This is a genomic window from Parabacteroides sp. CH2-D42-20 (genome assembly GCF_003670185.1).
In the GTDB taxonomy this organism is placed as follows: Bacteria; Bacteroidota; Bacteroidia; order Bacteroidales; family Tannerellaceae; genus Parabacteroides; species Parabacteroides distasonis.
Map to the genome: position 1 here is coordinate 1 of NZ_RAYG01000028.1, position 91,945 is coordinate 91,945.

The 91,945-nt window shown below is 44.1% G+C and carries 68 protein-coding genes, 2 tRNA genes and 2 pseudogenes; 22 read left to right on the forward strand and 50 right to left on the reverse strand.

Translation table 11 applies throughout. The features are described from left to right. The 9 genes from D7V92_RS16170 to D7V92_RS16210 form a co-directional block, all read right to left on the reverse strand. A partial coding sequence (locus D7V92_RS16170) for a hypothetical protein (protein WP_147441528.1) occupies positions 1-491 on the reverse strand: 491 nt, incomplete at its 3' end. A 77-nt stretch (positions 492-568) separates the two neighbouring features. Continuing rightward, complete coding sequence (locus D7V92_RS16175) at positions 569-1,768, reverse strand: site-specific integrase (protein WP_121773310.1); 1,200 nt, start codon at positions 1,766-1,768, stop codon at positions 569-571. Positions 1,769-1,871: 103 nt separating this feature from the next. Continuing rightward, a tRNA-Thr gene (locus tag D7V92_RS16180) sits at positions 1,872-1,944 on the reverse strand. Between the two features lie 39 nt (positions 1,945-1,983). Further along, positions 1,984-2,445, reverse strand: a complete 462-nt coding sequence (locus D7V92_RS16185) for a hypothetical protein (RefSeq protein ID WP_008772585.1) — start codon at positions 2,443-2,445, stop codon at positions 1,984-1,986. Positions 2,446-2,507: 62 nt separating this feature from the next. Next, on the reverse strand, positions 2,508-3,542 hold the full coding sequence (locus D7V92_RS16190; RefSeq protein WP_008772586.1) for a DUF6340 family protein: 1,035 nt from the start codon (positions 3,540-3,542) through the stop codon (positions 2,508-2,510). A 38-nt stretch (positions 3,543-3,580) separates the two neighbouring features. Further along, on the reverse strand, positions 3,581-4,432 hold the full coding sequence (locus D7V92_RS16195) for a sugar phosphate isomerase/epimerase (protein WP_008772587.1): 852 nt from the start codon (positions 4,430-4,432) through the stop codon (positions 3,581-3,583). A gap of 73 nt (positions 4,433-4,505) precedes the next feature. Further along, positions 4,506-6,362 carry a sensor histidine kinase KdpD gene (locus D7V92_RS16200; RefSeq protein ID WP_232428638.1) on the reverse strand — a complete coding sequence of 619 codons (1,857 nt, stop codon included), beginning with the start codon at positions 6,360-6,362 and terminating at the stop codon, positions 4,506-4,508. A 24-nt stretch (positions 6,363-6,386) separates the two neighbouring features. Further along, complete coding sequence (locus D7V92_RS16205) at positions 6,387-8,378, reverse strand: sensor histidine kinase KdpD (protein ID WP_121773311.1); 1,992 nt, start codon at positions 8,376-8,378, stop codon at positions 6,387-6,389. Between the two features lie 180 nt (positions 8,379-8,558). Next, on the reverse strand, positions 8,559-11,180 hold the full coding sequence (locus D7V92_RS16210) for a valine--tRNA ligase (protein WP_121773312.1): 2,622 nt from the start codon (positions 11,178-11,180) through the stop codon (positions 8,559-8,561). A 367-nt stretch (positions 11,181-11,547) separates the two neighbouring features. Between D7V92_RS16210 and D7V92_RS16215 the strand changes: the two genes are divergently transcribed. From D7V92_RS16215 to mazG, 3 genes are all read left to right on the forward strand, one after another. Next, positions 11,548-12,462, forward strand: coding sequence for an RluA family pseudouridine synthase (locus tag D7V92_RS16215; protein WP_121773313.1), 915 nt, complete (start codon positions 11,548-11,550; stop codon positions 12,460-12,462). A 21-nt stretch (positions 12,463-12,483) separates the two neighbouring features. Further along, positions 12,484-14,571, forward strand: a complete 2,088-nt coding sequence (locus D7V92_RS16220; RefSeq protein WP_121773314.1) for a cytochrome c biogenesis protein CcdA — start codon at positions 12,484-12,486, stop codon at positions 14,569-14,571. Between the two features lie 70 nt (positions 14,572-14,641). Further along, positions 14,642-15,427, forward strand: coding sequence for a nucleoside triphosphate pyrophosphohydrolase (gene mazG, locus D7V92_RS16225; RefSeq protein WP_005858781.1), 786 nt, complete (start codon positions 14,642-14,644; stop codon positions 15,425-15,427). A 110-nt stretch (positions 15,428-15,537) separates the two neighbouring features. On the opposite strand, the gene D7V92_RS16230 is transcribed toward mazG, so the two are convergent. From D7V92_RS16230 to D7V92_RS16290, 13 genes are all read right to left on the reverse strand, one after another. Beyond that, positions 15,538-16,011 (reverse strand): hypothetical protein, encoded by a 474-nt coding sequence (locus D7V92_RS16230; protein WP_005858783.1) that lies wholly within the window; start codon positions 16,009-16,011, stop codon positions 15,538-15,540. Between the two features lie 46 nt (positions 16,012-16,057). After that, positions 16,058-16,450 carry a hypothetical protein gene (locus tag D7V92_RS16235; protein WP_121773315.1) on the reverse strand — a complete coding sequence of 131 codons (393 nt, stop codon included), beginning with the start codon at positions 16,448-16,450 and terminating at the stop codon, positions 16,058-16,060. 47 nt (positions 16,451-16,497) lie between these two features. Continuing rightward, on the reverse strand, positions 16,498-17,049 hold the full coding sequence (locus D7V92_RS16240; RefSeq protein WP_121773316.1) for an RNA polymerase sigma factor: 552 nt from the start codon (positions 17,047-17,049) through the stop codon (positions 16,498-16,500). 18 nt (positions 17,050-17,067) lie between these two features. Further along, positions 17,068-17,151 (reverse strand) — tRNA-Leu (locus tag D7V92_RS16245). A 143-nt stretch (positions 17,152-17,294) separates the two neighbouring features. Next, a complete protein-coding gene (gene groL / locus D7V92_RS16250) occupies positions 17,295-18,935 on the reverse strand; it encodes a chaperonin GroEL (protein ID WP_005858786.1) in 1,641 nt (546 codons plus the stop codon). A gap of 41 nt (positions 18,936-18,976) precedes the next feature. Beyond that, a complete protein-coding gene (locus D7V92_RS16255) occupies positions 18,977-19,246 on the reverse strand; it encodes a co-chaperone GroES (RefSeq protein WP_005858788.1) in 270 nt (89 codons plus the stop codon). A 188-nt stretch (positions 19,247-19,434) separates the two neighbouring features. Further along, positions 19,435-20,865, reverse strand: a complete 1,431-nt coding sequence (locus tag D7V92_RS16260) for a glycoside hydrolase family 30 beta sandwich domain-containing protein (RefSeq protein ID WP_121773317.1) — start codon at positions 20,863-20,865, stop codon at positions 19,435-19,437. A gap of 134 nt (positions 20,866-20,999) precedes the next feature. Beyond that, a complete protein-coding gene (gene hisS, locus D7V92_RS16265; RefSeq protein WP_022193202.1) occupies positions 21,000-22,355 on the reverse strand; it encodes a histidine--tRNA ligase in 1,356 nt (451 codons plus the stop codon). A gap of 176 nt (positions 22,356-22,531) precedes the next feature. Then, the gene (locus D7V92_RS16270; RefSeq protein WP_005868492.1) at positions 22,532-23,218 is read right to left on the reverse strand and encodes a zinc metallopeptidase; all 687 of its coding nucleotides are present in this window, start codon (positions 23,216-23,218) and stop codon (positions 22,532-22,534) included. A 120-nt stretch (positions 23,219-23,338) separates the two neighbouring features. Next, positions 23,339-24,610: an adenylosuccinate synthase gene (locus D7V92_RS16275; RefSeq protein WP_057327924.1), complete on the reverse strand. Its 1,272-nt coding sequence runs from the start codon at positions 24,608-24,610 to the stop codon at positions 23,339-23,341. 33 nt (positions 24,611-24,643) lie between these two features. Then, a complete protein-coding gene (locus D7V92_RS16280) occupies positions 24,644-25,105 on the reverse strand; it encodes a Fur family transcriptional regulator (RefSeq protein ID WP_121773318.1) in 462 nt (153 codons plus the stop codon). Between the two features lie 55 nt (positions 25,106-25,160). Next, a complete protein-coding gene (locus D7V92_RS16285; RefSeq protein ID WP_121773319.1) occupies positions 25,161-25,856 on the reverse strand; it encodes a DNA alkylation repair protein in 696 nt (231 codons plus the stop codon). Positions 25,857-25,859: 3 nt separating this feature from the next. Then, the gene (locus D7V92_RS16290) at positions 25,860-27,920 is read right to left on the reverse strand and encodes a dihydrofolate reductase (protein WP_172884435.1); all 2,061 of its coding nucleotides are present in this window, start codon (positions 27,918-27,920) and stop codon (positions 25,860-25,862) included. Between the two features lie 170 nt (positions 27,921-28,090). Between D7V92_RS16290 and mnmA the strand changes: the two genes are divergently transcribed. Beyond that, positions 28,091-29,167 (forward strand): tRNA 2-thiouridine(34) synthase MnmA, encoded by a 1,077-nt coding sequence (gene mnmA / locus D7V92_RS16295; protein ID WP_121773321.1) that lies wholly within the window; start codon positions 28,091-28,093, stop codon positions 29,165-29,167. A gap of 80 nt (positions 29,168-29,247) precedes the next feature. Here the strand turns inward: mnmA and D7V92_RS16300 are convergent, their stop codons facing one another. Further along, positions 29,248-30,189 carry a ribose-phosphate pyrophosphokinase gene (locus tag D7V92_RS16300; RefSeq protein ID WP_008772599.1) on the reverse strand — a complete coding sequence of 314 codons (942 nt, stop codon included), beginning with the start codon at positions 30,187-30,189 and terminating at the stop codon, positions 29,248-29,250. A 698-nt stretch (positions 30,190-30,887) separates the two neighbouring features. Here D7V92_RS16300 and D7V92_RS16310 point away from each other — a divergent pair. Genes D7V92_RS16310 through D7V92_RS16320 form a run of 3 tightly spaced genes read left to right on the forward strand, consistent with a single transcriptional unit; the run spans position 30,888 to position 33,269 of the window. Beyond that, a complete protein-coding gene (locus D7V92_RS16310; RefSeq protein WP_008772600.1) occupies positions 30,888-31,535 on the forward strand; it encodes a DedA family protein in 648 nt (215 codons plus the stop codon). A gap of 52 nt (positions 31,536-31,587) precedes the next feature. Then, a complete protein-coding gene (locus D7V92_RS16315; RefSeq protein ID WP_008772601.1) occupies positions 31,588-32,235 on the forward strand; it encodes a DUF47 domain-containing protein in 648 nt (215 codons plus the stop codon). Positions 32,236-32,249: 14 nt separating this feature from the next. After that, the gene (locus D7V92_RS16320) at positions 32,250-33,269 is read left to right on the forward strand and encodes an inorganic phosphate transporter (protein ID WP_005868484.1); all 1,020 of its coding nucleotides are present in this window, start codon (positions 32,250-32,252) and stop codon (positions 33,267-33,269) included. A gap of 161 nt (positions 33,270-33,430) precedes the next feature. Here the strand turns inward: D7V92_RS16320 and D7V92_RS16325 are convergent, their stop codons facing one another. Both D7V92_RS16325 and D7V92_RS16330 read right to left on the reverse strand, forming a co-directional pair. Continuing rightward, complete coding sequence (locus D7V92_RS16325) at positions 33,431-35,134, reverse strand: alpha-amylase family glycosyl hydrolase (RefSeq protein ID WP_008777935.1); 1,704 nt, start codon at positions 35,132-35,134, stop codon at positions 33,431-33,433. A gap of 59 nt (positions 35,135-35,193) precedes the next feature. Then, entirely contained in the window at positions 35,194-36,030 is an 837-nt protein-coding gene (locus tag D7V92_RS16330; protein ID WP_005868483.1) for a patatin-like phospholipase family protein, read from the reverse strand. A 166-nt stretch (positions 36,031-36,196) separates the two neighbouring features. Between D7V92_RS16330 and D7V92_RS16335 the strand changes: the two genes are divergently transcribed. Together D7V92_RS16335 and D7V92_RS16340 are read left to right on the forward strand one after the other, a co-directional pair. Then, a complete protein-coding gene (locus D7V92_RS16335) occupies positions 36,197-38,401 on the forward strand; it encodes a sodium-translocating pyrophosphatase (RefSeq protein WP_121773322.1) in 2,205 nt (734 codons plus the stop codon). Between the two features lie 145 nt (positions 38,402-38,546). Next, a complete protein-coding gene (locus D7V92_RS16340; RefSeq protein ID WP_005858821.1) occupies positions 38,547-40,739 on the forward strand; it encodes a glutamine synthetase III in 2,193 nt (730 codons plus the stop codon). A 107-nt stretch (positions 40,740-40,846) separates the two neighbouring features. Here D7V92_RS16340 and D7V92_RS16345 read toward each other — a convergent pair whose 3' ends face one another. Next, a complete protein-coding gene (locus D7V92_RS16345; protein WP_233572867.1) occupies positions 40,847-41,734 on the reverse strand; it encodes a TIM barrel protein in 888 nt (295 codons plus the stop codon). Between the two features lie 74 nt (positions 41,735-41,808). Here D7V92_RS16345 and D7V92_RS16350 point away from each other — a divergent pair, with 74 nt between their 5' ends. Both D7V92_RS16350 and D7V92_RS16355 read left to right on the forward strand, forming a co-directional pair. Further along, positions 41,809-43,137: an MATE family efflux transporter gene (locus D7V92_RS16350; RefSeq protein WP_005868477.1), complete on the forward strand. Its 1,329-nt coding sequence runs from the start codon at positions 41,809-41,811 to the stop codon at positions 43,135-43,137. A 69-nt stretch (positions 43,138-43,206) separates the two neighbouring features. Then, the gene (locus tag D7V92_RS16355) at positions 43,207-44,487 is read left to right on the forward strand and encodes an O-acetylhomoserine aminocarboxypropyltransferase/cysteine synthase family protein (RefSeq protein ID WP_036618257.1); all 1,281 of its coding nucleotides are present in this window, start codon (positions 43,207-43,209) and stop codon (positions 44,485-44,487) included. Between the two features lie 81 nt (positions 44,488-44,568). Here the strand turns inward: D7V92_RS16355 and D7V92_RS16360 are convergent, their stop codons facing one another. The 15 genes and pseudogenes from D7V92_RS16360 to D7V92_RS16430 form a co-directional block, all read right to left on the reverse strand. Further along, positions 44,569-45,723: a glycosyltransferase family protein gene (locus tag D7V92_RS16360; protein ID WP_121773324.1), complete on the reverse strand. Its 1,155-nt coding sequence runs from the start codon at positions 45,721-45,723 to the stop codon at positions 44,569-44,571. Next, positions 45,720-46,490, reverse strand: coding sequence for a UDP-2,3-diacylglucosamine diphosphatase (locus D7V92_RS16365; RefSeq protein WP_121773325.1), 771 nt, complete (start codon positions 46,488-46,490; stop codon positions 45,720-45,722). Before D7V92_RS16365 ends, D7V92_RS16360 begins: the two co-directional genes overlap by 4 nt. A 159-nt stretch (positions 46,491-46,649) precedes the next feature. Further along, positions 46,650-48,806, reverse strand: coding sequence for a translation factor GTPase family protein (locus D7V92_RS16370; RefSeq protein ID WP_005858833.1), 2,157 nt, complete (start codon positions 48,804-48,806; stop codon positions 46,650-46,652). A 143-nt stretch (positions 48,807-48,949) separates the two neighbouring features. Further along, the gene (locus D7V92_RS16375) at positions 48,950-51,319 is read right to left on the reverse strand and encodes a GH92 family glycosyl hydrolase (protein ID WP_233572868.1); all 2,370 of its coding nucleotides are present in this window, start codon (positions 51,317-51,319) and stop codon (positions 48,950-48,952) included. 5 nt (positions 51,320-51,324) lie between these two features. Continuing rightward, entirely contained in the window at positions 51,325-54,045 is a 2,721-nt protein-coding gene (locus tag D7V92_RS16380) for a glycosyl hydrolase-related protein (RefSeq protein WP_121773326.1), read from the reverse strand. Positions 54,046-54,081: 36 nt separating this feature from the next. Continuing rightward, positions 54,082-55,644, reverse strand: a complete 1,563-nt coding sequence (locus tag D7V92_RS16385) for a RagB/SusD family nutrient uptake outer membrane protein (RefSeq protein WP_121773327.1) — start codon at positions 55,642-55,644, stop codon at positions 54,082-54,084. Positions 55,645-55,671: 27 nt separating this feature from the next. Beyond that, complete coding sequence (locus D7V92_RS16390) at positions 55,672-58,782, reverse strand: TonB-dependent receptor (protein WP_121773328.1); 3,111 nt, start codon at positions 58,780-58,782, stop codon at positions 55,672-55,674. A gap of 68 nt (positions 58,783-58,850) precedes the next feature. After that, the gene (locus tag D7V92_RS16395) at positions 58,851-60,440 is read right to left on the reverse strand and encodes a GTP-binding protein (RefSeq protein WP_008772614.1); all 1,590 of its coding nucleotides are present in this window, start codon (positions 60,438-60,440) and stop codon (positions 58,851-58,853) included. A 15-nt stretch (positions 60,441-60,455) separates the two neighbouring features. Then, positions 60,456-60,863 (reverse strand): hypothetical protein, encoded by a 408-nt coding sequence (locus D7V92_RS16400; RefSeq protein WP_005858846.1) that lies wholly within the window; start codon positions 60,861-60,863, stop codon positions 60,456-60,458. Beyond that, entirely contained in the window at positions 60,856-61,869 is a 1,014-nt protein-coding gene (locus tag D7V92_RS16405) for a methylcobamide--CoM methyltransferase (protein WP_008772615.1), read from the reverse strand. Before D7V92_RS16405 ends, D7V92_RS16400 begins: the two co-directional genes overlap by 8 nt. A gap of 12 nt (positions 61,870-61,881) precedes the next feature. Next, positions 61,882-62,511: pseudogene (locus D7V92_RS16410) on the reverse strand (corrinoid protein); the annotation flags it as partial. 16 nt (positions 62,512-62,527) lie between these two features. Beyond that, a complete protein-coding gene (locus tag D7V92_RS16415) occupies positions 62,528-63,595 on the reverse strand; it encodes a uroporphyrinogen decarboxylase family protein (RefSeq protein WP_005858852.1) in 1,068 nt (355 codons plus the stop codon). Between the two features lie 26 nt (positions 63,596-63,621). After that, a complete protein-coding gene (locus tag D7V92_RS16420) occupies positions 63,622-64,773 on the reverse strand; it encodes a sugar MFS transporter (RefSeq protein ID WP_005858854.1) in 1,152 nt (383 codons plus the stop codon). Between the two features lie 13 nt (positions 64,774-64,786). Beyond that, positions 64,787-67,648, reverse strand: a complete 2,862-nt coding sequence (locus tag D7V92_RS16425) for a glycosyl hydrolase-related protein (RefSeq protein WP_008772618.1) — start codon at positions 67,646-67,648, stop codon at positions 64,787-64,789. 205 nt (positions 67,649-67,853) lie between these two features. After that, entirely contained in the window at positions 67,854-68,849 is a 996-nt protein-coding gene (locus D7V92_RS16430) for a LacI family DNA-binding transcriptional regulator (RefSeq protein WP_034531543.1), read from the reverse strand. A gap of 149 nt (positions 68,850-68,998) precedes the next feature. Here D7V92_RS16430 and hemW point away from each other — a divergent pair, with 149 nt between their 5' ends. From hemW to D7V92_RS22280, 3 genes are all read left to right on the forward strand, one after another. Then, complete coding sequence (hemW, locus tag D7V92_RS16435; protein ID WP_121773329.1) at positions 68,999-70,126, forward strand: radical SAM family heme chaperone HemW; 1,128 nt, start codon at positions 68,999-69,001, stop codon at positions 70,124-70,126. A 117-nt stretch (positions 70,127-70,243) separates the two neighbouring features. Further along, complete coding sequence (locus D7V92_RS16440) at positions 70,244-70,843, forward strand: zeta toxin family protein (RefSeq protein WP_005858862.1); 600 nt, start codon at positions 70,244-70,246, stop codon at positions 70,841-70,843. Beyond that, positions 70,836-71,003 carry a hypothetical protein gene (locus D7V92_RS22280; RefSeq protein WP_005858864.1) on the forward strand — a complete coding sequence of 56 codons (168 nt, stop codon included), beginning with the start codon at positions 70,836-70,838 and terminating at the stop codon, positions 71,001-71,003. The genes D7V92_RS16440 and D7V92_RS22280 overlap by 8 nt, the downstream gene beginning before the upstream one ends. A 161-nt stretch (positions 71,004-71,164) precedes the next feature. Here D7V92_RS22280 and D7V92_RS16445 read toward each other — a convergent pair whose 3' ends face one another. From D7V92_RS16445 to D7V92_RS16455, 3 genes are read right to left on the reverse strand one after another with little or no spacing between them, the layout of a single operon-like run. Then, a complete protein-coding gene (locus tag D7V92_RS16445) occupies positions 71,165-73,324 on the reverse strand; it encodes a S46 family peptidase (protein ID WP_121773330.1) in 2,160 nt (719 codons plus the stop codon). Next, positions 73,321-73,794 carry a CYTH domain-containing protein gene (locus D7V92_RS16450; protein ID WP_005858868.1) on the reverse strand — a complete coding sequence of 158 codons (474 nt, stop codon included), beginning with the start codon at positions 73,792-73,794 and terminating at the stop codon, positions 73,321-73,323. Before D7V92_RS16450 ends, D7V92_RS16445 begins: the two co-directional genes overlap by 4 nt. Further along, a complete protein-coding gene (locus D7V92_RS16455; protein WP_121773331.1) occupies positions 73,784-74,866 on the reverse strand; it encodes a DUF2027 domain-containing protein in 1,083 nt (360 codons plus the stop codon). The genes D7V92_RS16450 and D7V92_RS16455 overlap by 11 nt, the downstream gene beginning before the upstream one ends. 124 nt (positions 74,867-74,990) lie before the next feature. On the opposite strand from D7V92_RS16455, the gene D7V92_RS16460 reads away from it, so the two are divergent. Next, positions 74,991-76,205, forward strand: a complete 1,215-nt coding sequence (locus tag D7V92_RS16460) for an S-adenosylmethionine:tRNA ribosyltransferase-isomerase (protein WP_036618246.1) — start codon at positions 74,991-74,993, stop codon at positions 76,203-76,205. Here D7V92_RS16460 and D7V92_RS16465 read toward each other — a convergent pair. Together D7V92_RS16465 and D7V92_RS16470 are read right to left on the reverse strand one after the other, a co-directional pair. Beyond that, complete coding sequence (locus D7V92_RS16465) at positions 76,165-76,497, reverse strand: type II toxin-antitoxin system RelE/ParE family toxin (RefSeq protein ID WP_036618244.1); 333 nt, start codon at positions 76,495-76,497, stop codon at positions 76,165-76,167. The genes D7V92_RS16460 and D7V92_RS16465 overlap by 41 nt on opposite strands. Continuing rightward, positions 76,485-76,673: a hypothetical protein gene (locus D7V92_RS16470; RefSeq protein ID WP_005858876.1), complete on the reverse strand. Its 189-nt coding sequence runs from the start codon at positions 76,671-76,673 to the stop codon at positions 76,485-76,487. Before D7V92_RS16470 ends, D7V92_RS16465 begins: the two co-directional genes overlap by 13 nt. A 100-nt stretch (positions 76,674-76,773) precedes the next feature. On the opposite strand from D7V92_RS16470, the gene D7V92_RS16475 reads away from it, so the two are divergent. Beyond that, positions 76,774-78,750, forward strand: coding sequence for an OmpA family protein (locus tag D7V92_RS16475; protein ID WP_005858878.1), 1,977 nt, complete (start codon positions 76,774-76,776; stop codon positions 78,748-78,750). On the opposite strand, the gene D7V92_RS16480 is transcribed toward D7V92_RS16475, so the two are convergent. The 3 genes from D7V92_RS16480 to D7V92_RS22285 all read right to left on the reverse strand — a co-directional run bounded on the left by D7V92_RS16480 (position 78,742) and on the right by D7V92_RS22285 (position 81,097). Beyond that, a complete protein-coding gene (locus D7V92_RS16480; RefSeq protein WP_005858880.1) occupies positions 78,742-79,110 on the reverse strand; it encodes a hypothetical protein in 369 nt (122 codons plus the stop codon). The genes D7V92_RS16475 and D7V92_RS16480 overlap by 9 nt on opposite strands. A 538-nt stretch (positions 79,111-79,648) precedes the next feature. Then, positions 79,649-80,797, reverse strand: coding sequence for an aldose epimerase family protein (locus tag D7V92_RS16485; RefSeq protein ID WP_121773332.1), 1,149 nt, complete (start codon positions 80,795-80,797; stop codon positions 79,649-79,651). Positions 80,798-80,938: 141 nt separating this feature from the next. Next, positions 80,939-81,097, reverse strand: coding sequence for a hypothetical protein (locus D7V92_RS22285; RefSeq protein WP_199718915.1), 159 nt, complete (start codon positions 81,095-81,097; stop codon positions 80,939-80,941). 71 nt (positions 81,098-81,168) lie between these two features. On the opposite strand from D7V92_RS22285, the gene D7V92_RS16490 reads away from it, so the two are divergent. From D7V92_RS16490 to meaB, 6 genes are all read left to right on the forward strand, one after another. Next, entirely contained in the window at positions 81,169-81,963 is a 795-nt protein-coding gene (locus D7V92_RS16490) for a thymidylate synthase (RefSeq protein WP_005858887.1), read from the forward strand. Positions 81,964-82,038: 75 nt separating this feature from the next. Next, positions 82,039-82,536 (forward strand): dihydrofolate reductase, encoded by a 498-nt coding sequence (locus tag D7V92_RS16495; protein ID WP_005858889.1) that lies wholly within the window; start codon positions 82,039-82,041, stop codon positions 82,534-82,536. 87 nt (positions 82,537-82,623) lie between these two features. After that, positions 82,624-88,305 (forward strand): alpha-2-macroglobulin, encoded by a 5,682-nt coding sequence (locus D7V92_RS16500; protein WP_121773333.1) that lies wholly within the window; start codon positions 82,624-82,626, stop codon positions 88,303-88,305. A gap of 192 nt (positions 88,306-88,497) precedes the next feature. After that, positions 88,498-88,875, forward strand: a complete 378-nt coding sequence (locus D7V92_RS16505; protein WP_005858893.1) for a DUF1573 domain-containing protein — start codon at positions 88,498-88,500, stop codon at positions 88,873-88,875. Positions 88,876-88,902: 27 nt separating this feature from the next. Further along, the gene (locus tag D7V92_RS16510; RefSeq protein WP_008772628.1) at positions 88,903-90,012 is read left to right on the forward strand and encodes a DUF1573 domain-containing protein; all 1,110 of its coding nucleotides are present in this window, start codon (positions 88,903-88,905) and stop codon (positions 90,010-90,012) included. A gap of 12 nt (positions 90,013-90,024) precedes the next feature. After that, the gene (meaB, locus tag D7V92_RS16515; protein ID WP_005867941.1) at positions 90,025-91,122 is read left to right on the forward strand and encodes a methylmalonyl Co-A mutase-associated GTPase MeaB; all 1,098 of its coding nucleotides are present in this window, start codon (positions 90,025-90,027) and stop codon (positions 91,120-91,122) included. 43 nt (positions 91,123-91,165) lie between these two features. On the opposite strand, the pseudogene D7V92_RS16520 reads toward meaB, so the two are convergent. After that, positions 91,166-91,876, reverse strand: a pseudogene (locus D7V92_RS16520) (TolB family protein); the annotation flags it as partial. Positions 91,877-91,945: the final 69 nt, after the last annotated feature.

Sequence of the window (91,945 nt, forward strand, 5' to 3'; positions counted from 1 at the left end):
AACCGTTGCTTTTGGCGGTTACTCATCTTCTCTTCTTGTAAACGGATAGCCAAAAAGTCAAGGATCAGTTTATCAGACAAGGCATAGGACTTTTTATTAGAGGATTTGAATGTCAGTGATTCAATACGGGGATTCTGCTCTAAGAAAGCACAAAATTCATTGTAGGTCTCTTGGTGTGTCTTTTTTGGTACAAGTAGATTCTTGCAAGCGTCAGTAGTATAGTCATACAGATACAGGATCAGTCCCCAGAATGATTCTTTATCCAGATTCAATTCTGTTAGAAGTTCCTGTAAACGCTCGTGCTTATCATGGCCTGATCTATTGAAAGGGATTGATTTTAAAATATCCTCATACCAGTGGGCAAATCCAACGGGATACCAAGTATTCATTAAATACGTCTTGCCATCTTCATCTGTTTCTAAGATAGCTTGGTAAGAGCCGAAGTATTTCAGCACATACGTTAATAGCGGGTTGTCTATATCCAGTATCATTTCCTTTTATTTGTTTGATGTGGCAAAATTAAGATAAAAGAATCCTGTCCCCATTTCTGGAAACAGGATTCTTTGGTTTAGAGTAGGTTTTTCATTGCGTCTTCCATCTGGTCATTACCGAAGCTGTCCAAATAGATTTGTGTTACTCTCTCTGAACTGTGTCCTAAAGCCTCACAGATTAAAGAGGTATTCACGCCTGATCTCTTTAAGACTGTGGCGAAACTATGTCTTGCAACATATGTTGTCAAGTCAATAGGAATATTCAACCTTTCTCCTATTTCTTTCAAAGACTTATTCACTTTCGCTATAATCTTATGAATCCTATTTACTTTCTGCTGTTCTGTCTTATGAAAATTGGATAGAATAGGAAATAAATAGGGATTATCAGGCATTGAGTATTTCTGAATCAATTTAATAGCCTGTTCCTGCAATGAAACCTTTATCTGCTTTTGAGTTTTCTTTCTGATATAGATTAATCTATTTTCCAAGATATTATCTTTTGTCAGACGAGCAATGTCTCCAAAGTTAATACCTGCTGCCAGATATGAAAAAGTAAACAAGTCTATAGCTAAACATTCCAAAGGTGTTTGCCCTTGATAGTTTAGTACAGATAAGATCTCATCCTTCTGTATTGAACGTTTGGCTGTAGTTTGGCTTAATTTAGAGACTTTAAACGAATTAAAAGGATAATATTCTGATTTAACGATCTTCTCCTCTATCGCAAAATTATAAATCACCCGTAAATGCCTAAAGCGTGTTCCCAATGTGTTTATAGCCAATCCTTGACTTTGCAACCACACCTCATAACGCTTTAACCAAATTGTATCCATATCAGAAAAAGGAATATCCAAATGCTTGTTGAATTTTATAAGAGAATGCATAGTACATTTATACATATCCGCATAACGTAAACGATTTGCTGATTCAAGTTCTTGAATATACTGGTTAAAGACCTCTTGCACAGTTTTACGCTTTACTGATTTGTTCACCTTCTCCATTAAAGACGTTGCTGTAAATTCTTTTTCCTGTGATTTAAACTCTATAACCTTATCTGTATAGACTTTTACTTTCTCCGCTATTAACCTTTCTATGTACTCCTTATTTGGACATTTAGAAGTTGGTTTGTTGGCTTTAAAGTCCCAATATTTAGGCAATATGGAAATACCAAGACTTTGATATTTCATTTTTCGATCCTTACAAACACGAATCATCAAAGGTGATTCATTGTTTTTCAACACTTTAGATTTGTAACATACGACATTGACTGTTGTACTCATGGTTTAAACGCTGGTTTAAACATCGGTTTAAACAAACCACGAAAACCACAGAAAACACCATAAAAAAAGCAGTTACCTAAAAAGATAACTGCCTAATTTTGTGAGCCGAAAGCCGGACTTGAACCGGCGACCTACGCATTACGAATGCGTTGCTCTACCAGCTGAGCTATTTCGGCAACATTTGTTTCTTTATTTCGGGCGCAAAGATACAGGGTTTATTTGACATCTGCAAGAAGATTCGCTAAAAAATCATCTAAATCCGCATCTAAATCTTTTAATAGAGGATCGTCCAGACGAAGCACATCATCGTCTATGAAGAGAAGTTCCTCTATCACAACAAAATCTTCATCAGTCAAGCTAACAGAAAGAGGTTTCATGAACCGGGGAGCGTCAAAAATATTCTTGGTGGATAAGATCGTAAGGACCGCCTTCACCGAAGCGGCAACCCGCTTATTGAATGCGTTCTCCTCCTCGTTCGAGTTCACCCAATCGAAGATAACGATCTTTTCGATCAAATGCTCCTCATCATCATAAATTTGCAGTTCCCCGCTTTCCGCATCGGCCTGCACATATAAGTCGCTTATAAAATTACCGGACTCATCCTTGGCCAGCTTTTCAATAGCCGACGTAAAAGCATTCTCGATGAGGGATTGAACCTTTGCTATATTTGCGTTCATATATTAATTCTCCTTTATTCGAATATGCGTCAAAAGTAATAATAATTCACCGAATAACGCCGTTAATCCTCACCAAATTGCACATTTAGTTTCTTATCGGAACGAATTCGTTCGGCCAACGCCTGCACATAGAGTTCCAATAATTTGGTACTCTTATCATTATCACCACTATTACGCTTGAATAAATCGTATGATTTATGAGCCCACTCATAGGCTTCTTTTAAATCTCCTCTCATCTCATAGCATAGGGCCAGATTAGAGGCCGCCTTCGCCCGGCTTTTCCAGTTTTCCGTACCCCGGTAAAGCCCGGACCAACGATCTTCCGCCATATCCCATTTCTCATTAGCCGCATAAGCGGAAGCCTCTTTCCAACGTGAACCCATTCCGGTAAAGTACCAACGAGTCTCCTTCTCCCAATGAGGAACAAAATTAGCGTAGACCTTCGCCCCGAAATATTTACCGGCCCCACGCAAAGCATTCTCCGGAGAGGGCAATACCTTATCCAAGATCGGCATATAATCCGCACTTTCCGCCCAATAAATACTATCTTTCATATGTACCGTCGCCAGTGGAGCCTCACGATCGGGAACGTAACTGCGTATCACGCCAGCCATCTGCACGTCGATCATTCCCATTACATACCCTTCGCCCAAGGTACCTACGCTTTTCTTCATATCGAACAGCAAGCGGTCGATGGAGATAACCGCATCGGCACCGGTCTCATCGCATAGCGACGCTACTTGCCCTTGGGTAAGTTTCGTATCCAGAAACGCCTGATTATCTTTTCGAACCGCATCATGGTAAAGCAATACGTCGTTAAAATAAGAAGCCTCCACGATAGCCTCCCCTAAAGTACGGCAAGCGTCAAACAGCGCACTATCCGCTTTCGCTTTGCAAGTATCCTGCTTTTCTCCCTGCAAGGTGTATTCGTAACCCGCATCCTCCGGTTGGGGAACGGCATTGTTTACGATAAGTACCTTGGCGACATTCTCAGGAAACGTCACCTCCGCAGGATTATACGTCTCGATACCTACATAATTAATCGTGCTACAAGCGGACAACAAACCCGCTATGCCTATAAAAAGAATGCTTCTCATCTTCATCTATTTAAAAGGGGGCGATTTACGCCCCCACATTATGTCAAATCACTCACAGCCTTGAAATAGCCGATAGACTCCGCGATCCCCAAGAATGGGTCTTTCATGTCTTTCTCGTATTCCAAGCTACACATTCCCGTGTAATTAACTTCCCGCATCATACGGATCAGCGCAGGGAAGTCGATCTTTCCACGACCGATCTCGATCCCGACTCCCGCCTTCGAAGAATCCGTCACGTCCTTGATATGCATATCAAACACCCGGGTATGGTATTTCTTCAAGTCGGCCACAGGATCACAGCCGTTTCGCAAGTCATGTCCGACATCCAGACACATACCGATACGGGGGTCTAAATCCTTCGTATGCTCCCAAACGTCCGTAGCGTCGGGATACGTCTTAATATCAGGACCGTGCAAGTGGATGGCGTAATGGAAATCATACTCCTTCACTTTTTTATCCACATAGGGTAAAAGCTCGTAATTCGGGACACCGACGATCAACTTCACTCCTACCCGCTTCGCATAATCAAACGCACGGTCTATCTCTTCCTCGCTCTTCATATAAATAGGACCTACGGCATATCCCGTCACTTTATGGGCAGCGCATTTATCATGAAAAGCCCGAATCTGCTCATCCGTACTATTCAACGGCAAATGGAAATCCTTGATGCAAAGATAATGGATATCTAATCGTTCCAACGTCTTCAACGTCGTATCTAAATCAAAATTAACGAAAGTATATCCCGCCATTCCCAGATGGAATGGATTTACGGCCTTCGGAGCCTTTGGTTTTACAGGGTCCGGCAAACCGGCCTTAGCGATAGCGGAAGTTCCCAACAAGAGAGCCCCGGCCAATCCTTGCTTAAAAAATAAACGTCTTGAGTGTTTCATGGTTTATATTATATATAATAATGTATACTATCATCATAAACAGTTTTCACCCCGCAAGATAATAAAAAGATCTTTACGAGCCAGCATTCGGACGAATCAGTGGCAAAGTTACATAAAAGATCGAGCCTTTTCCCAGCTCAGAGGTAACCCATATCTTTCCTCCCATTTGCTCTACCAATCCCCGACAGATAGCCAATCCCAGTCCAACGCCTTTGCTCCAACTGTCCAATTGGACAAAACGGCTGAATATGGAATCGATCTTATCTCTCGGTATTCCCTCTCCGCTATCCTCCACGAAAAACTCGACAGAAGCCGCCGTTCTCTTATATCCAAAACGGATGAACCCCTTCTCGGTATGCTTGATCGAATTCGTGAGCAAATTCGTAAGGATTTGTGTCAAGCGGTTCTTATCAGCCTCCATCACCAAGGCCTCGCAGTCGTTCAGTCGCAACTCTATGCCCGACGGCATACGCAACAAGATCATGCTATAAATCTCTTTCATCAGTAAACCAATATCCAGCTCCTTATAAATCAGAGGCATGGAATTTGACTCGATCTTGGAAAGATCGAGCACATCCCCGATCAACCGCTGCAACAACTCATTATTACTTTGGATGATATTTGAGAACTCAAGCCTTGTCTCCCGGTCTTCCTCATCCACCAATACTTGCGAGAAACCTACGATAGCGTTCAAAGGTGTCCGTATCTCATGATTCATGTTCGCTAAAAACGCGGACTTCAGGCGATCGGCTTCCTCCGCCTTTTCCTTAGCCCTCTCCAGCCTCAATCCGTACCGATGCCGGGAATACGAGATATATCCCAAGAAGCAACAGATGATCATCAAAATCGCAAGACCTCCCCCCATTGTCAATAAATTAGCACGTAGATGGCTCGCGTCCAGCTCCATCTTCTTATTTGCCAATTCCAGTTTATCCACATCATGCTGGTTCCTCAGCATAGCCAAATCCGCATAAAATTCGGCGCTCATAAGCGAGTCTTTCAAATGCGTATATATTTGATAGGTCTTAGCGGATTTTACCCCTTCCCCTTTCTGTAAAAGGATATCCGCCTTTTTCGCCAGCATCAATAGTATTTGGGTATTCTTCTTTTCAGAGCTAACGATAGAGAGTAACGTATCGACAAAGGTTAGAGCCCTGTCATAGTCTTTTATAAATATGGAATAGTCCAGCTCCAAGTTCATGACCGTTTGAGTCTCTCTAACTAAATTCGCCTCTTCCACACAACGTTTGGTCAATATTAAATGCGAATGGGCTAATTTGGCATCATTCATCTCGATACCTTGAACCGCATACGAACGGTGATAGAGATACTTAAGGTAATTCACCGACATCTCTTCATTCAATTCCGTAATCCCATTCCCGTCACAATAGTCGATATAGGCTTTCAACTTCTCCAGATAGCGTTTCCTTGTCTCGACCGTCCTCCCTTTGTTCAATATCTGGCGAATGATATAAATCCGCTTGGGCAAAGGGGTGTCACGTTCCTCCATTCCCTGAAGCACCTCTTCGTATAAGGCGATACCTTCACTCATGAATCCCGTCTCGATATAAAAGTCCGCTAACGCTTGGTTCGCCATATCGGCACCCTCCGGGAAATTCAATTCTTTAGAAAGGGCCTTCAACGCATTCACCTCCCGCAGAACCCCATCATCCTCCCGGCGGCTCGTCATGGTATAGATATTCCAGCCTTTTACCCGAAACAGGTCCTCAATACGTCCTACCTCCAAAAACACAGGCTCCGCCTTTTGTATGAAATAGCGCATACTATCCGTATTTTTCGAATAGTAATAGCGAATTAGCCTATACAATTCGTCCGCCTCCTGCCGGCGCAAGCTATCACTCCCCGCCGCCAATATACGAACGGATGACAGTAAAAGCAGGAATAGGAAAATAATACGTAGTTGTCTCATACCGCAAGATTATAATAATTATCACTACGAGCTTATCCTCGGCCGTATCAATGGCAAAGTCACATAGAAGACAGAGCCTTCACCTACCCTCGAAGTAACCCGGATATTTCCACCCATCTGTTCAACCAAGCCTTGGCAAATAGCGAGCCCCAAGCCAACCCCCTTACTCCAGTTATCCAATTGCACGAAACGGCTGAATATCGTATCGATCTTATCTTCCGGTATTCCTTCTCCACTATCTTGCACGAAGAACTCCACGGATAAAGCCGATCTCTTATATCCGAAACGAATAGATCCCTCTTGTGTATGCTTGATCGCATTCGTCAACAGATTTGTCAGGATTTGAGTCAGGCGGTTCCGGTCAGTCTCCATAACCAGCTCCTCACAATCATATAATTCAAGCTCCACCCCCTCATGCATACGCAATAGGATCATGCTATAAATCTCTTTCATCAAGGTAGGGATATCTTGGTCCTTATAAATGAGAGGCATCGAATTTGACTCGATCTTGGATAGGTCCAGGACATCCGCGATTAACCGCTGCAACAGCTCGTTATTATTCTGGATAATGTCCGCGAACTCTTGTCTTGTTTCCCGATCCTCCTCATCAACCAATACTTGTGAGAAACCGACAATGGCATTTAATGGAGTACGTATCTCATGATTCATATTGGCAAGGAAAGCCGATTTCAGACGATCGGCTTCCTCCGCCTTATCTTTTGCCTGTTTCAATTGCAATCCATATTTATGCCGTGAATAAGAAATATACCCCAAAGAGCAACAAACCAGCAACAATAGAACAAGCCCTCCACCCATCACCAATAATTTCGTACGTGAATGAGCCGCCTCCAATTCCATCTTCTTATTTGCCAATTCCAATTTATCCACGTCATGACGAGCTCGTAAATTCGCTAAATCATTATAAAATGCAGCATTAGTCACTGAATCCTTCAAACTGATATACTCGCGATACGCATCCGCAGCCTCCATTCCATGGCCTGAATTATAGCATATTATGGCCTTATCCTTCATCAATCCCAATACGGATACCGCCCTCTTACGTTGTAAGCAATAATCAATTAACTCATTAGCCAATGCTTTCCCCCGCTCATAATCGCCCGATATCCGATAATAGAGTAAACGGATATTAGAAATCGAGAGATATTCATTCCTCATGTTACAGTCTTTAACCAACTTCTCTGCACGAGCTAGATGGTAAGATGTGAGGGAGACATCTTTCTTATCAATACCCAGCAAGGCGTAACTACGGTGATAAAGATATTTAACATAATATAAAGGAGTATCTTCGTCTAATTCCTCTATTCCTTTTTCTTCGCATTCCACGATATACTCTTTCAATTTCTTTAAATAAAACAGTCTCTTCGATGCTTGGATATTTTCATTTTGTAAATGCCGGATAACGGTAATCCTTTTGGCCAATGGGGAATCCCTTTTCTCCATATCCAGGAAAACCTCCTCATACAAGGCGATTCCCTCCGCGTCAAATCCCGTACTGAAGTAAAAATCCGCCAGGGCTTGATTCGCCATATCGATACCATCCGGAAAATCAAGTTCGCTGGATAGATCTTTCAATGCCTGTACATTCTCTAGCACCCTTTCCTTCTCGCCATTACTCGATAAAGCGTAAATATACCATCCTTTAATCCGGCAAAGATCCTCATAACGTTTTTGGGCTAAATAAATAGGCTCGGCTTTCTTTATGAAAAAATACATACTGTCTATATTCCGGGAATAATAATACCGGATGATCTGGAACAAAGCGTTGCCTTTATAAGTATCATCCTTACTCAACTCCGCCTCCTTGAGCAATCTATCCGCATAATATTTATAATCCAGCCCTTGTCCTTTATCACTAGCAAGTTCATCCAACTTCACAAGCCTGTCACCCGAAGGCATTTTTGCCAGCACACATTCCATGCTATCGATATCAGTGGCCGCAGTAGCTACAAATATTGGGGTAAGAGATAAATATATTATTAACAGTATGTTTCGCATTTAAAGTTTACAAAATAGACATCAATTAGTTAACGTGTGGCAAGTTAGTAAAATTTAGACAACAGCGTATCATTATTTACAAGTTTAATATTATAATTTTCAACTCAATCAACAAAAAAGCCTATATCAATCAAAGAAAGATTGATATAGGCTCTTATTTCAAAGAAACAGCTGTTCTCTTTATTTTGTCAAGGCGGCGATACTTTCCTCGATAGACTTAATCTTCGATTCGGCATCGGCTTGCTTTTTCTTCTCCATCTCGATTACTTTCGCCGGGGCTTTGCTTACGAAATTCTCATTGCCTAATTTCTTCATGACAGAAGTCAAGAAACCTTTTTGGTATTTCAATTCTTCTTGAAGCTTAGCCAACTCTTCTTCCACATTGATCAGATTGCCTAAAGGTACGGCATATTCAGTCGTACGTACCAAGAACGATACAGCGCCGGCCGCTTTCTCCTCTACCTTGGAGATGGAAGAGAGGTTACACATCTTAGCGATCACAGCGTTGAATGCCTCATTGTGCTCACCCACGATCTGCAATTCCAGCGCATCCTTATTCGGTATATTCTTTTGCAAACGAATTGTACGGACACCGCCAACGATCTCTTTCACGATCTCGAAAGCATCCAAATAAGCGCTATCCGCAACAGCTACTTCCGGCATTTGGGCAACCATCAAGCTCTCACCTTCCTTACGAGGCTCAAGGGCTTGCCATAATTCCTCGGTAATAAACGGCATGAAAGGATGAAGCAAACGAAGCAAGGCATCGAAGAAACCGAGTGTAGCCTCATACGTAGCCTTGTCGATCGGCTGCTGATACCCCGGTTTTACCATCTCCAGATACCATGAGGAGAACTCATCCCAGAACAATTTATAGACAGCCATCATCGCTTCGCTCAGACGATATTTACTGAAAGAGTCGTCTACCTCGGCAATCGTCTTATCCAGCTGCATCTTGAACCATTTCACGGCGATAGCGGAAGCCTCCGGCTGGGCGATCGTATCGTCTACCGTCCAGCCCTTCACCAAGCGGAAAGCATTCCAGATCTTATTATTGAAGTTACGCCCTTGCTCGCACAAAGCATCATCGAAAGGAATATCATTTCCGGCAGGAGCCGCGAGCATCAAGCCCATACGCACGCCGTCCGCACCGTATTGCTCGATCAATCGCAACGGATCGGGAGAGTTTCCTAAAGATTTAGACATCTTACGTCCCAACTTATCACGAACGATACCCGTAAAGTAGACGCTCTTGAACGGCATTTTCCCTCTGTACTCATAGCCGGCCATAATCATACGGGCTACCCAGAAGAAGATGATATCCGGTCCGGTCACCAAATCACTGGTCGGATAGTAATAATTGATTTCCTCATTATCCGGGTTATTGATACCGTCGAACAGGGAGATCGGCCACAGCCAAGAAGAGAACCAAGTGTCCAATACGTCCTCGTCCTGACGCAAATCAGACATGGTCAGATTCGGGTTACCGCATTTCTCTTTCGCCAGTTCCAAAGCTTTCTCTTCCGTCTCGGCTACCACGTAACCGCCTTCCGGCAAGAAGTAAGCCGGGATACGGTGCCCCCACCAAAGCTGACGGCTGATACACCAGTCCTTGATATTCTCCATCCAATGGCGATAGGTATTCTTGAATTTCGGCGGATAGAACTTGATATCGTCGTTCATGACCGGCTCCAAGGCGATCTGGGCTAGATGTTCCATCTTCAAGAACCATTGCATAGACAATTTCGGTTCGATAGGCACGTTCGTACGCTCCGAGAAGCCCACCTTGTTCTCGTAAGCCTCTACCTTCTCCAAAAGACCGGCGTTACGCAAGTCTTCCTCGATTTGCTTGCGGACATCAAAACGATCCATGCCCACGTACAGGCCAGCGGCCTCGCTCAGCGTACCGTTATCGTTGAATATATCGATAGAAGGCAAATTATATTTCTCGCCCAACATATAGTCGTTTACATCGTGTGCCGGGGTCACTTTCAAACAGCCCGTACCGAACTCTATATCTACGTAATCATCCTCGATCACCGGAATCTCACGGCCTACCAGCGGAACGATCACTTTCTTTCCTCTCAGATGTTGGTTCTTCGGGTCGTTCGGGTTGATACACATCGCCGTATCTCCCATAATCGTCTCCGGACGGGTAGTGGCGACAATGGCGTATCCCTCCTCGCCTACGATCTTATAGCGAAGATAGTACAACTTACTATGCTCTTCCTTATAGATAACCTCCTCATCGGACAGGGCCGTCAACGCCTTCGGGTCCCAATTCACCATACGGACACCCCGGTAGATCAAACCTTTCTTATATAGATCGACAAAAACCTTGATAACGCTCTCCGAACGTTTCTCGTCCATCGTGAACGCCGTACGATCCCAATCGCAGGAAGCACCCAATTTACGAAGTTGCTTCAAGATAATGCCGCCATGCTCTTCTTTCCATTCCCAAGCATGCCGCAAAAACTCGTCGCGAGTCAGATCGGTCTTCTTGATTCCTTGCCCGGCCAAACGATTCACCACTTTCGCCTCCGTAGCGATCGAAGCATGGTCCGTACCCGGTACCCAACAAGCGTTCTTACCCATCATACGGGCACGGCGAACCAAGATATCTTGGATCGTATTGTTAAGCATATGTCCCATGTGCAATACGCCGGTGACGTTAGGGGGCGGGATTACAATCGTATACGGCTCACGGCCGTCTGGCTTTGACTTAAAGAAGCCGTTATCCAACCAATACTGATACCACTTCCCCTCTACTTCAGCGGGATTGTACTTACTAGCGATTTCCATATTTTTATAACTAATTAGTCTTTACACATTTCTCGATCCGCAAAAGTACAAAAAATATAGACAAAAAACGCTGAGCATCGGGAAATATAGTCGGCCGAGACAATAGGCATTCCCTGTCGGACACGCCACTATTCTACAAACCACGACGTGGTTTATACAGACCAAGCCGTGGATTGTACAGATCACGACGTGATTTATAAGGACCACGCCGCTATTTTGAAAATAGAGTGAATGGCAATTACTTTTACATCCGGGGATTTGAAGGTTTATTCCTATAACAAGCAAACTATTTATAACGGTTTTTCTATTCCGCGCTATTGCAGTTTCGCGTAAATGCCTGTATCTTCGCGTACTATAAAAAATAGATATGAGAAAGCGATCTGAGTATAAAGGAGGGGATAATCGACATAAACCCTCTAAAGAACGACGGGTAACGGTGGGTGAAAGTAACACTTTGCTACCTTTCCTGTTCGAGTTATTAAAAGAACAGAGCCGTTCATCAGTGAAAGGATTATTGAGCAGGGGACAAATATCGGTAAACGGGAAAGTCACCAGACAGTTCGATGCGGCACTGAACCCCAACGATACAGTCGGGATTAACTATGGAAGAGGAAAGGTGGAATTCAACAATCCGCTACTGAGAATTGTTTGGGAAGATGATGACCTCATCGTGATCAACAAGAGGGAAGGCTTGCTATCCGTATCTACCGATCGTGTTAAAGAGCGTACGGCATATCGCTTATTAAGCGATTATGTGAAACAATCCGATCCTCGTAATAAGATATTCGTTTTGCACCGTCTGGATCGGGATACGTCTGGTATCATGATGTTCGCTAAAAATCAAGGCGTAAAGGAACAACTTCAATCCAACTGGAGCGAAATGATTACCCAACGTACCTATGTAGCGGTAATAGAAGGCCGGCCGGAGAAAGATACGGATTTGATCGTTTCCAATCTTGTTGAGAATAAGAATATGCAAGTGTATGTGACGTTGGAGGGAGACGGAAAAGAAGCGATCACTCGCTACCGCCTGTTACAAACGAACAATAGCTATTCGCTTCTGGAACTGGAACTGGAAACGGGACGTAAGAACCAAATCCGCGCCCAGATGCAATCTATCGGTCACCCGGTAGCCGGCGACACCAAATATGGAGCGGAGACGAATCCTGCGGGACGTTTGATGCTTCATGCCCGTAAACTCTGTTTTATCCACCCGGTAACGGGAGAGGAAATGCGTTTTGAGACCCGGATTCCGGAGATCTTTTCATCAACAGCAAAGTAACTTTAGCAATAAATAATAAAAATGAAGAAACTCATCAGTTCGATCATGCTGGCGCTATTAGCGCTGGTAGCGCAGGCACAAATACTTACGCCTGTCAAATGGAAAATTAAACTAGACGACAAGGGTGGCGCACCCGAGAAAGAGATCGTCTTTACCGCCACGGCGGACAAAGGTTGGCACCTGTATGACATGAACCTGCCGGAAGGAGGTCCTGTATCTACATCTTTCACATTCGAGACATTGAATGGAGCTGAACTGATTGGTCAACCGGTTCCTTCTGTAAAGCCGACCACGGTTTACGACGAGCAATTCGCCATGAACCTTCGTTGGTATCCGGGTACGGTATCGTTCATCCAAAAACTAAAAATTACCGATCCCGCTAAATTCAAGGTAGAGGGCGAGGTGGAATTTATGGCTTGTAATGACGAGACTTGCCTTCCCCCAGATCAAATACCTTTCTCTTTCGATAAGAAAAGTATCCATCTAGATCCAGCTCTGGCAGCTAATAGCTCGACTACAGAGGTGGATAAAGATGACGCCACGACCGTACAGCCGGATACGCAGGTCGTAGCGGAAGATGCTAGCGAGTTGAACACTCCGGACCCTGCCGCTAAAGAGACACCGGCTATGACATCTCCCAAAGCGTCCGACAGCTTAACCGATAGCCCGAATCTTTGGTCTCCGGTGATCGACCAATTGAAAGCGTTCGGTGATTCTACGGTATCGGCGGCAGATACCTCTTGGTTATTCATCTTCTTCGCGGGTTTCTTAGGTGGTTTGATCGCCTTATTGACTCCTTGCGTTTGGCCGATGATCCCTATGACGGTTAGCTTCTTCCTGAAACGTACGAAAGATCGTAAGAAAGCGATTCGCGACGCTATCACCTATGGATTATCTATTATCGTAATCTATTTGGTTATGGGCTTGTTGATTACCGGTATCTTCGGAGCGAGCGCATTGAATGATTTATCAACGAACGCGATCTTTAATATCCTGTTCTTCTTGTTGCTGGTAGTATTCGCAGTCTCCTTCTTCGGAGCCTTCGAGCTGGTATTACCTGCGTCATGGACTAGCAAATTGGATAGCAAGGCCGATTCAACGACCGGCGTATTGAGTATATTCTTTATGTCGTTCACGTTGGTGTTGGTATCTTTCTCTTGTACGGGTCCGATTATCGGGACCTTGTTGGTACAGGCTGCTTCTATGGGTACGGCGGTAGGACCGGCTATCGGTATGTTCGGTTTCGCCTTGGCGTTATCCATCCCGTTCAGTGTCTTCGCCATCTTCCCGAATATGCTGCAAAGTATGCCGAAATCCGGCGGATGGTTGAATTCAGTGAAGGTCGTATTGGGCTTCTTGGAGTTGGCATTGGCTTTGAAGTTCCTTTCCGTAGCGGACTTAGCGTATGGTTGGCGTTTACTAGACCGTGAGGCTTTTATCGTGCTTTGGATCGTGATCTTCAGCTTATTGGGTGTTTATTTATTAGGAAAGATCAAGTTTAGCCATGATAGCGAAGTAAAATATGTATCTGTTCCTCGTCTGTTTATGGCGATTATCTCTTTCGCTTTCGCCATTTACATGGTTCCGGGACTTTGGGGCGCTCCGTTAAAGGCGATCAGCGCATTCGCTCCTCCGTTGTACACACAAGATTTCAATCTATACAAAAACGAGGTACACGCCGCATTCGACGATTATGAATCCGGTATGGCTTATGCCAAGAAGGTAAATAAACCCGTCATGATCGACTTCTCCGGTTTCGGTTGCGTAAACTGCCGTAAGATGGAGGCTTCCGTTTGGACGGATCCTAAGGTGAAGCAAATGCTAGAAAATGATTACGTGCTAATCACTCTCATGGTAGACGATAAGACGAAACTCCCGCAACCCATCGAGATCCAAGAGAACGGAAAGACTCGTAAGCTGAAGACGATCGGTGATAAATGGAGTTATTTGCAACGAAGCAAGTTCGGTTCTAACGCCCAGCCATTCTACATCTTATTGAATGACGAGGGACAGCCGCTCGGACCTTCATACGCATTCAATGAGGATGTTTCCAAATACATCCAGTTCCTTCAAAACGGATTGAAAGAATTCAAGAAAGAACAACAATAAAACACATACAGAGGGCAGGGTAGAACCCGGCCCTCTTTCTTTTACAATCATTATCGAATAAGTAAATAATATGGCAACTAGAGAAGAGAAGATGGAAGCCTTCGGGCAATTACTCGACATTCTGGATGAATTACGGGTAAAATGCCCATGGGATCGTAAACAGACAAACGAGAGCCTCCGCACGAATACAATCGAGGAAACCTATGAATTATGCGAGGCCCTGATGCGTGAGGATAACACAAACATAAAAAAGGAATTAGGAGACCTGTTATTGCACATCGTCTTTTACTCCAAGATCGGCGAGGAAAAAGAAGCTTTCGATATCAAGGATGTCTGCGACAGCCTTTGCCAGAAACTGATTTACCGCCATCCACACGTATTCGGAGATACCTCCGCCGATACCGCCCAAAAGGTAGAGCAAAGCTGGGAGCAGCTTAAATTGAAAGAAAAGGGGGGTAACAAAACCGTGCTGGAAGGTGTTCCCGCTTCCCTCCCATCCGTAGTAAAAGCGCATCGTATCCAAGATAAGGCCCGTAACGTAGGTTTCGACTGGGAACAACGGGATCAAGTATGGGATAAGGTACAGGAGGAATTTAATGAGTTGAAAACCGAGATAGACAGGATGGACGCAGATAAGATGGAAGCTGAGTTCGGAGATCTCTTCTTTAGCTTGATCAACGCTGCCCGCCTATACAAAATAAATCCGGACAACGCATTGGAACGCACGAACCAGAAGTTTATCCGCCGTTTTAATTATCTGGAGGAACATACGATCCAAGAAGGTCGTTCCTTGAAAGATATGACATTGGAGGAAATGGACCAACTATGGAATGAGGCCAAGGCCAAAGGCTTATAAAGCTAGGATAAGGGCAAAACAAAAGGGGAACCGACATCACGTCGCCACCCCTCCCTTAACTTAAACGCCAAAACTAAATCTAAACAAAAAACACAAATAATGATAATATTTTACTTTTTCTGTTTTTCTTCCTTCTTGTTGTCCCGACCACTCTTCATAAAATTCCGGACAAACTTATATTCCGCATTTCGGTACTTATAGACCTTTTCGGGAGAAAGTATCTTCTTGAATCTCTCAAAATACTCTTTTTCCAACTGTGCCTCTTTTATCTCAACATCCAGACATTCGTCTATCACTTTGTTATAATCAGCATCTGTCGGATTCTCCTTATGTCGAATTTCTTTTGATAACTTACGACATTCACGACCTACCTCAAATTTTTTCTGTCGCAACTCATTGCATAAAGGAATAAATTGTGCAGCTTCCTCAGGTGTAAGGCCAACTTCAGCCGTAATAAAAGCATTCCGCCTTGCTTCGAATGCTTCTCTATCAAAATGTCTTTGCTCTTTCTTCTCTTGTGCCGTAGCATTGAAAGAGAGTAGAACCGAAATCGCTACAAATGTAATGAAAAATATTTTATTCATACAAGTATTATTACAAAAATCTTCGATAAAATTACTATTTTAAACTTTATTCAGAATAGGAAAGTTCCTCATCTAAGAGATAATTGGCGTACTGAACTTCCAAATACTCCAAATACTCCTCATCTTCTTCCGCTTCAATAGCGTCTAAAGCCGTTGTCGGGACTTCCGTCCGGACCAGTAAAGAATCAGACGCAGTACTACCATCGGAACCGTTTATTCCCACGATAGCCTTGAAAAACAAACCAAGACCAGCGAATACCGCAGCCATGTACAACCACGGACGAACACGATCCATCACGGAAATCCGTTTCGCCCTCTCCTCCGGCTTCTCGGGGAGCTGACTCATGATCCGCTCCGTAAGCCCTTCCATATACCCTTCCGGTACAGTGAAAGGATTAGTTCCTTTCAAGCGATCTAGGTTGTTTTCTTCTTTTTTCATACTTTTTCTCTTTTTATATTGCTTTGACAGCGATTCGGGCAAAAGGTTTAAACCTCTTTTGTTAAAAACTCCTCGATTTTTTTCACCGCATGATGATACGAAGCCTTCAAAGCCCCGACAGAGGTACCTAGTATCTCGGAGATCTCCTCGTACTTCATCTCCTCGTTATACTTCATATTGAAAACCAAGCGTTGTTTCTCCGGCAAGGTAAGAATAGCGTTTTGCAATCTTACCTGTATCTCGTCACCATCGAAGTATTCATCCCCTTTCAAACGTTCCAGCAAAAAGGTATCCGCATCGTCGATAGATACGTTATTCATATTTCGCTGTTTGTTTAGGAAAGTAATGCATTCGTTGATCGCGATCTTATAAAGCCATGTAGATAATTTGGCCTCACCACGAAAAAGCTCGATGTTCGTCCAAGCTTTCAAAAATGTATTTTGGAGTAAGTCGTTCGCATCCTCATGATCCAGTACCATCTTTCGTATATGCCAATACAACTTCTCGCCATACAAGCTTACGACCTTGGCGAAGGCCTCACGTTGTCGGGCCGGGTCCCGGAGCTGTACTACAATTTCGTCTTCTGTATAGGATTGCATTTTTTCTATTTTGGGAAGTGCCCAGAACAGGACTCGAACCTGCACGATCGCAAAACCACTCGCACCTGAAACGAGCGCGTCTACCAATTCCGCCACCTGGGCTTTTTTTAATCATTCTGAAGCGCAACCTATCGGTATTGCGCATACAAAGGTAATCGTTTTTTCCAATTAGCAAGCAAATGAAAATAAAAAAAGCGACCGTCCCTTCCGGAACGGCCGCCCATATCATTAATCACGGGAGTCGATTACATCATACCGCCCATTCCGCCACCCATACCCGGGTTCATCGGAGGCATAGCCGGAGTCTCTTCTTTCTTCTCTGCGATCACACACTCTGTAGTCAAGAACATACCAGCGATAGAAGCAGCGTTCTCCAATGCTACGCGAGTTACCTTAGCCGGGTCGATTACACCAGCCTCGCACAAATTCTCGAAACAGTCCTTACGAGCGTTGTAACCGAAGTCGCCCTTGCCTTCCTTCACTTTCTGAACGATAACGGCACCTTCCTTACCAGCGTTAGCTACGATCTGGCGAAGCGGCTCCTCGATAGCGCGCTTAACGATCTCGATACCTGTAGTCTCGTCCTCGTTGTCGCCCTTCATGCCTTCCAATGCATCGATAGCACGGATATAGGCTACACCACCACCGGGCACCGTACCTTCTTCGATAGCGGCACGAGTTGCGTGCAATGCGTCATCCACACGGTCTTTCTTCTCTTTCATCTCAACCTCAGAAGGAGCACCTACGTAAAGAACAGCTACACCGCCGGCCATCTTAGCCAAACGCTCTTGCAATTTCTCTTTATCGTAATCAGATGTCGTGTTCTCCATCTGGATCTTGATCTGGCCGATACGAGCTTGGATAGCCTCCTTGTCACCAGCACCATTTACAATGGTAGTGGTATCTTTGTCTACCGTGATCTTCTCAGCGGTACCTAGCATATCCATTGTAGCACCTTCCAATTTCAAACCTTTCTCCTCAGAGATAACCGTACCGCCTGTCAATACAGCGATATCTTCCAACATAGCCTTACGACGGTCGCCGAAGCCCGGAGCCTTAACAGCGCAGATCTTCAAGGAACCACGCAGACGGTTCACTACCAATGTAGCCAAAGCCTCGCTGTCGATATCCTCAGCGATGATCAAAAGAGGACGTCCGCTCTGTACGGTCGGCTCAAGGATAGGAAGAAGGTCTTTCAATACAGAGATCTTCTTGTCATAGATCAAGATATACGGATTCTCCATCTGGCACTCCATCTTCTCTGTATCCGTTACGAAGTACGGAGAGATATAACCGCGGTCGAACTGCATACCCTCAACTACGTCAACTGTAGTTTCAGTACCTTTAGCTTCCTCAACCGTGATAACACCTTCAGTCTTCACACGTTGCATAGCCTCCGCGATCAACTTACCGATAGCCTCGTCACCATTTGCGGAGATCTTCGCTACATGCTCGATCTTCTCGAACTTATCACCTACAGCCTCAGCTTGGTTAGCGATGCTCTCTACAACCTTAGCGACAGCCTTGTCGATACCACGTTTCAAATCCATCGGGTTCGCTCCGGCAGTAACGTTCTTTAAACCGACACCAATGATAGACTGAGCCAAAACCGTAGCTGTAGTCGTACCGTCACCGGCGTTATCGTTTGTCTTGGAAGCCACTTCCTTAACCAATTGAGCACCCATGTTCTCGAACGGGCAAGTCAATTCCACTTCTTTAGCAACCGTTACACCATCTTTCGTGATGTGAGGAGCTCCGAATTTCTTCTCGATAATTACGTTACGACCTTTCGGGCCTAATGTTACCTTAACGGCATTAGCCAACTCATCCACACCTTTCTTCAAAAGGTCGCGGGCATCCATATCGTATTTAATCTCTTTTGCCATGATTGTATTTCTTTTTTAATATTGTTGTTTATAAAAATGAATTAGATAATAGCTAAAACGTCTGCTTGGCGCATGATCAAGTATTTCTCACCGTCTAGTTCGATTTCCGTACCCGCATACTTACCATACAATACGTTATCACCAACCTTTACAACCATCTCCTCGTCTTTCGTTCCGTTACCTACGGCTACAATCTCACCCTTTAAAGGTTTTTCCTTTGCTGAGTCAGGAATAATAATTCCACCTAATGTTTTCTCTTCCGCAGCGGCCGGCTTAATCAGCACGCGGTCTGCTAATGGTCTAATGTTCATTTTCTTGGTATTTTAAATGTTAATAATATTACTTTTTTAGTTATGAACTTTATGTTCACGCCTAAGCCTATGCGAATAGTGTGCCAAACGAATTCACCCGGGTTCAACTGACAATATTTCGGACGAAATGGACAAATATCCGAAGAGATAACTGACAACTTGTCTTTTTGTATCTCTCAAAAGGATAATCAATCGATCAGCAGCGTATTCATGGAATGCGCTTTTACGGTTGGAGTATAGACTCGATCACCTATGCGGATGGAAAGAGAACGATCATCACTGGTCTCATTTGCGATAATCAAGGCGATACTGTTATCCGGGTTACGGAATGCCAGCAGATTCGTATAGGCTCCTTCCGTTTCTAATTTATACGCACCGGGCTGGACATAATGGCTGACATGTTTCATCACGTAGTATTCCGGAGTATATCGATAGCTCTTGGTTTGCGGATCTACGACAACCAATGAGTTTTGCGCCCATCCCCAACGACTGATCCCTCCATTTTCTAAAGATATATTCCAATACATATAGGCAGAAACGCCATTATCCAGAAAATGTCGCATCAACCCCCAAGAATACATGGCACCCTTCCAATCGTTCTTGCCATCTCCACATTCTTGCTCGGTTTGGTAAAGCTTCAACCCGGGATAACGTTTGTGGATTCCGGTGATAGCTCCCTTCCCCGCCCATTGGAAACCGACACCTTTTACATATTTACCACTAACAGGATCTGTCAATACCGTATCAACAAGCGACTCATTCGCACGTTCCATCGTGCCGAACATAATTTCCACTCCTTGAACCTGCATGGCCGGCCCGAGATAATTACCGATAAAATTAGCCAAAGAAGCCGATGTCCAACAACAACTCGGGAATATTTGCGCAGAGTTGAACTCGTTTTGGGGCATTACGGCAAAGATTGGAATTCCTTGTTTCTTATAGGCCTCGATAAATTTAGAGAAATAGAGGGCATAGGCTTTCAGGTAAAGAGGGTCTTGGATAAACATATCCGTACCTTCATGGCCGACCTTATCGGCCGGCAAACCATTTCGATACTTCTCGTCATAATTCTCACCCGTATAGGCAGAGGCATAGTGTTTGTTATATTTCATCCAAGCGGGAGGGCACCACGGGGAAGCCCACAAGCGTAAATCTGGTTGATACTTTTGGGCGTTCTTGATAAAAGGGATCAAGGTTTGTTGGTCATTGGCGATGGTAAAATGTTCCATCGTGAAATCACCGTCTACCTCGTCATACGAATACCAATCACGGGAGAAATCATTTGCTCCTACAGGCATCCGGCAAATCGTGAAGTTGGCTCCGACTCCGGGGAAGAAAAGCTCTTCCATGATTTCCTCACGTACACTTGGCTCCAGCTTACTCAAGGAAAGCCAACCTAATTCATTAAAACAGGCTCCGAAACCATCAATTTGTTGTTGATGCTTTTCTGTTAGAATTGTTATATCAATATTAGGTATCGTATCCGCAAGGGCGGAGATCAGATCGGGTTGCTCAGCCCAAGGGGTATTCTCGGTTGTCGTTACCCACTCGGCACGGGGGGTGAAAGAGCAGGAAGAAAAGTATAAAGATATTGAGAGTATAAAAACAGGTATTTTCATGGTCGTTTCATTAATTTATAAGTTTAGAACCATTTGAACACGGACTACACGGATGACACGGAGCACACGGATAAATACTAATACCGTGTGTTCCGTGTCATCCGTGTAGTCCGTGTTCCATAATCCACTATTCTCTAAAAGCGTTCTATCAGCTCCTCGATAGTCACAAGGTTTTGCTCACCCGTGAGCATATTCTTTAAGTTGATTTTATTCTCGGCCATCTCATTCTCTCCGACTATCGCAACAAACGGGATTTTCTTAGCGTCCGCATATCCCATTTGCTTTTTCATTTTAGTAGACTCAGGATATAGCTCCGTACGAATCCCCGCCTTGCGAACCTTAGCGATCAACGGCAATAAATGAATCTCCTCTTTCTGTCCGAAGTTCACGAATAGAAGCTGTGTAGTCTTCAAAGACCCTTCCGGATATAAATCCAATTGGTTCAATACATCAAAGATACGATCAGCGCCAAAAGAGAAACCGACACCAGACACGCCTTCCATGCCAAACACCCCTGTCAGATTGTCATAGCGACCACCACCCGTGATACTACCGATCTGTACGTCCAAGGCTTTCACCTCGAAAATCGCACCTGTATAATAGTTTAAGCCGCGAGCCAATGTCAGATCAAGCTCTAATTCCGCACGAATTGGCGTATGAGAGATGCGCTCCAAGATAAAATCCAATTCGGCTACACCTTTCAAACCAGTCTCAGACGCAGATAATACCTCTTTCAAGGTAGCGATCTTTTCTTGATTTGAACCCTGCAGCATAATGATCGGCTGCAAACGCTCGATCGCCTCCTCGGGTAAACCCTTGGAACGAAGCTCTTCATTCACGTTGTCCAAGCCAATCTTATCCAGCTTGTCGATAGCTACCGTAATGTCTACGATCTTATCCGCCTCGCCTATGATTTCGGCAATACCGGAAAGGATCTTACGATTGTTCATCTTGATACACACACGAATGCCAAAACGATGGAACACCTCGTCCATAATCTGGATCAGTTCCACCTCATTGATCAAGGAATCAGAACCCACAACGTCGCCATCACATTGGTAGAACTCCCGATAACGTCCCTTTTGCGGACGATCGGCACGCCAAACCGGTTGGATCTGGTAACGTTTGAACGGAAAACTGATCTCATTACGATGTTGTACCACGTAACGGGCGAACGGAACGGTCAAATCATAACGCAAGCCTTTCTCACAAGCCTTAGCAGCAAATCTCAACGGGTTCTTTTCCATTAACTCCTCATCCGAGATACCAGCGAAACAATCACCGGAATTCAATATCTTGAAAAGGAGCTTATCCCCTTCCTCGCCATATTTACCCATCAATGTAGAAAGGTTCTCCATGGCAGGAGTCTCTATTTGCTGGAAGCCATACAAGTGAAATACTTCACGGATCGTGTTGAATATATAATTACGTTTCGCCATTTCCTCCGGCGAAAAGTCTCGAGTACCTTTGGGTATGGAAGGTTTTTGCATGATCTTATGTTTTAAATGATTATTCTGGCCGCAAAGGTAATGTTTTTTGCTCGAAATAAATAAGAAAATAACAATGCCCACTGTAAGGAGCTTACAATCGCAGTCATAAGCATCTTACAATGGGCATTCTAACATCTTTATAATGGGCATTCGAGGAAAGCCTCCTCCGAGACTTATCAATCCCGGCTTCTTCCCCCCAAGAATATCATTATATAATATAATAATGTAGCAAGCGAACCTAACGCTGCGACCACGTACGTATAAGCGGCGGAACGTAAAGCGTCCTCTGCCTTATCATGCGTATAAGCATTTGTTATACCGGCATTGCTCAACCACGCTAAAGCACGTTGGCTGGCATTGATCTCGACCGGAAGCGTGATAAAGCTAAATAGCGTAGTCGTAGCGAACAAGATTATACCGAATAACAATAACTGAGGAAACGTATGCAATAATAACATACCACCCAACAACACCCATGTCATGATATTAGAGGCGAAACTAACAACCGGAACCAAAGCCGAACGCATTCTCAACGGAGCGTAAGCGGTAGCATGCTGCACAGCGTGACCGCACTCATGGGCGGCAACCGCAGCGGCGGCGATACTATTGCTATAATAAACCGACTCACTCAAGTTCACCGTCTGGTTAGCGGGATTGTAATGGTCCGTTAGATGTCCGGGTGTAGAAATCACCTTTACATCATAGATACCATTGTCATGCAACATCTTCTCTGCGACATCTTTTCCTGTCATGCCATTCGGCATAGGAATTTTCGAATACTTCTCAAACTTGCCCTGAAGACGGGATGACACCAGCCAACTCAATAGCGCAAATCCAATAAATATAATCCAATACATGCTCATAAATTTCTATCTTATTTAGTTTTATAAAACAACGACAAAAAGTTTGCCAAAGACAAAAATGGCAGGAGACACCCCTTGAGGAATGTGGTCTTCTGCCATTTTGTACGATTTATAACGAGTTTATTCTTCTGTATATCTGACAATCGTCTGTTCACGATCCGGTCCTACGGAAACGATCTTCACAGGCACACCCAGTTCTTCCTCCAAGAAAGAAAGGTAAGCGTTGAACTCCTCAGGGAACTCGTCCTCGCTCCGCATCTTCGTCATATCCGTCTTCCAACCCGGTAATTCCACGTATACAGGTTCGATCGTATCATCGATCTCATACGGGAACTCATTAGTCTCGACACCGTTCATCTTATAAGCCACGCAAGCCTTGATCGTATCGAAGGTATCCAACACATCACTCTTCATCATGATCAATTGGCTTACACCGTTGATCATCACGGCATATTTCAAGGCTACCAAATCAATCCAGCCACAACGACGTTTACGTCCCGTAACCGCACCGAACTCATGGCCTAATTGACCGATCTTATCTCCCACCTCATCAAACAACTCGGTCGGGAACGGACCGCTACCTACACGTGTACAATAAGCCTTGAAGATTCCATATACCTCACCGATATTCCGGGGAGAAACCCCCAGTCCCGTACAACATCCGGCACAGATCGTGTTAGAGGAAGTCACGAATGGATAAGAACCGAAGTCTATATCCAGCATCGTACCTTGAGCGCCTTCCGCCAAGACCGACTTACCTTCCTTCAAATAGTTATTGATGACATGCTCGCTATCAATCAATTTGAATTGTTTGAGGTAGTTCAAGGCCTCCATCCATTGAGCCTCCATCTCGGTTATATCATATTCATAGTTCAATGAACGCAAGATCGCTTCATGTTTTGCTTTAGCGGCCGCATATTTCTCTTCGAAGTTATGCAATAAATCGCCCACACGAACACCGTTACGGCTAATCTTATCCGTATAAGTCGGGCCGATACCCTTTCCTGTCGTACCGATCTTTCCGGAACCTTTTGCGGCCTCATAAGCGGCATCCAAGATCCGGTGAGTAGGTAAAATTAGGTGAGCTTTCTTAGAGATATAAAGCTGCTTGGTGATATCGTGACCACTCGCTGCCAATGATTCCGCTTCCTGCTTGAACAATAACGGGTCCAGAACGACACCGTTACCGATTACGTTTATTTTTCCACCTTGGAAAATACCGGAAGGAATCGAACGTAACACATACTTTTCCCCGTTAAACTCCAATGTATGTCCGGCATTAGGGCCTCCTTGAAAACGAGTTACCACATCGTAATTCGGAGTCAGCACATCGACAACCTTGCCTTTGCCCTCGTCGCCCCATTGCAATCCTAACAAAACGTCTACTTTCATCTTTTCTATATTTATTATAGGCTATTAATATTCTTATTTAACTGACCTTTGCTGCTTAAACTTGCATTTACTGCACAGGCCATAAATGTACAAACAATAATACTCCGGCGTAAAACGAGAGACTTTCAAGTTTCTCATATCCGCTTTCAACGTACTGTTTCGCAGCTCCCGGATGGCCCCGCATCTCGTACAAACCAAATGCAAATGCGTATCGGCATAAATCCTCAACTCATATTGCACCGACTGGACGGTTATTTGATGACGCACCACCAAACCGGCATCAACCAGTACATCCAACGTATTATAGAGTGTTGCCTTACTGACATGGAAGTTGTCTTGCTCCAACCGATCCGAAAGCATACACACATCAAAATGACCGGGAAAAGCACATATTTCCTTGAATATAGTATATCTCTCCTCGGTTTTCCGCAGTTTCTTCTCCGTTAGATATTCGGTAAACAACGCACGTATTTCCGTATAAACTTTCGCTTCCATCTCCTAAAGACCGCACAAACGACAAAGTTAGCGCATTTATTTTAAACGCAAAGCCTTACCGATAATATTCAAACTCGAATTTTAATTCATTATAGATTTCTTGTAATTCCGGCGTGTTTCCCACAGCCTCCTGAAATTCCTTGAAACCGTCTAGGATCCTTTCCGCATTCCCCTCGGATTGACGCCCATAAAACTTCATGGCTTGAATAGACGCTTGTTTCTCTTTCAGCGTAGACTTAAAATCCTTAGTCTCCGCTAAGCTGCTTAAGGTTTCTACCAAAAAAGATCCTAAAACCACAGAAGACAAGCTACCACCTCGCTTGAAATTCTCGGTCCAAGTAAGAAAGGCGACCGTGCGAGCGAACTCATTTTTCTTATCAGCAACCAGATCAAACGTGAAGTCCTCCATATAAGGCAGATGAACGAACAAGTTCCGGCAACAATGCTCCGCGATCTCCAAATAAGGAATCTCCTTGACCCAACGTTTCGCTTCCTCCAAAGGCAACTTCTCGGCGGGTTGGAGAAAGGTCGCCAATATCTTAAACTCACGAATATCTTCTTTCCATAGAGCCGCCGCCAGTTCTCCATTCGGTTTATGCTTGCGGGCGATTTCTTTTATTTCGGGGTACGGAACCCCGAAATTTAACTTATATACGATACCTTTCTCACGCATACTCGTAGAAATCACCCCGTTCATCGCCAAACGAAGTTGCTTGCGGATCTCCCTTATCTCGTCTTGTAAACTTTCCATCTATTAATTATTATAAGTCGGCAAGAAAGAATAATCACGGCCATAACGAAGCATCTGATCTGTATAACCTTCCGTATAGTCCAAGACAATATCAGTAACCTCACCGTTAGAGTTCTTTACCTCTTTCATCACAGGGTTGACAAAACCTTTATAGGGAGCCAAGTTTAACTTAGCATAGCGCTCCAAGACCTCCGCATGCAGTTCCGGATCTACTTTCACGCCGTATCCTTCAACAAGATTCTTTCCGGCCGCATAGTCACCCTCACTCTTGATACGTTGAATCTCAGCGAGCAATGTTCCAAACAACTCACGTAACCTCGGATAGTCATTCACAACCACATAGGTCTTTCCATCCCGTTTTTTCAGTTCGATCACATTCGCTTTCTTCCCTTTCTCGTAAGCCCACTTAGCGATCAACTGACGGTTACGCATATGTGCCTCCTCTACATTCTTGCCTAACTCGATACGAACCAACTGGGTCATCAAGCCATTCATTATATATTTATAGTATTCCGATTTATAAGCCTCGCCGTCCGGAAGCAATCCCAGTTCCACCAGCTTCGGATCTGCCAAATAATACAGGCCAAACAAATCCGCACGGGTTTCCTCCAGTGTAGAGCTATAGGCTTTCAGCGCATCCGGGTCCGTATTTTCCAGCAATTTACCGGAACCATGTCCCAGACACTCATGTAAATCCGTATGTAGATTATCCGTTAAGAAACCGTACTGCCTCATACCGTTCCGCTCCACGTCACTCCATACAAACTCTTCGCTAAAGCCATTTCCCTGAGATGCCTTATCATAAGCCTCCGTGATATTCTCTATCGTAACAGACTTCGAGCCATGATCTCGACGAATCCAATCCGCATTTGGCAAATTGATACCGATCGGGGTAGCCGGATAGCAATCACCTCCCAACATAGATACCGTGATTACCTTAGCGCTGACTCCTTTCACCTTCTCTTTCTTGAAACGCTTATCTACCGGAGAATGATCCTCAAACCATTGCGCATTATCACTGATGATTTTCGTACGCTTAGTCGCCTCCTTATTCGTAAAATTTACGGTAGACTCCCAGCTTGCCTTCATTCCTAACGGATCCCCATAAGTCTCAATAAAGCCATTCACGAAATCCACCTCCGAAGCTGTATCCTCTACCCAAAGGATCGAATAAGCATCGAAAGTCTTCAAATCGCCCGTTTGATAATATTCGATCAATTTCCCAATGATCGCTTTCTGCGTATCATTCTCGGCGAAAGGCAAGGCTTGTCGCAATTGATCTACGATTTTTTCTATCGCGGCGGAATAAAGCCCTCCTACTTTCCAAACCTTTTCAACGACCGTACCGTTCTCTTTTACCAAACGGCTATTCAACCCGTAAGAGATCGGCGAGATCGTATCTTTTCCCATCTTCATTTGCGCATAGAAGTCCTCTACCTCTTTTTGACTAATGCCTCCCCCGTAATAATTATTAGAAGAAGCCTTGATCAGATCACCGTCACCGCTTTGTACGCTACGCTTTGACATAACACCCGGATCAAAGATTACCGGAGCGATCTCGATCATGAACTGATCCACGTTTTGATTCTCACGAAGAGGTAACTTCTTAGTGTCGATTTGGTGAATACAATCCATCAAGAACTCAGGAGAAAACCCCGGGGCAAACTTGTCCAACGCATAATGATGATGGATACCACTGGAGAACCACACCCGTTTCAAATAGGTTTCCAAAGCCTTGAATTGAGGGTCCTCCCGATCTCCCTTATAATTCGTATAAATAGCCTCCAGTGTCCTGCGGATCGCCAGATTATAGCGTCCATTCTGATCGAAGAATATATCACGTCCCATCAAGGCCGCTTCGGAAAGATGATATAATAGTTGCTTTTGTCGCAAGGACAGGGATTCGAAACCCGGAACTTTATAGCGAAGAATCTCCAGATCAGCGAACTGATCCACTACATAATTGAACTCCTTATCGGAATTTTGAGATGCCGTATCCGACTGTTGGCCTGTACAAGCCGTCATAACCATAGCTGTCATAAGCGATAACATTATTTTTTTCATATCTTACTACGATTTGCTTTTCCTATAATATATTACATCTAAAGTACATAGTTTGAAGGCCCGCATTCCAATAAGGGCCAACCGCAAAGATAGAGAATATACAGTCAATATCAAAGGTTTGAGATTTTTTCTCTACTTTTGTAAGTTCAAAAGCAAAGACAAAAAAGAGAATGGAAATAGCGGCATTAGTTTCAGGAGGAGTAGACAGCTCTGTCGTAGTGCATCAACTCAAAGAGGCAGGATACGATCCGACCATCTTCTATATCCGTATCGGTATGGAAGACAAGGATGGCTATATCGATTGCCCGGCGGAAGAGGATATCGAGATCACCTCATATATCGCCCGCAAGTATGGATGCCGGTTCGAGATCGTCTCCCTACACGACGAGTATTGGGATCGGGTGGTAAGCTATACGATCGAATCTGTCAAACGCGGTCTTACCCCTAACCCGGATATGATGTGTAATAAATATATCAAGTTCGGTTGTTTCGAGGAAAAATGGGGCAAGGATTTCGATAAGATCGCTACCGGTCATTATGCCACGACCACGGAGATAGACGGCAAGATATGGCTTTCTACCGCCAAGGACCCGGTAAAAGATCAGACTGATTTCTTAGGGCAAATCACCCGCCTACAGATACAGAAACTCATGTTTCCGATCGGGCATTTAATGAAAAGTGAGGTACGTGCCATCGCCGAGGCCCAGAAATTGCCGAGCGCCAAGCGTAAGGATAGCCAAGGCATTTGCTTCTTAGGCAAGATTAACTACAACGACTTTATAGAGCGTTATTTAGGAAAACGCCCGGGAAAAATCGTGGAACTAGAGACGGGTAAGGTCTTGGGTAAACACAATGGATATTGGTTCCATACGATCGGCCAACGTAAGGGATTGGGATTAAGTGGCGGCCCTTGGTTCGTTATCCAAAAAGACATTAAGCGAAATATCATTTATGTCTCCAACGGCTACGACCCGGAAACGCAATATGGTAAGGTGATCAATATGCAAGGCTTCAATTTCATCACGGAAGATCCATGGGGAGAATTTGAGGGTGAGAAAGAAATCACTTTCAAGATCCGTCATACCCCGGAATTTACGCATGGCTACATCCGTCGTATCGGAGATCTATATCGTGTAGAATCCGACGAAAAGATTCAAGGTATCGCTCCTGGCCAATACAGTGTAATCTACGACAAAGACCATCACTTATGTCTGGGCAGCGGCATGATTATTGATGAGACCAAGTAACACATATTCAGATTTATTCTAAATAAAAAACGGTCGCCTCCAAAAGGAAGCGACCGTTTTTATTTTTCTATCTTATTCTATTAAATAGCATATAAAGAGCTGATAGACTCACCACTACATACACGACGGATCGCCTCTGCAAACATGTCAGCGACAGATAACACCTTTACTTTCTCGCATTTCTTAGCGTAAGGAATAGAATCCGTAAAGATCATTTCCGTTAAAGCGGACTGATCTACACGAGTAGAAGCCGGATCAGACATCACAGCGTGGCTGGCGATAGCACGAACAGACTTCGCGCCATTCTCCAACATCAAGTTCGCGGCTTTCGTAATTGTTCCGGCCGTATCCACCATGTCATCAACCAAAAGGACATCCAAGCCCGTCACATCACCGATAATACGCATCTCGGCCACCTCATTGGCACGCAAACGAGATTTGTGGCAAATGACCATCGGCAAGCCTAAATACTTAGAATAGCTGCTGGCACGTTTCGTACCACCAACATCCGGAGTCGCGATACACAAGTTATCCAAAGGCAAAGACGTCTTGATATAGTCCAAGAATACGGAAGAAGCATATAAGTGATCCACCGGAACATTGAAAAATCCTTGGATCTGATCCGCATGAAGGTCCATCGTAATCAAACGATTGATACCTGCCGTGCTCAACATATCAGCGATCAACTTAGCGCCAATAGAAACACGAGGCTTATCCTTTCTATCCTGACGAGCCCAACCGAAGTAAGGGACTACAGCGATGATTGAATGTGCGGAAGCACGTTTAGCCGCGTCAATCATCAGAAGCAACTCCATCAGATTGTCTGAATTAGGGAATGTAGATTGTACTAAGAATACATCTCTACCGCGGATAGACTCTTCATAAGAAACAGAGAACTCACCATCGGCAAAGTGCTGGATATTCATCTGTCCCAGAGGACAACCTAAACTGTTGCAAATTTTCTCTGCAAGATACCGGGAGTTCGTTCCCGAAAACACCAAGAAAGGAGTTTGTGCACTCATTATTCCGAATATTTATCTTAAAGTGAATAGATTTGAATTGTGCCGCAAAAGTACAAAACTTATTTACAATAACCTCTTTATATTTGGAAAACTTTCTATATTTGCAACCGCAATGATGAAGTATTTACTCTATTTCTTCGTATTGGTAAGTGTATTTCTGACTTCGGGTTCTTCATCAACTCCCGAGAACCAACAGAAATACAACGATATTTACACCATGTACTCTCCGAATGAAGACAAGACGGAATACAATATCCCCCAAGCAGATATCGAACGATACGAAAAAGAGCTATACAACGGAAAACAAAGCTATAAGATGGAAGATGGCTATATCAGGGCTTCACTATTCCGCAACATCTCCACATCAAAAAACTCAAGGACAAACCTATCCTCATCCGCGGAAAGGATCGTACGGTTTATAAAAACTCAATATCCTAAAGAAAGACAAACATTCATTTCATTTTGTATAAATCCCCTTAAGTTCTCCTATGGGTACTATATCTATACTCTAAGACGTATTCTCATTTAAACTCTCTTTCCCCCTTATTTCCATCAAAAAAGTAGAAGATAGCACTTTAATGTCTGCTTTCTCACTATTCTTATTTTCTAGATTTCTCAAAGGGAACAGAATAAACATCTATTTTGTTTTCTTATTGGGTCATATAGGATAGTTATTATCAATTAATAATCAATATAAAATGGAATTTTTATTAGACTTCATCTTACATATCGATCAGCATATGATCGAGATCGTACAAGAATATCATACTTGGGCCTACGCGATATTATTCCTAATCATTTTTTGTGAAACGGGATTGGTAGCCACCCCATTCTTGCCCGGGGATTCCCTCTTGTTCGTCGCCGGAGCGATAACAGCGTTACCCGGTATGCCTTTAGAGATAAATCTCTTAGCCTTGATATTATTCGCGGCGGCAGTATTGGGAGACTCCTGTAATTATATGATAGGTCATTTTTTCGGTCGTAAACTATTTAACAATCCCAACTCCAAGATATTCAAGAAAAGCCATTTGGACAAAACGCATGAGTTCTACAAAAAATATGGAGGCAAAACCATAATCATCGCCCGATTCGTACCGATTGTCCGTACTTTCGCTCCCTTTGTAGCCGGAATGGGTAAAATGCACTATCACTATTTCATGATCTACAACCTGATAGGCGGCGCTTTCTGGGTACTGCTTTTCTGCTATACGGGATACTTTTTCGGAGATCTTCCTTTCGTACAGCAGAACCTCAAGATATTGATCATAGCAATTATATTCATATCCATACTTCCTGCCGTAATAGAGGTAGTACGGGCAAAACTAAAAGCACGGAAACAGAGATAACAAACTTTCATTCAACAACCAAGTATTTAAAAACGATTTAATATATACATGTATGAAAAATTCTTTTTTTAGTCGATTCACCCCCAAAGAACCCAAGTTCTTTCCACTCTTAAAGCAATTGTCTGAAATATTATCCGCCTCTTCCAGCATTCTGGTAGAAAGCTTACGACATGATTCTCCTACGGAAAGAGCTAATTATTATAAGCTAATCAAGGATAGGGAACGGGAGGGGGACAAACTGACCCATCTGATCTTTGATGAACTAGGAACGACATTTATAACCCCCTTCGATCGGGAAGACATTCACGACTTAGCCTCATCCATAGATGATGTTATTGATGGAATAAACAGTTCCGCCAAACGTATTACCATCTATAACCCACGCCCCATCTCTGATAGCGGAAAAGAATTGAGTTTACTCATTCAACAAGAGGCGCACTATATCAGCAAAGCGATGGATGAACTCGAGACTTTTCGCAAGAAACCGACTACGTTACGTGATTACTGTACCAAGCTACATGACATAGAAAACCAAGCGGACGACGTATATGAGCTTTTTATCACGAAGCTTTTCGAGGAAGAAAAAGATAGTATAGAGCTTATCAAAATCAAAGAAATCATGCATGAGTTGGAAAAGACAACGGATGCCGCCGAACATGTCGGTAAAATATTAAGGAACTTGATCGTAAAGTACGCATAAAACAGGGCTATATTATGGAATTATTAGTGATTATCATCATTCTGTCTCTGATATTCGATTATATCAATGGCTTTCATGATGCGGCAAATTCGATAGCGACCATTGTATCGACCAAGGTCCTTACCCCTTTTCAGGCTGTAATATGGGCAGCATTCTTTAATTTCGTCGCATTTTTCATCGCTAAGTATATAATCGGGGGATTCGGTATCGCCAATACCGTATCAAAAACCGTAGTAGAGCAGTATATCACATTACCGATTATCCTGTCCGGGGTAATCGCCGCTATCGCATGGAACCTGTTCACTTGGTGGAAAGGCATTCCTTCCTCTTCTTCCCACACCCTTATCGGAGGATTCGCCGGAGCGGCTATCATGGCACACGGCTTTGAAGCGATCCAATTGAACATTATCCTAAAAATAGCGGCTTTCATTTTCCTTGCTCCCTTCATAGGCATGATTGTCGCTTTCGGGTTTACCTTATTAGTGCTTCATATGTGCAAAAGAGTGCACCCTCATACGGCAGAGGTATGGTTCAAGAAACTCCAACTCGTATCTTCCGCCTTATTCAGTATCGGGCATGGATTGAATGATTCCCAAAAAGTGATGGGTATTATCGCCGCGGCCCTAATCGCAGCCCACTCCGAAGGATTGGGAATGGGGATAAATAGTATTTCCGATTTACCCGACTGGGTAGCGTTCTCTTGTTTCACCGCTATCTCACTTGGAACCATGTCCGGTGGCTGGAAAATAGTAAAGACAATGGGTACTAAAATCACGAAGGTAACCCCCTTGGAAGGGGTTATCGCTGAGACAGCCGGTGCCTTCACTTTGTACCTTACGGAGTTTCTGAAGATCCCAGTCAGTACCACGCATACAATTACAGGGGCTATTATCGGAGTTGGTGCGACCAAACGTCTTTCAGCCGTTCGTTGGGGAGTAACTCAAAGCTTGATGACCGCATGGGTTCTTACGATCCCGGTAAGTGGGCTTTTAGCAGCTGGCATTTATTATATGGCTTCCCTTCTTTTCATTTAAATCAAAGAAAAAAGTCATCTAGCTTCATCGGGCAAGTATGTTAAGTTACTTTGCCATTTCACTTAAGTTACTTGCCCGATGAAGCTAGATGTCCCGTATCAACCACCTAACTCCACCAACGAATTATCTATACAGCACACCTAAACTTTTCAAGAAAGCTCTTATTTATGGAGAAAAGAGAACTTTAGCATCTTACCGGAATAAGCAGGGAGTTTCACTTGATAAGGATAAGCGTCTGTTAGCGTACTGATAGTCGTTTCCCCGGTTAACAAGTCGGTCAATTCAGCCGGTTTGTTATCCTCAAAATCAAGAGCCTTGAATGCCTCGACCGGGATATTTACCCATACACATTGGTCGGCACGGTCGAAATTCACGACAACCAGAAGTACCTCGTTCTTCCATTTGCGCAAGAACGCATACTGACGGTTCGGATTGAAATAAGGATTACCGGAGTTCGCGTACATCAAATCATAAAACGCTCCCTCGACAATAACCGGCTCGGATCGTACCACATTCAATAACTTAGCGTACATCTCACGCAACGAGCGTTCTGCCGGCGTTAATTTAGCCCCATCAAAGAGTCCATTATTATTCCAGTTTCGCAAACTCTCGACGCTCCAATAATCGAAGATGGTCGTACGGCCATCACGTCCACTGAAACCTTCCGCGTCCATTCCTCTTTCGCCAAGTTCCTGACCACTATAGATCATAACCGGATTCGTATTCATGGCAGCGGAGACAATCATGCCCGGAATACCCGGACGAGCATCCCCCGCAAAAAAATCAGAAGCGACACGCTGTTCATCGTGATTCTCCAAGAAATTCAACATATTTTTCTGGATTCCCTCCAACGATTGCCAACAATGCGATATATTACTAGCCGGAGCCTGTCCGCACATCACCGCACGAACCGTATCATAAAGACCAACCTTGTCATACAAATAATCAAAGTGTCCCGTATAAATATAATTCCTATACTCATCCGGATTATACACCTCCGCTATAAAGATCACATCACGCACCTTCTTCACCTGAGGAATCACCCAGTTCCAAAACTCTACCGGGACCATCTCAGCCATATCACAACGAAAACCATCCACCCCCTTATCAGCCCAGAACAACAAGATCTCCAACATTTTCTCCCACGTATTGGGAATGGTATTGAAATGGCAAGCACCACCGTGCATATAATCCACGCCGTAGTTCAGCTTCACCGTTTCATACCAATCGTTCTGGCTTGGATAGGCATCGAAATGATTGTTACCGGTCACCTTCGCCGGAAACTCACTATAGGCAAAATCCTCCTCACGCTGCGGATCAAAACGAAGCGTCAAGGTCTGTCCCGGAAGATAATAAAAGTTATTATTCACATCAAAAGCCTTGGACACATTATCCGTTTGACCTAAGTCCTCCACGAAAGGTTCCCGTGCGTCCGAGAAATATTGACGTGCCACATGGTTGGGTACAAAATCGATAATAACCTTCATCCCAGCCTCATGCGTACGTTTCACCAAATCCTCGAACTCACTCATACGGTTCTGGATATTATCCGCCAAATCCGGATCTATATCATAGTAATCTTTTATAGCATATGGAGATCCGGCCTTACCTTTTACTACGGCAGAATGGTCTTTCCGGATGCCAAACATGGTGTAATCGGTTTTTGTAGCGTGCTCTATCACCCCTGTATACCATACATGAGTAACACCTAGTTCTTTGATTTTGGATAAAGCCAAAGGAGTAAAAGCCGAAAACTTACCCACTCCATTCTCGGCTAAACTACCATTCATTACAGGAGATGGTCGCAGATTCCCAAACCAACGCGGGAATACCTGATAAATTACCATCTTGTTTTTTTGTTCCATTGCGTTCATCTATATATAAAGTTTTTGTGGGAAAGCGTTTTGTCCAGACAGACGATTTGTCACGGCATCAGGCCTTTCTTTCTTGCCGCGATCGCTTTCACCAAGGTTTCATATTTATTCTCATCCAACACTTTCTCAAAGCAACGGGCAGCGGCGGAATAGCCAATATTACAAATCACGTCTACATTCTCAAGATCGAATGTCTTATATAAGCCAAACTCCTCCGCCTCTATTAAGACATCACACATCTCTCGATCCTCCAGCGTATTTGCCCGGAACATATAATGATAAGAGCGCTCGGCGATATGGAATATGGTCTGCTTATATTTTTGCGGGATCAACGGGCTTACGTTCACCCCGATAATACGCTCACATTCCTCACGGATGATGGAGACCGGAAAGTTGTGAAATAATCCTCCATCTACATAATGAACGCCATTGATGACTACTGGACTGAAAATAATCGGGATACTACAAGAAGCTGTCACCGCCTCAACAATAGGACCACTCCTAAATTCATGGCTTTCGCCATTATCCAAATCAGTCGCGACAATCACCATCGGAATCTGCAAGTCCTCGATGTTCTTGGTCCGCAAGTGTCGCCTCAAGAAATAACGAAAGCGCTTACTATCGAACAAACCCGCCTTAGGAATCTGCAACTGGGCGAATTCCGAGAACTCACGTCCGGTAAAAAGCTCTTGGATCTCCGCCGCCGAATAGCCATCGGCAAACAAGGTGCCCATTAAGGATCCGACACTGGTACCGGCTATGATATCCGGCTTCAGCCCGCATTCCTCCATCATCCGGAATACTCCGATATGCGCAAAACCTTTCGCTCCGCCTCCGCTAAGCGCCAAGCCCAACCTATAGGGTTTATGGTTTGTCTCTTCTGCCATTTATTTCTTGTCTCTTAATCTGGTAACAAATATGCTGTTTTTTTTAATTAGAAACATTATTATTAGGGAAAAAGTTTCCATCCTCTTTTATTTTTGCTACATTTACACGGAAAGCAAAGGTGTTGTCACATTGTTTTCTTAAGTATAACATTAAATCTACCATGTTATGATTACGAGTATTTTCTGGATTATTCCGTTAGCGTCTGTCCTAGCGCTAGCATTTGCCTGGTACTTCTTCAGGCAGATGATGAAAGAGAGTGAAGGAACTGAGTTGATGAAAAAGATCGCCTCCTTTGTGCGTGAAGGGGCGATGTCGTATCTGAAACAGCAATACAAAGTAGTCGCCTCGGTTTTCGTTGTCCTAGTAATCTTATTCTCTATTATGGCCTATGGCTTCCATGTGCAAAACGAATGGGTCCCGATCGCCTTCCTGACAGGAGGTTTCTTTTCCGGATTAGCGGGTTTCTTAGGCATGAAGACAGCGACTTATGCCTCGGCCCGTACGGCGAACGCAGCCCGCACTTCCTTGAACAAAGGCTTACAAGTCGCTTTCCGAAGCGGGGCGGTCATGGGCTTAGTCGTTGTAGGACTTGGATTGCTGGATATCTCATTCTGGTATATCCTGTTAAATGCTTTCATCCCAGACGAGGCTTTGGACCCGACCCATAAACTCACCATTATCACGACAACCATGCTTACATTCGGAATGGGTGCCTCCACGCAAGCCTTGTTCGCACGTGTGGGAGGAGGAATCTATACGAAAGCCGCCGATGTCGGAGCGGATTTAGTAGGTAAAGTTGAGGCTGGGATCCCGGAGGATGATCCTCGTAACCCGGCGACAATCGCCGATAACGTAGGCGACAATGTAGGTGACGTCGCCGGTATGGGAGCCGACCTATATGAATCTTATTGCGGTTCCATCCTAGCGACCGCCGCATTGGGAGCCGCCGCGTTCGTTTCTTCCGGAAGCGTAGAATTACAATATAAGGCGGTTGTCGCCCCAATGCTTATCGCTGCTGTCGGTATCATTTTATCTATTATTGGTATTTTCGCCGTCCGTACGAATGAGAACGCGACGATCAAGCAACTATTGAAAGCCTTAGCCATAGGAACGAACTTGAGTTCCGTATTGATCGCTATCTCCACGTTCGGGATTCTTTATGTATTAGGCATGGAGAATTGGTTCTGGATCGGTTGTTCCGTGATCGTAGGTCTACTAGTCGGAATCGTGATCGGGCAGGCGACGGAATATTATACCTCCCAATCCTATAAACCGACCCGGCTCGTCTCCGAAGCGGGACTGACTGGACCGGCAACGGTTATTATCTCCGGTCTCGGACTGGGGATGCTCTCTACGGCCATCCCGGTACTTGCCGTCGTGGTCGGTATTATTTGTTCCTTCTTGTTCGCCTCTGGATTCGACTTCACGAACGTGGGCATGGGATTATACGGAATCGGTATAGCGGCCGTAGGTATGCTATCGACCTTAGGTATTACGTTGGCTACAGACGCTTACGGTCCCATAGCGGATAATGCCGGAGGCAACGCCGAGATGTGTAACCTAGGGAAAGAAGTCCGCAAGCGTACAGACGCATTGGATTCATTAGGAAATACGACTGCCGCTACAGGTAAAGGTTTCGCTATCGGTTCCGCCGCGTTAACCGGCTTGGCTCTGTTGGCCTCTTATGTAGAAGAGATCAAGATCGGTTTGCTCCGTTTAGGAGAGACCGTCCTGAATTTTACCGATGGCAGGAGTATCGAAATATCTAAAGCCTCATTCTCGGACTTTATGGTATATTATGATGTTACCTTAATGAATCCTAAGGTTTTAGCCGGAATGTTCCTAGGTTCCATGATGGCATTCATGTTCTGTGGCCTTACGATGAATGCTGTAGGGCGTGCGGCCGGGCACATGGTGGAGGAAGTTCGCCGTCAGTTCAAGGAAATCAAGGGTATTCTGACTGGAGAGGCACAACCGGATTATGCCCGTTGCGTTGAGATCTCGACGAAAGGAGCGCAACACGAAATGGTACTTCCCTCCGTTTTAGCTATTATCGCCCCCATCTTAACCGGACTCATATTTGGTGTGACGGGCGTTGTCGGATTATTGATCGGTGGATTAAGCACGGGCTTCGTATTAGCCGTATTCATGGCGAATGCCGGAGGAGCATGGGATAACGCGAAGAAATTCATCGAGGAAGGAAACCACGGCGGCAAGGGTAGCGAGGCGCATAAGGCAACCGTTGTCGGCGATACGGTTGGCGATCCGTTCAAAGACACTTCCGGCCCGAGTTTGAATATCCTTATCAAGCTGATGAGCATGGTAGCGATCGTGATGGCGGGATTGACGGTGGCTTGGAGTTTGTTTTAATAGTTACCCGTTAGTAGTTGGCAATTGACAGTTAGAGAAGTAAATTGACAAATTAATAGAGAAAACTAAATAATTGTCAATTGTCAACTGTCAATTGTCAACTGTTTTGTATTTTTGCGTCGTAAAAACATAAAACAATTCAACAATGTCAATCTCACGCTTTAATGCTGTGGAGAAGGCATCCAACCGAAAGGCCGTGGAAGCCGTTACTCCCGAACACAAAGTATCTGAGTACTATGGCGAGAATGTCTTCAACCGGAAGGCGATGCAGAAATATCTCTCCAAGGAAACGTACAAAGCCTTGACCCACGCCATTGACAATGGCACACCTATCGACCGGGAAATCGCCAATCATGTGGCAGCCGGCATGCGTATGTGGGCACTGGAAAAAGGAGTCACTCATTACACCCACTGGTTTCAACCGCTTACCGATGGCACCGCCGAGAAGCACGACGCTTTTGTAGAACACGATGGTAACGGCGGCATGATCGAGGAATTCAGCGGCAAGTTGCTCGTCCAGCAAGAACCGGACGCTTCCAGTTTCCCGAACGGTGGACTTCGCAATACCTTCGAGGCCCGCGGCTACTCCGCTTGGGACCCTTCCTCTCCCGCTTTTATCGTAGATGACACACTTTGTATCCCAACCGTATTTATCGCTTATACCGGTGAAGCGCTGGATTATAAGACCCCGCTGATCCGCTCTATCGAAGTATTGGGAGAAGCCGCCAAGGACGTATATCGGTATTTCGATGAGGATGTCAATAAGATAATTACTTACCTAGGTTGGGAACAGGAATATTTCCTTGTTGACGAGGACTTGTATTCCGCTCGTCCGGATCTCTCACTCACCGAGCGTACCTTGCTCGGACATGAGAGCGCGAAGAACCAACAATTAGACGACCACTATTTTGGCGCTATCCCCTCTCGTGTGCAAGAATTCATGAAAGACTTGGAAACCGAATGTTATAAACTAGGTATCCCGGTAAAGACCCGCCATAACGAGGTAGCCCCCAATCAGTTCGAGCTAGCTCCCATTTACGAGGAATGTAACCTAGCCAACGATCATAACCAATTATTGATGTCGGTCATGAAACGGGTAGCCCGCCGTCATAATTTCCGTGTATTATTGCACGAGAAGCCATTTAACGGGGTAAACGGTTCCGGTAAACACTGTAACTGGTCTATGGGAACAGACAAAGGGGTAAATTTATTCTCTCCGGGTAAAGACCGTGAGGACAACCTGCGCTTCATCACCTTCGTGGTGAACACCATCATGGCCGTTTATAAATACAACGCTTTATTAAAAGCGAGTATCGCTTCCGCCACGAACGCGCACCGCCTAGGCGCGAACGAGGCACCTCCCGCTATCATCTCCACTTTCCTCGGAACGCAAATCAGCGAGATCTTGGATAAATTCGAGAATAGCTCTATCGAGGACGCTATCGAGGTAGACGATAAAAAGGGCTTGCATCTTGGCTTCGGGCAGATCCCCGAACTGCTGTTGGACAATACGGATCGTAACCGTACCTCTCCTTTCGCTTTCACCGGAAACCGTTTTGAGTTCCGTGCCCCGGGCTCTTCCGTGAACTGCGGATCGGCCATGTTAGCGTTGAACTCCGCCGTAGCTTATCAATTGCAACAATTCAAGAAGGACGTAGAGGCTTTGCAAGCGGAAGGAAAAAGCAAGGAAGTAGCGATCTTCAAGGTGCTGAAAGCCTATATCAAGGAATCTAAGCCGATCCGTTTCGATGGGAACGGTTATTCCGACGAATGGAAAGAGGAAGCCGCCAAGCGGGGTCTGGACTGTCAAAATAGTGTTCCCTTGCAATATGACGCTTATCTTAAACCGGAGTCGATCGAGATGTTCACGTCTACCGGCGTACTTACCCAGAAAGAATTGGAAGCGCGTAATGAGGTAAAATGGGAAGTCTATATCAAAAAGGTACAGATCGAGGCTCGGGTATTAGGGGATTTATCCTTGAACCATATCATCCCGGTAGCCGTTCGCTACCAGAGCGTATTGCTGGATAATATAGCGAAGTTGAAAGAGACATTCGGCGATGACCCGGAATTCCGCAATATGTCGGAAGAACCCCGTCGCTTGGTTCGTAAGATAGCCGGACATATCTGTGCCGTGACCAAGAAAGTGGATGAGATGGTAGAGGCCCGCAAGAAAGCGAACCGCTTGACCGATATGCGGGAAAAGGCGATCGCTTACCACGACTCGGTAGCCCCTTATTTGGATGAGATCCGTGACCATATCGATGATCTGGAACTGATGGTGGACAACCAGATGTGGCCGTTGCCGAAGTATAGGGAACTCCTGTTTATCCGATAAAAAACATCCGTACTGGCGTTGCCTTGCGCCAGTATCGGCATAGCCTCACACTGATATAGGCGCAGCCTTACACCGATACTGGCATAAGGCTACGCCTATACTCCCGTTTACCACTTCACATAAGAAGCATTCATCAAGAAGTCATAATCATGTTTCATCGCTTGCAACGGTGTCATATTATAACGCTCTTGCTCAATGAAGTAATCCTCTAATCCGGCTTTCTCCGCCACAGCGAATAAGGATTTGAAGTCTACGATTCCGGCGCCCATCTCTGTGCTGCCCTTTCCATCTGCGTTCGCGTCTTTCAAGTGCCAGTTGGCGAAACGACCGGGATAACGGTTCACGTAATCATGACATTTAAAACCGCCATACACTAATTGAGCCGTATCGATCTGGAAAGTAACCAGCCCTTTGTCCGTATTCTCGATCATCACGTCGAACGGGATCTTTCCTTCCAACTCATGGAATTCATCCACATGGTTATGGAAAGCGAAACGCAACCCGTTCGCCTTCGCGATCTCACCACATTTATTAAATTGATCCGCTAAACGCTTCACGTCCGAAAGGCTCTTGATATCTTTGGAGGGATAACCCGCCTGAACAATCCATTTACAGCCTACCTCTGCCGTATCGGCGGCATTCTTTTTCCAGAAGTCCCATCCCTTGGTATCACCCTCCGCCAGCAAACCGCTTCCGGTATGGGAACCTACCATACGGGCACCCAGATCCGCCAGACATTTCTTCATCTCGGCCGGGGATTTCCCATAGAATTTGCCATCCCGGTAACCGGCGGCTTCCATCCGTTTATAACCGATATCCACCAAAGCCTTCATCGTACCGTCAAAATCCGTCTTCAAGTCGTCCCGGACACTATACAACTGTACACCTATCGCTTTCTCTTTCTTAGCCAAGATAGAGGCAAAGCCATTCGGTACTACACTCAGCGCAGCCACAGCGGCACCCGCTTTCAAAAAATTCCGTCTCGTTATCATCATACTATTCTTTAAGATTAACGTCGCTAAAGGTAGCAAAATTATTTCTACTTTTGCGCACATTTAAACAAACGATCATGCAAGGAACAAAGAATCTGACCGAAGGGGTCATCTCCCGGCAACTATTCAATCTGGCGATGCCGATCATGGGTACCTCATTTATCCAAATGGCCTATAGCATCACCGACATGGCTTGGGTAGGCCGGTTGGGAAGCGAGGCCGTAGCCGCTATCGGCGCCGTTGGTATCCTTACTTGGATGACGAACTCGATCTCTTACTTGAATAAAGTAGGCTCGGAGGTGAGTGTCGGGCAAAGTATCGGGGCGCAAAACGTGGAAGATGCCCGAGGATTCGCTTCCCATAACCTAACGATCGCCTTGATCCTCTCGCTTTGTTGGGGATTCTTGCTATTCGTCCTCGCTCATCCGATTATCGGTTTCTACAAACTGGAGGAACCGATCGCATTGAACGCCGTGGAATATTTGAGAATCGTCGCTTCCGCATTCCCATTTATCTTCCTCTCGGCGGCGTTTACCGGGATTCATAATGCGGCAGGATTGAGTAAGATTCCATTTTATATCAGCGGAACAGGTCTTTTACTGAATATGGTGCTAGATCCTTTATTTATACTCGGCTTCCATTTGGGCACGGCGGGCGCGGCTTGGGCTACGTGGATCTCCCAAGCGGTGGTTTGCGGACTATTCGTCTATCAGCTGAAATGCCGCAATAAATTGTTCGGGGGATTCCCTTTCTTTGTCCGTTTAAAGGAACGCTACACCAAGCGGATCTTCCAATTGGGCCTGCCGGTAGCGTTATTAAATACGTTCTTCGCGATCATCAATCTTTTTATGGCCCGTACAGCTTCCACCTACGGAGGGCATATCGGTTTGATGACGCTTACGGCAGGCGGACAAATGGAGGCGATCGCATGGAACACCTCACAAGGCTTCAGTACGGCCCTCTCCGCTTTCACCGCACAGAACTACGCCGCACGCAAGAAAGAACGTATCTTGACCGCTTATCATACGACGCTTAAAATGACTTCGATCATCGGCGTACTCTGCACGTTGTTATTCGTCTTTTACGGTAGCGAGGTCTTCTCGCTGATCGTGCCGGAGCAAGCCGCTTATGAGGCCGGTGGTATATTTCTCCGGATCGACGGATATTCGATGATCTTCATGATGCTGGAGATTACCACGCAAGGCATGTTCTACGGTACCGGCCGAACGGTTCCGCCGGCGATCATCAGCATCTCGTGTAACACCTTACGCATACCTTTGGCCATCGGGCTAGCGGCAGCGGGACTGGGTATTACGGGTGTTTGGTGGGCGATCAGCCTTTCCAGCATGCTAAAAGGTGTCGTCGCTTTCATTTGGTTCAGTATCTTACAGAAGAAGATCTTGTAAGCGGAACAATTCTTACCGATTTTCCGTACATTCGCGATTAAAATGACATTCAATTAAAAAACAACCTATATGGATTACAAATTCAAACCGGAAACCCTGTGCGTACAGGCCGGTTGGCAACCCAAGAAAGGAGAACCCCGTGTCCTCCCGATCTATCAAAGCACGACATTCAAGTATGAGACGAGCGAGCAGATGGCTAAATTGTTCGATTTGGAGGAAAGCGGCTATTTCTATACCCGCCTTCAAAACCCGACAAACGAGGCTGTAGCCGCCAAGATCGCGGCGTTGGAAGGTGGCGTGGCCGCTATGCTGACCTCATCCGGGCAGGCCGCTAGCTTTTTCGCTTTCTTCAATATTTGCGAGGCTGGCGATCATATCGTAAGCGCTACCAGCATTTATGGAGGTACTTATAATCTACTGGCCGTTACCTTGAAGAAGCTGGGAATCGAATGCACGTTCGTAGATCAAGACGCGAGCGAGGAAGAGATCTCCAAGGCTTTCCGCCCGAATACGAAGGCGATGTTCGGCGAGATGATCTCCAATCCGGGCGTTATGGTATTGGATGTGGAGAAGTTTGCCCGCATCGCCCATAATCATGGCGTACCCTTGATCGTCGACAATACGTTCGCCACGCCGATCAATTGCCGTCCGTTCGAATGGGGAGCGGATATCGTTACGCACTCCACGACTAAATATATGGATGGCCATGCCACGAGCGTGGGTGGTTGTATCGTGGACAGCGGCAATTTCGATTGGGAAGCGCATGCCGAGAAGTTCCCGGGACTTTGCCAACCGGACCCTTCTTACCACGGATTGACCTATACCAAGGCATTCGGGAAATTAGCGTTCATCACGAAAGCGACTAGCCAACTGATGCGTGACCTTGGAGCGATCCAATCCCCGCAAAACGCATTCCTATTGAATCTGGGATTGGAGACCTTGCATCTTCGTGTACCGCAGCATTGCAAAAACGCCTTGGCGGTAGCGCAGTGGCTACAGAAATGTGATAAGGTAGCTTGGGTGCATTATCCGGAATTAGAAGGCAACCCGTACCATGAGCTCGCCAAGAAGTATCTACCGAATGGCTCTTGCGGTGTATTATCCTTCGGATTGAAAGGTGGACGTGAGGTGGCGATCAAGTTTATGGATAGCTTGAAACTCGCCGCTATCGTAACTCACGTAGCGGATGCCCGTACTTGCGTGCTTCACCCGGCCAGTCATACGCACCGCCAGTTGAGCGACGAGCAATTGATAGAGGCTGGCGTGGCTCCGGACTTGATCCGCTTCTCTGTAGGTATCGAGAACGCCGATGATATCATCGCCGATATTGAGCAAGCGCTCAATAAATAAGACATCTGTGCCATGCTGATGAAACGCTTGTGCCATCAGCATGGCACACCTGCATCTACAGCACGGTACTGCTATAAGTTCCTAGATAGGCAGGAATCTCCCCAGACGCGCCACCCAATTTGTCGTAATCCTCCCTAGGCTCGTTACCGGATGTTCCTCACGCAACAAATCCTCACGGAACTCACGAAGAATAAGCCAATCCGCCTGTTTCACCCAATGCCGGAAGACCGGATTCTCCACATGACTTTCCGAAATGGATAATAACACGTCCAGATCAAAACAATCAGCGACAACGCCTGCGCCAGACAAAGAGGCATCGTAAGCATTGCAAGCTTGCTCAATATGTGTAGGAACCATCAATACAGGTTTATTCAGATACATCGCCTCACATACGGATTCGAACCCGGCGGTCGTAGCATAAGCCTTCGCCCCCGACATATAACGTAGAAACAACGTATCATCCAGTTGATGGAAAGAAAGGCAATCGTCTATTTTCACCTCGGCTCGCTGATCTTTCTTATCCCAAAAGAAATGCATCGGAACCGAAGGATGACGGGAATGCCAAGAACGGATCTCCTCACTAAACCCGCTATTCAACAAATAACCATGCAAATAACTGCCGTTCGAGGGAACCGCATCCAAGACTTCTTGCCTTAATAAAGGAGGAACCACGACTATTCCTCCCAACGGCGCCTCACGCATCTTCCGAAAAGACAAGGCTAATTTTTTGACGGAGCCTATCGCCGTTAATCTCGTAAAAAATCGTAGCGATGCCAACGACAATGTGCTCTGCTTCGGGAAAACGAAGTCCGGATGCAAGAATAGATATTGATGGGCGATACATACCATCGTCGCTTTCGGACGGAGAATCAAGTAAGTCATCCCCGTCAACAGCTCGTAGAAATTCACGACAACATCCGCATCCGTCTGCCGAATCATCCGGTCGATATAACGGATACTTCCCATGTATTTGTGCAGACGCAATACATTATATAATATGCTACGCATCAAACTCACTTGTTTATTCTTAGCCGTCGGTAAAAAATTCGGACTCTCAAACGGATATACCGGCGATTGTATCTTATTCAAGAAGAAATCCGGCAAACGGCGGGCTGGGCTTTTTCCGACCAACACACCAACGATCTTATGTCCTTCGGCCATCAATTTCTGACGTAAGGATAACGCTTGGGTCAAGTGCCCACGTCCCTCACCTTGTATGATAAACAGGATTTTCATACAGCATCCGCATATAGTTGTACATTATTATATGTAACAATATCCCACTCTCCTTGTTCATCCTCCACGAGAGCGGTCATGCTTTCCACCCAATCGCCGGAATTTAGATAATGCACATTACCATACCATACGTTCGCCGCTTGGTGAATATGGCCGCAAATAATCCCGTCCAAATGCTTGGCCTCCGCTAAGCGTACCAACTCTTTCTCAAACTCCGAGATATAAGAGACCGCACTTTTCACCCGGTGTTTCACCTCTTGGGATAAAGAGAAATAAGGTTTTCCTTGCCGCTCTCTACGATGATTGTAAACCTTATTCAACCACAATAAAAAAGTATATCCCACATCCCCGAGCATGGCAAGCCAACGCATATGGGTCGTAACCGTATCGAAAATATCGCCATGTGTCACGAAATAGCGTTTTCCTTGTCTCGTCTTCAGTAAATAATCCTTTACGATCGATATATTGGAGAACTTAAAAGGAGCCAAGCTGTCGAGAAAATCATCATGGTTCCCCACGACATAGATAATCTCCGTACCCCTTTTCTCCATCATCTTCATCAATACCTTAAAGAAATCGGTATGCTTTTGTTTCCAGCGTTTACCGGATTTCTTCAATTGCCAGCCATCGATGATATCACCATTCAAAATCAATCGATCGCAATCTACGTGCTTGAGAAAACGGGTGACCTCCTCCGTCCGGGAATGTTCCGATCCCAGATGGATGTCCGAGAGGACAATAGTCGGATAGTACTTTCTTAATATCATCTTTTCCTTGTTTAAGATGATACAAAAGAACACTTTCGGTATTACAAGTTCACGACAACCTAATGAAAAAGACATAACAAAAAGGCCAGCTCTTCACAAAGCCGGCCTTTTCTCGTTTAACTTTAAATATTAAAAAATTATGATGACATTTTACTTTACCTATTCTTCTGATTGAGTAGCCTCGTAAGCCTTTAACAACTTCTCTTGTACATCGGCAGGAACTAACTCGTAACTAGCGAACTTCATCGTAAACGAAGCACGTCCGCCCGTAATGGAGCTTAGTGAAGTAGAATAGTTAGACATCTCTTTCAAAGGAACTTTCGCCAATAGTTTCTCAAATCCCTTCTCGCTATTCATACCCATAATCAAGGCACGGCGTCCTTGCAAGTCACTCATCACATCTCCCAGATAATCGGCAGGAACGGAAACCTCGACATCGTAAACAGGCTCCAATATCTTAGGGCCAGCCTCCTTGAAGGAAGTACTGAAAGCATTACGTCCGGCAAGCATGAAAGAGATCTCATTACTGTCTACCGGGTGCATCTTACCATCGTATACGCAAATACGCACGTCGCGAGCATACGAACCCGTCAACGGCCCTTGCTCCATACGAGCCATGATACCTTTTAGGATAGCCGGCAAGAAACGAGCGTCGATAGCACCACCAACGATACAGTTTACGAACACGACTTTACCACCCCAATCCAAATCAATTATCTGAGTATCACGAACATTCATCTTATACTCCTGTCCGCCGAAACGGTAGGTATCCGGAGCAGGCATACCTTCATAATAAGGCTCGATAATCAAGTGAACTTCACCGAACTGGCCTGCGCCACCAGATTGTTTCTTATGGCGGTAATCCGCACGGGCCGCTTTCGTAATCGTCTCACGATACGGGATCTTCGGCTCCAGATATTCGATCGGCAATTTATCATTATTCTCGATTCTCCATTTCAATGTACGAAGATGGAACTCACCTTGACCGGAAACGATTGTCTGCTTCAATTCCTTGGACTGCTCGATTACCCATGTCGGGTCTTCCTCACGCATACGTATCAAGATTTCCATCATCTTCTCGGCGTCAGCCTCATTCACCGGCTTGATAGCACGACGATATTTCGGATCCGGATATTTAATGAAGTCGAAACGATAATCACAACCCTTTCCGTTCAATGTATTACCACGGCGAACATCCTTTAACTTAACGGTCGCTCCAATATCACCCGCCACCATTTCCGTAACCGGGGTACGAGTTTGTCCGGCTACCGCAAATAACTGTGCGATACGCTCCTTGGAACCACGATCGGCATTCATCAAATCGTCACCTTCTTTTACTTTTCCTGATATCACTTTAAAATAGGAAACCTGACCAATATGAGGTTCCACGGTAGTCTTGAAGAAGAACAAGCTAGTAGGACCATTCGAGTCCGGAGTCACCTCTACGCCTTCCGTAGTAATCAGACGAGGCATCTTGTCGGTACAAGGAACCACGTTACCCAAGAACTCCAACGTACGACGAACACACATATCACGACCGGCACATACGCAGAATACCGGGAACATACCGCGAGTAACCAAGCCCGCACGGATACCGGCACGCATATCATCCTCGCTCAAGGCACCTTCCTCAAAGAATTTCTCCATCAAAGTATCATCGTTCTCAGCGGCGGCTTCCACCAAGGCTTGATGCAACTCCATCGCCTTATCCATTTCCTCGGCGGGGATTTCCAATACATCAGGAACTCCACCTTCCGGTTTCCAACGATACATCTTCATTTTTAATACATCCACCACGGCATTGAAAGAAGAGCCGCAGCTAATCGGATATTGGATCGGAACGATCTTACTGCCCCAACGGTCTTTCAACTGGGCGATAGTTCCCTCATAGTCGGCTTTATCATTATCAAGCTGATTGACAACGAAAATCACCGGTTTATGAAATTGTTCAGTATACCGGAACTGGTTAATGGTTCCAACCTCAACACCGTACTGGGCATTCAATACCATCAGTGCCGTATCCGTGACATTCAGAGCGGAAACAGCTCCTCCAACGAAATCATCCGAACCCGGACAATCGATGAAATTCAGCTTCCGATCCTGCCACTCAACACTGAAAACGGTTGAGAAAACTGAGTATCCATACTCTTTCTCAACCGGGAAATAATCGGACACCGTATTTCCTGCCTCAACGGAGCCGCGGCGTTTTATAACTCCACCCTCGTAAAGCATAGCTTCAGCGAGAGTGGTTTTCCCAGAGCCCGAACTTCCCAAGATAGAGATGTTCTTAATTTCATTTGTTTGGTATACTTTCATGATATCAGGATTTATTTGAGTTTAACAATACGTTTATTTGGCGTGAATCACTTTCACGAGGGCGCAAATTAGAGATTGTAAAGGAAAAAAGCAATTATCGCCCGGTGTTTGAGAACTATGTTGTGCAGCAGGGCTGCCAAAGATCAATATTGATCTTTGGCAGTCTCAGCCATATCTAACTCTAATACACCACCTTCTACGACATTCTTAAAAGGGATAAAAGGTTCCTGTAAAGACTCGCCATTTAAGCGATATTCCTGTACATAGACATTTGTCTTATTATTATTCTTGGTTTTAATCACAAATGTATCTCCCGGATAATACCGCTTATTCAATTTGATCGTCACTTTATCAAATAGAGGACTTCCTAACGCTAAAGTCGGGTTTTCACTTGCCAAGCCAACTATATCAAACAATCCTATCGAGGATATCACATACCAAGCACCAAGTTGACCTTGATCCTCATCCTGCCCATAGCCATAACCGTGAATACCTTCTGTCCCATAAAACTCATCCAGAATCGCACGTACCCACTTTTGGCTTAACGAAGGTTTGCCCGCTTGATTAAACAACCAAGAAATATGTAAGCAAGGTTGATTCCCTTGATTATAATAAGTTTGTAAACCAGCGAAAGCATCAATAGTCGTTCCACCGCTAAATGTCTTGTCCTGTGAAAGAATAAATATACTATCCAGACGTTGTGTAAATTCCCTAGCTCCCATTTTAGCGATCAGCGATTTTGCGTCATGAGGTACATAAAATGTATATTGGTATGCATTCCCTTCTTGGAATCCACGCCATACTTGCATGGGATCAAAATTACTGATAAACCGTCCATCCGCATATTTGGGCTGAATTAAGTTCGATTCCGCATTATAAATACGTTCCCAACCTTTTGACAAATCCATCAATACATTATAATCATCCGTTTTGCCCAAGGCTTTCGCCATCTGCCCTACGGCATAAGCTCCAAACGAATATTCCAAGGTATGAGAGGCCGAAAACATCCATGCCTCATCAGCGCCTTCACCTTTGTCCATATGAGGAACATAACCATATTCCACAAACTTATCCGTATCCAGCTTACCCGCTCCCATCGGCCGGTTCTCTCCCTCTAACTCATTCTTTCGTGCCGCCGCATAAGCATTCTCTACGTCAAAATCACGGATGCCGCATAGATAAGCCGCAGCAATCACATTACCTAACTGATTCGTTCCAACACCGGAGACAAACCGGCTACAAGCTATACCATCTCCTAACCATCCGGTATCTTTATAAACTTGTACATGCGTACTTACATAATCCGATAAATACTCCGGATAAGCCAATGCCCATACTTGAATCAAGTTCCATTGCCCTCCCCAAATACCATCCGTATTATAAAAAGAGAAAGCCGGTTTTCCGTCTTTTAAGGGCAACTGTCCAATAGTCCCATCATTTTTAGGATATGCGCCGTTCACATCGCTAGCCAAACCTCTGCCCAATAGGGCATGATAAAGTCCGGTATAGAATTTGATTTTATCTTCTTTCACCGGGGTTTCCACACGTATACGTCCTAAATACTCTTCCCATGTAGATCTCGAGATTTCGCGAGCCTCATCAAAGTCCATTTGATCTTGGCGAGTCTCTGTCTCTCTATTTAATCGAGCATTATCTACAGAGGTATAAGAAAGACCTACTTTTGCTGTTATCAATTCGTTGTCTTGAGTATTATAGGTCAAATAGGCACCAGCCCCAATCCCCTCAATCTCTCGGTTATTCTTCTGTACAGTCTCTTTCACAAAGGTTCCGAAAGAATCCGCAGGCTTATCCAAACGAGCCGAGAAATACATGGTTATCGTAGCTCCCGACTGATACTTATTACTATAAGTAGGTAAAGTCGTAACCCAACCTTCTACTAAATCATTTCCTTTTATCCGGACGAAAGCATCCACAGCTGGTCCACTTTCGCCTTGACGATTTCCTATATCAAATAAAATATGACTCGCATCGCTCTTGTGAAAAGTGAATCGTTGAAAAGCAACTCGAGGAGTTGCGGTCAACTCCGCTTTCACATTATAATCTTTAAGCATGACCGAATAATACCCGGCCGTAGCGATTTCATCCTTATGATCAAAAGAGGAGCGATATCCCTGCCCGATAGAATTTAAAGGTCCCGGAATTGTTTTCAAATCTCCCACTGTAGGCATCAAAACAATACCTCCAACCTGAAACTCATGTAGACAAGGGAATCCCTCTATAGAAGTATCCCGATAATCATATCCCGTAGCTTCCCATCCTGATTTATTCCCTAGGCTAGCATTGGTAGCTGCTGCTGGTTTCGCTAATCCAAATGGCATCGCACCCGGAGCAAAATGAAACCAACGGCAATGAGCGGTACCAATGCGAGGTTCCACGTATTGGGTTAATGACTCCATTGTTTCTTCCGTATTCTTCGGAGTCGTTGTACAAGCCATCCCTACCAGCGCCAAGGACAAGATGAGTGATACTTTTTTCAATGAATTAATTCTCACCATATTCAGAACTTGATTTTATATGTTTCTATAGCATATTTACCCAAAATAATCTCTTGAACAGAAGAAAGTTCTTCCTCTATCAAGTTTGTGTGAATAATCTCTTTTGGCTCTACAAACATCCGCAGATGTACTGTTTCTTCCTTATTTGAGCAATTATACATTCTTACAATCAAACTATTATCATCTTCGCATTTCTTTATCGCCGTCACCTTAACATTGGGGTTATCTACAGACACAAACGACACCTCTTCCGGCAAAAAAGCCTTTCCATATTGAATCGGATTATACACCGCAACCAACGGCTCATTGGAAGATGTACCGAACTCCTCCCTAAGCGGGCTATTAACCTCATGAGAAGTCAAAGAGAAATGATAGGAATGATCTCCGGGTTGAATAAAATCATTACCTAACGGATGACAACTTTTACGAGACGCTAATAAAATAGGTTGTAAAATCGTATAATCTACCGGTTGGTCTGTCGGATCAATATAATCAGCAACCGCAACAGAAGAAGACAAGGTTACGGCACATTTTTCTCCGGCCGCACTTAACCAGTTCCCGATACCGCAAGGACGCTGCTTACTATTTTCAACATAATAACGCTCACCCGCCGCTCCCGGCATCTCATCTTTTCCAACCGTCAATGCCCCGAAAGGAACCTCATAAGATACTGATGAACGCTGGAACGCAAGAGGCCACATTAAACGATACTCACGATAAAGTACGGCATCCCAATTCAATAAGTCAACATCCATATCTATTTTTTTAACCTGATGATATACACGTAAAGTCTGTTCTATAACTGCGTTTCGGATAGGTGTACGCATCTTATAGGATGTATATACAGGCCCATCTTCTTCTACTTTCCAAGGGACCGCATGATTCGAGGTTTTATCAAAACCTTCCATATCCGGCTGTTGCACCGCATCAAACTCGCCAGCCCCATTCCCCACAGAGCGCATAGAGATGACTTCTCCTCCTAAAAATTTTTCAGTATTCAACAATGGACAGCCCATTGATTTATCATATATTTGTTTGATACCACCATTTACCAGTTCGATCCTATAGTGGCTATTCTCTATCAAATCAACGGCCGGCCCAGATTTATCCTCTTGCTTTTGAGTTGGATTTAGATAATAAGTTTTTAGTCCCATAGCAGGCATATTATCTGCCGTAAAATGTAGATTAGCCTTTTCTATAGACCCATCTTGATAATAAACAATTTCAGATAACTGGGAATTAACCGCTTTTCCTTGATAATCTTTAATTTGTAAATCGTAGGCATACCCTTGCTCAAAAGCCACTTCTACAACAGCAGGAACAGTTCTTGAAAAAGACAAATTATTAAATAGTATAATCGAACGTCCTTTTTGCCCGGAGGTCTTAATCGAAGACGCTAAAAATCCAGCTTGCCGATCAACGATTTGTCTTGCTTTTGATAACGCAAACTCATATTTCCGGCGAAATGCATTATCCGTCATGATACCACCATTGCCCCCCCATCCGTGGTCTGGATAGATTTTAGCTTCCCACGCCTCATTCAAATCATCAGTAGGATACATCTCAAACGATTGGCGAACCATGGCACTAAAAGAAGATATTTTCTCCGCTGCAGATAACCAAACATCTCCCTCACGACTGGCAGTAAGAGCCTTCTCATGCGAAGGACCATGAATATACAGCCACACATTCGGACGTTCTCCATGTGTTATAGGTAGTGCTGAAGTAGAATGATCTAATTTCTCAAAAAAGTCATCGGCAGTCGCAAATTTAAACTGGGGTAACGACACTTTTACTCTCTCACCTGTCTTCCCATTCATTATATAACGAACATTATTCCATTTTTCAATAAATACAGGACAATTTCGAACCGGCTTCATATCCCACGACAACTCATAATTAAGCATCGCAGGCATTACAGTCTTAGATTTCTTGACATCATTGTATTTTGTATACCATAAAATAGCCTCTTTAGCCATCTCTTTGACCGCTGTCGTATCATCCTTTCCTAATACATTATAAAAATAGATATAATGTCCCGGAGTATAAGTACGAACTTTTGAACCATCCGGAGATTCCCAATAGAACAGCCCTCTTTCGTGACGACTGATAACCAAGTTCTCAATTCCCGCCTTACTCATGATTTGAGGCATTTGTAAAGTACGTCCCGGCACGTCTACATTAAAATAAGAGGAGGTTTGGTAACCATTAAAGTTTTTCTTCAACCATCTAGTTCCCAAATAAAATTGGCGAGCTAATGATTCTCCTGAATACATCTCCTCGTACGGCTGTATAAAAGTTCCTCCCACACAAATACGTCCTTCTTTCATATATTTAACAAACAATGGATACGTATCCGGATGACGATGGATGTATTCCTTCAATATAGAAGTTTGTTCAATATCCATCTTGAATGTTGGATCTTCACCCAAACGTTTCAAGAATGGTGTCAACCAAAGTGTATCCCGGTCGGCGATACAAGCATCGATATGATTCAGCCACGCTAAATCTTGATGAGTTGTAGTAAACACATAAATATCCCCATCATTCAAAGAGGAATTTGATAAATCTTTCAAAAGATGGAAAGACTCTTGATCACAGATATATGTATTTCCTGCAAATTGGGCTTTTAATATAAAGTTCGGAAATACACATAAGATCATTAAAATGAATATTTTCTTCATATGACTTTTTGTTTGAGAGGATGCACCAAGATAGCACATCCCCCTTATATAAATAAAATTGTAAATATCTTCCCGTTAGTTATAACCCGGATTTTGAGTCAAATTAGGATTACGTTGCATCTCATTTACAGATATCGGCCATAGTAAATCTGATTCTTTAAAAGTTGCGCCTGCCGCATTTTGAGCACCCAATAAAGTCACATAACGAACCTTTCCCTTATCCGTCTCCGATATTACAGGGAACATCCCTGTCCGAGTACAATCATCCCATATTTTATACTCTAAAGGGAATTCACGTAAACGTTCAGTCCAACATGCCTCAATAAATGCTTGTTTCGATAACTTCATCAACTCTGAAGAAATCTCTTCTACGCTTTTACCATCCATATTTGAACGAGCTTGCACTTGGGCTAAATAACCTGCAGCCTCTGAAGTCACACCCTCACTTTGGGCAATAGATTCAGCACCAGCCAATAAAGCTTCCGCATAGCGATAGATATTCCAGTCTTTTGTACCCTTTCCCGTATTTAACAGAGCCTCCTCATCAAAATAATACCAACATCCTGCTGTACTTGAAGACCATTTTTTTCCTGTATTAGGATTTGTATATTCCCAGTGGAAAAACTGATTCGGTTGAATACGCAAGTCATTTGGGGAATATACATTTAAAAATCGATCTGTCGGTCCATAAACACGTTCCATAATGGAATACGTACCAAATACAGTCGTCGCATTTGAACTACAAGAATAACTAGGAAGCCAATCACTCGTATTGATGCTATTATCATATTCTTGCGCATAAATTACCTCGTCTAAATCATCAATCGAACGCAATTTATTGAAAGCACTATTCATCGCTAAATCTTCATTCATAACTAATTTATGAGGAGAATTAATCACTATTCGTGCATATTTAGTGGCTTCCGCATATTTACCCTGTTGCATATAAACATTTGTCAACAACATAGCTGCTGCGTATTTTGTAATACGATGAGCATTTGCCGCAAACTTACTTGCAGGAAGAATCTCTACCGCATCTTTTAAATCAGACTCTATTTGAGCATAGACCACCTCTACACCAGTACGCTCTAATTCCATATCTACGGCAACTTCATAGGGTTCGGTATAGAATGGGATAGCACCAAATGTTTTCACCAAATAAAAATAATTGAACGCCCTAAAAAACTTAGCCTCTGCTACATATTTAGAAATAGAAGAATCTTCCATTGGAATACTAGGAATGTACTTAATCGCCGAATTAGCGACATTTATCGCATTATAACACGCATCCCACACTCCATCCACAGTTCCTGATATTTGCATCGTATATTTCTGGCGGCTTAATTCCCTAGAATATTTACAAACAACCTCTTGTCCTTCATAACTATTTGAGAAATAGCCAGTCAACATACCTGTTACAGTAGCGAAACTACCTAAATAAGCACTGGGAGCTGAAGCTATTTGGCGTATTGCACCTGTGCGATATAAATAATTCACATTAGCCACAGCTTGAGCTTCCGTTGTATAATATCCAACATTCGTTAGTTGTGACTTAGGTTCTTCTTTTAAGAAATCGTCACATGCGCTAAAGCTCATCATATTAGCACAAACGATAATTATTATCAATATCTTTTTCATATTCGATTATTTGCTTTATTAAGTTGACTAAAATGTTACGTTAACCCCTAATGTAAATGTCCGAGCTCTGGGATAAGAGAAAAAAGTCATATTTTGTCCAAATTTACCACTTGTCTCGGAAGAAGATTCTGGATCATATCCTAAGAAGTCCTTTGAAACGATTTGAAATAGATTATTTCCACTAGCATATAATCTTAAACCCGACAATCCTATTTTTTTTATCAATTGCGAGTTAAATGTATATCCTAGCTGTACCATATTACAACGTAGATAAGAACCATTTGCAACCCATCCGGAGTCGCTCGTTATATCTTGGCCAGCATGTTCTTCTCCAAAATGAGCACCGCTAGCTAAATATATCATTGGCTGCATTGTTTCTGGATTTGTTCCATCATAAGCATCATATAAAACCCCTTTCAAACCATTTGTAATGCCAAAGCGATCATTCGTTGTACACATAAAACGTTGTAAAGTCTCGACCCCCCAAACAAATTGCAAGTCAACTGTCAAATCAAAATTCTTATAAGAGAAATTATTAATCCAACTACCAGTCCAGTCAGGTAATCCTTTACCTATTATAGTTTTCTCATCAGAACGTTTCGCCCGACCAATCTGAGTCTTCTCGCAAGCCCCAGCCTTATAATCTTCAAGCGTATAAACACCCTTACGCTCTAATCCCCAGAAACTACCCATACTTTCACCAACACGAAGGACACTACCTCCACCAACCCAATCATACAAATAGACATCTGCATTCGTATCACTTAATGCTAAGATTTCGTTCTTATTATAATTTAGGTTTAGTGTGGAAGACCAAGTAAAATCATCACCTTGAATAGGAGTCCCATTCACCATAATATCTACACCCTGATTACGAACAGAGCCTATATTCTTAAAAATAGAAGTAAAACCCGTAGAATGGGGTACAGGACAATCTAACAATAAATCAGTTGTCTTTTTATTATAATAAGCAATATCAAAATTTAGGCGATTATTGAATAGCCCTAAATTAAAACCAACATCAAATTGCCCGGTCTTCTCCCATTTCAAATCTGGGTTAGACATTGTCTTGATATAAGAATAAGCTGAACGTTTCGCATCAATATAATAAGTGCCCGCATCTACTTTCCCTAAAGAGTTATAAGGATCAATCTCTGAATTTCCAGTTAAGCCATAACTTGTATGTAATTTTAAATTACTTATTAATGCGTTATCTTTCAAAAAATCTTCTTGAGAAATATTCCAAGCCAAACCAGCAGAAGGGAAAAATGCGTACTTATTATTCTTTCCAAACTTTGAAGACCCATCGACACGCCCTGTCACAGTCGCAGAATAACGATCTTTATAGGTATAAGCAAAACGCAAAAAATAAGAGTTCATGGCCCATCGAGTCCAACTTGATTCAGGTGCGTTTGGAAGAGTTCCCACCGACATATTATTATTTTCATAAAAATCGTCGGAGAAACCCTGAGTATAAGATTTATCCCAACGTTGCGTACGTTCTTGCCAAGATAGACCTGCCATAGCATTCAACCTGTGATCACCAAAAACCTTATTATAGGTTAGATAAGTCTCTTCTTGCCAATAAAATGTATTCCAATTCTGGTATTCCGCCCAGCCATTCGGCATAGAAATGTTATTCAACTCAATCGAAGAATACCCTCTATAAGTCGTATTATGGCTATCAACACCAAATTGTGTTTTTAAATCTAAGCCATCTGCCAAATGAAATGTTAGCGCCGCATTTCCAAAAATTTGTGTATTATAACGCATTCGCTTTTGCAGATCTAAGATCATTACAGGATTTGACATTCCTTCTAGACCAAAATAACTGTTCTCACTTTGGGAAGTAAGATTTGTCGTATATTTACCATATTTATCTCTTACAGGCAACCATGGGACCATTTCGATCATCGTACGGCGAGCCTCTTGCCCACCTCCATCTTCCGGTGTATAACGTCCCCATGTATGATTAACCAGTACATTGACTGCTGTAGATAACCATTTAGTAGGATGAGCGTCATAAGCGATCTTTGCGTTCAATCGTTTATTATATGTATTCATCACGATACCTTGTTGATCCGTAAAATTCAAAAATGCTCCCATTGATGACTTTTGACCAGCTTGTTGGATATTTAGCTGATGGTTGTGAGATACAGCTGTACGTGTGGCCTCATCTTGCCAATTCGTATCATATATTGGATTTCCGTTCGCATCAAAATAGTCGCGGTCATGGAACCAATAAGTCCGATCCAAAGACCAATTCTTATCATAATATGTATTCTCGTTCTCTAGGCCTTTCATAAAAGCATCGCACCATTCTTGAGCGTTCATCGTATCCATTTTACGAGCTATGCTACTAATACTTACCGAACCCTGATAAGATACTTGTACCCCCTCACGTCCTTTCAGACCTCGTTTTGTTGTTACCATGATAACGCCATTCGCACCACGAGCGCCATAAATAGCCGCCGCAGAGGCATCCTTTAAAACCTCCATCGATTCAATATCATTAGGATTTACCAACGAGAAGTCTTCCATGGCAACCCCATCAACAATATACAAAGGTTCCGATGAAGAATTTATAGTAGCCATACCACGTATCACGACACGATTCGCATACGCTCCGGGCTGACTTGAATTAGAAAAAATATTTACGCCCGAAACTTTACCTCGTAAATTCTCTAAAGCACTAAAATTCTGATTCTTCGTCAAGTCCTCTCCTTTAGCGACTCCAATCGAGCCAGTCACATCCGATTTACGCATTGTACCATAACCAACCACCACCACTTCTTCCAAAGCTTGAGAGTCTTCTTCTAAAACCACTCTCACATTTTCTCGTACAGGAATTTCTACTGTCTTATAACCAATATACGAAATAACCAACATCGACTGTGAAGACACATTTAAATTGAATTTACCATCCAAATCTGTAATAGTTCCTTCCGTCGTACCTTTGATACTAACATTTACACCAATTAGAGGTAGTCCAGCCATATCAACAACCACACCTGTTACCGTTTTTTTACTCTGTTGAATAATGTAAGCAGTATTACTACTCTCCGCTCTCAATTCCGCAGAGAACGGTAAAAAAGATATTAATGCGATGGGTAATACCATCATTTTTGTAAACTCCATAATATTATTATATTTTAGGTTTGAAAATATTATACTATAAACGCAATTTGATTTTTAATAAACTTCTGTCAACTCATCACCTCCTTTCTTTTGAAGCAATCTTTCTTCCTGCAAATAGCACATCCATAAGGCTTTTTCTCTATATTTCCACCAATACCAACAAGAGCACTAACCGATTTTATAGGGAGCATCAAACAAGAGTCCGTTAATGAGATCCCACAAAAGCCATCAGGCAACATTGAAAAAAATATTCGTTGCTCCGCCACATCCCAACCGCAATAACCGGGGCTGTAAGAATTACTTACCTTCAAATTTATCTCTGCCATCATATGGGTTAAAAAAGAAAGCCCCCAAGTAACGATAGCCTCAACGATAACAGAACCTAAAGCATCTGCAACAAAAGCCTCCATTACATCTCCTCCTGATCTTTTAACTTCAATCCATTCATCTAGCTCTTTCCCTACAGACGCAGTGATTATGGCAAAAAATTCACTATCACGTAAGCAATTGACTATAATTACATCTGGAGAAAGAATATTTTCATTCAATTTCAATGTACGTCTATCTACTCGTTCCCCTTGTACAAAGCGATAACCAAAACGAGGACTACATACATCCAAAGCCTCTCGTTTTAAGTTTTCAACAAAAACGGACATATAATCATCCGGCCCTGAGGCACCAAAACCTAAATATCGGTATAGCTCATTATTTTCTATCTCTAGAATCTCAATTGAACAATCCACCTCTTTCGCATTTATAAAACCAGAAATCCAGTCTATCGGACAATCGATTAGAGATTTGTCCCACCAAATAGAAATAAATCCGTTATTTCTATCCGTACAAGATCCAAAAACCGTCTCAAAATGGACTTTTCCATTTACATAATCAATTTTGCCCCATTGGCCGTTACTTTCCAAGACAAAGCCTTTAGCTCTTACTATTCCATTGGGAAAGCGTTTATTTATCCGGTTAAACAACCTCTCATAAAAAGAAATACTCAAAAAGGAATAGACTGAAATAGTCCATATCTCATAATTAGGTCCTAATACTTTAGAATAAGCAGGGATGTAGTTATTCACACCATAACAACAACTCTTACTTAAAATAAATCCCCAATCAACTTCGTTTAATAAGTGATAATCTTGCACTATCTCCAGCCGAGGCTGAATCATCAAAAGATCATTTATAACGCTCCGTATTTTAGCCTCCTCCGCTTCCGAAGTCTTTGTTAGTAAGATAACCGAAGATAAATAGAACTGCCTCCGATAAAAATCAAAATTCAACTTTTTCAAGAATGCATACATATGGACATCTACCAAAGAAATAATACCATCTATCCTGATATCCGGAATCCGTACTAAATCCTCTAAAGAAGCAAGACCGGAAGGTTCTATTAACAAGATATCCGGTCGGACAGATATTTCTATTTCTTTTATAGCTATAGGTAACTCTTGACGAAGCGTACAACATATACAACCTGAGTTCAAGTCTTTTACTTGATAATTCTTACTTCTCAATAATACACTATCCACAGACTCAGTCCCTGACTCATTTTCAATGACAACCACCTTCTTTCCACTCAAATAAGAGGATAAAAGATAATTAATCAACGTAGTTTTACCACTACCAAGAAATCCCCATATTATATAGATATTCATGTCCATAGTTTTATCCTATAATAAATTCCGTCTAATCATCGAATACAAATCCTCCTTTTCCAATTGGCTCAATCTCTGGTAAGCACAATCTTGCTTATGCGTATTCGATTTTTCGACAATTATTATTTCCGCATCCGAATTCATCGCTATATTATGCCAAGTACCCGCCGGGATATTATATGTTACGCCAAGTTTCATCCTTTCACAATAAAGGCTTATCGTATCTTTTTGAGGTTTTGCTTCTATCAATATGGCATCTCCTTTAAATAGAATAAAGACCTCATCTGTTTCACGATGCACTTCTATTTGTTCTATTTCATCAAATCCATGTCCCGGTAAATAATTCAGCTGAGCCACTTGCCATCCCTCTCGTACGAGAAAAGGATTATACCCCTCTCCGCTATGAAAATAAGTTTCAATCATACATTCCTCGATTAAAATCAGCTAAAGCCTTGTAAAACATCTCTATATTCTCAAAAGGCACTTCGGGAGGAGTATCACAGCCTGAAGACAACACAAAGTTCGGATAGTTGGCTGTACGCAATAACAAATCCTTCGTCGCATCATACAAAACCCGAGAAGAAGCCATTTTAAACATAGATACCGGATCTATATTTCCCATGACTAATACATCTTTGGGACATTGGTCCAAAGCTAAGAGCATATCGATCCCATTCCCGAAATGATATCCATAAGCCCCTGTAGCAACCATCGCTTTTGTACATTGTCCGCTATTACCACAATTATGTAAGAATATAGAGAAAGATTCATCTTGTACCTCACTTACAATCTCTTGAACATAAGTAGAAGAAAATTCCAAACAGGCCTCATTCGATAACAAACCCGCCGCAGGTTCCGCCATCAAAATCCCATTTGCTCCCGCACTTTTCAACGCAACGCAGTAATTTTTAATAAATTCAGTACACTTCGATAATAACAATTTTATACAATCAGGTTCGATATACATAGCCATCATAATCTCAGACATATCATATAATCTACCAGCTAACGAATAAGGCCCTATACAGCCAGCGACAACCGGTTTTAATGTATCCTCCGCTATCAATCGATTAGCTTTAATATACTCCTGTACTCTTCCATTCTCCAATGAAGGAATTTGTAATTTCTCCACTTCCTCCAAATTCGAGACTAATCGACCAATAACACTAGGAACTTCATTTTTAGAATAATGAATCTCTGCCCCAAAAGCTTCTGCTTCTACCGTCAAATCCATGATCACGCTAGAAGCTGCTGAAGGATATTTTTCTGCTAATAATTTCACGGCCCGAGCATGTATCTCCCCATTTGTTACCGCATCATACACAGTATGCCCCAATAACTCAATCCCCGAATGAGTCATGACAGGAATAGCGATCCGCTTTTCCGAGCCAAGTATAGAGGCTATCCATTCTTTCATATTTATTTTCATATCCAGACTTTTTTACGCAATACATAATAACTCTTTTGCTTTGATCACTGCCGCATTAGCATTTCCACTGTAACCATCAGCCCCAATTTGATTCGCAAACAATTCATTTACGGGAGCACCACCAACCATCACTTTTACTTGATCACGAAGCCCTTCTTTCTCTAAAGCATCCATGACGACTTTCATATAGCTCATTGTCGTCGTCAATAGGGCAGAAAGGCAAAGAATATCCGGTTTTTCTATTTTAACCGTTTCAACAAACTTATCTGCCGAAATATTCACGCCCATATTAACCACCTCAAAACCACATCCCTCAAACATAGATGCCACTAAGTTTTTCCCGATATCATGTAAATCCCCAAATACCGTTCCTATAACAATTTTCCCTATCGTATCAGTCTTCTCTCCTTTCAGATGAGGTTTCAATAGTTCCAACGACCCTTTCATCGCACGAGCGGCCATCAACAATTCCGGCACATATGCTTGTTGACGCTGAAAACGATCTCCAATCTCTTCCATAGCCTTAATCATATAGTTATTAATGATCAATTGAATATCCAAATCTTCTTTCAGAATTTGTTCGGTAACCTCCACCGCAGACTCTAATTTACCGGCAACGATCGAGTCAAATAATTTATTTAAATCAGCCATACCTCCATTATTTATTTTGTAAACGTAATATCTCCTCATACGAGCCATATTTACGGGCCGCCGCAATAAATGCCTTAAAATTCTCGGGAGGTGTATTCCTGCCCATCGCACAGCCGGAACTAACGATATGGCTTCTGCCTTGTGTAGCCTCGATCAAATCCCTTACGGCAGCATCAACATCTATAGGTGTACCTATCACTAAAGGAAAACTAGGATCGACATTTCCCATCAAGACTATGTTTTCCGGGACTAACCTACGAGCCTCTTTAATATCAAGCATCCAATCTACCTCCAAAATCCTTGCCCCTGTAGTCCCCATATCTTGTATTATGCCATTTGTATTTCCACAAATATGAATAGAAAAAGGAATCCCATAGTCTTGAACATCTTTTGCCAACTTTCTTTCTGGTTCCAAGGCAAATTCACGATACATATCAGGTGAAATCAGATTAGGTCCAGCAAAAGCATCCCCAATAGAAGTAGCATGCGCTCCCGCATCTTTCTGTGCTTTAGCGAAAACCGCACTAATTTTACGACAATATTCTAAGACATCATTGATTAGTCGCTTATCTTCCGTTAATAAATCCATCATGAATTGAGTAGTACCTCGCAGTAAACATGCGATACTAAAAGGGCCTTGATCCGCACGCCCCATTACAAAAACACGATCGCCGATAGCATCAACCAAAGTACGTGTAGCTTCTAGCCACTCGCATAGGCGACCGGATCTTAATGGGTCTGGTATAGGCATATCATAAACATCACGTAAGTCTTTTAATACCGGACATCCCTCATCAACCGTAGCAGGTTCATCCTCTCTAAATATTACTTTCGCCCCAACAGCTTCCGCTATCGTAGCATCATCAAAATCAATCACACATCCATCATATCCATATTTTTCTTGAGATATGATATGCGCTTGAGCCATCTTGCGTCCATTCCTATTCACGTCCCCGATCTTCATTCCAGCTGTTTCCACAGCGAACATAAAACTTTGGGGAATAACAGGAAGCATATCCGGAATATCTCCGTTTAAAACAGCCATACAACGCTGTAAAGAAGTCATTTCTTTCATAAGCCACTAATTTATAGATTAAATAATCATTTCATTTTCAATGATACACAAAATATATACACCAAAGCGAATAGAGGAACGAACAAGCTGAATAGTTGATTACTAGCGTCCGCAATAATCCCCATAAACAAAGGTAAAATAGCGCCTCCCGCCACTCCCATAATCATCAACGCAGAAATCTCATTTGCCTTTGAAGGTTCCGATTGAATAGCCATAGAGAATACGATCGGAAATACATTCGCACAAAACAGACCTACCCCAAATAATGAAATCAAGATAATCATTCCATCAGATGATATCATAAATATTGTAAACACGAACAATGCCGCAATCATATTTACAACTAAGAAACGACGAGAAGAGTATCTAGCCAAAAGGATAGATCCGACAAAAGTTCCGATCATACGAGCTGAGAAATACAAACTACATCCCAATCCACCTTGCTCGATCGGCATATTACAACGTTCTAACAAATATTTTGGGACAGCGGTCATCAATCCTATCTCAAATCCCACGATTAATAAGATCACGGAAAAAGCCAATATCAATTTTGTATTCTTAAGCAACCCCCAAATTTGATTACTGACATGGCTTCCGTGATTTTCTTTATGTTCTGCAATAGGTGTCCCTACCAGCCATAACCATGAAATGCCGGTAGTAACAGCATATACAAGAAATATCAAATGCCAATTTCCCCATAGTCCGGCAGCAACACCTGCGATCACCGGCCCTAACGTAGATGATATAGCCTTAATAAACTGCCCTAATGTCAACATACTGGTCACTTTATCTTTCGATACAACATCTAATAGAAGCGGATTCAACGAGACTTGTAAAATCGTATTCCCGATGCCTAGTAAAGCGAATGCCATCAATACCGACACGAATGAATAGTAAATAAATGGTAACAACATCGCAATTCCCGTAATCAAAGCACTCAGCAATACAGTCTTCTTCCGCCCTATATGCCCCATTAACAGACCTGTCGGTAAAGAGCATACGGCAAACCATAAAAAGACCATCATCGGGAGTAAATTCGCTAACGTATCGTTTAGACCAAAATCATTTTTCACGTAACTCGTAGATATACCAACCACATCCACAAAGCCCATGACAAAAAAGGCAAACAATACAGGTAATAATTTCCGTACAGACTTATTTTCAACACATATTTCCATGGTATCTCCCTATTTATAAAACCAACTTAAATGTTTCAATAGAATGGTGCCCCAACTTTAAAGAAATCGTTCTACCCTTTACAGGAAGTACTTCCTCTTCATCCTCTATTAAATTAGTCCTTATGACTTGCTTAGCCTCAAAGGGTAAAGATACTTGAATCTCTTTATCCTTCCCTTCCATTTCTGTTAAGCGAATAATTAGATTATTATCATTATCCGCCTTTTTGATCAGAGACATAGCAACTAATGGATCTGATATCGACAAGAAGCTATGCCTTGGTTCCAATGCTCCACCCTTATTATCTTTTTTAACTATATAAAACGGATGATTATTCCCGATTCCAAACATATACCCATTTATCCATCCTTCTTTATGCGTCGAAATAGAAAAATGAAACTGGTGTGTGCCTGTTTGATGATACCAGTTACCTTCTCCATGGCAACTTTTATGGGAAGACAATAAGATCCCCTGTAAAACTGGGTATATCGCTTGTTCACGAGACGGATCTATCCAATCCGCCACCGCTACGCAAGAAGACATCGTAAGCCCGAAACCATTTCCATTAGCAGATATAAAATTCTGTATCTCCCTTGGATGTGAATCCGCCGGATGATGCACATACGGTCCTCCCCAAGCCCAGCCCCCCGGTTGGCTATTCAACTCGTCTTTATACACTTGAGCTACCCCCATAGGAACCTCATAATTAATTGTACGTTCCCTCATCATATTTATAGGAAAGGCAATCCGGTATTGACGATTATGCTCTCCATCAAAATCACGTAATTCGATATCAAAATCAATTTGCTTTTTAGTATGTAAAAATGTTATGGTTTGCACGATCGTCGCATGTTTTGTCGGTTGGATATTCTCAAAACGGGTATAAAGCGCACCTGTTTCGACCACCCGCCATTGAGAATCAAAAGAACTAAGAGGCGTGATATCGCCGGAAGTCAAATCCGTAATACGAGTGAATTCTCCCGCTCCATTCCCTGTATATCCTAACTCTAGAACATCTCCGCACGCAAACTTCGAGGTATGTATAACATCCTTCCCTAAAATTTTATCATATAGGGAAACAATACCCCCATTTCCCAATACCGCTCTATAATACAGATTCTCAAAACTATTATTAGATATCAGAATCTCATCATTTTCAGACTTGAACTTTTTCCCCTCTTTTATTTCATAAGAACGGTATCCCATCGGAGGGACATCTTGAGCGACAAACGTTACATAATGTTTATCCCCGTCCGATCGAATCTGTGAAGGTATAATCCGACCGTTGTCATCTTTCACTAGAGCTTGATCTTTTGAAATCTCCACTTCAACTTGCCTATCTCGCTTCCAAGTAAGATCATTAAAAACCATCCGACTGTTAACAGGAACATTCACATTCTCTACAATATCATTTAAAGAGGAATGAAGTAATGTGTGCCCTAGATCTCGTGCGACTTCCAAGCTATCCTCAAAAATAGCATCAGTTATTTCACCATTCTTTCCTCCTAGCCCATGATCCGGGTAAATGGAGGCCATCCATGCCCGGTCAAACTCTTCTCGAGGATATATACTTAAACGACCATCTATCAATGCAGAAAAAGTTGAAAAAGATTCCGCTGCCGGTAACAATACTCCCGCTTGGCGTTTATAGGTAGTCGCCTCATAATGAGCCGGACCATGGATATATAACCACAAATCCGGACGTTCTCCCTCTATCCGTTCAAATCGTGTATCCGCACCTCTAACTTCCTCGAAATATTCTTCTGCCGTAGAACACTCTAATCGTGGAAGAGGTATATCTGATTCAGACGCTATCAAATTCCATTCATCAATTACTTTCTGATAATCTACCGGTTTCGTCGCATCACAACTCATTAATATCGCATAGTGGGGAGGAATACCATGCTCTTTAAAGTAATCACTCCAGATTTGCGAACGATGGTGTAGTTTATGAAAGGCTGTCACCCCATCCTTATCAAAAAATTTCCATACCAAAGAGGCCCAACCATAATTACCGGGTGTAAAAGTTAGTACTTTCGATCCATCAGGACTATACCAATCATATAACCCCTCTCCCATTCTACTAACAAATAAATTAGGAATTCCACTCTTTGCCAAAATCTGAGGCATTTGCCAAGTACGCCCCGGCACATCCATATTATTTGCTACTCGGTCATCACAGCCCGGTAAATTCTCACGAATCCACTTCCTCCCATAATAAGCTTGACGAACCAGTTGCTCGCCACTCGATAATCCCTCATAAGGTTGATTGTATGTAGCTCCCCAACCAAAGCGTCCTTCTCCATATAGCTCAATCAACTCCCCTTTTTTATCGGGATACTCTTCCAAGAACTCCATCAAGTTAAGAGTCTGTTCCATCTCAAACTTAAAAGATTTATTCTCTTTCATCAAACTTAGAGCTGGAAGAATAATACCCTCAATACGGTCCTTACGACAAAAGTCGGGAGTATCCATCCAAGCGATATCTTGATGCGAGGATTGAATAATATGTATAGTACCTTTTTGGAAATATCCCCAATCTGAAGGAATAATCGGACGATAGATTTGGTCTACAAGCACAGTCTTATTTGAAACCACCTTCAGACGGCCCTCTTCTCCAATCATAGGTAACCAGATCAATAAACTGTCCGGACTATCCGTAAATTGTACATCCAACGCACGTCCATCCATATTCGCATTCAAACTTGATTGTTTCTTAGCGATATAATCTTGCTTGATATAAGATAAGATTTCAAATCTTCCTCCCTTATTTTCATAATGTATCGGTTCAACCGGATTAATAATCGCAGTCTCACGTTGTGCCATTACTTCAAAAGACAGGCAAACCATACTAAGCAAAAAGATTTTTTGTTTCATAGAGTATTATATTTAGTAGAGAACACAGATTAACATAGTTAAACCATATACATATCTAAACATATAAATATTTATAGTATATTTTTATTTAACCGGTTTAACAACAGCAAATATAAGGATTCATCCCAAACAAAAAACACAATTCATGTATTTTAATATAAATTAGAATACACAAACAGTATAAAGAAAGCTATTTAGCAGAATACTAAGGGATAAATTGGTTATTTACAACCACCCCTTTATGTGAGAAGTTTTTGTCTCTTATATTTTCCAAAAGGATTTGTATAGCTTGGATCCCCATTTGCTCGATAGGCATTCGAGATATGCTCATTTCCGGAGAAAGGATATCTAGAGCTGTAGTCTCATGAAAACAACCCATATTAAAACGAGTATGGTAATCTATCTTATTACTAATAAAATAACGTATGGACTCCAAAGCAAGATAGTGTGTAGAAAAGAAGAAACCATCCACATCAGGCACCTCCTCAAACAGACAATCTAGTTTATCTACGATATCTGTCTTATAATTCTGCCTATCAACAAAGATCTCAAGTGACATATCATTATCCACGTCTAAATCCCTTAAAGCCTTGCGATATCCATCTATACGTTGTTTCATCACATAAAGATGTACATCAGTCGTAACCAAAGCAATCTTACGTGATCCTTTTTTAATCAAATGATAAGTTAAATCATAGCAACATTGGCAATTATTGACTATCACATAATTAGTATCTACATTTGGAAAATATCGATCCACCAAAACGAATGGCAACGAATCTTTCAATAATAGATTAACACCCTTTCGAGATACTTTAGTCGGAGCTATAACAATCCCATCCACTTGTTTGGATCGAAGCATCTTTACAAGCTCATATTCTTTATCCCCGTCGCCTTCCGAACTACAGACAATCAATACATATTTATTCCGGGCAGCCTCAGACTCGATTGCTTGAACCAACTGAGCATAAAATGTATCACCAATAAAGGGAATAATCAAGCCTATTGTATTCGTTGTTCCTAGAGACAGACTCCTAGCCAATAGATTTGGACGATAATTCACCGATTCTGCATAATCCTTCACGCGCTTAATCGTCGTATCACTAAATCCCTTGGCCGGTCCTTGCCCTGATAAAATCCAAGATACGGTGGCCTTAGACAAATTCAAAGCTTGTGCTATATCTTTTATTGAAACCTTCATTGATTCTGTGAATAATAGGTGAGTCAAAGATACCCTCTTTTTTTTAATGAAAGAACAATAACCTATCAAACAACTTTTTTTAACCTTTAACTATCTATCCCTACTAATTCAAAATAATCCTGTATCTTTGTATCAAGAAACGATTTATCATGGCAGGCTTATACATCCACGTTCCTTTTTGCGCCAAGCGGTGTTTATACTGTGACTTTTTTTCCAATACGGAGATGAAGTATAAAGAGCCGTATATAAACGCACTTATAAAAGAGATGGAATTGCGGAAGGGATATATAGGAAACGAAGCATTAGAAACCATTTACTTCGGGGGAGGCACCCCCTCTCAATTAGACGAGAAGGATTTTGGCAAGATATTCGAGGCCATCTATCGTCATTTTGATGTAGCTGAGCAAGCGGAGATTACCTTAGAGGCGAATCCGGATGACATGAAACGAGAATATGTATCGCTTCTCCGTAATTATCCTTTTAACCGGGTCAGTATGGGTGTACAGAGTTTTCATCCGGAAGATTTGCGTTTTCTGAATCGTCGCCATGACCGGGAACAAGCGATTAAAGCAGTAGAACTATGCAAGGAATATGGGATTACAAATATCAGTATCGATTTGATCTACGGACTCCCCAACCAAACGCAGCAAGCATGGGAAGAGAATTTGCGACAAGCGATCCGGTTGGATGTTCCCCATCTTTCCGCCTACCACCTCATTTACGAGGAAGGTACCGCACTTTACAAATTGCTGGAAGCGGGAAAAGTGCCCCCCATAAACGAGGAGTTAAGCGTCTCGTTCTTTTCCACATTAATAGATCGGTTGGCAGAAGCAGGCTATTTGCATTACGAGATATCTAATTTCGCCCGTCCCGGGTTCTTCTCCAAGCACAATAGCTCCTACTGGACCGGAAAGAAATATCTGGGGCTCGGTCCTTCCGCCCATTCTTATAACGGAATAGACCGGGAATGGAATCCATCTTCTCTACCTATATATATAGACGGTATAGAAAAGGGGCATCCGACAATAGAATCCGAGGATTTAGACCTATGCACCCGGTACAACGACTTCATCATCACCGGCCTTCGAACCATGTGGGGAGTCTCTTTCGCTGATATCCAGACAAAATTTGGCAGGAAGCTCCTTTCTTATTGTCAAAAGCAAGCTCAACCCCATATCAACCAAGGTCTCTTATTACAAACCGGTGACAAATTGATTTTATCCAAGTCAGGAATCTTCGTTTCCGACGGAATCATGAGTGATCTACTTTGGGTATAAAAATTAACAAAACCACCACTTTCTCCAACAAACCTGTTAGTTAAAAGTACATTTCCTGCACATTTTCACGATTTTTGAGAAATAAAACGACGCATATTAAAAAACTATTACATATATTTGCAGCATCAAAAACAGCAAACAGTGCCATATTTGTATATAATATCAGGTTGCAACGGAGCAGGAAAAACAACAGCTTCCTTCACGATTTTACCAGAAATGCTAAAATGTAGGGAGTTTGTTAACTCAGACGAGATAGCCAAGGGACTTTCCCCTTTTAATGCAGACAGTATAGCCGTCGCCGTTGAAGCTAGTCGTATTATGTATAAGCGGATAAAGGAACTCATCGGTGCTGGTGAGACTTTCGCAATGGAAACTACGCTGGCCACCCGTTCAGTCGCAAACTTGATACGGGAAGCACAAAGGGAAGGTTATTATGTTACATTGCTTTACTTCTGGCTAAATACGCCGGATCTAGCCGTGGAACGTGTGAAAATGAGGGTAGCCGCCGGAGGTCACAATATTCCGGAAGCAACGATACGACGTCGGTATGAGGCCGGTATCCACAATTTATTTGAGCTATACCTTCCTATTAGTGACTATTGGATGATAACTGATAATTCGATGTCTCCCATGGAAGTGATCGCCAAGGGATTCAAGAATGATAAAAGGGAAGTGTATAATCTAGATATTTTTACAAAACTTGAACATCATGAATGAGCAAGAAGTTAGAGAATTCGAAGAGAATATAGTAAAAGGTGCAAATATAGCTTTTCAGCGTTTGGTGAATCAGAAGAAGAAGGAAGACGGAGAGTTGGTATTCTCTCGTAACGGTCATATCTTCAGAGTCAAAGCTGTTGATCTTGACAAGATTTATTAAGTTATAGATATAGATATACAAAAAGAGGAGACGTATCTTTCAAGGATATGTCTCCTCTTTTTGGCTTTATAGAAAAAGGAACTTAGGTTCATGGGCGAAGTATGTTAACATACTTCGGCATTTCAGTTAACATACTTCGCCCACGAAGTTAACTTACTTCTCTATCTTGAGAATTCCATCTCGTTCAATAAATAACCGGCTCCGGCATATTTATCGATTACGAATAGGACATAACGGATATCTACGATAATACTGCGTTGATAATCGGGCAGATATTGGATATCCCCTCCTACTCCTTCCCAGTTACGGTCGAAATTGATACCGATTAACTCTCCTTGTCCATTCAATACCGGACTACCGGAGTTCCCTCCCGTTGTATGGGTCGTAGCACAGAAGGCAACCGGCATTTTACCGTTAGGCATCTTATAAGGGCCAAAGTCTCCTGCTTGATATAATTCCTTCAAACGAGCAGAAACCACAAATTCCCAATTCGTAGAATCCTCCTTCTCCATGACGCCGTCTAAAGTGGTTTGATGACCATAATAATCGCAATCACGAGGACTGTAACCTTTCACCTGCCCATAAGTCAGACGAAGCGTAGAGTTCGCGTCCGGAAAACTAGCCAAGTCTCCATACATCGCTAAAAGTCCTTTCACATACGCACGATGGGCGATCGCATATCCGGCATCAAAATCAGCCAAAGCCTTATCTAACGCCTTTTTCTCATCCTTTACGGATTGCGCAAACAGAATCATAGGATCTTCTCTCAAAGTTTTGACAGACGGATGCTCCTTGAACGCATTAAAGTTCTTCTCGCTACCATAGATCGATTTATCAAACAGATAATCTACGAATTTATCCACATCCCCCTTAAACTTGCTATCGATTACGGATAAATAAGCGGGCTGCGACTTCGGAGCGACCAAACGCCTATATTCCTTTAACATGACTTTCGCTATCTTCTTATCAACCATCGGCGCATAATCCTTATCAGCGAAACGGTGGAAAGCCCTCTCCAATTGAGTGACCTGTTTTTGCTGCTCGGAACGATCTTTCCCCTCCAAAGCCTCACAAACAGTCTCGATATCGGTCGGAACTTTGGAGAACTCGATGCCACGGTTCAATGCCTCATCCAACATCCAACTACGGAAACGCAAATCCTTACGATCATTAACGATCTGCTCCAATGTCAGAAGCGCTTCCGGATAAGCAGGCTCACACATCTTCTTCGACCAAGCGATCAAACGATCCTGCTCATCGTTTTTCACCTGCTCAAAATTACGTTTGTTGATCGCCCAGTTACTACCGATCGCATTCTTATAAGCGTTCGTAGAACCTGCATACTTACTAGCGTATTGAATCCGGACTTGCGGATCTTTCAACATTTCTTCCAGCATCGCCTCTTGACGGAGATTACGGATATTAATACGTACCGCATTATCTATATCCCGACGTTCAGCTACCTCCCATGAGGTATAGTATTTATTGGTACGGCCGGGGAACCCCATGATCATGGCATAATCGTTCTCCTCCACACCTTTTAAAGAAAGCTTTAGCCAACGTTTCGGACGAAGCGGGACATTGGTTTCCGAATAAGGTGCCGGATTTCCGTTCGCGTCGGCATACACACGGAAAAGAGAGAAGTCTCCGGTATGGCGAGGCCACATCCAGTTATCCGTATCCGCCCCGAACTTACCGATAGAGGAAGGGGGAGCACCGACTAAACGGACATCCGAATAGATCTTCTTGGTAAACATATAGTACTTATTACCTCCATAAAAAGCCTTGATCTCGACTTCCGTACCGGGGTTATCCTGTAAGAACTTCTCACCTACTTTCGCTTTAGCGAGGCCATTCAAGTACTTAGCGGACAAGAATTCCATGCTGTTCGGATCCGTGATCTTTTTCAGTTCCGTCCTCACATAATCCGTCACGTCGTCGATCTTATCGATAAAGGTAACCGTCAATCCCGGATTCGGAAGCTCCTTATCACGAGACATCGCCCAAAAGCCGTCCGTCAGATAATCATGTTCCAAGGTACTATGCCGTTGGATGCTACTATAACCACAATGATGATTCGTCAGCACCAACCCGTCCGGAGAGATCATCTCGCCCGTACAACCACCGCCAAAACGAACCACGGCGTCTTTCAAGGAAGGAGCCTCGGCGCTATACACTTCCTGATCGCTTAATCGCAGACCAAGGGCCTGCATCTCCGCAAACTTTTGTTGCTTCAATAAAGGGAGCAGCCACATGCCCTCATCGGCCAAGACCGGAAACGCCAATATAGCGGCCGCTACAGATAAAAAGAGTTTCTTCATGTATTTGAACTATTAAAAGGATGTTTTGTCAACATTGAATTATAATAACGGCGATCTCCACTTACCTCCTTACCAAGCCAAGCCGGTTTCTCAAAAGGCTCGTCCTCAGACGATAACTCGATCTCCGCAAGGATCAACCCTTCATTCGCTCCGTGGAAAACATCGACTTCCCACGTATGGCTGCCTCTGGGAACCAGATAACGAACCTTGTCGATCGCACCCGGCTCGCAAAGTTCCAACAACCGCTCGGCATCCACCAGAGGAATCTTTTGTTCGAACTCATAACGGCTCAAGCCTTTCTCATCCGAAGCGCCTTTGATCGTTAGGAATCCCTCCTCTCCCCGGATACGAATACGAACCGTACGTCCGGGCTGTGAGCAAATATATCCCTGCACGATACGGGTGGAGCTAACAGCCTCCGGTAAAAAATCACCGGAGACCAAGAATTTCCGTTCTATCTCAATGGCCATGTTTCGAGGTATCAGCCTTAATCGTTACCATCGTCGCACCAAAGCCATATTCGCGGAAAGAAGCGTCTTGAAAATAATGTTGCTTATAATGGGTCTTCAAATCCTTCTCGATCGCCTTACGCAGTACACCATCGCCTTTTCCATGGATAAAGACAATCTTCTGTCCGTTATTAAGAGCGTACTGATCCATCACCTCACGGAATTTCCCCAACTGGTACGTCAGCATATCCGCATTGCTCAATCCATTCGTATTATCCAACAATTCGGTTATATGCAAATCGATCTCAAGGATAGCGCTATTCGTCGGCTTCTTTTTCACGATTTGCCGGGGAACCCTACGTTCCTCACGAACCTTTTGCTGCATAGCTTCCTTCAACTCCGCCGCAGAGACCAATAGTTCTCTCTCGGGCAAGTCATCGCGGATAATCGGATAAATCAAGGCATCCTCCTCAAAGAAATCATTCTCCATAAAGCAGTGAAGCTTGTAGAACTTAACCGTATCCAAGCGCAACTCTACCGATACGGCGTTTTTCAACGAATAGGGTTTATCCTTCTTGAAAGCGATCAGTTGCACGCAGATCCTTTCCAGATCATTCAACTCCGGCTTACCGAACTCCTCTAGGAATATTTTCGTATTCGGCTCGATAATCCCGTTATAACGGCTCGTCCAGCTATTATTCGTCCGGTTCATATAATTGAAGAACAAATAGTAATTACTATCATTCACGAAATACGTCTCATAGCCGCATTGCTGGAACGCCTTCGGATCGACCGGGAGATAAGCCAGATACACATTCAGACGCTCTCCCTCCGGTGTCTCCTCGACCTTTTCCTCTTTGGGTTCAGGCTTCTTTGGGGAAGGAGTCTCTACCGGAGCCTGTACTTTCGGACGGTTCGAGCTATGCACTTGCATATCATTACCCCCAACCACGACACATTCCTTGATCAAGGCAGGAACCTCAAACCCATCCTCATCCTCAACCAACACTTGGTCCTTTCCACGGAATCCACGTACGACTCCACCTCCCACACTATTCAGGAAGCGAACTTTATCACCTATTTGAATACTCATATTCTATACCTTATTATATTATGCGCACAAAATTAGGGAATAATCCGCGAATCCGAAACCTATTTACTACTTTTGCACCCGGAATCCGTACAAACGGATGTTTTTTAACAGGACAGAAGAAGTAATGAAGACACAAGAAATACGTATCGAAGATTATAACTATTCGTTACCGGACGAACGAATCGCGAAGTTCCCATTGCCTAAAAGGGATGAGTCCAAACTTTTACTCTACCGTAACGGGGAAATAAGCGAAAGTATCTTTAAGCATATCACGGATTATCTTCCCCAAAACACCTTGATGGTATTCAATAATACCCGGGTCATACAAGCCCGCCTACTTTTCCAGAAAGAGACCGGCGCACGCATCGAGATTTTTTGTTTGGAGCCCATCGAGCCTCATGATTACGCCTTGATTTTTCAAGAGACCCGACGCTGTAGCTGGACTTGCTTGGTTGGCAACCTTAAGAAATGGAAAGAAGGCACTTTATCCAAAACGATCTTCATTAAGGATCAACCGGTCGTGCTGACAGCGGATAAGAAAAAGTCTCATGGTGACACACATTTGATCGAATTCACATGGGATAACGAGACTTATACATTCGCCGATATCTTGGATGCCGCCGGGGTCTTGCCAATTCCTCCTTATTTACACAGAGAAACAGAGAAGAGCGACCTACAAACCTATCAAACAGTTTATTCTAAGATAAAAGGCTCCGTCGCCGCACCGACCGCCGGACTTCATTTCACTCCGGAAGTACTTGCCGATATAGATGCTCGGGGCATCGGGCGGGAAGAAGTCACCTTGCATGTCGGAGCGGGTACCTTTAAACCGGTAAAAAGCGACACGATCGAAGGGCACGAGATGCACACGGAATTTATCTCCGTCCGCCGCAGTTCCATCGAACGTATCAAAAGCAACCTTGGAAATATCATCGCCGTAGGAACGACTTCCGTACGGACCTTGGAAAGTCTCTATTACATGGGCGTGATCCTAGATAATAACCCGGAAGCGACTTCCGAAGATCTCGTCGTAAAACAATGGATGCCTTACGACACCAATAACAACCGGCTGACAGCGGAGCGATCCCTTCAAAACATCCTCGATTATCTGGATAAGCATGATGCGGATACGCTGGTAACGGCTACGCAAATCATCATCGCCCCGGGCTATGAGTTCAAGATCGTAAAAGGAATCGTCACCAACTTCCACCAGCCCAAAAGCACCTTGCTCTTGCTGATCTCCGCTTTCGTAAAAGGAAACTGGAAATCCATCTATGAGTATGCCTTAGAGCACGATTTCAGGTTCCTGAGTTATGGGGATAGCTCCTTGTTAATATAGATGCATGTAAAATACGAGCCGAATGGTGAACAGTTAAAATATCTATTCGGCTCTCATTAACCACTCTGTAAACAATCCGATAATGATTCATCCGGATAAGCTCTCTTATAGTCGTATCTTGAAACTCCGGAACCATACGCCCGGCCAAAGGAAAACGTTCTAAAACATCTACCGCCGCAAACAATCCACTTACAATTCGGGAGGCATACGAGGTATAACTCTTCTTCTCAATATAATCTCCAATTTCATTAAGGTTTTGGATCGCGAAATCAGTCCATTTTACTTCAACCATTTCGCTAGTTTATTCCGGCATTCCAATTTGGTTAACACTTTTCCTTCTTCTGATTCTTTTATTCCAATACAGACCTTATCGACAAAAGACATCTTATCGACAAGCTGGTCCATAGAAAAATGCTCCGGTAATCCTTCCATAGCCATAGCAACTTTTGACTTACTTAATAGATTCATCTGAATAGGTTTCGTTTTCTACAAAGGTAACTGTTTTCTTTCAACATACAATAAGATCCCATACAATTCGTTATATTTGCATGAATATATTCTAGATTGAATGAAAGCACATTTTACTATATATGTTTTATTTTTGCTTATCGTATCTTCCTTGTATTCCTGCAAATCGGCGAAGTTGAGCGATGCCGAGGAGAAGCAGCGTATCGGAGAATACTATGAGGCAGCCGCCATTTATCGTAAGGTTTACACGAAAACATCCCCGAAGAAAAGGGATTTGCGCGGCTATATCGCTTACCGTATGGCCGAATGTAACCGGTTGATCAATAATACGGGGAAAGCGACTAGCGCCTATATGAACGCCATCCGCTATGATTACCCCGATAGCACCGTCTACCTACGCATGGGACAGATGTTACAGAAGACCGGACGTTATCCGGAAGCGATCAAGAACTACGATATCTATATGGAGAACGATCCTAGCAATTTATTAGCCATCAACGGCATACAAGGATGCGAGTTAGCTCCCGGATGGAAAAAGAACCCTACCCGCTACGAGGTAAGACGCATGGATAAATTCAATTCCCGCCGGGGAGAATTCAGTCCGATGCTGGCCGGAGATAAATACGACCAACTATACTTCGCTTCTTCCCGCTCGAAAGACAAAGACGCAAAAGTTAGCGCCATCACCGGGCAAAATAACAATAACCTCTTCCTTGTCAAGCAAGACGAGAAAGGGGCTTGGCTAGCTCCCGTAGAGCTTGAAGACGAGGTGAATACGGAATACGACGAAGGAACCCCCTCTTTCTCCCCCGATGGAAACACGATGTATTATACCTATTGCGCCCAAGATCCGGAAGGCCCTCGTACCGCCGAGATTTACATATCTACCCGAAGCAGCGCCAAATGGGGAAAAGGAACCCGTGCGACGATCGTAAAAGACTCGGTTACCGCCCTCGGCCATCCTTCCATCTCGCCGGACGGCAAATACTTGTATTTCGTATCCGACGCCGTGGGCGGTTTCGGTGGCAAGGATATTTTCCGTGCCCGGGTAGCGGGAAACGATTTCGGCCCGATGGAGAACCTAGGAGAAGAGATCAACACCCCGGGAGACGAGATGTTCCCGTATGTCCGGGATTCCGTCACCCTTTATTTCGCGTCCAACGGACATCCGGGAATGGGTGGTCTCGATCTGTTCAAGGCCACGCAAGACAGTACAGGGAAGTGGAAGGTCGAGAACCTAGGCGCTCCCATCAACTCTATGGCAGACGATTTCGGTATCACCTTCGCCGGAAAAGAGGAACGGGGCTTCTTCTGCTCCAACCGCAACGACGCACGGGGCTATGACCATATATATTCCTTTGAACGGCCTACGATCACCATCTTCATCGAAGGAATCGTAAACGATGTCGATGAATATCCGATCGAGGACGCTACCGTACGCATCGTCGGAAAAGACGGACTGAACGTGAAAGTCCCGGTCAAGAAAGACGGTACCTATCGTGTCGAGTTGGAACGGGACATCCGTTATGTCATGATGGCCAGCGCCCGTGGTTACCTCAACCAGAATTACGAGTTGCATACCGGCCCCGAGGAGAAAAACGAGACGTATATCGTGGATTTCTTCCTCTCTCCGATCAGCAAGCCGGTTGTTATCGATAACATTTTCTACGATTTCGATAAAGCGACCCTTCGTCCGGAATCCAAGAAAGCTTTGGACGAGATGATCAAGATGCTGAACGATAACCCGAACGTAACGATCGAACTGGGTGCCCACACGGACCGGAAAGGTACGGACCAGTATAACGAGCGTTTGGCTCAACGCCGTGCGCAATCGGTCGTGGATTACCTAATAGCGGGAGGTATCGAGGCGGCTCGTCTGGAAGCGAAAGGATATGGAGAAAGCGTTCCCAAGACGATCAACAAGAAGATGGCTAAACAATTCGATTTCTTGAAAGAAGGCGATGTGCTTACCGAGGAATTCATCCTTGCCCTGCCGCCGGAACAGCAAGAGATCGCCGACCAGATCAACCGCAGAACGGAATTCAAGGTCTTACGTACAAACTATAACTTATTTTGAGGGAGCAAAGAGCGTGATCTCCTTAAAAGAGACTGGCCAATCGATCGCACTCATCAGCACATCGAAGGACAGGCGTTGCTGATAAGAGACCGAGGACTCCCTTGAATACAAGTCATGAGCTACCAAACCGATCATCATCTTAACCTTATAATGCAATTCCTTGGATAGTACCAAGCAGGCAAGTACACTCAAATCTCTCGCTTCTTCCCAATCCCGATCCGCAAAACACATCTCCCTTTGAAGTGCCGGATAATGACGAGTCCGCATGATCAGATCCGGATCACGGACCTCACACGCACCTTCCACTACATCCAATAATATACGACAGACAGCCAAACGTTGCTTTTTAATTACCTCCATATACGTTTCCCTCAAACCGGACCGTTCACCTTGTTCGGTATTTCTATATGCTACAAAAAAGAAGCGTGGGAACTGTTAATCTACTATTCGAAACTGAGGCATCGCCAAACACCCATCGGACAAATAATAAACAACAGCCCACGCCTTATTACGTATACTATTAGGCAGTATATATAACAAGCGTGAGCGTTTAGTTGCCTATTATCTCTGTCCGACTTGAAACTTGGCGATTTTCAGTTCCAAAGATAATATCTTAAACGCTTATCGTAATCACACTTTGATTCATAAACCCTTGAATTTCCACAAGAGTTTACTTTATCGATACAAATATAACGCTTTTTCTCATACATCATATGGATTTATTTTTCTCTTTTAAAATCTATTGGGAAAAGATAGCGTATACTCTCTAGCGATAAATTCTTCCACTATAAACAAGATGCTTCCGTGAGTAAAAAAGAGAGGCGCATATACATCCTATTTATGTATATACGCCTCACCATTATGTAGATATTTCCAAATCCGGAACTTTCTTCCTTATTTACTCTACCGAGAACTTATAAATACACTCACTCGTATATTTCTCGCCCGGACGAAGCACTACGCTCGGGAATGTCGGCTGGTTCGGGCTATCCGGGTAATGTTGAGTCTCCAGACATAGAGCGCCACGATGTGGGTAAACCACACCTAACTTGCCTTTATCACCCGCTTTCGTCATTGAGTTGCCGGCATAGAATTGAAGACCCGGCTCGTTGGTGTAAACTTCCATAACGATACCGCTTGTCGGAGCTACTACCTTAGCGGCTACCTTATTGATATCGCCGGCGGCGTTCAATATCCAGTTATGATCGTAGCCACCACCGTAAACCAATTGAGCGAACTCGTTGTCGATATCCGTACCCACTACTACCGATTTGCGAAGATCCATCGGAGTGCCCTCTACCGGTTCGATACCGGTCGGGATCAACGTCTCATCCACCGGATTATACGTATCCGCGTCGATCATGATCGTATGATCCGTGATTTGCGAGCCGGGAACACCGGAAAGGTTGAAATAACTATGATTAGTCAGGTTCACTACAGTAGCCTTATCGGTAGTCGCCTCGTACTTAATATCAACGGCGTTATCATCCGTCAACTTATAGATCACCTTGATATCCAGATTACCGGGGAAACCTGCCTCACCGTCCTTCGATAGATAAGTCAGCTGCAAAGTCTGGTCATCGATCTGTTTCGCGTCCCAAACTACCGCATGATATCCCTTCGGACCTCCATGCAAGCAATGGCCGTTATTATTCTGCGGAAGTTGATACTCCGTTCCGTCCAACGTAAACTTACCATTCGCGATGCGGTTGCCATAGCGTCCGATCAAGGCACCATAATTCATGTCTGGGTTCGCCACGTATTGCGCGATATTATCGTAACCCAGCACCACGTCCGTCATCTTACCGTTCTTATCAGGCACCATCACGGAAACCAAGCGTCCGCCCCAATTCGTTACGCAAGCCTCAGCACCTTTCTTATTCTTCAACACATACAAAGCAGTCGGCTTACCATCTACCTCAGATACAAAATCCGACTTCATCAAACCAGAAAGAGTGGCCTCTTCCGTAGCCGCCTCCTTCTCATTCTTACCTCCGCATGACAATAACATACACATTGCCATGACCGCAAAACAAAGTTTTTTCATCTCTTTCCTTTAAAATTAATAAATGTTATTCTTCGGGCAAAGATACGCATTCTATCCACATGAGGTCCAATATCCTTACGCATTTTCTCGGGAATCCTTACCGATTTCCTCCCGAAGTACTACACTCTTCCTCTTGACATCTTAATCATCCACCAATTGGTGGATGATCATGCAACAGTTGGTAGATGATCGTCCAACAGATGATAAATAAGCTATACCTTCATACAAATCCCCTAATACCTCCCGAAGAAACCGCCAAGGATACATGAAGAAACCGTTTGAATCCTCAACCGATTTCATATTTTGACCCGTTATTCTAGTATAATACGATTCACTTTTGTACATTTGCACACTATTGTAATAAGTGAGTAATGAAACAATATTTAGAGCTGCTCAATAGAGTGCTTACCGAGGGAGTTAGAAAAGAAGACCGGACGGGTACGGGAACGATCAGCGTATTCGGTCATCAGATGCGGTTCAATCTGGAAGAGGGATTCCCGCTACTCACTACCAAGAAGCTGCATCTGAAGTCTATCATCTACGAATTGTTATGGTTCCTGAATGGAGATACCAACGTAAAATATCTGCAAGATCATGGCGTACGCATCTGGAACGAGTGGGCCGACGCAGATGGTAGCCTTGGGCATATATACGGTTACCAATGGCGGTCATGGCCGGATTATAAAGGAGGATCTATCGACCAGATCACCGAGGCCGTGGAGACGATCAAGCATAACCCGGATTCACGACGAATCATTGTAAGCGCATGGAACGTGGCGGACTTAGACAACATGAACCTGCCTCCTTGCCACGCTTTCTTCCAGTTTTACGTGGCGAACGGACGGTTGAGCCTACAATTGTATCAACGTAGCGCGGATATTTTCCTTGGCGTTCCGTTCAACATTGCCTCCTATGCCTTGTTATTACAAATGATGGCACAAGCTACCGGCCTTAAAGCGGGAGATTTTGTTCATACGTTGGGAGACGCCCATATCTACAGCAACCATTTGGAGCAAGTTAAGTTACAATTGACACGTGAGCCACGTGCGTTGCCCCGTATGGAGATCAACCCGGACGTAAAGAGCATCTTCGATTTTAAGTTCGAGGATTTCAATTTGACCGGATACGACCCACATCCCCACATCAAGGGAGAAGTGGCCGTCTGAGAATTGGCAGTTGACGATGGACAGTTGACAGTTAATTCATAAATCATAAATTACAAATCATAAATCAATAAGTCTATGAGTACAATTTCTATCATCGCAGCAATCGCAGATAAAAGCGCGATCGGAAAGAATCAGCAATTATTATGTCACATGCCTTCAGACATGAAGCGTTTCAAGGAATTAACCACGGGACATGCGGTAATCATGGGACGTAAGACATTCGAGTCTCTCCCTGTAGCGCCACTGCCCAATCGGAAGAATGTCGTATTGACGACTATGCCCGAAGCTGGTTTTGTGAATTGTTTCGCTTGCGAGTCTATGGGGGCCGCTCTGGATTTATGTGAGAAAGAGGACGAGATATTCATCATTGGCGGTGCGTTGGTCTACAGACAGGCTTTGAGAATAGCCGACAAGATGTATATAACCCGCATCCATCATGAGTTTCCCGACGCTACCTCGTTCTTTCCCGTCGTAAACTGGGACCTTTGGGAAGAGACTGAACGTGAGGAGTATCCCGCAGACGAGAAGAACCCTTACCCCTACACCTACATCACCTACGTGCGCAAAAAATAAACATTAACGTACGTTTTACAACTTTTTGCTCTTTCTTTGTATCTATATAGGAAAGGTTTATTGTTAAACTTATAAAACCCAAAAGATATGAAGATAAGAGCAATTATTTTATCTGCCCTGATACTTTGCGGCATCTCGGCGGTTATTATGTATAGCCGGGCCGCCCAGCCTCTACAAAAAAGTTCTGTTATCACGCAAGCTATAAACGATAAGAATACCCCTATGGTGATCAAGAATCTTATCCTTAAAATGAAAGAACAGATGGAGGTAAACGATGATCAGTTCCCGGAACTGATCAAGGAGGTGGAGAATTACACCAACAGTTGCGCCGACTCGGCTTCCGTGGCGGTATTACATTCCATGCTGGCGGAGATGTATCAGAATTACTACCAACGGAACCAGTGGACCATCAACCAAAGAACCCAATTAAGCGGTTATATCCCGGAGGATATCCGGGTATGGACTTCCAACTTATTCACGGATAAGATCAAGGAAGAGATCGATTTATCCTTGCGGCCTACGGCCTTATTGCAAAATACGCCTGTCAGCAAGTTCAAGGATATTCTGGAGATCGGAAAGGACTCGCAAACCCTGCGTCCGACCCTCTATGAGTTCCTTGCCTTCCGGGCACTGGACATCCAACCGACCGTACAGATCTATAAAGACTTGATCGCCTTTCAAAATAAGGAGCCGAATATGAAATCGGTCCTCCTTACGGAATTGGATTACCTACGATTCCTTTACGGGGATAAAAGGGATAAAGAGTCTTTCGAGGCTTACATGAACGCATTGGATGAGCTTTACAGGAACTTAGCTTCTCAAAACTATGCAGCCGAGATCTTAATCGCCAAATTGGATTTGGTTAGCGGCAGTATGTTTCGTTACGTCTCTACCCAATGGGATTCTATCAAAGCGGAAGAGGTGAAACTATGCGAGGAGGGTATCAAACGATATTCCGGTTACCCTCGCACGGCTATCTTAAAGAATCGCTTGGCACAATTGGAACAACCTACTTTATCCGCATCTACAAACAATACGGTTTATCCGGGACAGCAACTGGGGATCAAGCTGGAATATAAGAATGTACAGAAAGTCATCGTACAAATCTATCGAAGCTCGAAAACACCTTTACAAGCGGCAGCCCATACATCCGCAAAAAAATCAAGTGGCAGCACCTTGGGACAACTCGTAAACGAGAAGACATTCTCTTTGCTACTGCCCAACACCTATTCGCAGCAAGATACGACCTTACATATATCTATGGATCAACCGGGATTGTATGAATGTGTCGTAACCGTACCCGGACAACAGCTAAAGACGATCAATACGGTTAGCGTAACCCGATTGGCCGCAATCTATCGTAATCTTTCCGGTAATAAACAAGAGGTCATGGTTACCGACTATCTTAGCGGGAAGCCGGTTGACGGAGCGATCGTTACCTATTACGGCGGTCAGCGTCGTAACCTGCAAGAACTGGGTACCGTCAAAACAGACCGGGAAGGATTGGCCACGCTTCCGGCGAACAGTCAAGTATTGGCGTTCCAAGCCAGCAGACCGGGAGATACCAACGCTATGCTGACAAATATCTACCCGATGGGTTCCGGCCGCAGACCGGAAAAGAACCCGGTAGAAGTCTCGATCTTTACGGACCGTGGACTTTACCGTCCGGGACAAACCATTTTCTTCAAAGGTCTCGCCTACGTAAAAGACTCGAACGACCCGCATGCCGTGGCCGGACAGACTTTTACGGTGACTTTGTATGACGCTAACGGGAAAGAGCTAGCCCAGAAGAAATTCACGACTAATGACTTCGGTTCTTTTAACGGCGAGTTCTCCATCCCCAAACAGACCCTAAGCGGCGTCTTCCGGTTAAGTACCGGACAGATGAGCGTATATATTCATGTAGAGGAATACAAACGCCCGACTTTCCAAGCGTACTTCCTCCCGATCAAGGGCGATATCGCTTTCGGCGATTCCGTTACCATACAAGGCAAGGCGGCTACATTTTCCGGCGTGTCACTGCCCAGCGGCGATGTCACTTGGCGTATTACACGCAGGCCCTTCCTGTTGTGGAAGTATTTCCGTCCGAGCGCTCCGACACAGGTAGCGGAAGGTAGCGCCACTCTTTCCGGCGATGGGACATTCCACGTATCTTTCCGTCCCCAAAAAGAGGAAGATCCGAATCCATACGCTTCCGCATACCAGACCTACGAGGTATCGGCTACCGTAACCGATAGCAAGGGAGAGACCCAAGAGGCGAATTACACCTTCTCGGTAGGAGAATCCAGTATCGTCTTATTCACCAACCTACCGCCACAAATCGAGAAAGACTCGGTAAAAGCCGTAGTCGAAGCCCGGACGATCAATGGGGAGATGGTTTTCACCTCCGGTACTTTCAAGATCGTAGAACTGATCGCGAATCGATCCGATAAGAATAGCGGAGAGACCTATCAAGAAGGCAAGCAAGTAGCTTCCGGCAATTTTACCTGCGGCAAGGAGATCAGTCCGGCTATTTTCAACCCATTGCCCTCCGGACGTTATCGCATTTTAGTAGAAGCCAAAGATAGCCAAGGACGACCCAGTAAAAACCAGTCCGATTTCATCCTATACGGAAAGAACGACAAGCGTCCTCCTGTATTTACCCATACTTGGCTGCTGAAAGAGAAGACAACTTGTTTACCCGGAGAGGAAGCGGAGATCGTATTCGGCACCTCCGACAAGGACGCCTACGTACTCTATGAATGGTTTGCCGGAAATAACCGCATCCATCATGAGTTGATTAAGCTAAGTGACGCAAACCATCGGTTTAAGATCCCGTTCAAGCCGGAATATGGAGAGGGAATCATCGTATCCTTTACGTTCGTAAAAGAAGGTGAACTATATATTACCCAAGTACCCATAGAGCTTCAGCTACCCAACCGGCAGTTGACCATCAAGCCGATAACCTTCCGGGATCGTTTACTTCCGGGAAGTAAAGAGAGCTGGAAATTTCGTATCACCGACGCAGACTCCACGATCGTATCCGCCGAGGTACTGACCAGCATGTATGATGCCTCGCTAGATAAAATCATACCATTCAATTGGTATTTCTCCCCGCGGCGAACGATCCTGCTACAAGCTCCCCGTTTCTCAACCGGAGCCGGATTCCAGCGTAGTTATCAATATGACCAGACAGAGGCCAAGTATATAAAAGTACCTCAATATCAGTATGACCGTTTAAATTGGTTCGGTCTATTCAATGAGATTGTCATACGAGGATACGGCTCCAGCAACCGGGCTTTCGCCACGGGTGGTATCATGCTGAAATCCGCGGCAGCCCCAGTAGTGGCGGAATCCATGAACATCATGGAAGACAGCGCCGTGTTAGAAGAGCCTAGTGTGGAATCTACGGAAGGGGAACCCGTGTTCAGCCTATCCGATCCTTTCGCCAAAGAGAGCAGCCTGCCGGTAAGTCCAGAGCAAACCCGGCGGAACTTCGCGGAAACCGCCTTCTTCTACCCGATCTTACAAACGAACGAGGAAGGAGACATATTCGTAAATTTCACCCTGCCGGAAAGTAATACGACTTGGAAACTACAGATGTTGGCCAACACCAAAGACCTAAAATACGGTCTGCTTACGAAAGAGGTCATTAGCAGCAAACCCTTGATGGTTCTACCGAATCTGCCTCGTTTCGTCCGCCAAGGGGATGAGGTCAGCATCAGCACGCAAGTCATCAACAATTCCAAGGAAGCGGTATCCGGCCGTGTACGCATCGAACTATTCGATCCCGCTACAGACCAACCGATTATCTGCTTGAGCAAGTCACAACGTCCGTTTGAGTTGCAACCGGATAGCATCGCTACTGTAAGCTGGATGATCCCAGTCCCCAAACAGATCAACCTACTGGGCGTACGTATCCTAGCCGACTCTGAAAAGGGAAGCGACGGGGAGCAGCAGATCGTACCGGTTCTTTCCAATCAATTGTTTATCACGGAAAGTACCCCGTTCTATTTGCTCAAGGAAGGAGAGAAACAAATCCGTATCTCCGGGAACTCGGAGGGAGCGACACCGTTCCGTCTCACGCTGGAGATGACCGGGAATCCGATTTGGTACGCGGTACAGGCATTACCGACGATCACACAGCCGAACAATGATAATATCTTATCTTGGTTTGCCGTTTATTACAGCAATACGTTGGCTTCCTATATCGCCCAAGCCCATCCCCGCATCCTGAAAGTGATCAACCAATGGACCGCCCAAGGAGGGAATGCCTCTACCCTCTATTCAAACTTGGAAAAGAACCAAGAGCTGAAGAACATACTCTTGGAGGAAACGCCTTGGGTACTGGCCGCCGATAACGAGACAGAGCAAAAACAACGCTTGTCTTTATTGTTCGACCTAAACCGTGCGGACGGATTACGGGAAGCGGCCTTGCAACAACTGATCCAACAACAGAACGAAGAGGGTGGATGGAGCTGGTTCAAAGGTTTCCCCGCAAGCCGTGCGATCACGCTTTCTATCCTGAAAGGTATGTCACAGCTTGTACAGCTAAACGCGATCCAATATGGGCAAGCGGAGAAAGAGATGCAAATGAAGGCCCTCAAGTTCTTGGACAAAAGTATGCAAACGGATTATGAGAACTTGCTGAAATACGATAAGAAATGGCAAAACGCATGGCCCTCGCCGGAGCAGGTAGAGTTCTTATTCGTCCGCAGTTCCTACCGGGATATCCCGGAACTAGGAGACGCCCGGGAAGCGATCCGTTTCTATACGAACCAAGCGGAGAAGCACTGGAATCAATATTCTTTAATCAGCAAGGGAGAAATCGCCTTGTTAATGCATCGAAACGGTAAAAAGGAGGTGGCGACAGCGATCCTGACATGGCTAAAGAAGACCGCTACGATCTCCGAGGAGAAAGGTATGTATTGGGCAAACAACCGCAGGGGGAGTGATTATTTCACCTCACCGATCGACACGCATTGCTTATTAATGTCCGTCTTTAACGAGATCGCACCGGATACCCAGAATACAAACCGGATGAAACAATGGCTGCTAAACCAGAAACGTACACAAAACTGGGAATCCGTACCCGCCACGGTAAACGCCATTTACGCCTTGCTACTCACGGGTAGCGATTGGCTGAACACGCAAAACACCTGTGTAGCAACATGGGACGGCAAGACCTATAGTACCGCGGAAGGGGAAATCGCCACCGGTTACCTCAAAACGATACTTCCGAACGAGCCGGCTAATAATTCCGCCAACCCCGTGCTCTCGATCCGCAAGGAAGGAAACACGCCGGCATGGGGAGCTGTTTACGAGCAATACTTCCAAGAGATCGACAAGGTAAAAGGACAAAAAGGGGTGTTGAGTGTCGAGAAGAAATTATTCGTCGAGACCAATAACGGTACCAACCGCCAAATCCGCCCCGTAACACCGGAGCAGCCGCTCCGCATCGGAGACAAGGTAATCGTTCGGCTAACGATCCGGACAGACCGTGAAATGAATTACGTATTCTTGAAAGATCTACGTGCGGGCTGCTTCGAACCGGCCGATCAACTTTCCGGCCCGGAATCAAGAGACGGTATCTGGTATTACAGATCCCCGAAAGACGTGTCCGAGAATTTCTTCATCAATCGTCTGCCGGAAGGTACGTTTGTCTTGGAATATCCGGTCTACGTATCCCGTAGCGGCGAATACGCCGGAGGTATCAGTACGATTCAATGTATGTACGCCCCGGAATTCGTGTCGCACACCGCCGGAGAAAGCTTGCGGATCATGCCCTAAACAAGCCTTTTCTTACAATGCCCGTTCTAACCTCCTTACAATGCCCAGTATAAGGAGGTTAGAATGGGCACCGTAAGAAGGTAAGAATGGGCATCGCAAGAAGCGTTATCTTCCTCTAATTTTCAATTTTCAATTCTCAACTTTCAATTGAAATGACTATCTTTGTAATTCGAATTAAAACTAAACGATAAGATGAAACAAATAGTTTTTATTTTCATGGCGATCCTGTTAGCGACAGGAATGGCTTCGGCTCAGAAGAAAGCAGTTATTTCCGCGGAAACAACCAGTTTCGATTTTGGTACCATCAAGGAAGCAGACGGAAAAGTATCCCATACGTTTGAAGTATCCAATACAGGCGATATGCCTCTGGTCATTACACGTGTAATTGCGTCTTGCGGATGTACGACCCCGGAATGGCCGAAAGAACCGGTAGCTCCGGGTAAGAAAGCCCAGATCAAGGTTACTTTCGATCCGGCAGGACGTCCGGGCCCTTTCACGAAGACCATTTCCGTATACAGTAACGGGAAAACCGGAAGCTTCATCATGAACATCCGGGGAGAGGTTGAATAAGAAATACGTAAAAAACCCCCAATTGGAATGCTGAATATAAAAAGGTTGATCCTTGCTCTTACAGCAATTATATCTATAACGACAGCTTGGGCACAACAAGGCGCCCAAATCTTGTCGGACGAGTTGACTTATAATTTCGGGACAATAGCCGAGGCCGATGGATTTGCCAGTCATACTTTCACGATAAAGAATACGGGAGACGCTCCTTTGGTCATCACCCGTGTTACCGCGTCATGCGGTTGTACACGGCCGGAATGGACCAAGTCGCCGATCGCTCCCGGTAAGACCGGTGAAGTTAAGATAACGTATAATCCGAAAGGACGCCCCGGCCCGTTTTATAAAACCGTATCGATATTCAGCAATGGGAAGAAAGGGAGTTACAGCCTAGCCATTAAGGGAAATGTCACCCCGAAACCTTCGCAGCCGGTCTTTACGTATCCTTATTCTATCGGTGATCTGAAGCTGCATACGAAGACTGTTCTATTCAGCAGTATCCGTCCGGAGGAAACGTTGGGCGAGAAGATCAACATTAAGAACGAGGGAAAGACCTCGGCTACGATTCATCTGGGTAAAGTACCTCACTACCTTAACGTACAGGTGAACCCGGCTACCCTTCAACCGGACGAGGTCGGTGCCATTACGATCCTTATGGATGCCAAGGTCCTGAAGCGGAAAGGACGAGTCTCTACGCTTTTGCCGATCATGGTACAGAGCGCCGGAAAGAAGGAAGTATCCGGAGAGATCCAGATCTCCGCCAACGTGATCGATAATTTCAGCAAACTATCCGCTGCGGATAAAGCCCAAGCCCCAATAGCGGAATTATCCGGCACTTTACTGGAATTCGGCAAGCTACCGAACAAGAAAAACATCGTTCCGTTGATCGGTGGTAAGGTATCGGGTACATTTGAGATTACGAATGCCGGAAAGACTCCGCTCACGATCTACAGCGTCACTTGTGATGATGAGCGTGTCGATTTGTCCGGCGGCAAGAAAGAACTTAAACCGGGAGCGACCGCTACTTTCAAAGTAACCTTGCGACCGAAAGAGATAAAGACAAAACTTGAAGCACTTATTAATGTCGTATGCAACGACCCGAACGGGCCTATTCGCTTGATCAAGGTCACCGCATATAAATAATGAATTATTAATATGGAACATCCAGAAAACGATGATCAGTACAAGGGATTGAAAGTGAATAAGGGCATTGCGGATGTCCCTACCGTAAATCCTTATATAAAAAAGCGTGCCCAACGCAAGGTATATACGCCTTCCGAATTCGTGGAAGGTATCTTAAAAGGGAATATCACGATACTCAGTCAAGCGGTTACCTTGGTGGAAAGCTCTAAGCATGAGCACCAACAGGTGGCGCAGGAGATTATCGAGAAATGTTTGCCTTTCGCCGGGAAATCGGTTCGTATCGGTATTACGGGTGTTCCCGGAGCGGGAAAGAGTACCTCTATCGACTCTTTCGGTATGCACTTGATCAACCAAGGGCGTAAGCTTGCCGTACTAGCGATCGACCCGAGTAGCGAACGCTCGAAAGGTAGTATCCTAGGAGATAAGACTCGTATGGAGGCCTTGTCGAGAGAGAAAAACGCCTTTATCCGTCCTTCACCATCCGCAGGCTCCTTAGGGGGGGTCGCCCGTAAGACCCGTGAGACGATCGTATTATGCGAGGCCGCCGGTTTCGATACCGTATTCGTAGAGACCGTGGGTGTCGGACAAAGCGAGACGGCCGTACATTCGATGGTGGACTTCTTCCTGTTGATTCAATTGGCCGGTACCGGAGATGAGTTGCAGGGTATCAAACGAGGTATCATGGAAATGGCGGACGGTATTATTATCAATAAGGCGGATGGAGACAATATCGATAAGGCGAATCTTGCCGCCGCTCAATTCCGGAACGCCTTGCATCTTTTCCCACCTTCGGAATCAGGTTGGTTCCCGAAAGTATTGACTTATTCCGGTTATTACAACATAGGTATCAAGGAAATATGGGATATGGTCGGAGAGTATATGGAGTTCACCAAAAAGAATGGCTACTTCAACTATAAACGTAACGAGCAAGCTAAATATTGGATGTACGAAAGCATCAACGACACGTTGCGGGATAAGTTCTATCATAACCCGGCGGTAGAAGGCATGCTGGAACAAACAGAGAAGCAAGTCTTGAACAACGAGATCAGCTCGTTCGTGGCAGCCAAACGAATGATTGATCTATTCTTGGATCATATCGCTACGAAATAAAAGTATAAGAATGTCGCACGATCGGATCATGCGACACTCTTTTTCACTTGAACCTTACATCAATTCCTTTATCTTCTTTCGCTTTCACGGCCAAGGTGCGTCCTTGTCTCTTTACCTCTCCTGTGATGAATTCAGGTATATTGTAGGATTTCATAAAGCGAAAATAAAAATCCGTATCCTTCTGGGGTAACAGGAAAGGTTTGCAAGCCTGTCCTTTCTCATCGATATAAGCGATAAACGGTCTTGTATACAAACCATCCATCCGCCGGCTGCTAAACACGATCCAACGGCTATCGCTACTCCATGAATGATAGCTTTCCACATCGTCGCTATTCGCCGCCTCCAATGGATAACTTTGCAGAGTCGATAAATCAATCATGTACAAATCAGCATCCTTATGCCAAATAGAGAAATTTCCATAACCGGACAAGGTATAGAGCAAATACTTTCCATCCGGGGAAACCCGGGGAAAAGAAACGCTTTTATCGATCTCCGATGCCTTATATAAAGTATCGACTACCGTCCCGAAACGGCGTGTAGCGGGATCGAACGAGACTGAGCATAGATCGTATCTCACTTGATCGTATTCCTTGGGCATCGTACGGGCTTTAGCCGAACAGAAATAGAGCGTATTTCCATCCGGGGAAAATGTAGGGAAAGTCTCGAACGCTCCCTCTGAAGACAACAGCGGAGAAGTCACGATCTCATGCTTTTGCGTATCATAGACGACCACATCCGAGGCCGAGTTGTCGACGCCAAATGAAAAAGCTAAATAAAATCAGTTGAAAAAGCTAATTAAAAAGGCTTCATGACCAGTTGTGTT

Excerpts from the sequence above, each read along its gene's own strand:
- D7V92_RS16175 (WP_121773310.1), bottom strand. The coding sequence starts at position 1,768 with ATGAGTACAACAGTCAATGTCGTATGTTACAAATCTAAAGTGTTGAAA.
- D7V92_RS16185 (WP_008772585.1), bottom strand. The coding sequence starts at position 2,445 with ATGAACGCAAATATAGCAAAGGTTCAATCCCTCATCGAGAATGCTTTT.
- D7V92_RS16190 (WP_008772586.1), bottom strand. The coding sequence starts at position 3,542 with ATGAGAAGCATTCTTTTTATAGGCATAGCGGGTTTGTTGTCCGCTTGT.
- D7V92_RS16195 (WP_008772587.1), bottom strand. The coding sequence starts at position 4,432 with ATGAAACACTCAAGACGTTTATTTTTTAAGCAAGGATTGGCCGGGGCT.
- D7V92_RS16200 (WP_232428638.1), bottom strand. The coding sequence starts at position 6,362 with ATGAGACAACTACGTATTATTTTCCTATTCCTGCTTTTACTGTCATCC.
- D7V92_RS16205 (WP_121773311.1), bottom strand. The coding sequence starts at position 8,378 with ATGCGAAACATACTGTTAATAATATATTTATCTCTTACCCCAATATTT.
- D7V92_RS16210 (WP_121773312.1), bottom strand. The coding sequence starts at position 11,180 with ATGGAAATCGCTAGTAAGTACAATCCCGCTGAAGTAGAGGGGAAGTGG.
- D7V92_RS16215 (WP_121773313.1), top strand. The coding sequence starts at position 11,548 with ATGAGAAAGCGATCTGAGTATAAAGGAGGGGATAATCGACATAAACCC.
- D7V92_RS16220 (WP_121773314.1), top strand. The coding sequence starts at position 12,484 with ATGAAGAAACTCATCAGTTCGATCATGCTGGCGCTATTAGCGCTGGTA.
- mazG (WP_005858781.1), top strand. The coding sequence starts at position 14,642 with ATGGCAACTAGAGAAGAGAAGATGGAAGCCTTCGGGCAATTACTCGAC.
- D7V92_RS16230 (WP_005858783.1), bottom strand. The coding sequence starts at position 16,011 with ATGAATAAAATATTTTTCATTACATTTGTAGCGATTTCGGTTCTACTC.
- D7V92_RS16235 (WP_121773315.1), bottom strand. The coding sequence starts at position 16,450 with ATGAAAAAAGAAGAAAACAACCTAGATCGCTTGAAAGGAACTAATCCT.
- D7V92_RS16240 (WP_121773316.1), bottom strand. The coding sequence starts at position 17,049 with ATGCAATCCTATACAGAAGACGAAATTGTAGTACAGCTCCGGGACCCG.
- groL (WP_005858786.1), bottom strand. The coding sequence starts at position 18,935 with ATGGCAAAAGAGATTAAATACGATATGGATGCCCGCGACCTTTTGAAG.
- D7V92_RS16255 (WP_005858788.1), bottom strand. The coding sequence starts at position 19,246 with ATGAACATTAGACCATTAGCAGACCGCGTGCTGATTAAGCCGGCCGCT.
- D7V92_RS16260 (WP_121773317.1), bottom strand. The coding sequence starts at position 20,865 with ATGAAAATACCTGTTTTTATACTCTCAATATCTTTATACTTTTCTTCC.
- hisS (WP_022193202.1), bottom strand. The coding sequence starts at position 22,355 with ATGCAAAAACCTTCCATACCCAAAGGTACTCGAGACTTTTCGCCGGAG.
- D7V92_RS16270 (WP_005868492.1), bottom strand. The coding sequence starts at position 23,218 with ATGAGCATGTATTGGATTATATTTATTGGATTTGCGCTATTGAGTTGG.
- D7V92_RS16275 (WP_057327924.1), bottom strand. The coding sequence starts at position 24,610 with ATGAAAGTAGACGTTTTGTTAGGATTGCAATGGGGCGACGAGGGCAAA.
- D7V92_RS16280 (WP_121773318.1), bottom strand. The coding sequence starts at position 25,105 with ATGGAAGCGAAAGTTTATACGGAAATACGTGCGTTGTTTACCGAATAT.
- D7V92_RS16285 (WP_121773319.1), bottom strand. The coding sequence starts at position 25,856 with ATGGAAAGTTTACAAGACGAGATAAGGGAGATCCGCAAGCAACTTCGT.
- D7V92_RS16290 (WP_172884435.1), bottom strand. The coding sequence starts at position 27,920 with ATGAAAAAAATAATGTTATCGCTTATGACAGCTATGGTTATGACGGCT.
- mnmA (WP_121773321.1), top strand. The coding sequence starts at position 28,091 with ATGGAAATAGCGGCATTAGTTTCAGGAGGAGTAGACAGCTCTGTCGTA.
- D7V92_RS16300 (WP_008772599.1), bottom strand. The coding sequence starts at position 30,189 with ATGAGTGCACAAACTCCTTTCTTGGTGTTTTCGGGAACGAACTCCCGG.
- D7V92_RS16310 (WP_008772600.1), top strand. The coding sequence starts at position 30,888 with ATGGAATTTTTATTAGACTTCATCTTACATATCGATCAGCATATGATC.
- D7V92_RS16315 (WP_008772601.1), top strand. The coding sequence starts at position 31,588 with ATGAAAAATTCTTTTTTTAGTCGATTCACCCCCAAAGAACCCAAGTTC.
- D7V92_RS16320 (WP_005868484.1), top strand. The coding sequence starts at position 32,250 with ATGGAATTATTAGTGATTATCATCATTCTGTCTCTGATATTCGATTAT.
- D7V92_RS16325 (WP_008777935.1), bottom strand. The coding sequence starts at position 35,134 with ATGGAACAAAAAAACAAGATGGTAATTTATCAGGTATTCCCGCGTTGG.
- D7V92_RS16330 (WP_005868483.1), bottom strand. The coding sequence starts at position 36,030 with ATGGCAGAAGAGACAAACCATAAACCCTATAGGTTGGGCTTGGCGCTT.
- D7V92_RS16335 (WP_121773322.1), top strand. The coding sequence starts at position 36,197 with ATGATTACGAGTATTTTCTGGATTATTCCGTTAGCGTCTGTCCTAGCG.
- D7V92_RS16340 (WP_005858821.1), top strand. The coding sequence starts at position 38,547 with ATGTCAATCTCACGCTTTAATGCTGTGGAGAAGGCATCCAACCGAAAG.
- D7V92_RS16345 (WP_233572867.1), bottom strand. The coding sequence starts at position 41,734 with ATGATGATAACGAGACGGAATTTTTTGAAAGCGGGTGCCGCTGTGGCT.
- D7V92_RS16350 (WP_005868477.1), top strand. The coding sequence starts at position 41,809 with ATGCAAGGAACAAAGAATCTGACCGAAGGGGTCATCTCCCGGCAACTA.
- D7V92_RS16355 (WP_036618257.1), top strand. The coding sequence starts at position 43,207 with ATGGATTACAAATTCAAACCGGAAACCCTGTGCGTACAGGCCGGTTGG.
- D7V92_RS16360 (WP_121773324.1), bottom strand. The coding sequence starts at position 45,723 with ATGAAAATCCTGTTTATCATACAAGGTGAGGGACGTGGGCACTTGACC.
- D7V92_RS16365 (WP_121773325.1), bottom strand. The coding sequence starts at position 46,490 with ATGATATTAAGAAAGTACTATCCGACTATTGTCCTCTCGGACATCCAT.
- D7V92_RS16370 (WP_005858833.1), bottom strand. The coding sequence starts at position 48,806 with ATGAAAGTATACCAAACAAATGAAATTAAGAACATCTCTATCTTGGGA.
- D7V92_RS16380 (WP_121773326.1), bottom strand. The coding sequence starts at position 54,045 with ATGTGCTATCTTGGTGCATCCTCTCAAACAAAAAGTCATATGAAGAAA.
- D7V92_RS16385 (WP_121773327.1), bottom strand. The coding sequence starts at position 55,644 with ATGAAAAAGATATTGATAATAATTATCGTTTGTGCTAATATGATGAGC.
- D7V92_RS16390 (WP_121773328.1), bottom strand. The coding sequence starts at position 58,782 with ATGGAGTTTACAAAAATGATGGTATTACCCATCGCATTAATATCTTTT.
- D7V92_RS16395 (WP_008772614.1), bottom strand. The coding sequence starts at position 60,440 with ATGAATATCTATATAATATGGGGATTTCTTGGTAGTGGTAAAACTACG.
- D7V92_RS16400 (WP_005858846.1), bottom strand. The coding sequence starts at position 60,863 with ATGATTGAAACTTATTTTCATAGCGGAGAGGGGTATAATCCTTTTCTC.
- D7V92_RS16405 (WP_008772615.1), bottom strand. The coding sequence starts at position 61,869 with ATGAAAATAAATATGAAAGAATGGATAGCCTCTATACTTGGCTCGGAA.
- D7V92_RS16415 (WP_005858852.1), bottom strand. The coding sequence starts at position 63,595 with ATGAAAGAAATGACTTCTTTACAGCGTTGTATGGCTGTTTTAAACGGA.
- D7V92_RS16420 (WP_005858854.1), bottom strand. The coding sequence starts at position 64,773 with ATGGAAATATGTGTTGAAAATAAGTCTGTACGGAAATTATTACCTGTA.
- D7V92_RS16425 (WP_008772618.1), bottom strand. The coding sequence starts at position 67,648 with ATGAAACAAAAAATCTTTTTGCTTAGTATGGTTTGCCTGTCTTTTGAA.
- D7V92_RS16430 (WP_034531543.1), bottom strand. The coding sequence starts at position 68,849 with ATGAAGGTTTCAATAAAAGATATAGCACAAGCTTTGAATTTGTCTAAG.
- hemW (WP_121773329.1), top strand. The coding sequence starts at position 68,999 with ATGGCAGGCTTATACATCCACGTTCCTTTTTGCGCCAAGCGGTGTTTA.
- D7V92_RS22280 (WP_005858864.1), top strand. The coding sequence starts at position 70,836 with ATGAATGAGCAAGAAGTTAGAGAATTCGAAGAGAATATAGTAAAAGGT.
- D7V92_RS16445 (WP_121773330.1), bottom strand. The coding sequence starts at position 73,324 with ATGAAGAAACTCTTTTTATCTGTAGCGGCCGCTATATTGGCGTTTCCG.
- D7V92_RS16450 (WP_005858868.1), bottom strand. The coding sequence starts at position 73,794 with ATGGCCATTGAGATAGAACGGAAATTCTTGGTCTCCGGTGATTTTTTA.
- D7V92_RS16455 (WP_121773331.1), bottom strand. The coding sequence starts at position 74,866 with ATGAGTATTCAAATAGGTGATAAAGTTCGCTTCCTGAATAGTGTGGGA.
- D7V92_RS16460 (WP_036618246.1), top strand. The coding sequence starts at position 74,991 with ATGAAGACACAAGAAATACGTATCGAAGATTATAACTATTCGTTACCG.
- D7V92_RS16465 (WP_036618244.1), bottom strand. The coding sequence starts at position 76,497 with ATGGTTGAAGTAAAATGGACTGATTTCGCGATCCAAAACCTTAATGAA.
- D7V92_RS16470 (WP_005858876.1), bottom strand. The coding sequence starts at position 76,673 with ATGAATCTATTAAGTAAGTCAAAAGTTGCTATGGCTATGGAAGGATTA.
- D7V92_RS16475 (WP_005858878.1), top strand. The coding sequence starts at position 76,774 with ATGAAAGCACATTTTACTATATATGTTTTATTTTTGCTTATCGTATCT.
- D7V92_RS16480 (WP_005858880.1), bottom strand. The coding sequence starts at position 79,110 with ATGGAGGTAATTAAAAAGCAACGTTTGGCTGTCTGTCGTATATTATTG.
- D7V92_RS16485 (WP_121773332.1), bottom strand. The coding sequence starts at position 80,797 with ATGAAAAAACTTTGTTTTGCGGTCATGGCAATGTGTATGTTATTGTCA.
- D7V92_RS22285 (WP_199718915.1), bottom strand. The coding sequence starts at position 81,097 with ATGAAATCGGTTGAGGATTCAAACGGTTTCTTCATGTATCCTTGGCGG.
- D7V92_RS16490 (WP_005858887.1), top strand. The coding sequence starts at position 81,169 with ATGAAACAATATTTAGAGCTGCTCAATAGAGTGCTTACCGAGGGAGTT.
- D7V92_RS16495 (WP_005858889.1), top strand. The coding sequence starts at position 82,039 with ATGAGTACAATTTCTATCATCGCAGCAATCGCAGATAAAAGCGCGATC.
- D7V92_RS16500 (WP_121773333.1), top strand. The coding sequence starts at position 82,624 with ATGAAGATAAGAGCAATTATTTTATCTGCCCTGATACTTTGCGGCATC.
- D7V92_RS16505 (WP_005858893.1), top strand. The coding sequence starts at position 88,498 with ATGAAACAAATAGTTTTTATTTTCATGGCGATCCTGTTAGCGACAGGA.
- D7V92_RS16510 (WP_008772628.1), top strand. The coding sequence starts at position 88,903 with ATGCTGAATATAAAAAGGTTGATCCTTGCTCTTACAGCAATTATATCT.
- meaB (WP_005867941.1), top strand. The coding sequence starts at position 90,025 with ATGGAACATCCAGAAAACGATGATCAGTACAAGGGATTGAAAGTGAAT.